The sequence below is a fragment of the Streptomyces cellostaticus genome, assembly GCF_023630175.1.
GTDB lineage: Bacteria > Actinomycetota > Actinomycetes > Streptomycetales > Streptomycetaceae > Streptomyces > Streptomyces cellostaticus_A.
Map to the genome: position 1 here is coordinate 1 of NZ_JALLIN010000023.1, position 115,343 is coordinate 115,343.

The following is a 115,343-nucleotide window of genomic DNA, read 5'->3' on the forward strand; positions in this document are numbered from 1 at the left end:
CGGGGGGGCCACGCCTCCGCCGTTTCACCGGATAATGAAGCCTCTCGGAAAATCCGGGCAGCCGGAATACCCCGCCATCGAATTTCTCCCCTCTTTGTATACGGCGCTCGTGTTAATGCCGCGGGCCCGACATGTTTACAGCATGTTGCGAAGTTCTCACACGGTCCGCGCGGGACTCTCCACCGGGAAAACGCAATCGGTGCGCGACCGTCGCGCGCTCGGTGTGCAGCGCCGTGAGCGCCCGCGCGCGCTCACCGTCGCCGCGCGCCACCGCGTCCACGATCGCGCCGTGCTCGGCCCAGGAGTCCACCGGGCTCGGCGGGGCCGCCACCGCGTACATCCACGTGATCTTGTGTCTCAGCTGGGTCAGCGCCGACGCCAGCGAGGGGCTGCCCGAGGCCTGGGCGAGCGTCTCGTGGAACCAGCCCCCCAGCGCGCGCAGATCCTCGCTGTTGCCCCTCCGGGCCCGCTCCTGCCCCAGCCTGACCAGGCCGCGCAGCACCTTCAGATGGGCCTCGGTGCGCCGCTGGGCGGCCCGGGCGGCGCCGAGCGGCTCCAGCAGGGCACGCATCTCCAGCAGGTCGGCGCCCTCCTGCTCGGTCGGCTCGGCCACGCACGCGCCCGCGTGCCGCCGGGTCACCACGAAGCCCTCCGCCTCCAGGGTGCGCAGGGCCTCACGGACGGGGACGCGCGAGACACCGTAGCGGCGGGCCAGGACTTCCTCGGTGAGCCGGCCGCCGCGCTCATGGACGCCCGCGACGATGTCGTCCCGGATCGCCGTACACACCGAGTGCGCCGGAATACTCATGACCGACCTCCGCCTTAATCCCCGTGAAACGCCGACGATGGACGTGTTGATCCGTGACTCTATTCCAAGGGAGCGGAATTTCCGACGGCGGGCCGGAATCCATGCATATTTTTTGGCCGACCGGCTCGGCGGGCCCCACCGGAAACGGCGAAAGCCCCGGCTCGGCGGGCCGGGGCTTTCGGGTGTCCGTGCGCAGGGGGGTTCAGATGTGCACGCCGTGCTTGCGGAGGTAGGCGACGGGGTCGACGTCCGAGCCGTACTCGGGGCTCGTGCGGGCCTCGAAGTGGAGGTGCGGGCCGGTGACGTTGCCGGTCGCGCCGGACAGGCCGATCTGCTGGCCCGGAAGGACCTTCTGGCCGGCCGTGACGCCGATGGACGACAGGTGGCCGTACTGGGTGTACATGCCGTCGGCCATCCGGATCACGACCTGGTTGCCGTACGCTCCGCCCCAGCCGGTGGAGACGACGGTACCGGCGCCGACGGCGTGCACGGAGGTGCCGCTGGCTGCGTGGAAGTCGATGCCCGTGTGCGAACCGGAGGACCACAGGGAACTGCTGGCCTGGTAGGCCGTGGAGACGTACGAGTGCACGATCGGGGCGACGAAGGCGTTCAGGCGCTTGCGCTCCGCCTCACGGGCCGCGCGCGCCGCGGCCTCGCGCTCCTTCTTCGCCTCGGCGGCGGCCGCCCTGGCCGCGGCCTCCTCGGCCGCCTGGCGCTCGGCGGCCTGGCGCTGGGCGGCGGCCTGCTCGTCGATCTGCTCGGCGACCTCGTCGCTCACACTGATCACCGGGGTCAGGCCGGTCTGCTCGACGGGCTTGTCCGCCGCGAACGCCGGGGCGGCCGCGAGGGTGCCGATGACACCGGTGGTGGTGAGGGCTGCGACACCCGCCGCCTGAGCGGTGGTGCGCTTGACGCGGCCGGGCTTGCGGTGCTTCCCGGAGGCGCACATGAACGCCATGGAGTGGCTGGTCCTTTCCTTCCCTCTCGCCTACCGGGTTAGCTGACGGGTTCGGAGCAGGAAGGTCTCCTACGGACCCCCTCGCTCACGCGCGGGCGTCCGATTCACCCCAGGGACTGCGATGGGTCCCCGGCTCCCCTGGCTCGCGCCGTACGGGGACTCGGCGATGACTGTCCGGTGCCGCGGGCGCGGCGCAGTGCCTGACGGACAGCCCGGAAGACGCTAAGCGGCCCGCTCTCCGGCGCCCAAACGGATCCGGGCTTTTGTAGCGCATCCCACAGGGCAGACAGGCCGTCACCGCCCCAATTCGGGCATCCGGACAAGGGCGGCTCACCCGTTTCGGGAAGACCGGGAAGGTCGGGAAGGACCGTGTACGCCATGGGGACCTGACGGCCCGTCGGCCGTGAGGTCCCCATGGCGGGCGTGACGCCGTCCGGCCGCTACTCGGCGGCGACGACGGTGACTTCGCCGATGCCGAGCGCCTCCACGGGCTCCTTGATCTGTGCGGCGTCCCCGACGAGGACGGTCACCAGACCGTCCACCGGGAAGGCGCTGACGACCGCCGCGGTGGCCTCGACGGTGCCGGTGGCCGCGAGCCGCTGATACAGCGTCGCCTGGAAGTCGTCCGGCAGGTGCTGCTCGACCTGGTCGGCCAGGGTGCTCGCGACGGCCGCCGCGGTCTCGTACTTCAGCGGCGCCACCCCGACCAGGTTCTGCACGGCGACGTCCCGCTCGGCGTCGGTGAGGCCCTCGGCCGCGAGGGTGCGCAGCACCTTCCACAGGTCGTCGAGCGCCGGACCGGTGTTCGGGGTGTCCACGGAACCGCTGATGGCGAGCATCGCCGCGCCGGTGCCGTCCGGGGCGGACCGCAGGACCTGCCCGAAGGCGCGCACCCCGTAGGTGTAGCCCTTCTCCTCGCGCAGCACACGGTCCAGCCGGGAGGTGAGCGTGCCGCCGAGGCAGTAGGTGCCGAGCACCTGGGCGGGCCACACCCGGTCGTGCCGGTCGGGGCCGATCCGGCCGATGAGAAGCTGCGTCTGCACGGCGCCGGGCCGGTCGACGATGACGACCCGGCCGGTGTCGTCGGCGGTCACCGGCGGCACCGGGCGCGGCTCGGCGGGGGTGCCGGACCAGGCGCCCAGGGTGTCGGCGAGCAGGGCGTCCAGGTCGGTGCCGGTGAGGTCGCCGACCACGACCGCGGTCGCCGTGGCGGGGCGGACATGACGGTCGTGGAAGGCGCGGACCGCGGCCGCGTCGATCTTCTCGACCGTCTCCTCGGTGCCCTGGCGCGGGCGCGACATGCGTGCCGCGGCCGGGAACAGCTCCCTGGAGAGCTCCTTGGCGGCGCGGCGGGAGGGGTTGGCCATCTCGTGCGGGATCTCGTCCAGCCGGTTGCGCACCAGCCGCTCGACCTCGCTCTCCGCGAAGGCGGGGGCGCGCAGCGCGTCGGCGAGCAGGCCGAGGCCCTTGGCCAGCCGGGAGGCGGGCACCTCCAGGCTGAGCCGGACGCCGGGGTGGTCGGCGTGCGCGTCGAGCGTGGCGCCGGCCCGCTCCAGCTCCGCGGCGTACTCCTCGGCCGAGTGCTTGTCGGTGCCCTCGGAGAAGGCGCGCGCCATGATCGTGGCGACGCCGTCCAGGCCGGACGGCTCGGCGTCCAGGGGCGCGTCGAGCAGCACCTCCACGGCGACGACCTGCTGGCCGGGGCGGTGGCAGCGCAGCACGGTCAGGCCGTTGCCGAGGGTGCCGCGCTCCGGGGCCGGGAAGGCCCAGGGCCTGGCCTCGCCCGGCTGCGGCTGCGGGTGGAAGTCCATCGGGGCGAGCTCGCTCACTTGGCCGTCTCCTCGTTGTCGTGTCGGCCCTCCACGGTCGCCTCGGCCTCCGGGTCCTCGGGGACACCGGCGTCCTCGACGGTCTCCGGTGACCTGGGCTCGTAGACGAGGACCGCGCGGTTGTCCGGGCGCAGGCGGGCCTTGGCCACCGCCTGGACCTGCTCGGGGGTCACCTCCAGAACGCGCTCGACGGCCGTCAGGGCGAGCTGCGGGTCGCCGAACAGGACGGCGAAGCGGCACAGTTCGTCCGCGCGGCCGGCGACCGTGCCGAGCCGGTCCAGCCACTCGCGCTCGAGCTGGGCCTGGGCGCGCTCCATCTCCTCGGGCGTGGGGCCCTCCTCGGCGAACCGGGCCAGCTCCTCGTCGATCGCGGCCTCGATCACCGGGACCTCGACGTCACCCGAGGTCTTCACGTCCAGCCAGCCGAGCGACGGCGCGCCGGCCAGCCGCAGCAGGCCGAATCCGGCCGCGACGGCCGTGCGGTCGCGGCGCACCAGCCGGTTGTACAGGCGGGAGGACTCGCCGCCGCCGAGCACGGTCAGGGCCAGGTCCGCGGCGTCCGCGTCGCGCGTGCCGTCGTGCGGGAGCCGGTAGGCCGCCATCAGGGCGCGCGCCGGCACCTCCTCCTCGACGACCTCGCGGAGCTGGTCGCCGATGACCTCAGGCAGCGCGCCGTCGCGGGGCGCGGGCTTGCCGTCGTGGCCGGGGATCGAGCCGAAGTACTTCTCGATCCAGGCGAGGGTCTGCTTCGGGTCGATGTCGCCGACCACGGACAGCACCGCGTTGTTGGGCGCGTAGTACGTCCGGAAGAACTGGCGCGCGTCCTCCAGGGTGGCCGCGTCCAGGTCCGCCATCGAGCCGATCGGCGTGTGGTGGTAGGGGTGGCCCTCCGGGTAGACGAGGGCGGTCAGCTTCTCGAAGGCGGTGCCGTAGGGGACGTTGTCGTAGCGCTGGCGGCGCTCGTTCTTGACGACGTCCCGCTGGTTCTCCATGGACTCCTCGTCCAGGGCGGCCAGCAGGGAGCCCATGCGGTCGGCCTCCAGCCAGAGGGCGAGCTCGAGCTGGTGGGCGGGCATGGTCTCGAAGTAGTTGGTGCGCTCGAAGCTCGTGGTGCCGTTCAGCGAGCCGCCGGCGCCCTGCACCAGCTCGAAGTGGCCGTTGCCCTCGACCTGCCCGGAGCCCTGGAACATCAGGTGCTCGAAAAGGTGAGCCAGGCCGGTTCGCCCCTTGACTTCGTGGCGGGAGCCGACGTCGTACCACAGGCAGACCGCCGCCACCGGGGTCAGATGGTCCTCGGAGAGCACCACGCGCAGACCGTTGGCCAGGCGGTGCTCGGTCGCTGTCAGGCCCCCGGAGCCTGCCTCGGCCGTGGTCGTGTGACCCATGGGCATGTACGTCCCTTCGCGAGCGGAGGCGGTTGATGGAAACCGCGGTTTTCCTGCCGGTCCTGCCACTGTATGCAAGCGTGCGGGGCCTCGGCGCAGTTCCCGCCGGACGTACGCCCACAGCGGATCGCGTAGCCTGCGTCCCGCGTGCCGTGGGAGTGCTTCCCGGCACCGGGCCGCACCGCGGGGGACCGGGTCGGGGCCCGGGTTGTCGGTGCCGCGGTCCACAATGGTCCGCGTCAGATCCGTCAACCCCGAGCGAACAGAAATCTGGAGGAGCCGGCAGCGATGGCCCGCCGCAGCACGAAGACCCCGCCGCCCGACGATTCGTACGAGGAGAGGATCCTCGACATCGACGTCGTGGACGAGATGCGTGGCTCCTACCTCGAGTACGCGTACTCGGTCATCTACTCGCGCGCCCTGCCGGACGCCCGTGACGGACTCAAGCCCGTGCACCGCCGGATCGTCTACCAGATGAACGAGATGGGCCTGCGGCCCGACCGGAGCTACGTGAAGTGCGCCCGGGTCGTCGGCGAGGTCATGGGCAAGCTGCACCCGCACGGCGACTCGTCGATCTACGACGCCCTGGTGCGCATGGCGCAGCCGTTCTCGATGCGCGTCCCGCTGGTCGACGGCCACGGCAACTTCGGCTCGCTGGGCAACGACGACCCGCCGGCCGCCATGCGGTACACCGAGTGCCGGATGACCGAGGCGACGAGCCTGATGACCGAGTCGATCGACGAGGACACGGTCGACTTCGCGCCGAACTACGACGGCCAGGAGCAGGAACCGGTGGCACTGCCCGCCGCCTTCCCGAACCTGCTGGTCAACGGCTCCTCGGGCATCGCGGTCGGCATGGCGACGAACATGCCGCCGCACAACCTGCGCGAGGTCGTGGCGGCGGCCCGCCATCTGATCAGGCATCCGAACGCGGACCTGGACGCGCTGATGAAGCACGTCCCGGGTCCCGACCTGCCCACCGGCGGCCGGATCGTCGGCCTGGACGGCATCCGGGACGCGTACGCGTCGGGACGCGGCACTTTCAAGATCCGGGCGACGGTCGCCGTCGAGACCGTGACCGCGCGCCGCAAGGGCCTGGTCGTCACCGAGCTGCCCTTCGCGGTCGGCCCGGAGAAGGTCATCGCCAAGATCAAGGACCTGGTCAACTCCAAGAAGGTCCAGGGCATCGCCGACGTCAAGGACCTCACCGACCGTGAGCACGGGCTGCGCCTGGTCATCGAGATCAAGAACGGCTTCGTGCCGGAGGCGATCCTGGAGCAGCTCTACAAGCTGACGCCGATGGAGGAGTCCTTCGGCATCAACAACGTCGCCCTGGTCGACGGCCAGCCGCTCACGCTGGGGCTGAAGGAGCTGCTGGAGGTCTACCTCGACCACCGCTTCGACGTGGTCCGGCGCCGCAGCGAGTTCCGCCGCGGCAAGCGGCGCGACCGGCTGCACCTGGTCGAGGGCCTGCTGACCGCCCTCGTCGACATCGACGAGGTCATCCGGCTGATCCGGTCCAGCGAGAACTCCGCGCAGGCCAAGCAGCGCCTGATGGAGCGGTTCTCGCTGAGCGACGTGCAGACGCAGTACATCCTCGACACTCCGCTGCGCCGGCTCACCAAGTACGACCGCATCGAGCTGGAGGCGGAGAAGGACAGGCTCACGGCGGAGATCGAGGAGCTGACCCGGATCCTGGAGTCGGACGCGGAACTGCGCAAGCTGGTCTCGGCCGAACTGGCGGCCGTGTCCAAGAAGTTCGGCACCGACCGGCGCACGGTCCTGCTGGAGTCCGGGGGCGCGCCGGTGGCCGCGGTGCCGCTCCAGGTCGCCGACGACCCGTGCCGGGTGCTGCTGTCCTCGACGGGCCTGCTGGCCCGTACGGCGACCGACCGCCCCTTCGCGGCGGCGGCCGGCGCCAAGCGCGTGAAGCACGACGTGATCCTCTCGGTGGTCCCGGCGACCGCGCGCGGCGAGATCGGCGCGGTCACCTCGGCGGGCCGGCTGCTGCGGATCAACGTCGTCGACCTTCCCCAGTTGCCCGAGGCGGCGACGGCGAACCTGTCCGGCGGTGCGCCACTGGCGGAGTTCGTGTCCCTGGAGGACGACGAGACGGTGGTCTGCCTGATCACGCTGGACGAGTCGTCCCCCGGCCTGGCGCTGGGCACGGTGCAGGGTGTCGTCAAGCGCGTGGTGCCCGACTACCCGTCCAACAAGGACGAGTTGGAGGTCATCACGCTCAAGGAGGGCGACCGGATCGTCGGCGCGGTGGAGCTGCGCACCGGCGAGGAGGATCTGGTGTTCATCACGGACGACGCGCAGCTCCTGCGCTTCCAGGCGTCCATCGTCCGCCCGCAGGGCCGTCCGGCCGGCGGTATCGCCGGCATCAAACTGACCGAGGGCGCCAAGGTGATCTCCTTCACCGCGGTCGACCCGGCCGCCGACGCGGCTGTCTTCACGGTGGCGGGCTCGCGCGGCACGCTGGACGACTCGGTGCAGACGACGGCCAAGCTGACCCCGTTCGACCAGTACCCGCGCAAGGGCCGGGCCACCGGCGGCGTGCGCTGCCAGCGGTTCCTGAAGGGCGAGGACTGCCTGTCGCTGGCCTGGGCGGGCCCCGTCCCGGCCCGGGCGGCGCAGAAGAACGGCACCCCGGTGGAGCTGCCGGAGCCCGATCCGCGCCGCGACGGCTCGGGCACGTCGCTGGCGAAGACCGTGGCGGTGGTCGCGGGACCGGTGTCGTAGGACGCCCGGCCGCGCGCCCCGCGGCCGCTACGCCCCGCAGGTCTCCGTGCCCGGCTCCTCCTCGGAGCCGGGCACGAAGCGCAGGACGCCCCACATGCCGTGCTCGTCGGCGACCGGGGCGTCGTTCCCGCACGCTTCGAGTGCCTCGTGCAGCGCGTCCGCGTCGATGCCGGAGCCGATCAGCACGAGCTGCGTGTGGCGGGGGCCGGCGGGCGGCCAGGGCTCGGGCCTGAAGCGCAGGAACCGTCCGACGGCGTGCACGGCGTACCGGTTGCGGGTGTCGTGGGGACCGAAGTCGACGTGCCCCTTGATCCGGTAGAGCCCCTCGGGGCGGCCGTCCAGGAAGCTCATCAGCCGGCGGGGGTCCATGGGCGGCACGGAGGTGAAGGACAGGCTGTCGTAGCCGGTGTGCAGGTGCCCGGCGTGGTCGTGGCCGTCCTCGGGGTGCTCGTGCAGGTCGTCGAAGGAGAGCTGGCCGATGCGCTCCTCGCTCGGCCTGCAGTCGAAGAGGAACTCCGGGTCGACGCGGCCGTAGGTGGCGGGGAGGACCGCGGCACGGTCGGTGAGCGAGCGGACGAGCGCGAGCACGCGGTCGGCGTCCGGCGCCCGGTCCAGCTTGTTGACCACGACCAGGTCGGCCAGGGCGAGATGCCGGTCGATCTCCGGGTGCCTGGCGCGGGTGTCGTCGAACTCGGCCGCGTCGACGACCTCGACGAGGCCGCCGTACGCGATCCCCGGGTGTTCACTGGCCAGCACCATGCGCACCAGTTCCTGCGGCTCGGCGAGTCCACTGGCCTCGATCACGATGACGTCGATGCCCGCGGCGGGGGCGGCGAGCCGGTCCAGGTAGACGTCGAGTTCGCCGGCGTCGACGGCACAGCACAGGCAGCCGTTGCCGAGCGAGACCGTCGAGTCGCCGAGGGCCCCGGCGACCGCCATCGCGTCGATCTCGATGGCGCCGAAGTCGTTGACGATCGCCCCGATGCGGCTGCCTCCGCTGTGGTGCAGCAGGTGGTTGAGGAGCGTGGTCTTCCCGGAGCCGAGGAATCCGGCGAGCACGATCACCGGGATCTGCTGCGGGCTGCGGCTGTTCGCCGGGCTGTTCCCCAACGGGCGACCTCTCTGACGCGGGCGCGCGCACCGGCTCGTGGCCCGGCGCGCCGACGGGATCTGCGGGCATCGACTGCGCGACCAGGATACGAGCGGCAGGAGACGCGACGGACCGCTCGCACCTCGCCACACCGCGCGTGGGCCCCTCGACCGGGTGCCGGGGCGTTGTCGGGTCGGCGCCCGGTCGTGCCCGGTCGGCGCCTGGGCCATTTTCTCGCGGGAGAGGGAAGGGAGACCCGGGGGAAGAGGGAAGCGAGAAGGGCGCCGGGACGGTGCCGGGACGTCCGCCTCGTTCTCAGGGTGCCGGCGGCACCGCGACGGGCGGCCGGGGGCCCACGTAGCGCGCCACCGGCCGGATGATCTTCGGGTCCGCCGCCTGTTCCAGGATGTTGGCGCTCCAGCCCACCACCCGGGCGGCCGCGAAGGTGGGGGTGAACATCTCCCGGGGCAGACCGCACAGTTCCATGACCACGCCCGCGTAGTACTCGACGTTCGTGTGCAGTTCGCGGCCCGGCTTCAGCTCGGTGAGGACCGCCTCGACGTGCCGTTCGACCTCGACGGCCAGATCGACGCGCGGGCCGCCGAAGCCGAGGGCGATCTCCCGCAGCATCCGCGAACGGGGGTCCTCCGTGCGGTAGACGGCATGACCGAAGCCCATGACCCGGTCACCGGCGAGCACCCGCTCCCTGATCCAGGCGTCGGCCCGGTCCGGCGTTCCGATCGCGTCCAGGGTGTCGAGCGCGCGGCTCGGCGCCCCGCCGTGCAGCGGCCCGGACAGGGCACCCACCGCCCCGGCGAGACAGGCCGCGACGTCGGCGCCGGTGGACGCGATGACCCGGGCGGTGAACGTTGACGCGTTGAATCCGTGGTCAATGGTTGAGATCAGGTATTGCTCGACCGCACGGGCCCGGCGCGGGTCGGGCTCCTCGCCCGTGAGCATGTAGAGGTAGTTCGCCGCGTGGGGCAGGTCCGTACGGGGCTCGACGGGATCGAGGCCCCGGCCGAGCCGGTACAGCGCGGTGAGCAGCGTGGGCACGGCCGCACAGGCGGCCACGGTGTCGGCACGCCGCTGATCCGGGTCCGTGTCGTAGACCGGACGGAACCCCCGCGCGGCGCCCAGCAGCGACAGCGCGGTGCGCAGGCCGGCCAGCGGCCCGGAGCCGCGGCCTGCCGCGGCGACGGCGGGGAGGGCGGCGCGGACCTCCCGGGGCAGCCGGCGCAGCCGCGCGGTCTCGGCCGCGAAGGACGCGGCACGCCCGGGCTCCGGCAGGGTCCCGTGCACCAGGAGGTGCCAGACGTCCTCGAACCCGCGGGTGCGCGCCAGTTCGACGGCCGAGTACTGCCGGTAGTGGTAGAACCCCTCGACTCCCCGGACGTCGCCGACGCGGGTGTCGGTGACGACGACCCCGGCGAGCCCGCGCGGTACCTCGACACGGGGTGCGGTCCTGTTGACGGACATGGTGTCTCCTTCTTGTACTTGATCCGACTGTCCATGCTTGACTATATGACTGTCAATATTGATTGAATCAACTCTAAGCACCACGACATGACGAGACGGCTACGGTGACCCCATGCGCGATCACGAACCCGCTCCCGGCCCGCGGCCCGGGCGAAGGCTGAGCACCAGGGAGACCGCAGAGGTGCTCGGCGTGAAGCCGGAGACGGTGTACGCCTACGTGAGCCGCGGCCTGCTCAGCAGCGAGCGGCGGCCCGGAAGCCGCTCCAGCACCTTCGACGCGAAGGATGTCGAGGCACTGGCCCGGCGCAACCGCCGGGAGGCCGCGGGGAGTCCGGGCTCCGGGGGCGACCTGTCCGTGCGGACCCGCATCACCCTCATCGAGGAGGACCGCTACTACTTCCGTGGCGTCGACGCCACGGAACTGGCCCTCGGGCACTCCTACGAGGAGGTCGCGGAGTGGCTGTGGACGGGCCGGCTGAGCCCGGGCACCACCTTCGCCGCACCGGAGACCACCGTCGAGGTCGCCCGCCGCGCCGTGAACGCCCTGCCGGAGCACACCTCACCGGCCGACCGGCTGCGGGTGGCTGCCATCGCCGCTGCGGCCGAGGACCCCCTGCGTTTCGACCTCGCCGAGGAGACGGTGCTGGGTACCGGACGCATCCTCATCCCCACGCTCGTGGCCGCGCTGCCGCCCGTCCGGCACGACCACGCGGACCAGGACGACGGCCCCCTGGCCCACCGCCTGTGGCACCGGCTGACCGGCCGCCGCCCCGACGAGGCCTCGCTGCGCGTCCTGGACACCGCCCTGGCCCTGCTCGCCGACCACGACCTGGCCGCGTCCACACTCGCCGTCCGGGTCGCCGCCTCGGCCCGCGCGCACGCGTACGCGGCCGTCTCGGCCGGGCTCGGCGTCCTGGAGGGCCCGCTGCACGGTGCCGCCAGCGGCCTGGCCCACCGGATGCTGCTCGACGTGCTGGACCAGGGGAGCGCGGTCCCGGTGATCGCGGACGAGCTGCGCGCGGGGCGGCGGGTGCCCGGGCTGGGCCACCGGCTCTACTCCGGCGAAGACCCCCGCGCGCGCGTGCTGTTCGGCCTCCTGGAGCAGGTGCCGCACGCCGGGTCGGCGCTCCTCGCGGCCCGCGACGTCGTCGCCACCACCGCCCGGCACACCCCGCTGCACGCCAACGTAGACCTGGCGCTCGCGGTGTTCACCGCCTCCTGCGGCATGCCCGCCACCGCCGGGGAGACGATCTTCGCCGTGGCCCGTACGGCGGGCTGGATCGCCCACGCCCTGGAGGAGTACGGCGAACGCCCGCTGCGCATGCGCCCGAGCGGTCACTACGTCGGCCCGCGCCCCCCGCAGCCCCTGCCGCGGTGAGGCGGCCCGTGCCGCCGCCGGGGCGGACACGGCCCGGCCGGAAGTCGCCCCCGGAGGAGTCAGGTTAGGCTCGCCTCTGTGAGTAGGTGCGCGACCGTCTCCCGGAACCTCGACGAGCCCGTTTCCGCCACGGCCGCCACGGCGACGACGTGGCTGCTGCTGGAGCAGTCCGGGCCGTGGGGCGCGAAGGCGCTCACGTCGAGCCATCTCGACCCCGTGGTCGGCCGCGCCCTGGAGGCCGCCGCCGAGGGAACCGGAGTCCGTGTCGCACTGGTCCGGCGCCCCGGCCGGCACGCCGACCCCGGCACCCCGGAACCGCGGCGGGTGTACGCGGCCCACACCGTGCCGGGCGACGTCTGGCTGCACAGCGCCACCACCCGGGACCCGCGCCGGCTGCTCGACCTCGACTTCACCGCGCTCGGCGGCGGCGACCACCGCTCCTTCGGCACGGCACTCGGCGGCGGGCCGCACACCGGGGATCCGCTCGCGCTCGTCTGCACCAACGGCAAGCGCGACCGCTGCTGCGCCCTCCTCGGCCGTCCACTCGCCGCGGAACTGGCCGCCTCCGGTGTGCGCGGCGTGTGGGAGGTCACCCATCTGGGTGGCCATCGCTTCTCACCGACGGTGCTCGTGCTGCCGTACGGCTACGCCTACGGCCGGGTGACGGCGCACACGGTGGAGGCGGCCCTGCGCGGCGTCCGGGAGGGGCGCGTGGAACTGGACGGCTGCCGCGGCTGCTCCGCCTGGGAACGGCCCGGCCAGGCCGCCGAGCTGGCCGTGCGCTCGGTGGCGGGGGTGCTCCGGGCCGGGGCGCTGAACGTCGTGCGGACCGAGGGCGGGGCGCCCCGCTGGGAGGTCGTCGTCGCCCATGCCGACGGCCGCCGCTGGCGCGTCTCGGTGGCGCAGGGCGCGTCGCTGCCGCCACGCCCGGAGAGCTGCGGCGCCTCGGTGCTCGGCGCGCCGGCGCGGATGGACGTGGTCGCGGTGCGCGAGCTGAGGACGACGGCGCTGGCGAGCTGAGCCCGGCCCCGGTGCCGGCCGGGAGATCCGTGCCACACCGTCTGGGGCCGGGCCGGGCGGCCCACGTACGGTCGTGGGCATGAGGCCCACTCCCCCCGCACGCCGTCTGCGCCTCGGACTGCCCCGACGGGTGTTCTCGCAGGTGCTGCTCATGCAGGTGGCGGTCGCCGCGGGGGTCGCGGTGCTCGCCACCGGGCTGTTCCTGGCACCGCTGAGCAAACAGCTCGACCAGGAGGCGATGCGCCGGGCCCTGGCCATCGCCCAGACCACGGCACAGGACCCGGAGATCGCCGAGGGGGTGCTGACCACCCCGCCGAGCAGGAACGGCCCGGTGCAACGGGAGGCCGAGCGGATCCGGCACGCCACCAACGCCGAGTACATCGTGGTGCTGGACCGCCGCTGGGTGCGCTGGTCGCACCCCACTCCCGAGCAGATCGGCCATCCCGTCTCCACCGATCCCACCGACGCGCTGGACGGCCGGGACGTCATGGGGATCGACGAGGGCACCCTGGGCCGCTCCGCGCGCGGGAAGGTGCCGCTGTACGACGCCGATCACCGGATCATCGGCGCGGTGTCGGTCGGGATCGCGTACGACAGTGTGCGCGCCCGGCTGCTCGCCGCGATACCCGGCCTGTTCGCATACGCGGGCGGGGCCCTGGCGGTGGGCGCCCTGGCCGCCTGGCTGGTCTCCCGCCGGGTGCAGCGGCAGACCAGGGACCTGGCCTTCTCCGACATCTCGGCCCTGCTCGCCGAGCGTGAGGCGATGCTGCACGGCATCCGGGAGGGCGTGGTCGCGCTCGACCGCGGCGGACGTATCCGCCTGCTCAACGACGAGGCCCGGCGGCTGCTGGGCCTCGGCGACGAGGCCGTCGGCAAGTCGCTGGACGAGGCACTGGGCGAGGGCCGCACCGCGGACGTGCTGGCCGGCCGGGTGACCGGCACCGATCTGCTGACGGTGCGCGGGCAGCGCGTGCTGGTCGCCAACCGCATGCCCACCGACGACGGGGGCGCCGTGGCCACCCTGCGCGACCGCACCGAGCTGGAGCAGCTCGGCCGTGAACTCGACTCCACCCGTGGTCTGATCGACGCGCTGCGCGCGCAGGACCACGAGCACGCCAACCGCATGCACACCCTGCTCGGCCTGCTCGAGCTCGAGATGTACGACGACGCCGTGGAGTTCGTCGGCGAGGTCGTCGGGGACCACCGGGTCACCGCCGAGCAGGTCACCGAGAAGATCCAGGACCCGCTGCTGGCCGCCCTGCTGGTCGGCAAGGCGACCGTCGCCGCCGAGCGCGGGGTCGCCCTGTGGGTGTCGGAGCGCACCCGGCTCCCGGACCGGCTCGTCGACCCGCGAGGACTCGTGACGGTCGTGGGCAACCTGGTGGACAACGCGCTGGACGCGGTCGCCGCCACCCCGCACGCGCGCGTGGAGGTCGAGTTGCGCACCGAGGGCCGCACGGTCGTGCTGAGGGTGCGCGACACCGGGCCCGGCATCCCGGCGGACCAGCGGGAGCTCGTCTTCACGGACGGCTGGTCCACCAAGGAACCGCCCGCGCACGGCAAGCGGGGCCTGGGTCTTCCGCTGGTGCGCCGACTCGCCGAACGGCAGGGCGGTGGCGCGACGGTGGGCGCCGCGGACGGCGGCGGCGCGGAGTTCACCGTCGTGCTGCCCGAGGCGCTCACCGACGCGCTGAACGGACCGGATCGGGAGTCCGCCCCGGCGGGGCCCGGCGTGTCCGGGACGGCCGCGGCCGCCGCGCCGGCCCCCGCCGGGGAGGAGGCACGGTGATCGAGGTCCTGGTCGTGGACGACGACACCCGCGTCGCCCGGGTCAACGCCGCCTACGTCGAGAAGGTGCCCGGTTTCCATGTGGCCGGCGAGGCGTACAGCGCGGCCGGGGCGCTGCGCCTGCTGGCCGCGCTGCCCCGCGTCGACCTCGTCCTCATGGACCACTACCTGCCCGACGGCACCGGGCTCGCGGCGGTCCAGGAGATGCGCCGGCGCGGGCACCCGACCGACGTCATCATGGTGACGGCCGCGCGGGACGTCTCGACCGTGCAGGCGGCCATGCGCCACGGTGCTGTGCAGTACCTGGTGAAGCCGTTCGGGTTCATGGGGCTGCGGGCCAGGCTGGAGGGGTACGCCCGGCTGCGCCGGACGCTGGACGGCGGCGGTGAGGCCGAACAGGCCGAGGTGGACCGTGTCTTCGGTGCCCTGTCCGCGCCGTCCGAGCCCGACCTGCCCCGGTCGCACTCCCCCACCACCGCCGAGCTGGTGCGCCGGGCCCTGATGCGGGCCGAAGGCGCCCTGTCCGCGCAGGAGACCGCAGCGCTGACCGGGGTGAGCCGGCAGACCGCCCAGCGCCATCTCAAGCTCCTGGAGCGGACCGGACGGGCCCGGCTGACGCTGAGGTACGGCGGCGCGGGCCGCCCGGAACACCGTTACGTGTGGGCGACCCGCCCCTGAGCGGGTGGATCGCGGGTGCTACCCGGCGGCCTCGACGAACTCGGTCGTGTAGGTCTTCTCCAGGTCCACCTCGGCGTTCTTGATGTTCGGGTTGAACGCCTTGAGGACCTTCTCGACGGTCTCGGGACCGTTCTCCGGCATCACGCCGTCCTTGGTGAACATCGGCAGCGTGCTCTTGATCGCGTCCGCGTAGAGCGTCCGGTCTCCCTGGGAGTAGTCGGCGGGCATCCTGGCGGCGATCTCCGCGGCGCTGTGGGTGGACATCCACTTGAGCGTCCTGACGAACGCGTCGGCCAGCTTCTGGACGGTCTCCTTGTGCCCGTTCACCCAGTCCGTGCGCATGTACAGACTGGACGACGGGTACGGCCCGCCCAGCGCCTCCCGGGAGCCCTCGGGGGTGCGCATGTCGAGGAGGATCTTCCCGGCCTTCTTGTCGAGGATGGTGGCGACGGTCGGGTCGGTGGTCATGCCGGCGTCGATCGAGCCCTGCTGCAGCGCCGCGATGAACGTCGGGCCGGCTCCCACGGCGACCGGGGTGAACTCGCTGACGTTCACGCCGTTCTTGACCGCGAGGTACTTGGTGAGGAAGTCGGTGGAGGAACCGAGGCCGGTGACACCGAGCTTCCTGCCCCTGAAGTCCTTCGGCGAGGTGACGTCCGCCGCCTTCCCGGCGGCGACGACCTCCACCTCGCCGGGGGCGTGCGAGAACTGCACGACGGACTCCACGGCCTTGCCCTTCGTCTGCAGGTCGAGGGTGTGGTCGTAGAAGCCGACGGCGCCCTGGACCTGACCGGAGACGAGCGCGGTCTCGGCCTGGACACCGGCGGGCTCGCTGAGCAGCTCCACGTCCAGGCCCTCGGAGTCGAAGTAGCCGAGGCGCTGGGTGAGCATGGCCGGCAGATAGATGACCTTGTCCAGGCCGCCGACCATGATCTTGACCTTCGTGCCCTTGCCGTCGCCCTTGCCGCCGGCGGCCGAGGTGCTGCTCGCCGCGTCGTTGGCGCAGGCGGTGAGCGAGGACAGGGCGAGCAGGCCGGAGACGGCGAGCGAGGCGTATCTGGCGGTCTTGCGCATGCGGGTTCACGTCCTTGTGAGAGGGCTGTGCGGGGACAGGGCCGTGCGGGGAGCGGGCTGGAGAAGGGGGACGGAGGAAGGAGGGCTGTGCCGGGAGAGGGCCGTGGGGCGCAGGAGGCGTCGTGGAGTGCCGCGGCGCGGGACGGCGCCCGGCGGCTCGGCTCAGCGGTCGGAGTTCGCCGGCTTCCAGCGGAAGATACGGCGTTCGGCGAAGGTCAGCAGACCCTCGGCGAGGAGCGCGACGACCGCGAGGATGACCATCGCGGCGTACACCCCCGCGGCGTTGAAGGTGCCCTGGGAGGCGGCGACGAGCAGTCCGATGCCCTTCGTGGCGCCGATGTACTCGCCGACGATGGCGCCGATGAGGGCGAAGCCGAAGCTGACGTGGAGGCTGGTGAAGATCCAGGACGTCGCCGACGGGACGACCACCTGCAGCGTCACCTTCCGGTCGCTCGCCCCGAGGATCCGGGCGTTGGCGACCAGGTTGCGGTCGACCTCGCGGGCGCCCTGGAAGGCGTTGAAGAACACCGGGAAGAACACCAGCACCACGGCCGACGCGACCTTGGAGGCGGGGCCCAGGCCGAACCAGATCACGAAGATCGGGGCCAGGACGATCCTGGGAAGGGAGTTGAGGACCTTGATGTACGGGCCGAGGACATCGGCGAGGAAGGCGATCCTTCCCAGGGCGATGCCGAACACCACACCGGCGACGACACCGATGGCCCAGCCCAGCAGCGCCTCGTGCAGCGTGTACCAGATCTGCTCGCCCAGGGAGCCCTGGGCGGTCCCGTGCGTCACCCAACTGCTGATCTGGTCCCAGATCTTCGAGGGCATGGAGAAGTTGAACGGATCGATGACGGCGGCCCGGGACAGTGCCTCCCACAGACCGAGCACGGCCACCAGCAGGAGCGCTCGCGCGGCGTTGACGACCACCTTGCGTCTGCGGGCGGCCTGAGCCCGTGACCGCGCGCGGCCCGGATTCCTCACCGTGTCGACGACCGGCGTGCTGAGCACCTCAGGCGACATGCGCGGCACCCCTTTCCCGGGTGATGCGGACCTCTTCACCGAGGGACTCCCAGATCTCGCGGTAGATCTCGATGAACCGCGGCTCGAGGCGGACCGACTCGACCTTGCGCGGCCTGGGCAGGTCGATGTCGAAGACCTGCTTCACGGTCGCGGGCCCCGCGGTCATCACGACGACCTTGTCGGCCAGCGCGATGGACTCCTCCAGGTCGTGGGTGACGAAGACGACCGAGGCGCCCGTGCCCTCCCACAGCTCCAGCAACTCGTCCGACATCAACGCCCGGGTCTGCACGTCGAGCGCCGAGAACGGCTCGTCCATCAGCAGGATCTCCGGGTCGTTGACGAAGGTGGCGGCCAGGGCGACGCGCTTGCGCTGGCCGCCGGAGAGCTGGTGCGGATAGCGGTCCTCGAAGGCCGCGAGACCGACCCGGGCCAGCCACTCTCGGGCCCTCTGCCTGGCCTCCGCCTTGGGCACGCCCCGGAAGCGGGGGCCGGCCATCACATTGGAGAGCACCGTCCGCCAGGGGAAGGTGGCGTCCTGCTGGAAGACGAAGCCGACCTTGTCACCGACGCCGTCGACCGGCTCCCCGGCCACCAGCACCTCGCCCTCGCTGGGCTCCTCCAGGCCGCTGACCAGGGTCAGCGTGGTGGACTTGCCGCAGCCGGTCGGCCCCACGACGGCCACGAACTCGCCGCGCCGCACGGTGAGGTCAAGGCCGCACACGGCCGTGTGCAGTCCCCCCGACGGGGTCCTGAAGGTTTTGCTCGCGCCCCGTAGCTCGATGGCGGGGCTGGTGTCTGTGCTCATGGCCCGGGACGGTAGATGTGGCCCCGGCCACAACAGCAGTCTTGTGAGCGCATGCCGTTCTTTTGCTCGCAAGCACCTGTTGTGCTCGTTTTGCTCGCGTTACAACTGCGGAGCCGAAACACGGGCTGAACGCTCGCCGGCCTTGGAGGAGAGGCCCGATGATTGACGTCCTCGTCGTGGACGACGACTTCCGCGTCGCGGAGATAAACGCCAAGTACGTGGGAAAGGTTCCCGGTTTCCGGGTGGCCGCCCGCGCGCACAGCGCCGCGCAGGCTCTGGCGGCCCTCGAACGCGGCGCCGTCGACCTGGTTCTGCTCGACCACTACCTGCCGGACCGGACCGGCCTCGAACTCGTGCACCGCATGCGGGAGCAGGGCCACGGCACCGACGTCATCATGATCACGGCGGCCGGCGACGTCTCGACCGTCCAGCAGGCCATGCGCCTGGGCGCCCTGCACTATCTGATCAAGCCCTTCACCTTCGCCGCCCTGCGCACCCGCCTGGACTCCTACGCGGCCCTGCGCCGCACCGTCGACCGGGTCGGCGGCCGGGGGCTGACGGGCCAGGAGCAGGTCGACCGGATCTTCGGCGCACTGCGCACCTCGGCGACGCCGTCAGCACCGGGCCTGCCCGGTGGCCACTCGGAACCCACCACGGACCTCATCTGCGACGTGCTGCACGGCGCGGACCAGCCGCTGTCCGCCCACGAGGTCGCGGCGCGCACCGGGCTGAGCCGCTCCACCGCCCAGCGCTACCTCCGCCACCTGGAACAGGCGGGCCGTCTCAGCCTCTCCCTGAGGTACGGCGACACCGGCCGCCCGGAGCACCGGTACGCGTGGGTGGCGCCGTGAGCGCGGGCCACGGTGTCGCGCCGCGCCCGCACAATGATCCCGCGCGGCCCTACGCGCCTGCTACACGGCGCCCGCGCCGGTCAGCGACCGCACCTCGGTCTCCGCGTACCCGGCCTCGTCGGCGGCCTCGTCCGATGTGACCGTCCCCAGCCAGCCGGCCAGGAAGCCCAGCGGGATCGAGACGACGCCCGGGTTCTGCAGGGGGAAGTACTGCAGGTCGATGTCCGGGAACAGCGAACCGGGACTGCCGGACACCACCGGGGACAGCAGCACCAGCACCAGAGCCGGGATCAGCCCGCCGTACACGGACCACACGGCACCGCGTGTGGTCAGGGAACGCCAGAACAGCGAGTACACCAGCACCGGCAGGTTCGCCGACGCGGCCACGGCGAAGGCGAGTCCGACCAGGAAGGCGACGTTCAGGTCGCGGGCCAGCAGACCTAGCGCGATCGCGACCACGCCGATGCCCACGGCCGCGACACGGGCCACCGCGACCTCGCCGCGCGCCCTGGTGTGCCGACGCCGCAGCGACGCGTACAGGTCATGGGCCACGGACACCGAGGAGGCGAGGGTGATTCCGGCGACCACCGCGAGGATCGTCGCGAAGGCGACGGCGGCCACCACCGCGAACAGCACCGTCCCGCCCGTGGAGCCGACGCCTCCGCCGAGATCGAGGGCGAGCAGCGGCATGGCAGTGTTCCCGGCCGCGTTGGAGCGGCGCAGGGCCTCGGGTCCCACCACGGCGGCGGCCCCGAAGCCCAACACGATCGCCATCAGGTAGAAGCCGCCGATCAGCCCGATGGACCACACCGCGGAGCGGCGGGCGGCGCGCGCGGTGGGCACGGTGTAGAAGCGGGAGAGGATGTGCGGCAGCCCTGCCGTGCCCAGCACCAGGGCGAGGCCCAGGCTGATGAAGTCGAGGCGGGCGGTCCAGCTCCCGCCGTACTTCAGCCCCGGCGCCAGGAACGCGTCACCGTGGCCGCTGCGTTCGGCCGCCGTGACCAGCAACCGGTCCAGGTCGCCGTGGAAACGCACCAGCACCAGCACGGTCAGCGCGACCGTGCCGCTGAGCAGCAGGACCGCCTTCACGATCTGGATCCAGGTGGTGGCCCGCATCCCACCCAGTGACACATAGGTCACCATGAGGGCGCCGACCGCGATGACCGTCCACGCCTGGGCCGTCCCGCTGGTGCGTCCCAGCAGCACTGCCACCAGGCTGCCCGCGCCCACCATCTGGGCCACCAGGTACAGGACGGACACCGTGACCGAGGCGGTTCCCGCCGCGATCCGCACCGGCCGCTCGCTCATCCGCCCGGCGACCACGTCCGCGAGCGTGAACCGGCCGCAGTTGCGTACCAGTTCCGCCACCAGGAACAGCACCACCAGCCAGGCCACGAAGAAGCCCACCACGTACAGCAGCCCGTCGTAGCCGTACAGCGCGATGAGCCCGGTGACCCCGAGGAACGAGGCGGCCGACACGTAGTCGCCCGAGACCGCGAGGCCGTTCTCCAGCGGGGAGAACAACCGCCCTCCGGCGTAGAACTCCTCCACGGAGCCGTGCCGTCTGCGGCTCACCCATGTCGTGATCGCCAGCGTGACGGCCACGAACCCGCTGAACAGCAGCAGTGCCAGTGTCTGGTTTCCGCCGGTCACGAGGCGCCTCCCCTGGCTCCACGGGTCAGTTCTTGTGTGTCCCAGCGCAGTTCGAGTGCGAGCCGGTCCCGGCGCAGCCGAGCATGCCGGGCGTAGCCCCAGGTGAGCAGGAAGGTGCTGAGGAACTGCCCCAGCCCGGCCAGCATTCCCACGTTCACCGCCCCCACCACCGGCCTGGACATCAGCCCCGGAGCGGTCGTCGCGGCGACCACGTATGCCACGTACCAGACGAGGAAGGCGGCGACGCCCGGCACCACGAACCTCCGGTACCGGCCTCGCACCTCCTGGAACGCCTCGCTGCGCTGCACCTCGAGGTAGACGTCGCGGGCGCGGACCGCCACCGGGTCCCGCTCTCCTCGCGCGGCCGGTACACCCCGGACCGGCGTGCCGGTGCCGTCCCGTTCCCCCCGGCCGGACGCCAGGGTGTCGTACCAGGGATCCTCGTACCTCACCTCGCAAGAAGACGTGCCGTGGTCCTCGTGATTGCCGGCCGCATTCCCGGCACCGTCCCCGGCTCCCCGGGCACGGCCCTCACTTGACTGCATACTCAAGGATGGACAGACCGGGAAGATCCGTGACTTCTCTTCCCAGGACGCTTCACCCCATCAGGTGACTCAATTCCCGGGAGGCCGCACGAGCCCCTTCGCGTAGGCGTAACGCACCGCCTGCGCCCGGTCCTTGAGGCCCGCCTTGGCGAAGAGATTGTTGATGTGGGTCTTCACCGTCGCCGTGGAGACGTGCAGCCGGCGGGCGATCTCCTGGTTGCTCAGCCCCTCGGCGATCAGCACGAGGACCTCGGCCTCCCGTGCGGTCAGCCCGTCGGGCGGCTTGGTCACGGCGGGCGCCGGCGCGGGCTCCGACAGCCTCTCCAGCAGCCGTCGCTGGACGCTCGGCGCCAGTCCCGCCTCTCCTGACAGAACGCTCTCCACGGCCCGCACGATCTCGTCGCCGCCCGCGTCCTTGGTCAGATATCCGCGGGCCCCCGCGTGCAGCGCGGGGAACAGCGACTCGTCGTCCCCGAACGTGGTGAGCACCACCACCTGGGTCCCCGGGTACTCCGACCGGATCCGGCGCGTGGCCTCCACCCCGTCGCAGCGCGGCATCCGCAGATCCATCAGCACGACGTCCGGGGCGAGTTCGGCGACCCGCCGGACCGCCTCCTCGCCGTCTCCGGCGGACCCCACCACCTCCAGCCCGGGCAGCAGGCCCAGCAGCATCACGATGCCTTCCCGGACCACGGTCTGGTCGTCGGCGACCACGACCCGCGCGGGCTTCCTCCCGCTCGTCTCCGTCATACGGGCACCTTCAGCGTCACCACGAACCCTTCCTCCTCCGGTCCCGCGTCGAGCGAACCGCCGAGCAGCTCGGCCCGCTCCCGCATCCCCCGCAGACCGTACCCGCCACCGGAACCCGTCAGTTCGCCCGGACGGCCACCGGAGTCCCGTACGCCCAGCGTCACTTCGTGCTCGCCGTAGTCGAGCCGCAGCTCCACCCTGGCTCCCTGGGCATGCTTGCGGACGTTCGTCAGCGCCTCCTGCGCGACCCGTCGCACGGCCTGCGACGCCTCGGCCGGCAGGGGTCTGCGCTCACCCGTGACGGTGACATCCGCGCCGTCGGCCGCGGTGACGAGCCCGTTCAGGAACTCCTCCAGCGGGGTCAGCTCGCCCCGCAGCGCGCTCAGCGCCTGCCTGGTCTCGGCGAGGCCGTCGCGGGCCATGCCCCGGGCGGCCACCACCCGCTCCAGGATCTGGTCCCGCTCCGCTCCGCGCTCGATCAGCAGCCGGGCGGCCTCGAGGTGGACCAGTTGCGCCGAGAGGCTGTGGGCCAGCACGTCGTGGATCTCCCGGGCGATCCGCGCCCGTTCGGCCAGCGCCGCCGACTCCGCCTCGGCGGCCCGGGCGGCCCGCTCCTGGGCCAGCAGCCGCTGTGCGCTGCCGCGGGCCTCCGCGTCGAGCCGCAGCACGTATCCGGCGAGGGCCATGCCCGCCACCGTGGCGGCCGTGGTGAGCCACACGTCGTTGTTGAACGCGGAGAACGAGGCCAGCGCCACGGACGTCACGGGCAGCGCGGCCCCCAGGGGAAGCCGCTCCAGGGCCGAGACCCCGCAGCCGCACCAGATCACCAGCGCCGGTCCCGTGAACCCGGTCGCCTCGGCCGCTACCGCTATCCCCAGGAGCACCGCCATGAGGGCGAGCGAAGGCACCAGCCGGTGCTCATAGGTGGTGTGGAAGAACGCCCAGGAGACGAGGGCGGCCAGCAGGACTCCCGCCGCGGCCGCCAGCGCGCCCCGGACGCCGAGGTGTCTATGACTGAAAGCGCCCCACAGCAGCAGAGCGAGTACCAGGAAGCGGATCGCCCGGGCGAGCATCCGCCGGGGCCTGCTGATGCCCGCCCGGCCGAGCGCCTCACGGGTCGGCCAGCGGGTCAGGGCGTTGTCCGTCACACGCGTTCCTTCCAGGCGAGCCGCATGCCGCGACCGTACGCGGGGACGGGGCGGCCGGAGGTGCCTAGGGACTGTGCCCGCCAGGCCAGGATCCCGCCGCGCACCAGCAGCGTGACGGCGAGGCCCAGCATCAGAACCGAGCCCTCCTGGTGCACGCCGGACGCGACGCCGAGGGCGTGGACACCGCCTCGCAGGGCCATGCCGACGAGCCAGACGACGGCACCGGCCCTGGTGCTCCTGGTCCACACGGCACCGTCCGACGCCGTCCAGATCCGTGTGGTCCAGGCCCAGCCGGCGCCCGTGACCACACCGGTGATCAGTTCGACCGCGAGCAGGGCGGCCGAGGCCGCGGGGTGATGGTCGTCGAGTGTGCCGGGTTCACGCAGGGCCACCACCGCGAGGATCGCGGGCAGCAGCCACCAGCGCCGGTCCGTGTCGATCGCGCGGGCGCGGAACTGCCGCACGATCACCACGGCTGCGACGGCCACGATCACCAGTGCGTCGGCGAACCCGGACATGCCTGCCTCCGTGAGCGACGAGATGGTGCCGGGAGCGGGTGCCGCCGACACCAACGAAGCTACGGAAGACCGCCGGTCGGGAGATCGGCGCGGAGGTGGATCGCGGGTGGAGTCGGCGGGCGGGCTCGTCTCCACCCGTGGGTGGAGTGGCGGCACGGCCGGCCGTTCCGCACCCGTGACGGGACGCCGGTTCCGGCCGGGCTGCCCCCATGGAGAACCACGCGGCCCCGGTCGTCCGGTCCTCTCTGGATGATCGGACCGGCCGAACGGGGCCGGGTGCCGTGGCTACGCGTCGATCCGCGACCTGTCCAGGGTCGCCGCCGACCCGGAGATGAACTCCTTGCGCGGTGCCACGTCGTTGCCCATGAGCAGGTCGAAGACCTGTTCGGCGGCTTCCAGGTCGGACAGGTTGATCCGGCGCAGGGTGCGGTGCCGCGGGTCCATCGTGGTCTCGGCGAGCTGGTCGGCGTCCATCTCTCCCAGGCCCTTGTAGCGCTGGATCGATTCCTTGTAGCGGACGCCCTTGCTCTGGAACTCCATGAGCTTGTCGCGCAGCTCGCGGTCCGAGTACGTGTAGACGTACTTCTCCTGCCCCTTCTTCGGCTGGATCAGCTCGATGCGGTGCAGCGGCGGTACCGCGGCGAAGACCCGTCCGGACTCGACCATGGGACGCATGTAGCGCTGGAACAGCGTCAGCAGCAGACAGCGGATGTGGGAACCGTCCACATCCGCGTCGGTCATCATGATGATCTTGCCGTAGCGAGCCGCGTCGAGGTCGAAGGTACGGCCCGAGCCCGCCCCTATGACCTGGATGATCGCGCCGCATTCGGCGTTCTTGAGCATGTCGGTCACCGACGACCGCTGCACGTTGAGGATCTTGCCGCGGATCGGCAGCAGGGCCTGGAACTCGGAGTTCCGGGCCAGCTTGGCCGTACCGAGCGCCGAGTCGCCCTCGACGATGAACAGCTCACTGCGGTCGACGTCGTCGCTGCGGCAGTCGGCGAGCTTCGCCGGCAGGGACGAGGACTCCAGGGCGGTCTTGCGCCGCTGCGCGTCCTTGTGCTGGCGGGCCGCGACCCGGGTACGGGCGGCGGCGACGACCTTCTCCATCACGACCCGGGCCTGGGCGGCCGCGTCCCGCTTGGTGGAGGTCAGGAACGCCTTCAGTTCCTTGGTGACCACGTTGTTCACGATGCGGCGGGCCGCGGACGTACCGAGGACCTCCTTGGTCTGGCCCTCGAACTGCGGCTCGGCCAGGCGCACCGTGACGACGGCGGTGAGGCCCTCCAGGGCGTCGTCCTTGACGATGTTGTCCTCGGCGACGCGGAGCATCTTCTTGGCCCGCAGCACCTCGTTCATCGTCTGGGTGACGGCCTGCTCGAAGCCGGCGACGTGGGTGCCGCCCTTGGGGGTGGCGATGATGTTCACGAACGACCGCAGCTTCGCGTCGTAGCCGGTGCCCCAGCGCAGCGCGATGTCGACGCCGAGTTCGCGCGCGACCTCGGTCGGGGTCATCTGGCCGTGCTCGTCCAGGACCGGGACGGTCTCCTTGAAGGTGCCGTGCCCCGAGAAGCGGAGGACGTCGCAGACCGCCCTGTCGGCCGCCAGGTACTCGCAGAACTCGCTGATGCCGCCATCGAAGCGGAAGGACTCCTCGCCCTTGCTGCCGCCCTCGCCGAGTCCGAACTCGTCCCGGACCACGATGGTCAGCCCCGGCACCAGGAAGGCCGTCTGCCGGGCACGCTGGTGCAGCGTCTCCAGGGAGAGCCTGGCGTCCTTCAGGAAGATCTGCCGGTCCGCCCAGTACCGCACACGCGTGCCGGTGCGCGTCTTGGGAATCTTCTTGCTCCTGGCCAGGCCGCTGCCGGCCTCGAACTTCGCCTCGGCGCCGGTACCGCGGAAGGCTCCCGGAACGCCGCGCCGGAAGCTGATGGCGTGGGTGTGCCCACCGCGGTCCACCTCGACGTCGAGGCGGGCGGAGAGGGCGTTGACCACGGAGGCGCCGACGCCGTGCAGGCCGCCGGAGGCGGCGTAGGAGCCACCGCCGAACTTGCCGCCGGCGTGCAGTTTGGTCATCACGACCTCGACGCCGGACAGGCCGGTCTTGGGCTCGACGTCCACGGGGATGCCGCGGCCGTTGTCCCGCACCTCCACGGAGGCGTCGTCGTGCAGGATCACCTCGATGTGGTCGCAGTATCCACCGAGGGCCTCGTCCACGGCGTTGTCGATGATCTCCCACAGGCAGTGCATCAGACCGCGGCTGTCGGTCGAGCCGATGTACATACCCGGGCGCTTCCGCACGGCCTCGAGGCCCTCGAGGACGAGCAGGTGCCGCGCGGTGTAGTTGGAACCGTCCCGGTCTGCTCCTGCCAGCAGCGCTGTGGACGGCACGGACGTATCGGCGGTCACGCGGTTCGCTCCTCGCTGAATTTCAGGTGACCCCCTTGTGGGTAAGGGGGCGGCGTCGGTTGCCGCTCAGAGGGTACCGAGGCCTGGTAGAGCCGTTGTAACGCCACCCTCGTCGAAATCTCACCCTAGTCCACGGTCGCATAGATGTTCGATCCCTCGATGGGGTGAAGTCCACATCACGTTCCATTGGAGGCATGAACCATTTAGGCTCCGGGCACGTCCTCATGAACAACCGGCAACCCAGCCGGGAGGACAGAGACCGGATACCGCGCGAAACCGTAAGCACCCAAGACACGCACTACGGCACATTCGCCGCCAACCGGCAGCAGACAGCCGCCCCGGAAGATTCTTTCGAGGAAAAGCCACGAGCGGGAACGTTTTCGGGCTGGTTGGATGTTGACCCTGGTACGACAGCTCGTCGAGCTAGAGAAGAGGCGACGTGACTACTGTTCTGACCCCCGCGAGCCCGCTGACGGCCGCCGATCGCTGCGACCGCTGCGGCGCCCAGGCATACCTGCGCGTCGTCCTGCTCAGCGGCGGAGAACTGCTCTTCTGCGCCCACCACGGTCGCAAGTTCGAGCCGGAACTCAAGAAGATCGCCGCTGAGATACAGGACGAGACGGAGCGGCTGACGGCCGCTCCGAGCACCGCTTCCGACGAAGAACGCTGAATCTCGCACACACGACGAGCCAGCCCCGGCGCAGGCCGGTGAACGGGCGGCCGCTCCCCTCCGGGAGCGGCCGCCCGCGCTCGTACCTCCGTGGCGGCCTCAGGAGCCCTTCTCGGGCCTCTGGGGACCCGCAGCCGACCCTCCCAGGCTCCTGAGGACGTCGGAGACCCGTGTGTAGACGCCCGGATCCCCGGGCCGCCCGCACCCCGTTCCCCAGGACACCAGCCCGATCAGCCGGCCCGACGCCACCAGCGGCCCCCCGCTGTCGCCCTGGCAGGCGTCCGGGCCGCCGGCGAGATCCCCCGCGCAGAGCATGGTGTCGGCGCGATAGGCCCCGTCCGGACCGCCGGGATAGGCACGGGCGCAGACGTCGTCCGCGAGCACCCGTACGCGCGCGGCGTGGAGGTGGCGCGGATAGGCCCCGCCGCCCGTGACGTCGCCCCAGCCGGAGACGAGGGCCTGCGACCCCGGCTCGTACGCGGCGTCGCCCTTGGGCGCCATCGCGACCACGGCGCCGCGCGGCAGCGGCTCGGCGAGCGTGAGCACCGCGAAGTCGCCGGAGTTGGTCTCGACGTCGTAACGCGGATTCACCCGGACGTCCCGTACGGCGATCTCCTCGCCCTCGGTGGAGAGCAGATCGGTGCGGCTCGCTATGACCTTGAGGTCGCCGACCCGGTTCGGGGGCGTCCCCACGACCTCATCGGCCATGCAGTGGGCCGCGGTGAGCACGGTGGTCCGCGAGACCGCCACGCCGCCGCAGAACTGCCCCGCCCGCGTACGCCCGAACCGGTCACGGCTCGACAGCGCCACGGTCCACGGGGCCTGTGAGACGTCTATCGGGAACCCGCCGACGACCACCCCCGCGGGGGCGGCGGAGGCCGAGGCGGCCAGGGGTATGGCGGTCACCACGGCCGCAAGGGCCAAGGGCCCGATCAGTGCCCGGGCAATCGAACGACGCATTCGGATTCCTCACTCTGGGGTCGTACCGGAACACCCAGAGTCATTCAGGCAGCCGCCGCGCGCAGCACGAAGGCCCGGCCTCCCGAGGGGAGCCGGGCCTTCGGCGTCGTACGAACGGCCCTAGTCGAGGTAGTCGCGCAGCACCTGCGAACGGGACGGGTGGCGCAGCTTCGACATGGTCTTGGACTCGATCTGGCGGATGCGCTCACGCGTCACGCCGTAGACCTTGCCGATCTCGTCGAGGGTCTTCGGCTGGCCGTCGGTGAGGCCGAAGCGCATGGAGACGACGCCGGCCTCGCGCTCGGACAGGGTGTCCAGGACGGAGTGGAGCTGCTCCTGCAGCAGCGTGAAGCTGACCGCGTCGGCGGGGACCACGGCCTCGGAGTCCTCGATGAGGTCACCGAACTCGCTGTCGCCGTCCTCGCCCAGCGGGGTGTGCAGCGAGATGGGCTCACGGCCGTACTTCTGGACCTCGATGACCTTCTCCGGGGTCATGTCGAGTTCCTTGGCCAGCTCCTCCGGGGTGGGCTCGCGACCCAGGTCCTGGAGCATCTGCCGCTGCACGCGCGCGAGCTTGTTGATGACCTCGACCATGTGCACCGGGATACGGATGGTGCGGGCCTGGTCGGCCATGGCGCGGGTGATCGCCTGACGGATCCACCAGGTGGCGTACGTGGAGAACTTGTAGCCCTTGGTGTAGTCGAACTTCTCGACCGCGCGGATCAGACCGAGGTTGCCCTCCTGGATGAGGTCCAGGAAGAGCATGCCGCGGCCGGTGTACCGCTTGGCCAGGGAGACGACCAGGCGGAGGTTGGCCTCCAGCAGGTGGTTCTTGGCGCGGCGGCCGTCCTCTGCGATGATCTCCAGCTCGCGCTTGAGCTTGGGGGCGAGCTTGTCGGCGTTGGCCAGCTTGTCCTCGGCGAACAGACCCGCCTCGATGCGCTTGGCGAGCTCGACCTCCTGCTCGGCGTTGAGCAGCGGGACCTTGCCGATCTGCTTGAGGTAGTCCTTGACCGGGTCCGCGGTGGCACCGGCGGCGGCGACCTGCTGGGCGGGAGCGTCGTCCTCGTCCTCGTCGGACAGCACGAAGCCCGCGTTCTCGGTGCCCTCGGGCTCGTCGGCGACCTTGGTCTCCTCGAGGACCTCTTCCTCGACCGGTTCGCCGTCGTCCTTCTTGGCCGCGGTCTTCTTGGCGACCGTCTTCTTGGCGACGGTCTTCTTCGCTGCCGCCTTCTTGGCGGTCGTCTTCTTGGCTGCCGCCTTCTTGGCGGGTGCGGCTTCCTCGACGGGCTCGTCGGCGGCCGGGACGGCGGGCGCGACCGGGGCGGCCGTGGTGGCGGTGGCCTTCCTCGTGGTCACCGCCTTCGCCGCGACCGTCTTGGTGGCGGTGCGCTTGGCCGGACTCTTCGCTGCGACGCTCTTTCGGGTGCGCTTGGGCTCTGCTGCACTGACCATCAGCGTCACACCCTCTTCCTCAAGGATCTGGTTGAGGCTGCGCAGTACGTTCTTCCACTGAGTGGCCGGAATCTGGTCGGCTTCGAAGGCCCGACGCACATCGTCGCCGGCGATCTGCCCCTCAGCCTTTCCCCGCTCGATGAGCGCCATGACAGAGACGGACTCGGCGATCTCCGGCGGGAGCGTACGGGATGTGCTGGCCGACACGAACAACCTCTCGGAACGTTGGAAAACGGCTTCCGGCCCCGTCCGCGACGGACGGGAACCGACCACCGGCCGGGGGTGGGCCGACGGAGCGGGCGGGAGCCAGGGAGATGCACAGCGCCTTGCCAGGCGTCCATATTCCCTCCGCGGCTGTCACCTCTTAGGTCATCGCGCTGCTCCCGCGAGCGTTACGCCCAATCTGCGTGGCCCGAGTCACACCCCGTAAGCGATGGAAACCACCGAAGACTGCCATAAGGGATTATCTGCGCAACCACCCGCCGACCGGGGCCGATCGCGGTCCGGCCGCGGCGGCGCCGGGCCCCGCCGGACTCCGGGATTCCGGCGGGGGCCGGCGCGCCGGCCGCGGCATCGCGGCACACCGGCGACCGCACGGCTGGAGACGGGTCAGTGCTCGCGCGGGGCGGGAACCACGCGCTCCACCTCGGGGTGGACGGTGAGGAGCTGGCGCATGGCCGTCTCCGCGGCCGTGCCGTCGCCGGCGCCCAGCGCGTCGACGATCCGCGCGTGCAGCGCGAGGGAGGCCTCGTTCGGCCGGTCACAACCCGCGACCGGCCCACCGGAGACCTGAAGAGCGGCCGAGACGATCCCGGAGAGGTGCTCCAGCATGCGGTTGCCGGCGATCTGGATGAGCAGCGCGTGGAACTCGCCGTCGGCACGCGAGAACGTCAGCGCGTCACCCTGCGCCATGGCGTGACCCATGATCTCGACCACGTCGGACAGGCGCTGCTGGACCTCCTCCCGGCCGCGCCCGGCGGCGAGGCGGGCGGCGAGCGGCTCGATCGTCCAGCGCAGCTCACTCAGCTCACGGCGCTGGTCGTCGCGCTGCGGCCCGAAGGCCCGCCACTCGATGATGTCCGGATCCAGGAGGTTCCAGTCGCTCACGGGACGCACGCGCGTGCCGACGTTCGGGCGGGCGCTGACGAGGCCCTTGGCCTCGAGGACGCGGAGGGACTCACGGACGACGGTGCGGGAGACCTCGAAGCGCTGGCCGATCTCCTCGGGCACGAGCGGGCGGTCGGCGCCCAGATCGCCCGATACGATCATCTGACCGAGCTGCTGAACGAGTTGGCCGTGCAGTCCGCGTCCGCGACTGCCCGTGGCGCGCCGCCCGACGCGGCCCAGCTCGGGATCCGCTCCCTCCCAGGCGGGCGCTCCGACCCGGTCGTTCACCGGGGCATCCGTGTAGGGATAGCGGTCGAGTTCGCCCGGGCCGACCAGACCGGAGTCTGAGGAGCGGGCGGCGGTCATCATGGTGTGCGCAAGGGTACTCACGCATCCTTTGTCGGCGTCGTCTCCAACTCCCTTGAGGTCTTTGGTGAAAAGCACACGAAAGGGTGATCGCTCACCCCGTCGCAATTGACGCCTTATCGGAAAGAAACGAGCCGTAATCGGGGAGTTGTTGGCACGGCGGGACCGGATGCGTTCGTGGCGATGGTCACCGGACCCTGGTTCGCACGGTCGTGACCAGGTAGGCGCACAACAGCCCGGCCAACGACAACGTCAGTGCGCCGCCGACGGGTTGGGCCAGGAGCCGTACCGTGGCCAGCAGGTAGCGCTCGCCTCCGAAGGGCCACTGCAGCAGCAGGACCTCCCGCATCCGCAGGGGGAGTCCGGCCGCCGTCCGCACGGCCGGCCCGCCCAGCATCCAGCGCAGGACGGGGACGAGGACGACGGGAACGGTGAGGACGGCGGCGAGACCTGCCGTCGTGGACCGGAAGATTCCGGCCGCCAGCACGCCGGCCCAGGCACAGCCGACGACAAGACCGAACCAACTCGCGCTCAGGGAGAGCCAGTCCGAGGGAACTCGGGTCAGTTCGCGTCCGTGCACCAGGTAGAGAACCTCGGCGTCGCAGCCCGCCGTGAGGAAGGCCAGCAGCAGGGCGGTGCTTCCGGAGACGAGGAGTTTGGCGGTGAGCAGGCCCAGCCGGCGCGGCACGGTGCCGCGGTCCGCCGCCAGCGCGGGGTGACGGAACTCGTCCCCGAAGGCCAGGGCGCCGAGCAGGCCCGCCGCGAGCGCCGTGGGCGGCAGCGGCAGTTCCCTCGGCCACGCGGCGAACAGCCGCGCCTGTGGGGTGTGACCGATCCGGGCGAGGAGGAGGGCGGTGAGCGCGGACACCAGCAGGGCGGCCCCGCAGGTCAGAAAGCCGGTGCCGATTCCCGCGGCACGGCGCAGTTCGTAGCGCAGCGGGCGCAGCGGGCCGCGGGCGGCGCGGACCGAGATGGGGGGCGGGAGCGGGGACAGGGCGTCGAGCGTACGGGCCGCGTCGGCGAGCGAGCTCGGCTGCGCTCCGGCCCGGGGCCGCCTGCCGGCCGGATGCCCGGCTCCCGGCGTCCGCGCGCCGGGCACGGTAGCGCCGGCCCCGTGTGTGTCGGCGGCTGCCACGGCCGTGGCGTCGGCCCCGGCTCGGGTGCCGGTGGCCGCCTGCGCGGGTTCGGCCTGCGCAGGGGACTCGTCGCGGCGGGCACCAGCGGCGGGCGCGGAGGCGCCGGAGGGCGCCGCGTCGACGCCGCCCTCGGGCGGCTCGGCGGCGGAAGCGGCGCGGCCGGCCGCCGGCGCGGTATCGGACTTCGGCGCACTCTCCGCCAGCGCCCCCTCGGCGGTGTCCGCCTTCGCCGGAAGGACGTCACGCACACCCGCGGGCACCGGGCGTGGGGCGTCGGTGTTCCGCTCCGGGCCGGCGTCCGCGAGGGAGACCCGGGACACCGGCCTCTCGCGCCCCTCGGAGGGAGGGAGGGGCGGCCCCGACGCCGTTACGGCACTCCTTCCCTGCGGCTGCGAGCCGGAGACCATCTGGACCCTTCCGGGCGGGCGGTGGTCCGGGACAGCCCGGTCCCGCCCGGCCGACAGCGGCTCCCGGCTCACGTCCTCGCCGCCCTCGGATCCCGCGCCCGATCTCATGTCACCCACCTCGTCCGCGAGTTGGTGGACGAGGATGCCGTGCCGGAAGGCGATCTCACCGACGTCGGCGGTCGTACTGCCGTACACCGACAGACGATTGCCGGCCTCGCGTACGACCTCGACGGAGCGCTGTGCGGTGCGGGCCTCCTTGGCGAGCAGGGCCGCTAGGCGGGCGGCGTAGGGACTGCGGACGGCCACGCGCGGGCGCAGCCGGGTGCGGGCGAACTCCCCGCCCTCCTGGTCTGCCGCGAGCCTGCCGCCGTCCAGGGTCACGACCCGGTCGGCCGTGCGAGCGGCCTCCTTGGGGTCGGCCGTCGTGAACAGCACCGTGCCGCCCTGGCCCGCGTGCGCGCGCAGCATGCCGTGCACCCAGCGCGCCTCACGGGCGGACAGGCATGCGGTCGGGGCGTCCAGCACGAGCGTGTGCGGATCGCCGAGCAGCGCACAGGCCAGTCCGAGTCTGCGATCCATGCCGCGCGAAAGGGTCCCGAGGCGTTCCTCGCGGAGGCTGACAAGCCCGACGACCTCGAGCACCTCGTCCGCGCGGCGAACGGGAACACCGGCCGCCGCGCACAGCATGCGCAGGTGGCCGCGGACCGAGCGGGCCGGATGGCCGGGCACGTCCCCGAGCAGTACGCCGACTTCCCGTGACGGGTGAGCGATCCGGTGCAGGGGCCGCCCCCGGAAGTGGGTGATGCCCCGGCCCTGCTGCAGTTCGAGCATCAGCCTGAGCGTCGTCGACTTGCCCGCCCCTTCGGCCCCGTGGAGCGCGGTGACATGACCGGCGAGCGCCTCGAAGGAGACGTCGTCGACGGCGGGCGGGTGCGCCTTGCGGGGGTTGCTGGTCAATCCGAAGGCCTGGATCACCTGCAGAAAGATATCGCGCAATGTCCTATTTTGCCGGTATCCCGTATCCGTTCTTTCGTGATGCGCAAGTCGAGCGGAGCACACGTCAGCCGATAGGGGGAAGAAGGACGCACCGGCGCCCCGGCCGGAACCGGAACGGGTGCCGCTGTGGTCAGACCTCGGGACGGAGCATCGGCGGGTTGAGCAGGGTGGCGCCGCCGGCCCGGAAGAGCTGCGCCGGCCGGCCACCCTGGCGGGTCGTGGTACCACCGGTCGGCACCAGGAATCCCGGTGTCCCGGTGACCTTGCGATGGAAGTTGCGCGGATCGAGCGCGACCCCCCACACCGCCTCGTAGACCCGGCGCAGCTCCCCCACGGTGAACTCGGGCGTGCAGAACGCGGTGGCCAGCGAGGAGTACTCGATCTTGGAGCGGGCCCGCTCGACTCCGTCGGCAAGGATCTGGGCGTGGTCGAAGGCGAGCGGCGCCACCGGTTCCCCGTCGCGGCCGTACCCGCCCTGCTGGAGCAGTTCCTCGACCGGCGCCCAGCGCGCGTTGCTGGCGTCGCCGCCCGCCCGGGGCGCGGGCAGATCCGGGGCCAGCGCGAGGTGGGCGACGCTGACGACGCGCATCCGGGGGTCCCGCTTCGGGTCACCGTAGGTGGCCAACTGCTCGAGATGGGCGCCGTTGTCCTGGGCCGGAGCCGCGGGATCGTGGGCGCGCAGCCCGGTCTCCTCGGCCAGCTCCCGCGCCGCCGCCTGGGACAGGTCCTCGTCGGCCCGTACGAAACCGCCGGGCAGCGCCCACCGCCCCTGGAACGGCGGTTCACCCCTGCGCACCGCCAGTGCACACAGCGAATGGCGGCGCACGGTCAGCACGACCAGGTCCACGGTGACGGCGAAGGGCGGAAAGGCTGACGGGTCGTAGGGCATGCCGCGATCATAGTCGTCTTCCTGACGATAAACACTCCCTTCACCGGTCGCTCCAGCGGTGGATCCGCTTCGTTCCGGTATGCGCGCGGGACGGGCCGCCCATCCTCATGTCACCGCTGTCGCACGAGGTCAGGCCCTTGTTGCGGTCTCTGCGGCACAGGCCGGGCCGCCATCGCGCCCGGTGCGTACGGTGCACCCGGTGCCTCCGCGCCCTCGCCCGCCTCGGCGCCGGGCTCTCATGCGTCCCCCTCGCCCTCTCGATGTCCACTCGGCGCCGCGGTGCCGTTGGGTGTGCCGTCACGCTCACGCCCGCGGGCGGCACGCCGCTTGGCGCTGTCCGGACGGGACGGCGAGGAGCCCGGCGGCCGGGGCCGGGAGCCAGGCGGGCCCCGGTGCCCTTCGCCCTCGCGCAGCGGCCGGGCGGCGCCGTCGACGGAGCCTGTGGAGCGAGTCCGCCGACGGCGCCGCGGGCCATGGGCGGCCCGGGCGCTCTGCGCACCGCGGCCGCCTCGCCGCGCAAGGGTTCCGGGCCCGTCGACGGAGGTGGACGCGGGCTCGCCGGACCCGGCCGTGGCCGCCGGGGCGGCGTGGTGCGCGGCATCCGGCCCGACGGGGCGCTCGCGTGCCGCACGCAGACACCTGCGGATCGACTCGGGGTCGAGCCCCTCGTTGCAGGCCTGGTGCAGCAGCCGTGCGAACAGGTAGTCGGGATCGGCGCCGAGGGCCATGGCCAGGGCCTCCCGGGCCTCCAGTTCGTCGCCGGAGGACCAGGCCACCCAGCCGGCCAGCGTCAGCGGCGCGGCGGCGTGCTCGCCGTACGGACCCACACAGCGGCGGGCCAGCGCACGCCAGAGCCTCAGGGCCGGCCCGGCGTCCTCGCCCTCCATCCACCCGGCCGCGCGGTCGCGGGTCGTGCGGTCCTGGAGTCCGAGGACCAGCGTCGCCGCTTCGTCGTGCGCGAGCAGGCCGTCGTCACGGAGGTCCGCCCGGTGGACGCCGGACACCGGCGCCGCCGCCGCGAACCGGCGGATGACGCGGTCGGCGAGCCCGAGGGTCTCCTCGGCGACGCGCTCACGCGCGGCGTCGTCCAGAATGCGGGGCACCAGGGACATGCCGGCCGCGTCCAGGGCGACCTCCTGCTCCAGGACGGCACCCGTCTCCCAGGGCAGCAGCCTGGCTCGCAGCTCGCGGAGCGTGCCGCGCACCTGGATCCCCGCGTACGTGGCCGCGGCGGCCAGCACCGAGGTACCCGGCAGGCCCATCGGCGTACCGTCGGCCGGACAGCACCCCTCGACCGGGCAGCAGTACGACCAGAACCTGCCGTCCGAGACGCACAATGCCTCGATCACCGGCACGTCCAGGCTGCCGCATTCGGTGCGCAGGAGCTGGGCGAGCGGTTCGAGCCGCTTCATGACGTCCCGTCCCGTCTCCCCGGGACCGGGTTCCCGGCAGACGTAGGCGACCATCTGCCCGGGCCGCGTACCGCGTCGTTCTCCGCCGGCCACCAGGCCCCGGGCAAGCTGCCGGGCGGCCTCCGGCCAGTCCTCCCGGCCGGCCGGGATGCCCAGCCGGGCGCGACCGCCGAACCTGCCCCGGCCCTCCCGGTCATGCAGGGCGACCAGCACCATGCTGTCCTCGGGGCGGTAGCCGAGCAGGTACGGCAGGGCGTCGGCCAGCTCGGCGGGGGTGCGCAGCGTGACCTGGGGGTCCTGCGCGGACCGGTCGTCCGGAGGCCCGCCCACCGGCTCGCGCCCCGCGAGATCGCCGTCGTCGAAGGGTCCGGTCGTTTCGCTGTGATTCGTCATGCGCCGACGATCTCGCGGATGCCCGAGTTCCGCTTGAGCCTGTGGACAACTCAAATCAGGGACACGACAAACATGCGGCCGGTGACCGCGGCCGCAGACGGCCTGCCACGGCCCGGGCGCCGTGGATGGCCGTCAGCGGCGACCGTCCCGCCCGGCTGTCGGTCCCGTCCTGTTGTATGGGACGTATGGAGCACACCAGCAACACGGACCTCCGGGCACGGGCCGACGCCGTCCTCGCCCGGCTCGTCGGGGACACCACCGCCACGGCGCGGCTGCGCGAGGACCAGTGGCGGGCGATCGAGGCGCTGGTCGCCGACCGGCGCCGGGCCCTGGTCGTGCAGCGCACGGGGTGGGGGAAGTCCGCGGTGTATTTCGTGGCGACGTCCCTGCTGCGGGCCGGCGGCAGCGGGCCCACGGTGATCGTCTCCCCCCTGCTCGCGCTCATGCGCAACCAGGTGGAGGCCGCGGCCCGCGCCGGGATCCACGCGCGGACCATCAACTCCGCCAACACCGAGGAGTGGGAGTCCGTCCAGGGCGAGATCGAGCGCGGCGAGGTCGACGTGCTGCTGGTCAGCCCGGAGCGGCTGAACAACCCCGACTTCCGCGACCAGGTCCTGCCCAAACTCTCCGCCGCGACCGGACTGCTCGTCGTGGACGAGGCCCACTGCATCTCCGACTGGGGCCACGACTTCCGCCCGGACTACCGCCGCCTGCGCACGATGCTCGGCGACCTCCCGCCCGGTGTCCCCGTGCTGGCCACCACCGCCACGGCCAACGCACGCGTGACCGCCGACGTGGCCGAGCAGCTCGGCACCGGCGGCAGCTCGAACGCCCTGGTGCTACGGGGTCCGCTGGACCGGGAGAGCCTGAGCCTCAGCGTGCTGCGCCTGCCGGACGCGGCGCACCGGATGGCATGGCTCGCCGACCACCTCGACGACCTGCCGGGCTCCGGCATCATCTACACGCTCACCGTGGCGGCCGCCGAGGAGGTCACCGCGTTCCTGCGGCAGCGCGGCCACACCGTCGCCCCGTACACGGGCAGGACGGAGAACGCCGACCGGCAGCAGGCCGAGGACGATCTGCTCACCAACCGGGTCAAGGCCCTGGTCGCCACGTCGGCGCTCGGCATGGGCTTCGACAAGCCGGACCTCGGGTTCGTGGTGCACCTCGGTTCGCCGTCCTCCCCCATCGCCTACTACCAGCAGGTCGGCCGCGCCGGCCGTGGCGTGGAGCACGCGGAGGTGCTGCTGCTGCCGGGCAGGGAGGACGAGGCGATCTGGCAGTACTTCGCCTCGCTCGCCTTCCCTTCCGAGGACCTCGTGCGCCGCACTCTCGACGTCCTCGCCCGCGCCGACGGGCCGCTGTCCCTGCCGGCCCTGGAACCCCTGGTGGAACTGCGCCGGTCCCGGCTGGAGACCATGCTGAAGGTCCTGGACGTGGACGGAGCGGTGCGCCGGGTCAAGGGCGGCTGGAGCGCCACCGGGCGACCGTGGTCCTACGACGCCGAGCGGTACGACTGGGTGGCCCGGCAGCGAGGGGCCGAGCAGCAGGCGATGCGCGAGTACGCCTCCACCACGGCCTGCCGGATGGAGTTCCTGCAGCGGCAGCTCGACGACGAGGGCGCCAAGCCCTGCGGCCGCTGTGACAACTGCGCGGGAGCGCGCTTCACCGCCGACACCACGACGGCGGCGCTGGACGCCGCGCGCGTCGACCTCGGCCGTGCCGGAGTCGAGGTGGAGCCCCGGCGCATGTGGCCCACCGGGCTCCCGGCGATCGGCATCAACCTCAAGGGCCGCATCACGGCCGCCGAGCAGGCCGCGCCCGGGCGGGCCCTGGGCCGGCTTTCGGACATCGGCTGGGGCAACCGGCTGCGGCCCCTGCTGGCACCCCGGGCCTCCGACGGGCCCGTACCCGACGACGTGGCGCGAGCCGTGGTGGACGTGCTGGCCGACTGGGCGAAGGGACCGGGCGGGTGGACGTCGGGGGCGTCCGACGGCCAGGCCCGGCCGGTGGGTGTGGTCACCGTCGCCTCCCGCTCCCGGCCCGCCCTGATCGGCTCCCTGGGCGCGCGCATCGCCGAGGTGGGCCGGCTGCCGCTGCTCGGCTCCGTAGAGTACGCCGGGGACGCGCCCCGGGTGCCGCGCAGCAACAGCGCCCAGCGGCTGAAGGCCCTGGACGGTTCGCTGACGCTGTCGCCGGACCTCGCCGCCGCGCTCGCCGCCGCCGAGGGTCCGGTCCTGCTGGTGGACGACTTCACCGAGACCGGCTGGACCCTCGCCGTGGCGGCACGCCTGCTCAGAAGGGCGGGCGCCGAAGGGGTGTTGCCCCTGGTGCTGGCCGTCCAGGGGTGACGGTGCACCCCCGCGAGCAGGGTCGGCACGGCTCGCGGGGCACGGGCGTGCCACGGCGGAGCTCCACAGGGGTCTTCAGCACCCCCTGTGGGTAGGGATATAAGCCACGCACCGCCAGATAACCGTCGGCGGCTCCAATTGCTCGTTGCCGCATCCAAGTTCGACAGGAAGAATTGAAGTCCGCTCCCCGCACGGCTCGCCCATGAACCGTGGGCTTCGCCGCGGTGCGCGCTCCCCCGAATCCGACCTCGCCCGCAGTGTGGGCGCGTAGCCGAAGGGAGGAACGTGACCTTCGGATTCGCCTCGTCCTCGGCGGCCTCCTTGTCGACGTCCGCGTCCGCCGCTTCCGCCAGTCGCCTGCTCGAGCCCGCGGAGTGGGCATCCGCCGGAATCCCCCTGCTGCGCAACCCCCGTGAGGTTGTCGGCGGTCTGCACGCCCGCCATCGCCCCCGGCCCTCCACGGCGGTGGTCGCCGTGCTGGATCCGGAGGAACGGCTTTGCGCCAGCGCGTCGTTCGTTCGGCGCCCCGCGCCGGCCGACGGCTGGATGTTCCGCAACGCGCTGCTGGCCCAGCTCCGCCGGGTCATCCCGCACGACCTGCGGCGCCGTACTCCCGTGCGCACCGCGGTGCTGCTCTACTGCCGTGAGGGCGAAGCGCGTTGGACCGAGGAGGACGGCGCCTGGATGTGGGGGCTGCGGGACGCCTGCACGCTGCACGGTCTGCGCTGCGGGGCCTACATCACCCTGACCGGGGACGGCTGGCAGGTACTCGGGGAGGGACGGGGCGGACGCCACCCGAACGCCCACTCGGAGCCCGACTCCTTCGCCATGTCGCAGGCACCGCCCCTGCCCCCTCGCACCGGTGGCCCGGTCTCCGAAGTCCTGCGCCGCGTGGCCGCCCGCTGACACCGGCCACCCGGGGCCGGGGGCCGGTACGGCCGTGCGCGCAGCCACCGGCGCACTGTCACCACGGCTGACGGCGGCGCCACCGGCCGCAGCCCTGCTACGGGACCCGCAGGCCGCCCGGGCCATCGCCGCGAGCGGCCTGCGAGCGGTCCGGCCCACACCTCGGGCGCAGCCGCTGCCGGCCGTCCGGGCATGCCGAAAGCCGCGCCGTGCGAATGTCGTCGGAGCGGCCTTCGTCATGCCCGGCCCCCGGGGAGGGGACCGGACGAGTCTCAGACGCCCGCGCCCAGCACCGCGTTGATCTGCTGCGGGTCACCGCAGACGATCAGCAGCGCACCCGCCCGCGAGTGGGCGACCGGGAGGGCGCTGGCTGCATCGGCGGCGGAGTCGCCGTTGACGGCCACGACGACCACGGGCCTGGTCGCGGCACGGGCGGCGTGAACGGCGTCCGTGTAGAAGACGTCGTCACCGGCGTCGTGCTGCTTCCAGTAGGCGGCTTCTCCGAAGGACAACTCGTGCTCCGCCCAGGGATGCTGGGCGCCGGTGGTGATCACCAGCACCTCGCCGGGGGCGCGGCCCGAGTCCAGGAGCAGGTCCACTGCCTCTTCGGCGGCGTCGAGCGCGCCCTTGGCCGAGGCAGGGATCAACTGGATCTGCGGAGTCGCCGGAGTGGCGGGGGGAGCGGCCGGGCCCGCAGGGGCCGGCTTGGCCGGAGCCGCGTCGCGTGGAGCGCGCTGCACCGGCGGCGCGGGCCGCGGGGGGCCTGGACGACCGGGGCGGGACGGAGCCGCGGGACGGGGGCCGGGTACGGGGCGTGGGGTCGGCGCGGTGCGGGGACCCTGGGCACTCTCGTGAATCTGAGGCTCCTCGGGAATGAGAGGCATGAGCTGATTTTTATCAAACGTTGGTGCGGCACGGTTGGCCGGGTGGCACATCAGTGCGAGCGGAAGGGTCAGAAGTCGAAGCCGAGCTGGCCCTCGATCTCCGGAACGCTTCCATCCGCCCGGCCGCGGACCTTCTTGAGGTGCCGCCACTGGGGCAGCGCATCAAGATACGCCCACGACAAGCGGTGGTACGGGGTGGGCCCCCGCTCCTCCAGTGCCGCCTTGTGCACGGGCGACGGATACCCGGCGTTGTCCGCGAATCCGAAGTCTGCATGGTCGACGCCCAGTTCGGCCATCATTTTGTCGCGCTGAACCTTGGCGATCACCGACGCCGCCGCGACGGCCACGCAGGACCGGTCGCCCTTGACGACCGTGCGCACCTGCCACGGGGCGCCCAGATAGTCGTGCTTGCCGTCGAGGATCACGGCCTCCGGGCGGACCGGCAGGAGATCCAGGGCACGGACGGCGGCGAGCCGCAGCGCGGCGGTCATCCCCAGGGCGTCGATCTCCTCGGGTGTCGCGTGCCCCAGCGCATGGGCCGTGACCCACGACTGCAGTATCCCGGCCAGCTCCGTGCGCCGTTTCACGGTCAGCAGCTTGGAGTCGGTCAGCCCCTCGGGCGGCCGACGCAGTCCGGTGATCGCCGCACAGACGGTGACCGGGCCGGCCCACGCCCCCCTCCCCACCTCGTCGACACCGGCAATGACCTTCGCTCCGGTCGTGGCGCGCAGGGAGCGCTCGACGGTATGTGTAGGAGGTTCGTACGGCATGGCGCCCTAAGGTTACGCCGCCCGCGGGGCCGCGCGACACCCCGGCCCCCGGGATCGGACCCAGGGACGCCGACGGCCCCGATCAGGCCCCGTGCCGCCCCGGCAGCGGCAGCATCAGCCGGTCGGTCATCTCCTCGAGATCCTGATCGACTCATTCGCTGGCGCACATCTTCGACCGGTACATCATCATCGCCGGGACGGCGGCGAAGACATCTTTGCCGTCGGCGCCCGGGCGCACTTCCCCCCGCCTGATTCCACGGATGACGACCCCGCGGAGCTGCTCGACCAGCCCGTCGAAGCTCACCCCGTGGAAGCGCTCCACCTGCCGCCTGGTCGCATTCGTGAATCACGGCGCGCAGGGCGAAACCGGGGCGGGAGAGCGGTCACGACGGTGTTCCTGAACAAGGGGTACCCGGGCACGAGCAGGGACGAGGTCGCCGCCCTGGCCGCGGTGTCCAAACAGACCGTCTACAAGAACTCCGCCGACACGCAACGGCTGTTCACCGAGATCATCCATGGCGGCCTCGACCGCATCGACGAACTCTTCAGTGACGTCACCGGTTCACCGGCCGGCCCGCAGGACCTGGAGAAAGACCTCACGGCACGCGCCCGGCAGTTCGTCACCATCCTCACTCAGCCCCGCCTGCTCCAACTGCGAAGGCTGGTCATCGCCGAGGCCGACCGATTCCCCGAACTCGGGCGCACGTACTACGAACGCGGCCCTGAGCGCGTCCACGCCCTGCTCGCCGAAAGCTTCGAACAGCTCGCCGGACGCACACTGCTGGCTCCGGGCGACCCAGTCCTCGCGGCCAACCACCTCACGTGGCTCATCACCTCGATCCCGGTCAACAAGGTCATGTTCTGCGGCTCCGGCGAACACTTCACCCGCGCCGAACTGGACCACTGCGCCGACGAAGCGGTACGAGTCTTCCTCGCCGCCTACCGCCGGGACACGCAATCCGCCTGACGGAGCACACACCGGCGCCTTCTGAAACGATCAGCAAGTGCTCGCACACGGGATCTCTGCGGCCTTCGACCCGGCCGCCGCCATGGCCGTGCTCGGGCTCCTCACCGCCCGGCTGGTGATCAGGGTCCGCAGGAACGATCTCGAAGCCCTCTCGGGCACGGCGGGCCCGGGCATCGGCCGACCGGCCCGCGGCCGCGCGGCACGCCGCCGGCCGGACCGCAGCCGGAAGAACGGGACACGCTGCGGTCCGGCCGTCCACACGACCAGGGCCACGGCGATGAACCACGGGACGAGCACGGCCGGCACACGGATGATCGCCATGCCCCACCCCCTCCCGCGCTCCACCCGGCCCGACCCAGCCGTCGTCCGTGTCGACGCGGAGGACGGCCACTCGCAGAACGACTCGCGGTCACGCAGAGTTCCCGGCGGGTACGGAGAGTTCACGACTGTCCGTGGCCCGCGGTCGAGCAGCGCTCAGAGTCCCGTCGGCACCCAGTCGGGCAGTGCCTCGGTCCGCTCCACCCACGGCGCGGGGGGCGTGCCCGCCTTGCCGGAGCCGAGCACACCGCCCACGATCGCGCAGGTCGTGTCCACGTCCCCGCCGACCTGGGCGGTCGTCCAGAACGCCGTCTCGAAGTCGGTCAGGGCCCGCGCCGCGGACCAGAGGGCGAACGGGACGGTGTCATGGGCCGATGTACGGCGACCGCAGCCCAGCACGGCCGCGACGGTGGCCGGATCGCCGTAGTCGAGCATGTCGCGGGCCCGGCGCAGGCCCGCACCGACCGCGCTTTTCGGGATGAGCGCGATGACACCGTCGAGGAGCGCCTCGGGGCCGGGCGGGCCGCCCGGTGATGCGGCCAGCGCGGCGGCCGCGGCGACGGCCATCGCGCCCACCACGGCCTCGCGGTGCTGGTGCGTGGGATACGCGGAGATCTCCGCCTGGTGGGTCGCCTGCTCGGGGTCGTCGGCGTACCAGGCGCCCAGCGGCGCGATGCGCATCGCCGCGCCGTTGCCCCAGGACCCCTGCCCGTTGAAGAGGCCGGCCGCCAGTTCACGCCAGTCCTCTCCCTCGCGGACGAGGCGGAGCAGCCGGTTGACGGCCGGGCCGTAGCCGCGGTCGAAATCGTGGTGCTCGGCGAAGGAACGGGCCAGCGCGTCCTGATCGAGGCGGTGGTGGACGGCCAGGACGGCCACGACGGAGCATGCCATCTCCGTGTCGTCGGTCCACTGCCAGAAGCCCGCGGGCGGCTCGCGGCGCTTGAGCAGGGGGTAGTTCGCCGGTACGAAGAACTGCGAGCCCAGCGCGTCTCCCACCGCCAGTCCGCGCAGGCTGGCCAGGGCACGGTTCAGGCGCTCAGGGGAAGAGGAATCAGCGGTCATCGGTCTGCCACTCTATCGGGAACCCCAGTGCGGCACCGGATCCCGCCATCGCTCGAAGGGCCGGTTCAGGGTGTACTTTCCGTCCTCACCCAGAACGAGCGTCCGCATCTCCGCGTTCCCGGGATTCGAGAGCGACTCGAATTCCGCCACCGTCCAGTGGAACCAGCGCATACAGAACAGCCGCATCGCGAGCCCGTGCGTCACCAGCAGCACGTTCGGCGGATGGTCCGGTGCCTCGAAGCTGCGGAACAGACTCTCCAGGAAGCCGCCGACCCGGTCGTAGACGTCGGCGCCGGACTCGCCCTGCGGGAACCGGAAGAAGAAGTGACCGTAGGCGTCCCGGTACGCCTTCTGCAGGCGCACGTCGTCGCGGTCCTGCCAGTTGCCCCAGTCCTGCTCGCGGAGCCTGGGTTCCTCGCGGACCCGTATGAGGCCGGGATCGAGATGGAAGGCGCGCAGCGTCTCGTGGGTGCGACGGTACGGGGAGACGTACACGCTCACGCGTTCCCGGCCGAAGAGCTCCCGGATCTGCTGCCCGGTCTCCCCGGCCTGCCTCCAGCCGCGCTCGGTCAGGGCGAGAGCATGGTCGGGCTCCCGCTCGTACACGGAGTCATCAACGTTGCCCCTTGACTCGCCGTGCCGGACAAGGACGATGCGCCGTGGTCGTGCCATGCCGAAACCCTAGATCGAACGGGGGACGACAGAGCACTCCCACGGGCCCCATACGGCGTAGGTCACACCCGCCCGCGCACCGGGGCGCTCACGGGCGCACGATCCCCGTGCCGCTCCGCGTTCGATCCACCACTTTCCGCGAGCACCGCCCCGTCCTCGATGCGGCCGGTTCAGACCGTCCAGGACGGCTCCAGTTCCACGATGTCACCGGTGAGCGCCGCGATGTCCGCCTCCGTCTGGGCGCGCAGGGCGAGGCGCTCCACCCGCTCGGTGCGGTACTTCCCGTGCTCGGCCGCCGACCGCCACATGGACAGGATGAGGAACTCCTGTTCGGGTGCCTCGGCGAACATGCCCCGGATCATGCCGGGCGAGCCGGCCATGGCCGGATTCCACACCTTCTCCTGCATGAGCGTGAAGTGCTCCACGCGCTCCTCGCGGACCCGGCACAGGGCGACGCGGACCAGGTCGGAGTCCGTGAACCGGGGCTCGAAGCCGGTCTTCACGTCGAACCGGTACTCGAACAGTTTGACCTGGGAATCCTTGAACGTGCCGGACTGGGCGGCCGCCAGGCGGTCGTGCGAGCGGGCCATGAAGGAGTCGTAGAAGGCGCGGCTCTCCCAGAAGGCGAAGAGGTGCGCCACCCCGGGCCGCTGCCGGCTCCACCCTCCGCCCTGCCCCCGAAAACCCGGCTCCCCCGGAAGCCCCGCCCATTTCCGCTGCCCGCGCTCGAAGCCGCGGCGGTCCACCACGGTGCAGCGAATCCACTTGACCAGCACCGCGCCATCGTAAGGCCACCGGGCACGGCGCCGGTCACCCTCCGGCCGAGATCGCCCGCGCACACTTCTCGCGCGCGTGGCACGATGAGCAAACGGCCCTGGCTCCAGGGCAGTTGACAGGCATGGCACTACGAGGGGGTGGCGAAGCCCGGTGGCTGGCTTCAGCAAGGGAATCAGCAAGGTCGAGGTCGCGCTCAAGTGGGACCCCAGTCCGGCGGGCCGACCGCCCACCGATCTGGACGTCGTGGCGGGGCCGTTCGACTCGGGCGACCCCTACGGGGCGCCGGCTTATCTGGTGCACTTCGACAGCCGTTCGCCGGACGGCACGATCCTCCTCGACCGGGACAGCACCGACGGCAAGGGCTTCGGCTGGGACGAGGTCATGACGATCGAGCTCGACCGGCTCGACGACCGGTACGCGCGCGTGGTGGTCGGTGTGGTCATCCAGCAGCGAACCGGACGCAGGACCTTCGCCGACGTCCTCGGCCCGGCCATGCGCATCCGCGAGGGCTACACGGTGCTCGCCGAGGACGACTTCGCCGCGGTCCCCGACGCCATGGCGGCCACGATCGGCGAGTTCGTGCGGGACGGCTCCGGCGTGTGGACGTTCCACCCCGGAGTGCACGGCTACGACGAGGATCCGGCGACCTTCCCGGGTGTCATGGGCAGCAGACGCCACGCCTGACACGGGAGCCCACGAGCAGGGGGCGCCGGCTCGGGCCGGCGCCCCCTGCTTCAGGAACGGTGTGGCGTCAGCTGCAGCCGCTGGTGGAGCCGCAGCCCTCGCAGATGTAGCAGGAACCGGCCCGCTGCATCTTGGTGCCGCAGGAGAAGCACAGCGGGGCGTCGGCCTGGATGCCCAACTGCATCTCGACGAGCTCGGCGCTGGTGTGCGCCTGCTTCGGGGCCGACTCGGCCTCCTCGGCCTTCGGCGTGGCGACCGCCTTCAGCTCCTGGGCGCGCGGCGCCGACTGGGCCAGGCCCTCGACGTCGACCTCGTCCTCGGCGGGCTCGTAGGAACCGGTCTCCAGGTGCCGCTGGCGCTCCTCGGCGGAGTGGATGCCGAGCGCGGAGCGCGTCTCGAAGGGCAGGAAGTCCAGCGCCAGGCGGCGGAAGATGTAGTCGACGATCGACTGCGCCATCCGCACGTCCGGGTCGTCCGTCATACCGGCCGGCTCGAAGCGCATGTTGGTGAACTTCGAGACGTACGTCTCGAGCGGCACCCCGTACTGCAGGCCGACGGAGACGGCGATGGAGAAGGCGTCCATCATGCCCGCGAGGGTCGAGCCCTGCTTGGACATCTTCAGGAAGACCTCGCCGAGACCGTCGTCGGGGTAGGAGTTGGCGGTCATGTAGCCCTCGGCGCCGCCGACCGTGAAGGACGTGGTGATGCCGGGGCGGCCCTTGGGGAGACGCTTGCGGACCGGGCGGTACTCGACGATCTTCTCGACCGTCTCGCGGATGGTCGCCTCGGCCTTCTCCGTGACCTCGGCCTTCTCCTTCTCCTTGGTCTTGGCGGAGAGCGGCTGGCCGACCTTGCAGTTGTCGCGGTAGATGGCGAGCGCCTTGACGCCCAGCTTCCACGCCTCGTAGTAGATCTCCTCGACCTCCTCGACGGTCGCCGTCTCCGGCATGTTGACCGTCTTGGAGATGGCGCCGGAGATCCACGGCTGGATCGCGGCCATCATGCGGACGTGGCCCATCGGGGAGATGGCGCGCTCGCCCATGGCGCAGTCGAACACCTCGTAGTGCTCGGGCTTGAGACCGGGGGCGTCGACCACGTTGCCGTTCTCGGCGATGTGGGCGACGATCGCCTCGATCTGCTCCTCCTGGTAGCCCAGGCGGCGCAGGGCCTGCGGGACGGTGCCGTTGACGATCTGCATCGAGCCGCCGCCGACCAGCTTCTTGAACTTCACCAGCGCGAGGTCGGGCTCGACACCGGTGGTGTCGCAGGACATCGCCAGGCCGATGGTGCCGGTGGGGGCCAGGACGGACGCCTGGGAGTTGCGGAAGCCGTTCTTCTCGCCGACGCGGACGACGTCCTGCCAGGCCTCGGTGGCGGCGGCCCAGACCGGGGTGTCCAGGTCGTCCATGCGGACGGCCACGCCGTTGGCGTCGGCGTGCTGCTTCATGACGCGCTTGTGGGCGTCGGCGTTGCGGGCGTAGCCGTCGTACGGACCGACGACGGCGGCCAGCTCGGCGGAGCGGCGGTAGGCCGTACCGGTCATCAGCGAGGTGATGGCACCGGCGAGGGCGCGGCCGCCGTCGGAGTCGTAGGCGTGGCCGGTGGCCATCAGCAGGGCGCCGAGGTTGGCGTAGCCGATGCCGAGCTGGCGGAACGCGCGCGTGTTCTCGCCGATCTTCTGGGTCGGGAAGTCCGCGAAGCAGATCGAGATGTCCATCGCGGTGATGACCAGCTCGACGACCTTCTGGAAGCGCTCGGTCTCGAAGGACTGCCGGCCCTTGCCGTCGTCCTTGAGGAACTTCATCAGGTTCAGCGAGGCCAGGTTGCAGGACGTGTTGTCCAGGTGCATGTACTCGCTGCACGGGTTCGACGCGGTGATCCGGCCGGACTCGGGGCAGGTGTGCCAGTTGTTGATGGTGTCGTCGTACTGGATGCCCGGGTCGGCGCAGGCCCACGCGGCCTCGGCGATCTTACGGAAGAGCGCCTTGGCGTCGACCTCCTCGATGACCTCACCGGTCATGCGGGCCCGCAGGCCGAACTGGCCGCTCGACTCCACCGCCGTCATGAACTCGTCGTTCACGCGGACCGAGTTGTTGGCGTTCTGGTACTGGACGGACGTGATGTCGTCGCCGCCCAGGTCCATGTCGAAGCCCGCGTCGCGCAGGACGCGGATCTTCTCCTCCTCGCTGACCTTCGTCTGGATGAAGTCCTCGATGTCGGGGTGGTCGACGTCGAGCACGACCATCTTGGCGGCGCGGCGGGTGGCGCCACCTGACTTGATGGTGCCGGCGGAGGCGTCGGCGCCGCGCATGAAGGAGACGGGACCGGAGGCGTTGCCGCCGGAGGAGAGCAGCTCCTTGGAGGAGCGGATCCGGGAGAGGTTCAGGCCGGCGCCGGAGCCGCCCTTGAAGATCATGCCCTCTTCCTTGTACCAGTCGAGGATCGACTCCATGGAGTCGTCGACCGACAGGATGAAGCAGGCGGAGACCTGCTGGGGCTGCGTGGTGCCGACGTTGAACCAGACGGGGCTGTTGAAGCTGAAGATCTGGTGCAGGAGGGCGTAGGCCAGCTCGTGCTCGAAGATCTCGGCGTCGGCGGGCGACGCGAAGTACTTGTGCTCCTCGCCGGCCTTCCGGTACGTCTTCACGATGCGGTCGATCAGCTGCTTGAGGCTGACCTCGCGCTGCGGGGTGCCGACGGCACCGCGGAAGTACTTGCTGGTGACGATGTTGACCGCGTTCACCGACCAGAAGTCGGGGAACTCGACGCCACGCTGCTCGAAGTTGACCGAGCCGTCGCGCCAGTTGGTCATGACGACGTCACGGCGCTCCCAGGCCACCTCGTCGTACGGGTGTACGCCGGGCGTGGTGTGGATGCGCTCGATGTGCAGTCCCTTGTTACCCGCCTTGGCCCCCTTGGCTCGGGAACCTCGTGCCGGACCGCTCGCCGTCTCTGTCATGCCGCCTCCCTGTACGGGCTAAAACGCCCTGAAGTGCCCCGTTGTTCCCGTGGCACGGTGTTCTGTCTGGTGTCGCGGGCACCCTCAACTGCTGTCCGCGACAAATCTTGGTTCGCCGCCTTCCGAGCCGGAACCCGGGCGTCCGTCCTGGTTCCGACGCGCCGGTCAGTCGGCGGCGTTGGCGGGCACGGGGACCCCGGTGGTCCCTCCGGGCCCGCGTTCGTCCTCCGGGCTCCCCGATCCCGCGTCCTCGCCGTCCGCGGCGGGGCCTCGCGCCCGCCTCAGCTCCGCGATGGCGGCCTCGAAGTCGTCGAGCGAGTCGAAGGCCCGGTAGACGGAGGCGAATCGCAGATAGGCGACGAGGTCGAGCTCCTGCAACGGGCCGAGTATGGCGAGGCCCACGTCGTGGGTGGTCAGCTCGGCGCTCCCGGTGGCCCGCACCGCCTCCTCGACCCGCTGGCCGAGCTGGGCGAGTGCGTCCTCGGTGACAGGCCGTCCCTGGCATGCCTTGCGCACACCGTTGATGACCTTGGTGCGGCTGAACGGTTCGGTGACCCCGGACCGCTTCACCACCATGAGCGAGCACGTCTCCACGGTCGTGAAGCGACGGGAGCAGTCGGGGCACTGGCGGCGCCTGCGGATCGACGTGCCGTCGTCGGTCGTACGACTGTCGACCACGCGGCTGTCGGGGTGCCTGCAGAAGGGGCAGTGCATGATCTCCAACCCTCCTCACAGCAGACTCAATGGCCCCGCTGGACCACATGGGCCCCTCGAAGCAGCTCTAAGCATAGGCGATCGCGGAGCCGTCTCAGACCCGGGGGACCACAACTTGTGGGCTGCGGTAAGCATCCAACCACTAGATGTAGGGCTTGGCTCATACATCGAGGCGGTGACGCGTGTCGCCGCACCGGAGCACCGCCCCGGACACCCGCCGCCGGCATTTCCGAACACGCGGGCGCACGGGCGTATCGATCCTTCGGTTGCGGAGATACCGTGGGCGCCGCACGGAGACGGCGTGGGACTCCGGCGCAGAAGGGAGTCCGGATCCTGGAGGACCGGGTTCCGGATGGCAGACTGAGGGCACAACCCGCAAGGTCGCCGAGCCCGGCGGTGAAGAGTACAGCAATGGGCGCTTTTGACCGCGAAGTGGCGCGTCAGCCATACACCCAAACACATGATCACGACAGGCGAATCACTCTTTTTCACTCGAACGTGTGTTTGGCGCAACCTTTCGAAAGCAACTACCGTTGTCCAGCAGGGAGACCATCGAGAGGGGCCGACGTGACCACCACCGCAGACAGTGCCACCATCACCGCCCAGGACCGCTCCATGGGCCGGATCGAGCCGGTACACGCGATGAACGAAGCCACGAATCCCGAGGGGCACAAGCGCTCCCTGCCTGGCCGACCTCCAGGTATCCGGGCGGACAGCTCCGGTCTCACCGACCGGCAGCGCCGGGTGATCGAGGTCATCCGGGATTCGGTGCAGCGACGCGGATATCCGCCGTCCATGCGCGAGATCGGCCAGGCCGTCGGGCTCTCCAGCACGTCCTCCGTGGCGCACCAGTTGATGGCGCTGGAGCGCAAGGGCTTCCTGCGCCGGGACCCGCACCGCCCGCGTGCGTACGAGGTGCGGGGGTCGGACCAGGCCGTGACGGTGCAGCCCACCGACACCACCGGCAAGCCCGCCGCGTCCTACGTTCCGCTGGTCGGCCGGATCGCCGCCGGTGGACCGATCCTCGCCGAGGAGTCGGTCGAGGACGTGTTCCCGCTCCCTCGCCAGCTCGTCGGCGACGGCGAGCTGTTCGTGCTGAAGGTCGTCGGCGACTCAATGATCGAGGCCGCGATCTGCGACGGCGACTGGGTCACCGTCCGCCGCCAACCGGTCGCCGAGAACGGCGACATCGTCGCGGCGATGCTCGACGGTGAAGCCACCGTCAAGCGCTTCAAGCGCGAGGACGGCCACGTCTGGCTGCTGCCGCACAACGCGGCCTACGAACCGATCCCCGGCGACGACGCGACCATCCTGGGCAAGGTCGTCGCCGTGCTGCGGCGCGTGTGACGGCCGCGGCGGCCGGGCCGAACGGCTCGTCCCCCCTGACCGGGCCCCGGAACCCCTGCGCCGGTTCCGGGGCCCTGTGCGGTCCGGGCCGTCTCCCTCTGGGGCCGGCCGGGCGGACCATCGTGCGCGTGGCGGGCCGACCGACACCGGCCGGCCCGTTCGGTTCACTGCTCCTGCGTCTGCGTCTCCTCCGTCCGCCTCGCGGCCGCGTCGATGGCCGCCAGCGATTTGCGCACCTGGTTGCGGTCCGCGGTGTACCAGAAGTCGGGCAGTGACGCCTTGAGGTAGCTGCCGTACCGCGCCGTGGCGAGCCGCTGGTCCAGCACCGCGACCACTCCGCGGTCCCCCGAGGCGCGGACCAGACGACCGGCACCCTGGGCCATCAGCAGGGCCGCATGGGTCGCGGCCACGGCCATGAAGCCGTTCCCGCCCGCGTCCTCCACCGCCTTCTGCCGGGCGCTCATCAGCGGGTCGTCGGGGCGCGGGAACGGGATCTTGTCCATGACCACCAGCTGGCAGCTCGGGCCCGGGACGTCGACACCCTGCCACAGCGACAACGTGCCGAACAGGCAGGTCCGCGGGTCCGCCGCGAAGTTCTTGATCAGCTCGCCGAGCGTCTCCTCGCCCTGCAGCAGGATGGGGAACTCGGGGATGCGGGAGCGCAGCTCCTCCGCGGCGAGCTGGGCGGCACGCATGGACGAGAACAGCCCGAGGGTGCGACCGCCGGCCGCCTGGATCAGCTCCGTCAGCTCGTCGAGCATGTCGGAGCGCTCACCGTCCCGTGCCGGGCGCGCGAGATGCTTGGCGACGTACAGGATGCCCTGCCTGGGGTAGTCGAAGGGCGAGCCGACGTCGACGCCCTTCCACTCCGGCAGATCCTCGCCCTCCGTGCCCTCGGGGCCGAGCCCGAGGGAGGCGCCGACGCCGTTGAAGTCGCCGCCCAGTTTGAGCGTCGCCGAGGTGAGGACGACGCTGCGCTCAGCGAAAAGCTTCTCCCTGAGCAGCCCGGAGACCGACATGGGCGCGACACGCAGTGACGCGCCGAAGCGGTCGTGGCGCTCGTACCAGACCACGTCCCACTCGGAACCGTTGACCACTCGCTCCGCCACGTCGTGCACGGTCTCGACCGAGGCCAGCGCCTGCTTGCGGACCGCGTCCTCGTCCTGGACGGACTTGTCGCGGGTGGAGCCGAGCGCCGTGATGACCGTGCGGGCCGCGTCCCGCAGTGCCATCAGCGCGTAGCCGAGGTCCTCCGGGATCTCCTCGAGGCGGCCGGGCAGAGCGAGTTCCATCAGCCGCTCGAAGCCCTCCGCGGCGGTCTGGAGCTGATCGGCGGTCTTCTCGTCGACGAGTCTGGCCGCCCTGCGCACGGCACGGTTGACCTGGCCGGGCGTGAGTTCGCCGGTGGCGACGCCCGTGACCCGGGAGACGAGCTCGTGCGCCTCGTCCACGATCAGCACCTCGTGCTGCGGCAGCACCGGGGCGCCCTCGATGGCGTCGATGGCCAGGAGGGCGTGGTTGGTGACGACGACCTCGGCGAGCTTGGCCCGCTCGCGCGCCATCTCCGCGAAGCACTCGGCGCCATAGGCGCACTTCGACGCGCCCAGGCACTCCCGCGACGACACCGACACCTGTGCCCAGGCACGGTCGGAGACGCCCGGCGTGAGGCCGTCGCGGTCACCGGTCTCCGTCTCGTCGGCCCAATCACGCAGACGCAGCAGGTCCTGGCCCAGCTTGCTGGTCGGCGCGGCGGCCTCGAACTGGTCGAAGAGGCCGTCCTCCTCGTCCTGCGGCATGCCCTCGTGCAGGCGGTGCAGGCACAGGTAGTTCGACCTGCCCTTGAGCATGGCGAAGTCCGGGCGGCGGCGCAGCAGCGGGTGCAGGGCGTCGACGGTGCGCGGAAGGTCGCGTTCCACGAGCTGACGCTGCAGTGCGAGCGTGGCCGTGGCGACGACCACTCGCTCCCCGTGCGCGAGCGCGGGCACGAGATAGCCCAGCGACTTTCCGGTGCCGGTGCCGGCCTGGACCAGCAGGTGGGATCCGTCGTCGATCGCTTCGGCGACCGCTTCGGCCATGGTCACCTGGCCGGGGCGCTCCGTGCCGCCGACGGCTGCGACAGCGGCATGCAGGAGTTCGGGGAGTGAGGGCTTCGTCATAGCCCGACCACCCTACGGCCCGGCACTGACAAACGTGCGGGCAAGGCGGGAGCGAGGAGTGGGATCACGATGGGAGCTCCTGTGGCGCGGGGGCCGCGACGGCGTCGCCGGCCTTCCGGATCCTTTCCTGGCGGCCGGGAACCTCACCGAACCGCCGTTCGTACTCACGGTGACGACGTCGTCACATTTCGCCGGGCCTCCCGATTCGGGACGCGCTCCCGGATCAGCAGGGCGGCCCGCTTGCCGGGCAGGTCGACCTCGGACGCGAACCGGAACCCGGCGCGCAGGAAGGCGGTGACGGAAGGGGTGTTACGAAGATCCGGCTCGGCGACGACCCGGCCGCAGTCGGGGCGACGGTCCAGGACGAGATCGGCCGCGGCCTCGAGCAGGGCCGAGCCCAGTCCTCGGCCCCGGTCGGCGGCCTCACCGATGAGGAGATGGATCCCGGTGTCGTGCGGACGGGTCGGGCAGTGGCGGGCCAGCGGATCGAGGTCCGCCCGGTAGATCTCCCAGTAGCTCATGGGGACGCCGTCCAGCACGCCGAGGCACGGCACGCTGCGGCCGTCGCCGTCGAGTTGGGCGCGAAGGTGGTCCTCGATCCTGTCCGGCGGTCCCGCCAGCTCCCAGAAAGCGGCGACAGCGGGGTCGTTCATCCAGCGGTGGACGAGCGGCAGGTCGGTCCTCATGCGCACGGGGACCAGGTGGAAGAGGCCCACAGGGGTGCGGGTCGTCCCCCAGTCGGACACGCCGTCGAGCAGGTCGGCGGAGGCGAAGCGCGCGACGAACTCGGCGGGCAGGCGCAGACGCAGCGTGGCCTCGCCGTCCTCGGGGGATGCGGTGTCCGCGCCGGTGTCGGTGGAGGGCACGGTGCGCTCCTTTCAGCGAAGGGTGGTGGGTGAAGGGAGTTGAGGGGTTCGCGGGAGACGCGGGAGGGCGGGGCGGCTCGTTCAGGAGTGAAGGGGGTTGGCGATGGCGACGTAGACGGACTGGGTGTCGACCGGACCGGCGAGTTCGTCCATGCCGTGCAGCCGGGTCAGCAGGTTGGCCTTGCAGCGCAGGACGGGTGAGTCGAGCAGCAGGCCGGGCAGCGGGGTCCGCAGGGCGAGCGGACCCGAGGCGGCATCGGCGAGAAACCCGCGGAAGGCGGCGAGCAGCAGTCGCTCGTCGGCGAGTTCCTGGGAGCCGAGGGCGCCGATCAGCCCGAGCACGTTGTTGACGGCGAGGTAGTACGCGAAGCGTTCGTCGGCCACCTCGTCCGCGACGAAGGTGTCGCTGCGCACGCCGATGCCGGGCAGCCGCGCGTCGAGTTCGTCGCGCCGGGACTCACGGAAGTAGTAGCCCTGGTTGTCGCGGAACCGGCCGCCCGCGGGCCAGCCGTCACGGTCGATCAGGACCAGCGTGTTCTGCTGATGCGCCTCGAGGGCGATTCCGGCCTCGCCGTCCAGCCAGAGCACGGGCCGCACGACCTGTTCCAGGTAGCGCAGGAACCACTCGGCCGCGACGGCTCCGACGGGGCGCCCGGTGCGGGCGGCGAGCCGTGCGACGAGTTGCGACAGACGGGACCGCAGGGTCCAGGGCCCCTTGGCCGGCCACGGGTCGGTGTCCGGTTCGGCGAGGGGCCGGGGTGAGACAAGTCCGGCCAGGCAGCTCACGTCGTCGGCCGGGGCGAACGGGTTGTGCCTGATCATGACGTCGAGACCGGGCAGGGGCAGCCCGTCCGGATCGTCGACGGCGAGCCAGGCGGGGTCGCGGACGATGTCGAAGGCGGGGTGTGCCGCCCGCCACGTACGGGCGAGGCCGCCGCGCAGCAGGCGGTGCACCTCGACTCCGCGGTGGAGTTCCTTGCGCAGGTTCTCCCGACGGGAGTTGGTGATGCGCAGGCCCAGTGACAGTTTCAGCATCGCGGGCGCGCCGGACCTGTGGACGGTGCGCACGGAGGAGGTGGGGTGCCAGGGAGGGCCGAGCGGACCGAGATCACGGAGGGCACCCGAGTCGAGCAGGGCCGCGGTCGCCTCACGATGCCTGACCTCCCTGGCCTGCCAGGGGTGCAGGGGCAGCAGGGCGAACCCCTCGGGCAGGGGGCTGGAGACGCCGGCGAGCCGCTGGGTGAGCCGGTCCGCGGGGACGGTACGGCCGCGTTCGGTCCAGGCCGAGTCGGTCGCCAGCAGAGAGGGGGCGACGGCCCACCAGTGCAGCGGGAAGGAGCCGCGTGACTCCGGTGAGTAGAGCGCGCCTTCGGCCTCGGTCAGGCCTTCCCGGCTCTTCGGGGCGGGGTGGAGGGGATGCCCGAGGAGCAGGGACTGCTCGGCGCTGAGGAACGGATCGGGGCCGTCGTCCGGATGCGCGCGCCGGTCGCTGATGAACGTCGCGGTGCGGCGCAGGGAGTCGGCCACCCTGGCGACCAGGTCACCACCGCCGCCCGCGGCCCCGCTCCCGGGCCGCTGGGGGGTGCCCGGGGTGCCCGGGGTGCCGGGGGTGCCAGGGGTGCCGGGGGTGCCGGGGGTGCAGAGGGTGCCGCCGAGTGCCTCTCTGGCGAGCAGGGCCGCGAGAGTGAGCGCGTCGACGGGCGGTGCCGTCTCGGCACCGGCGAGGCGGACCGGGCCGAAGCGGTGCCAGCCCGCCGGGGACCAGTGCCGGACCCGGACGATCAGCGCGGTGCCGCTGCGGAGCAGCGGGACACGAAGGGGGCCGGTGGCGGGGGCGGCGAGGCCGGTCTCCCGCACCCAGCAGCGCAGCAGGTTCTCGACGGCGGCGGCCTGGGCGGCGTTGCCGGGATCGGGGTCCTCCAGTGGGTCGGCTCCGGGGGGGTCCGCGCTCATGCCGTCCGGGGCTCGTCGCTTCTGCTGGGGGAACGACTCGGCGAGCGGCACCTGGGAGGGCTGGGTCCCGGAGTCGCCCGGTTCGTCGGGGCTGCCGGAGCGGCCGTCGGGTGCGGGGGTGGCGTTCAAGACGGCTCCTCGGAAGGGATGGGCTGGGCTGGGCCTGCGGATGGTTGATCGGGTCGCGTCCGGCCGCCCCGTCGTCCACTCGGCCGTCGTGCGGTCGGCCGTCGTGCGGTCGGCCGTCGTGCGGTCGGCCGTCGTGCGGTCGGCCGTCGTGCGGTCGGCCGTCGTGCGGTCGGTGCCGCGGTGCGGTCGTCACGGGCCCGGGCAGCGGGGCGGGCAGCCATGTCGCGGTGCTGTCCATGTGCGACCGGTACGCGACGGGAGCGTGTGGGTGGCTTCCCGGCTCCTCGGGCCCGGTGGCGGGGACCGTTCCGGTCGGGGTGCTAGTGCTGTGACCGGAACGGTTTGCCGGAAGGCTCGCGGCGTCCGGGGCGGTGCAGCGCAAGGCGGAGCATCGTCCGCGTACTGGACGTACTCGGGCGATGCGACAACGCGGCGAGGTGCCGTGCCGGACGCCGCGAGCCGGTGAACCCTTCCGGTCACGGCACTAGCCGTTGCCGGGGGCAGGAGCGCCCTGATGGCGGTGCCGGTGGCCGCGGTCGCGCCATCGGCGGGCCGCCGCTGCCACCGCGTCGGCCAGGCGGTCCATGACGGCTGCCGCCTGCTCGTCGGAGATGGTCAGCGGTGGAAGGAGGCGTACGACGCAGGCGTGGCGGCCGCCGAGTTCCACGATGAGCCCTCGCTGGAGGCACTCCCGCTGGACGGCCGCCGCGAGTTCGGGGGCGGCTCGGTGCGGGGTGCGGGTGGACCGGGGGCCTTCGGCGATGAACCGGTGGTCGCCGCCGAAGGGGTCCTCGGCCGGTCCGGTCGGCTCGCTCTCCGGGTCCACCAGTTCGATGCCGATCATCAGCCCCCGTCCCCGGACATCACCCACGCACGGGAACGCGTCCTGCAGTTGGCGGAGTCGGGACAGCATTCGGGCGCCCAGAGTGGCGGCGCGCTCGGCGAGGGCGTTCCGCCGTACGTGCGCCAGGGTGGCGGTGCCGGCGGCCATGGCCAGCTGGTTGCCGCGGAAGGTGCCCGCATGGGCGCCGGGCTGCCAGGCGTCGAGGTCGTCGCGGTAGACGACCACGGCCAGCGGCAGGCTGCCGCCGATGGCCTTGGACAGGACCATGACGTCGGGTGTGACACCGCTGTGCTCCACGGCCCAGAAGGCGCCGGTGCGGCCGACCCCGGTCTGGATCTCGTCGGCGATCAGCGGGATGGAGCGGTCGGCGGTGATCTCCCGCATGCGCCGCAGCCAGGCGTCGGGCGCCGGGATCACGCCGCCCTCGCCCTGCACGGGTTCCACGATCATCCCGGCGGGGAGCGGTACGCCCGACTTCGGGTCGTCGAGGAGGGACTCGGTCCAGCGGGCGGCGAGTTCGGCGCCGCGCGGGCCGCCGACGCCGAAGGGGCAGCGGTAGTCCTGCGGGTACGGCAGCCGCGCGACCCGGACGTCTCCGGCTCCGCCGGAGGCCGCCATGGCTCCCGCCGTCATGCCGTGGTAGGCGCCGGTGAAGGCGAGCATGCCGGTGCGTCCGGTGGCGGTGCGGACCAGCTTGAGCGCGGCTTCGACGGCGTCGGTGCCGGCCGGTCCGCAGAACTGCACCCGGGCACGGCCCGCGAGCCCGGGCGGCAGGGTGTGGAACAACTCGGTGATGAAGGCGTCCTTCACCGGTGTCGCCAGGTCGAGGACGGACAGCGGGGCGCCGGAGTCGAGGACCCGGCGGATGGCCTCCAGGACCACGGGATGATTGTGGCCGAGGGCGAGGGTGCCGGCTCCCGAGAGACAGTCCAGGTAGCGGCGGCCGTCGGCACCCTCGATGGTCAGTCCCCGCGCGCGCACCGGCACGATGGGCAGGGCCCGCGCGTAGGTGCGTGCCGCGGACTCACGCGCCGACTGGCGCCCGAGGATCCCCTCGTGCACCGTGCGCTCTTCCCCGTACGCATCCTCAGCCACCGACTCGGTCACGGCCACGACTCGCTGTCCTCCCCGCTGTCCAGAGGTGATGTGATCCACGGGGAGCGGGCCCAGGCAGCCGACCCCCCACCCCTACAACCGCGAACCGGCCCACGGGTTACGGGTTGCCGGGTAATCCCCGTGGTCCACGCGGTCCCCGGACGACGGCCGGAGGGATCGCGTTCGCCCTGAGGTGAGGCACCGGACCGCGGCCGGTGTGCTTCCAGGTCAGACCGCTTGTAGCCGAACCGTTGCCGGACCGTCGGAACTCCCCCACAGCGAACGCATAGTGTGTGGTGCCGTTCCCAGCGGACCCGCTGCGCCGGTGTCAACTCCCCACGAGTGCGACGCCGGTGCCGGGACCCGAGCGCCGAGTACCTTCACATCAGGGGGAGTCAACAGCATGCGATCCATACGGCCGTCGTTCACCGTTCGACGCGGGAGGGGCGCGCCGCGCAGGACCTCCCCCGCGCTGGCGACGGTCGCCCTCGTCTCGGCGCTGGCGCTGACCGCCACGGCCTGCAACGGCGACGGTGACGACAACGCCGACGACAGACCGACCGCCACCGCGACCCAGGGCGGCACCGGCGACGGCAAGATCAAGATTCCGGACGACATCCGTCAGAAGCTCAAGGAGCACGGGATCGATGTCGACAAGTGGAAGAACGGCGCCTGGAAGAACTGGGACAGGGACGACTGGCTGCGCGAGGCCAACGACTTCGTCAACCCCATCATCAAGGGGCTGTGGGACCCGGACCGGATGCGGGACGCCGACGACCCGGCCAAGCGGGTCGACGACAACGACCTCTCCGGTGACCAGGGCGTGACGGACCCGACCCCGGCGCCGGTGACGGCACAGGCGGTCAGGCCTCCGTACCACACCAGCGCGGCCGCCTCGGGCAAGGTCTTCTTCGACTCCCCCGAGGGCACGATGGTCTGCTCGGCGACGGTCGTGCGGGACCCGGCGCACCCGGGCAAGTCCAACCTCATCTGGACGGCCGGCCACTGCGTGCACGCCGGCAAGAGCGGTGGCTGGTACCGCAACATCGCCTTCGTGCCGTCGTACAACAACCAGGGCAGGCCGAACGCCGAGCTGCAGGACGCGAGCCGGGCGGAGGTCGCGCCGTACGGGGTCTGGTGGGCAGACGCGGCGAAGACCTCGCAGCAGTGGATCGATCAGGGCGGCCGAACCGGCGGCAACGGTGCCTCGTACGACTTCGCGGTGATCCATGTGACGCCGGAGCAGGGCAACGCCGGCAAGTCGCTGGAGGAGACGGTCGGTGGGGCGCTTCCGGTCGACTTCGGCGCTCCGGCCGTGCCGAAGGTGCGGAGCATCACGGCGACGGGCTATCCGGCCGCGGCTCCGTACGACGGCCAGCTCGCCTACCAGTGCCGGGACAAGCCGGGCCGGCTGTCCCTCGGCACGTCGGACCCGACGATGTACCGCATCGGCTGCACGATGACCGGCGGCTCCTCCGGCGGCGGCTGGGTGGAGACCGGCTCGGACGGCAAGCCGGTCCTGGTGTCCAACACCTCGATCGGCCCGGTGCGCGCGGGCTGGCTGGCGGGCCCCCGTCTGGGCGAGGTGGCCAAGGGCGTCTACGACTCGGTCAGCGAGAAGTTCGCCGGGCGGTAGGGCCCGCGCGGCCTCACACGTGGGACGGGGCGGCGGCGAGGCGCCCGTGGCCACCTCGCCGCCGCCCCGTCCCGGCCCCCGCGCGCGGTCGACGCCGGCCGACCGCCGACCGGCTCGGACGACACCGAACCGCACGGCCGATGTCGGCCGGCCGGCTCGGCGCGGGCCGATGACGAGAGGCCCGCCCCCGGAATACGCCGAACGGGTGGCGGGCCTCTCGACTGCGCCGGGGGCGCCCCGGGGTCAGGCCGCGGGGGTCGGCGCGTAGGGGGCCAGGTCCGCGGCCAGCTCCTCGTGTACCCGGGCCTTGAGCAGGGTGCCCTCCTCGGTGTGCTCCTCGGAGATCACCTCGCCCTCGGTGTGGGCGCGGGCGACGAGCTTGCCGTGGGTGTACGGGACGATCGCCTCGACCTCGACCGAGGGCCGGGGCAGCTCGTTGTCGATCAGCGCCAGCAGTTCCTCGATGCCCTGGCCGGTGCGGGCCGAGACGGCGATGGAGCGCTTCTCCATCCGCAGCAGCCGCTGGAGCACCAGCGGGTCGGCCAGGTCCGCCTTGTTGATCACGACGATCTCGGGCACGTCGGTCGCGCCGACGTCCCGGATCACCTCGCGCACGGCTGCCAACTGCTCCTCCGGGACCGGGTGCGAGCCGTCCACCACGTGCAGGATCAGGTCGGAGTCCCCGACCTCCTCCATGGTGGAGCGGAACGCCTCGACCAGGTGGTGCGGCAGGTGCCGGACGAAACCGACGGTGTCGGCCAGCGTGTACAGCCGCCCGCTGGGGGTCTCGGCCCGGCGCACGGTCGGGTCGAGGGTCGCGAACAGCGCGTTCTCGACCAGGACGCCCGCGCCGGTCAGTCGGTTGAGCAGGGAGGACTTGCCGGCGTTGGTGTAGCCGGCGATGGCGACGGACGGCACCTTGTTGCGCCGGCGCTCCTGGCGCTTGATCTCGCGGCCCGTCTTCATGTCCGCGATCTCCCGGCGCATCTTCGCCATCTTCTCGCGGATCCGGCGCCGGTCCGTCTCGATCTTGGTCTCACCGGGGCCACGCGTGGCGAGGCCGCCGCGGCCACCACCCATCTGGCGGGACAGGGACTGACCCCAGCCTCGCAGCCTCGGCAGCATGTACTGCATCTGCGCCAGCGCGACCTGTGCCTTGCCCTCTCGGGACTTGGCGTGCTGCGCGAAGATGTCGAGGATCAGGGCCGTACGGTCGATGACCTTGACCTTGACGACGTCCTCGAGCTGGATGAGCTGGCCCGGGCTCAGCTCACCGTCGCAGATGACGGTGTCCGCGCCCGTTTCGATGACGATGTCACGCAGTTCCAGCGCCTTGCCGGAGCCGATGTAGGTGGCCGCGTCGGGCTTGTCCCGGCGCTGGATCACGCCGTCGAGCACGAGCGCTCCGGCGGTCTCGGCGAGGGCGGCCAGCTCCGCGAGGGAGTTGTCCGCGTCCTGGGCGGTCCCCGTGGTCCACACCCCGACGAGCACGACCCGCTCCAGGCGGAGCTGGCGGTACTCGACCTCGGTGACGTCCTCCAGCTCGGTGGACAGGCCCGCCACGCGGCGCAGTGCCGCCCGCTCGGAGCGGTCGAACTGCTCACCGTCCCGCTCGCCGTCGATCTCGTGGCTCCAGGCGACGTCCTCTTCCATCAGGGCATCGGCCCGAAGACCTTCGGGGTAGTCGTGCGCGAGGCGCTTGGTGTCCTGGGAAGGGGAAGAAGAGGAGGTCATTGGATCCTTACGTCGGTGGGAGGGCCGGATCGGCTGTCGTGTGCTACAACGCACGGGTCCCCCGGGAGATTCCCGTGTCCCGTGCCGCGCCGACCCCAAGATGGTCGCACGGCGCGGCACGACCCGTCACCGCGTTATTCCCAGCCCGGCCCGCCCTTCTTGCCGCGCTTGTCCCGCTTGGACTCCTTGGCGGACCTGTCGCTCTTCCAGTCCGGGTGGCCGGGCATCGGCGGGGTCTTCTCGCCGTACAGCCAGGGCTGGAGGAAACCGGTCAGGTCACGGCCGGCGACGGACGACGCCAGGCGGACGAACTCGGCGGTGGTGGCGGTCGAGTCGCGGTGCTCCCGGACCCAGTCCCGCTCCAGGCGCTCGAAGGCACGCGTGCCGATCTCCTGCCGCAGGGCGTAGAGCACCAGTGCCGCTCCGTCGTAGATGTTCGGCCGGAAGATGCTGATCTTCTGGCCGGGCGCGGGCGGCTTGGGCCGGGCCGGCGGGCCGCCGTCGGCCCGCCAGCGGTCCGACGCGCCGTAGGCGGCCTTCATGCGGTCCACCATGGGCCGCTTGGACTTCTCCTGGGCGTAGAGGGACTCGTACCAGGTGGCGTGCCCCTCGTTCAGCCAGGCGTCGGACCAGGTGCGCGGGCTGACACTGTCACCGAACCACTGGTGGGACAGCTCGTGCACCATGATCGAGTCGACGTACCAGGCGGGGTAGCCGGGCTTGGTGAAGATGTCCTTCTCGAAGAGCGAGAGGGTCTGCGTCTCCAGTTCGAACCCGGTGGAGGCCTGGGCCATGAGCAGGCCGTACGTTTCGAACGGGTAGGAGCCGACCTTGCTCTCCAGCCAGGCGATCTGGTCGGGTGTCTTCGCGAGCCAGGGTTCGAGCGCTTTGCGGTCGGCGCTGGGCACGACGTCGCGGACCGGAAGACCGTGGGGGCCCTTGCGGCGCACCACGGCGGAGCGGCCGACGGACACCTGGGCCAGCTCGGTGGCCATGGGGTGCTGCGTGCGGTAGGTCCAGGTGGTGGCGGGGCCGACGCGCTCGGCTCCGGTCGGCAGGCCGTTGGCCACGGCGGTGTACTCGTTGGGGGCGGTGACCCGGATGGTGAACATCGCCTTGTCCGACGGGTGGTCGTTGCACGGGAAGACCAGGTGCGCGGCGTCGGCCTGGTTGGCCATCGCGAGGCCGTCGGTGGTGCGCACCCAGCCGCCGTCCCGGCCCTTGGCGCTGACGGGGTCGCTGGTGTGCTTCACGGTGATCCGCGTCCAGCTTCCCCGGGGCAGCGGGCGGTCGGGGGTGATCACCAGGTCCTCGCCCGCGCCGGCGAAGGCGGCGGGGCGGCCGTCCACCTCGACGGACTCGACGGTGCCGTGCGCGAAGTCGAGATTGAGGCGGTCCAGGCCGGTGGTCGTCCAGGCGTCGATGGTGGTGACGGCCCGCAGCGGCTTGTCGTTCTTCCCGGAATAGGTGAAGGACAGGTCGTACGACGCCACGTCGTACCCGGGGTTGCCCAGGGTCGGGAAGAGCCGGTCACCGACGCCCAGCGGCTCGGCCGGGGCGGCGGCGGCGAGCAGGCAGACGGAGACGGCGGAGGCGAGCAGGGCGGCCTTCCGGCGGCGGAAGGGGCGGAGGTTCCGGCCCCGGCGGAGGGTGAGCGGCATGCCCCACCGCTACCAGCGCGCGCGGGCGGCACGACGGCGACTCGCGCCGGGCCCACCCGATCGGGTTGGTTCCGCAGAGCCTTCTTCAGGAATCCGGGCGCCTTCGGCCTCCCTCAGGAAGCGGGTGCCTGGTGCTGGGCCCTGGCCACGTCGAACACCCCCGGCACGTCGCGCATCGCCCGCATGAGGGCCGGGAGGCGGGCCGCGTCGGGGAGCTGGAGCGTGTAGGTGTGGCGGACCCGCTGCTGGCTGGGGGGTTCGACGGTCGCGGAGACGATGTCGACGCCGGCCAGGGCGATCGCCTCGGTCAGGTCGGCCAGCAGATGCGGGCGGCCGAACGATTCGGCGACCAGTGTGACCCGGCACTCGGTGGTGTCCCCCCAGCGCACGTCGACCTCGGTGCGCCCCCGGTTCTTCATCTCGGCCACCGCGGCGCACTCCACGCGGTGCACGGTCACCACTCCCCCGCGCACGGCGAAGCCGGTGATCCCGTCGGGCGGCACGGGCGTGCAGCATCCCGCGAGACGGACGGTGGCGCCGGGCCGGTCGAGCAGGACGTCGGCGCCGCGCGGGCGGGCGGCGCCGGCGTTCTCGGCGTCGGCGGGCCGCGGGACCGGGTCGGCGGCGGCGCTCCCGTTCGCACGCTCCGCCACCTCGGCCCGCGCCTCCGTCCCCGCCTCGCCGCTGCCGCCCGGATGCGCGGCCAGCCACCGCTGGATGGCGATCCGCGCCGCGGCGGTGTGCGCGTGCTCGAGCCACTCACGGGACGGCTCGGAGGCCGGGTCCTGGCCCATCAGGAGCTGGACCGTGTCGCCGTCGCGCAGCACGGTGCTGAGGGTGGCCAGGCGGCCGTTGACGCGGGCGCCGATGCAGGCGTGGGCGTCGTCGCCGTACTGGGCGTAGGCGGCGTCCACGCAACTGGCGCCCCCGGGCAGGCCGAGGGCGCCGCCGTCGGGCCGGAAGACGGTGATCTCACGGTCCTGGGCTAGGTCCTCGCGCAGGGTGGACCAGAAGGTGTCGGGGTCGGGCGCGGCCCGCTGCCAGTCGAGGAGGCGGGAGAGCCAGCCGGGGCGGGTGGGGTCGGCGCGCTCGCCGTCGGCGGGATCGTCGGCCCCGGGGGCATAGGGGTTGCCGAGCGCGACGACACCGGCCTCGGCGACCCGGTGCATCTGGTGGGTGCGGATCAGGACCTCGACGACCTGACCGTCGGCGCGGGCCACGGCGGTGTGCAGCGACTGGTAGAGGTTGAACTTGGGTACGGCGATGAAGTCCTTGAACTCGGAGACGACCGGCGTCATGCATGTGTGCAGTTCGCCGAGGACTCCGTAGCAGTCGGCGTCCTCCGTCACGAGCACCAGCAGTCGGCCGAAGTCGGCGCCGCACAGCTGTCCCCGTTTGCGGGCCACCCGGTGGACGGAGACGAAGTGCCGTGGGCGGATGAGGACTTCGGCGGCGATGTCGGCCTCGCGCAGCACCGCGCGGACCGATTCGGCGGTCTCCGCGAGGGTGTCGTCGGGGTGGGCCGCGTTCCCGGCGATCAGTTCCCGGGTGTGTTCGTACTCCTCGGGATGGAGGATGGCGAAGACCAGGTCCTCCAGTTCGGTCTTCAGCGCCTGTACGCCGAGGCGTTCGGCGAGCGGGATGAGGACGTCCCGGGTGACCTTGGCGATCCGCGCCTGTTTCTCGGGGCGCATCACGCCGAGGGTGCGCATGTTGTGCAGGCGGTCGGCGAGCTTGATCGACATCACCCGCACGTCGCTGCCCGTGGCGACGAGCATCTTGCGGAAGGTCTCGGGCTCGGCCGCGGCCCCGTAGTCGACCTTCTCCAGCTTGGTGACGCCGTCGACGAGATATCGCACCTCCTCGCCGAACTGCTCGCGCACCTGATCCAGCGTCACATCGGTGTCCTCGACGGTGTCGTGGAGCAGGGAGGCCGTCAGGGTCGTCGTCTCCGCGCCGAGTTCGGCCAGGATCAGGGTCACGGCCAGGGGGTGCGTGATGTACGGCTCGCCGCTCTTGCGCATCTGCCCGCGGTGCGAGGACTCGGCGAGGACATAGGCGCGGCGCAGCGGGCCGAGGTCCGCGTCGGGGTGGTGGGCGCGGTGCGCGTCGGCCACGTGACTGATGGCGTCGGGCAGCTTGTCGCGCGCGGTGGGGCCGAGCAGCGCGGCCCGGCCGAGCCGGCGCAGGTCGATCCGGGCCCGGGACTTCCGGCGGACCGTCGCGGGCGCTGCCGCGGGCGCGGCCGGGCCGGGGTTCGCAGGGTTCGTTGCCTCCGCACTCATGGGCACCTCCGGCTCGTGGACCGGCGGACGGAGCCCGGGGCATGCGCGGCTCAGGGATGGCGACGTTCCCCCGTCCGTGCCGGTGCTTGATGCTACCGAGCCCATCACGTGCGACTGACCGCCTCTCGCCGAGCGTGAAACGGATCACCCAATCGAGCGACGGCGTGGAGGTTTAGAGTTTGCGCCACCTGCACTGCGCTCGGTCGCGGTTTCGAACGGCCCGGGGCGGCCGGAAGCCGGTGCACCGGGCGTCGCCGGACCGCCCCGGCCGGCGTGTCCCCAGGTCAGCGAAGAGCGCCGGCCAGCCAATCGGTGTCGATCTCGCCCTCGGCGACGATCACTGCGGGTCCGGTCATCTCGATCTCGCCGTCGGGCCGCTCGGTGATGACCAGGCGGCCGCCGGGCAGGTCCACGACGTACGTCGCGGGGGTGCCGGTGCGGGCCGGGTCGGCGCCGTCACGGCGGGCCGCGGCCACGGCGACGGCGCACGCGCCCGTGCCGCACGAGCGGGTCTCGCCGGAACCGCGCTCGTGGACCCGCATCGCCACGTGCCGCGGGCCGCGGTCCACGACGAACTCGACGTTGACGCCCTCCGGGTAGGCGGCGGCGGGGGCGACCGGCGGTGGAGCGTACAGGTCCCCGGCGTGCGCGAGGTCGTCGACGAAGGCGACGGCGTGCGGGTTGCCCATGTTCACGTTGCGCGCGGGCCAGCTCCGCCCGCCCACGCTCACCGTGACGTCGCCCTCGGGCAGGCGGGCGCCGCCCATGCCGACGGTGATGTCTCCGTCCTTGGCGAGGTGGACGCTCTTCACGCCCGCACGCGTGGCGATCGCGAGGTCGCCCTCGGACACATGGCCGGCGTGCTGGAGGTAGCGGGCGAACACCCGGGTGCCGTTGCCGCACATCTCCGCGACGGAGCCGTCGCCGTTGCGGTAGTCCATGAACCACTCCGCCTCGGCGGCCATCTCCCTGGCCTCCGGGTGCGCGGCGGACCGCACGACGTGCAGCACCCCGTCGCCGCCGATGCCGGCCCGGCGGTCGCACAGGGCGGCGACCTCGGCCGGGGTCAGGTCGAGGGCGTTCTCCGGGTCCGGGACGATCACGAAGTCGTTCTCGGTGCCGTGGCCCTTGAGGAAGGCGATCCGCGTGCTCATCCCTCGATCGTACGGGGTGGCTGCGACAACGATGGTGACAGCCGGGGAGCGGGCCCCCGGGACCGGAAGGGGGTGGTGATGCCCGGGGCCCTCGCGAAGAGGGTGGTGACACCCGGGCGGAAGGCAGGTCCTAGCGCAGCCGGGCCACGCGCCACACGGCGAGGACGGCCACGAGGGCCACCAGGAGCGCGTAGGCGAGGACGACCCGCCAGTCGGGCCGGCGTCCGGAGCCGCGGGCCGGCAGCCCCGGCCAGGTGTAGCCCACCCGGCGCGCGGCCATCATGCCCCAGCCCGCGGCGCAGGAGCAGATCAGCAGGCCGAGCATGGCGATGACCGCGCCGCTGTCGCCGAAGTCGAAGGCGAGCGGGAAGGCGAACATCAGGGAGCCGCCCGCGGCCAGGGCCACGATGGGCGCGAGCTGCCAGATGCGCAGCCGCCGCTGCGGGCGCAGCTCGACCTCGACCTCCGGACCGCCCGCGTACATCTCCTCGGGCGCCGGGCCGTCGGCGGTGACGCCACCTTCGGCGCCGTCGGGCCCGTCGTCGGTGAGACGCTCCGCGTCGTCGGCCGGACGGCCGTCACCCTGTTCCGGTTCACCGGGGTCGGTCGTGATCTGCTCGGCACTTCGTGCGGTGTCGCGAGGGCCGGCCTCCATCGCCACGCGCCCTCCCAACTAGGACTCACTCGGTCGATCGAAGCTCGATGATGGCACGGCGCCAGAGGCCGCGTTGACCGGCGGCGCATCCCGATGCCATGACGTGATCAGGCTGTAACCGGTCGTTCGACCACGGCCAGAGCCAGCCGCGGGAGTTCCTCCCGGTCCGCGGCCGCGCCGCTCAGCCAGTGCACCCGCGGATCGCGGCGGAACCAGGAGTCCTGGCGGCGCGCGAAGCGTTTGGTGGCGCGTACGGTCTCGGCCCGCGCCTCCGCTTCGGTGCACTCCCCGGCGAGCGCGGCGAGCACCTGCTGGTAGCCCAGCGCGCGTGAGGCCGTGCGGCCCTCGCGCAGCCCGCGCGCCTCCAGCGCGCGCACCTCCTCGACCAGCCCCGCCTCCCACATCCGGTCGACGCGGAGCGCGATGCGTTCGTCGAGCTCGGGGCGGGCGACGTCCACGCCGATCTGCACGGTGTCGTAGACGGAGTCGTGGCCGGGGAGGTTGGCGGCGAAGGGCTGCCCGGTGAGTTCGATCACCTCGAGGGCGCGGACGATGCGGCGGCCGTTGCCCGGCAGGATGGCGCGGGCCGCGTCGGGGTCGGTGGCGGCCAGCCGGGCGTGCAGCGCGCCGGAACCGCGCAGTGCCAGCTCCTCCTCCAGACGGGCCCGGATCACGGGGTCGGTGCCGGGGAACTCCAGGTTGTCGACGGCTCCGCGTACGTACAGCCCGGAGCCGCCGACCAGGATCGGCCAGCGGCCCTCGGCGAGCAGCGCGTCGATCCGCGCGCGCGCCAGTCTCTGGTACTCGGCGACCGAGGCGGCGACCGTCACGTCCCAGATGTCCAGCAGATGGTGCCGGACACCGGCCCGCTCCTCGGGCGTCAGCTTGGCGGTACCGATGTCCATCCCACGGTAGAGCTGCATGGAGTCGGCGTTGACGACCTCGCCTCCGAGTCGCTGGGCCAGGAAGACGCCGAGATCGGACTTTCCGGCCGCTGTGGGGCCGACGACGGCGATGACACGGGGGGCGGGGGCTGGGCTGCTCACCGCACCAGTCTCGCAAACCCCCCAACCGCACCTCGAACGAGTTACGTGACGGCGCGCATCCCGGTTCGTTGCACCGAGATACCGCCCGCTCGGTCTTTGAAGGCGGTGGCCCGGGTGGCGCAAACGGACGCACCGCTTGACGCGGGATTTCGCCCGCACGAGTAACGTATGGAGTGGTTATGGGCGTTTTTTCACGACTTCTCGGCAGCTCGAAGGCGAAGCGGGAGGCACCGGCCGCCGAGGGGCCGGGCGGTGGCGCGCCGGAGCAGGTCGCGGCGCCGGAGCAGGTCGAGGGCACCGAAACGGCCGGGCCGACCGGCGCGACCGAGGGCGGTCGCGTGGGCGCGACGGCCGGAGCGGACGCCTCGGAAGACCGCGTCACCGAGGACGCCGGGACGGCCGAAGGCGCGGAGATCCCCAAGCAGCAGTCCGCGGACGAGGCCGCCGACAGCGAGGCCGGTGAGGGCGCCCGCAGGTGACCGTCCCCGTCAGGGAGGGTGGAGCATGGGTCTCTTGGACAACGTGAAGGCCAGGCTGGGTCCGGCCAGGGACAGGGTGTCGGACCTGGCCGGCCGGCACGGGGACAAGGTGCAGCACGGCATCGACCGGGCCGCGCGGGCCGTGGACGAGCGCACCAAGGGCAACTACACCGACCGGATCCACGCCGGCACCGGCAAGGCGAAGCAGGCGATGGACCGACTCGCCCACAAGGAGGAGCCGCACGTCAGCGGTGCGAAGCCCCCGGCCCGTCCGGAGGGCCCGCCGCCCGCCTCCTGAACGGCTGCCGGCTCGCCGGACGGCCGCGGAGCACCAGGTGCCTCCCGGCCGTCCGCGGTTCGGCCGCCGCGGACCGCGGCGGTCCGCTCGGGCCCTACGACCAGGTGGCGACCAGGTATCCCACCCCGTAGGGCGCGTCGTCGTACAGCAGCGCGCCCGTGAGGCCCGCCCCCTCCGCCGCGCCCGCCAGGACCTGCCAGGGCGCGCGCCCCGCGGCCATCAGCCCGGCTGCCGACCCGGCGTCCAGCGCCCGGAGCGCTGACACGTCCGCCGCGCCCAGGGCGCGTGCCGCCTCGGCGTCGAAGGGGGCCGCCCGCTCGTCGAGGTAGCCCGGTGCCTTCAGGCTGCGGCGGGCGCTCGCGTCCCCCATCACCAGCAGCGCGACCCGTCCGGCCCGGGCACCCAGCTCCCGGCCGGTCTCCGCGCACCGCTCGGGTTCGAGCGGTTCCCCGACACCCAGCCCCTCGATGGGGGCGGACGCCCAGCCGGTGCTCTCCAGCAGCCAGGCCGCGACCGCCAGCGACGGCGGCAGGGCGCGCCCGTCGGCCGCGCCCGTGGCGGGGCCGAGCCGTACGGAGACGTCGACACCGAAGCCTCGGAAGGAACCCGGTGTCCCCTGCGGGTGCCGGCCGCGCCCGGCGGGGCCGGCGGGGCCGACGACCACGAGGATGTCGGGGCGGGCGGCGGCGAGCACACCGAGCGCGTCGGCGCACGCCGCGCGGGCGGGGTCCAGTTCCGGTGCGGCACCCGCGGCCACCTCGGGCACCAGCAGCGGCGGGCAGGGACAGACGGCGGCGGCGACAAGCATGACCGGCAGGGTAACGCCGTCCGGAGCCGGTCCGTTACCCCGCGCCGAGCAGGGCGCCGGGCCGCGGACCGGCCCCGGCCGGAGCGGGGTTCGACCTCAGGTCCGCCCGCCGGCCCGCACCCGTGCCGCTCAGTCGCAGCCGCAGCCGCCGGCCACGGCGGGCAGCGGCTCCGGGACGCCGATCCTCGGCAGGCCGAGCAGCACACCCGCCGGCTTGGCGGCCTCGGCGGCGTTGCGCTTCTCCCAGGCGTCGCCCGCGCGGGTGCGGCGCACGCCGAGGACGGGCCCCTCGGCGAGGAGGTGGTGCGGGGCGGCGTAGGTCACCTCGACGGTGACGACGTCACCGGGACGTACCTCCTGCTCCGGCTTGGTGAAGTGGACCAGCCGGTTGTCGGGGGCCCGGCCGGACAGCCGGTGGGTGGCGCCGTCCTTGCGGCCCTCGCCCTCCGCCACCATCAGCTCGAGGGTGCGGCCGACCTGCTTCTTGTTCTCCTCCCAGGAGATCTCCTCCTGGAGGGCGACCAGACGCTCGTAGCGGGCCTGCACGACCTCCTTCGGGATCTGGTCCTCCATGGTCGCGGCCGGGGTGCCGGGCCGCTTGGAGTACTGGAAGGTGAACGCCTGCGCGAAGCGCGCCTCCCGGACGACGTGCAGGGTCTGCTCGAAGTCCTCCTCGGTCTCCCCGGGGAAGCCCACGATGATGTCGGTGGTGATCGCCGCGTGCGGGATGGCGGCGCGCACCTTCTCGATGATCCCGAGGTAGCGCTCCTGCCGGTACGAGCGGCGCATCGCCTTCAGGACGGTGTCCGAGCCGGACTGCAGCGGCATGTGCAGCTGCGGCATGACGTTCGGGGTCTCGGCCATGGCGGCGATGACGTCGTCGGTGAAGTCGCGCGGGTGCGGGGACGTGAACCGCACCCGCTCCAGGCCCTCGATGCTCCCGCAGGCGCGCAGCAGCTTGCCGAAGGCCTCGCGGTCGCCGATGTCGGAGCCGTAGGCGTTGACGTTCTGGCCCAGCAGCGTGATCTCGCAGACGCCCTCCCCGACCAGGGCCTCGACCTCGGCGAGGATGTCGCCGGTGCGGCGGTCCTTCTCCTTGCCGCGCAGCGCCGGGACGATGCAGAAGGTGCAGGTGTTGTTGCAGCCGACGGAGATGGACACCCAGGCCGCGTAGGCGCTCTCGCGTCGCGTGGGCAGCGTGGAGGGGAAGGCCTCAAGGGACTCAGCGATCTCGACCTGCGCCTCCTCCTGGACGCGGGCGCGCTCCAGCAGGACGGGCAGCTTGCCGATGTTGTGCGTCCCGAAGACGACGTCCACCCAGGGCGCCTTCTTCACGATGGCGTCCTGGTCCTTCTGCGCCAGGCAGCCGCCGACCGCGATCTGCATGCCGGGCCGCGAGGCCTTCTTCGGCGCGAGCCGGCCGAGGTTGCCGTACAGCCGGTTGTCGGCGTTCTCACGCACCGCGCACGTGTTGAACACGACGACGTCTGCGTCGCCGTCCGATCCCTCGGGGGCGCGCACGTAGCCGGCCTCCTCGAGCAGCCCGGACAGGCGCTCGGAGTCGTGGACGTTCATCTGGCACCCGTAGGTGCGCACTTCGTAGGTCTTCGGTCCCTGGACGTCCACTGCGAGGCTCCGGTCGCTGCTGCTGGTCATGGGTCAAGGGTAGGTGCTCGCCGAGGGGCCCCTTCACTCGTCCGCCACACGCACGACGGCGAGCGTGATGTTGTCCGGACCGCCCGCCGTGACGGCGGCCTTCCACAGTTCGAAGGCCGCCCGGCCGTCGTCGTGCTCGCGCATCACCGCGTCGAGCACGTCGTCCGGCAGCGGATCGGTCAGGCCGTCGGTGCACATCAGGCAGCGGTCGCCGGGCGACAGCGGCCGCACGGTCACATGGGCGCGGACGGGGCGGTGGGCGGGGGTGCCGCCCAGGCACTGGGTGACGAGGTGGGTACCGCCCCAGGCGGAGTCGGGCGGCGGGCGGTCGTCGACGCTCAGCCGGCGCAGTCCGTCGGGCCCGGCGGCGTAGACCCGGCTGTCGCCCACGTTGAACACCAGCAGCGAGCCGGGGCGCAGCACCACGCCCGCCACGGTCGTGCCCATGGTCGCGAAGGCGCCTCCCGCGTCACCGCCGGCGGCGGCGTGGACGGCGCGGTTGCAGTCGTCGACGGCGTCACGGACGGCCTGCTCACCGTCCAGCCCGGGACCGGCGGCCGCGATCCGGCGGGCCACCAGGGCGCTGGCCACATGGCCGCCGGGATGTCCGCCGAGTCCGTCGGCCACGGCGACGACGAGCGGGGTGCCGAGCGGGAAGACGAGGGTCTGCGGATTCTCGGTGACCGTGGCGCACAGCGTCCACGGGCCGGCGACGAGGCTGTCCTCGTTGCGCTCGCGGACCAGCCCGGGATGGCTCAGCGCACTCACCACCGCGTACGGCACGGCACGTCACCGCCTTCGCACAGGGGACGGGCCCCCGATGTCCCGGCCGGAGAGCCACGGGACCGGGTGCGGGCAAGATCCTCGCTGTCAAGCCTAGGCGCTCTCCCGGCCTCGCTCAGCGGGACCGCCCACCGGCCGCCGGACGGTCCGGGCACCGCCGGTCACGCCGGCCCCGGCGGGCCGGGGCGGCGGGGCGGCGGGAGGCGGGGCGATGGGCCGGGCCCGCGGGGGCGATGGGCCGAGCCCGCGGGGCGGTGGGCCGAGCCCGCGGGGCGGTGGGCCGGGGCGGCGGGAGGTGGTGGCCGGGGCGGCGGGAGTCAGGCCGCGCCGTCCGCCGTCCAGCCCTGGCGCCGCAGCACGGCCGACACGTCCGGGGCCCGGTAGTGCTCCCCCTTGAGGACCTTGCCGTCGGCCCGCCGGGCGACCTGGCCATCGGGACCGAGCTTGCTCATGTTGGCGCGGTGGATCTCGGCGATCACCTCGTCGAGGTCGATGCCGTGGACCAGCGCGGTGCCGTACGCCACGTACACCACGTCGGCCAGCTCGTGCGCGAGCCGGTCCAGCGGGCCGTCGACCGCGACCTCGGCGACCTCCGCGGCCTCCTCGGCGAGCAGTTCCCCGCGGTGCGCCGCCAGTGCGGCGGCCACCTCGGTGGGTGTGCTGCGCGCGTCCAGGCCGAAGGCGAGATGGAATGCGCGGACGAGACGGGCGGGCGAAGTGCTCATGCGGCGACCCTAGTGCCGCGTCAGGCGAGGTTCGCCCCGTCGCCGCCGCTCTTGGTGACCCCGGCCCTGGCCAGCCCGGCGGGCGGCTGGCAGGATCGCCCGCATGTCCAAGGTGTTCCCTCGTGTCAGCAGGCGCCGGGCGCTGCAGAGCGCGACCGCCGGTGCCGTGGCCCTCGGGCTGCTGCTGTGGTGGCTGCTGCCCCTGGGCGACGAACCGCCGAGCGGGACGATCGTCTTCAGCACGGGAACGTCCCGCGGGGTCTACGAGGAGTACGGCGAGCGCCTGCGCAACGAGATGGCGAAGGACATGCCCGGCCTGAAGGTGAAGCTGCTGAGCAGCGCCGGCTCGCAGCAGAACGTCCAGCGGGTGGCGACCGGACAGGCCGACTTCACGATCGCGGCGGCCGACGCGGTGGGGACGTACGAGCAGCGGCACCCCGGCCAGGCCGGCCGGCTGCGTGGAGTGGCCCGGCTGTACGACGACTACGTGCAGCTCATCGTGCCGCGCGACTCCGACGTCGACAGCGTCGCGGACCTGCGGCACAAACGGGTGGCCACCGGCCTGCCCGACTCCGGGGTGCGCCTGATCGCCGACCGGGTGCTCACGGCGGCCGGAATCGATCCGCACACGGACATCACGCCGATGTCGGACGGCATAGACACCGGGCCCGCCCACCTCGCGCAGGGCAGGCTCGACGCGTTCTTCTGGTCGGGCGGACTGCCCACGAAGGGGCTGGAGGGACTGGCCAGGAAGGGCGCCTTCAAGTTCGTGCCGATCGACGGCGACCTGGTCGCCAAGCTGCGCGCCGGCTGGGAGTCCGGGCGGTACTACCGGGCCACCAACATCCCCGAGTCGGCGTACGCGCGCGTGCAGCACGGCTCGACGGTGGCGACGATCGCGGTGTCCAACGTGCTGATGACCCGCGCGGACATGGACCCCCGGCTGACCGAGTGGGTGACCCGCACGGTGATCAAGAGCCGGGACGACATCGGAGCCCACGTCCATTCCGCGCAGCTCGTCGACCTGCGCACCGCGATCTACACCGACCCGCTGCCCCTGCAGGAGGGCGCCCGGCGCTACTACCAGTCGGTCAAGCCGTAGCGGTCGGCCCCGCGCGGTACCCGGTCGCCGGGCCGGTTCGGGAGGGTGCCTAACGCGGCTCGGCGTGCCGCGGCACCCTCACCGTGACCGTCAGCCCCCGCGGCTCGTGGTGCGTGCAGACGAGCGAGCCGCCGCCCGCGGCCAGCAGGGCGCGGGTGATCGACAGGCCGAGCCCCGAGCCCTTGACGTTCTGGTGGCGGCCGCTGCGCCAGAAACGGTCGCCCACGCGCGTGAGTTCCTCGTCGGTGAGCCCGGGCCCGGTGTCGCTGACCCGGACGGTCGTGCTGTCGCCGTTGGAGGCCACGGACACCTCGACCGTGCCGTCCTCGGGCGTGAACTTCACGGCGTTGTCGATCACCGCGTCCAGCGCGCTGGACAGGGTGATCGGGTCGGCCCACCCGGTCGTCGGCGGGCAGTCGCCGACGAGCCGGACGCCCTGGGCGTCCGCGGCCGGCGCCCAGGCCGCCACCCGCTCCTCGGCCAGCGCGCCGATGTCGGTCAGCCGGAGGTCGGCCTCGGCGTGCTCGGCCAGCGCCAGGTCGAGCAGGTCGTCCAGGACCTGCGCCAGGCGCTTGCCCTCGGTGCGGACCGAGGCGATCTCCGCGTTGCCCTCCGGGAGCTCCAGGGCGAGCAGCTCGATGCGCAGCAGCAACGCCGACAGCGGGTTGCGCAACTGGTGCGAGGCGTCGGCGACGAAGGCGCGCTGCTGCTCCAGGACGTCCTGGACGTTGTCCGCCATCTCGTTGAACGACCTCGCCAGCCGCCTCAGTTCCGGAGGGCCGCCGCCGACCGCGACCCGGGACTTCAGCCGTCCGGTGGCGATGTCGTGCGTGGTGGCGTCGAGAATGCGCACCGGTCGGAGCACCCAGCCGGTCAGCCGCAGCGCGGCGCCGACGGCGAGCAGCATCGCGGCGACCTCGCCGGCCCCGATGACCAGCCAGCCGCGCAGGATGCGCGAGCGCAGCTGACCGGTGGGCGAGTCGGTGACCACGGCCGCCACCACGTCCCCGTCCCGGATCACCGGTGAGGCGACGACCAGCCGGCCGCGCTGCCAGGGCCACACCTGTCGCGGGTCGTGGCTGCGGCGGCTGAGCAGCGCCTCGTCGAAGGCCCCCCGCACCTCGCCCGTCCGCGGTAGGAGCCAGTCGCCGGGCGCGTTGGCCATGGCGGCGTCGTTGCTGTAGAAGACGCCCGCGCGAATGCCGTAGACGCCGTAGTAGCTGTCCAGCTCGCGGCGCAGGGTCTGCCGGCGCTCGTCCGTGGTGGACGGCCGGGACGCGGTGGGCGCGTCGGTGACGAACTGGGCGAGCGCGGCGAAGCGCGCGGTGTCGTCGATCCGGTCGACGACGACCTTCTGCTGCTCGGCGGCGGCCAGGCTGACGGCGAGCGGGACGCCCAGGGCGAGGAGGACGGCCGCCATCAGGACGATGAGCAGCGGCAGCAGCCGGGTGCGCACCCGTCCCCGCTAGGCGGCCGGGGCGACGAGCCGGTAGCCGACGCCTCGTACGGTCTCGATCAGCGCGGGCATGCGCAGTTTGGCGCGCAGCGAGGCGACGTGCACCTCCAGGGTGCGACCGGTCCCCTCCCAGCTGGTGCGCCACACCTCGCTGATGATCTGCTCCCGCCGGAAGACCACGCCGGGCCGCTGCGCGAGCAGCGCGAGCAGGTCGAACTCCTTGCGCGTCAACTGGATCACCGAACCGTCCACGCTGACCTGGCGGGTGGGCAGCTCGATGTGCACGGACCCGAGCCGCAGCGCGTTCCCGGCGTCCGGCGCGGGGTCCTCGTGCACACTGCGCCGGCTGACGGCGTGGATCCGGGCGAGCAGTTCTCCGGTGTCGTACGGCTTCACCACGTAGTCGTCGGCGCCCAGGTTCAGCCCGTGGATGCGGGAGCGGACGTCGGAGCGGGCGGTGACCATGATCACCGGGGTGCTGGTGCGCTTGCGGATCTTGCCGCAGACCTCGTAGCCGTCCTGGTCGGGCAGGCCCAGGTCGAGCAGGACCACCCCGAAGCCGGCGCCCTCGGGAACGAGCGCCTGCAGGGCCTCCTCGCCGCTGCGCGCATGGGTGACGTCGAAGCCGTGCCGCGCGAGGACCGCGGACAGGGCCGCGGCGACGTGGTTGTCGTCCTCGACGAGCAGCAGTCTCATCGCCGCCCCCTCCGGTTCAGTGGTCGCACGGTCGTCGTTCTCGTTCGGCTTGTATCCCACGTGCACGCGTGCGTGCACGATGGAAGTCACGCCGATGGACAAGGACGGCGTCAAGAGGGTTCCGGTTGCCTGCCGCTTCCGTTATGCGCCCGATACGTAGCACATAGCGCAAGTGCTACGACACGTGTCCGATTGCTATCGGATCGTGATGCTCAGATTCCCCTCAGATGTGATGACGCAGGTCACGGCGCCTCACTACTGTCCACCGAAACCGAGGAGGACGGAGCCCGAGAGCGATGACCGAAGTATCGGTGGCCAAGGAAGACGTGGCCGCGACCGACGAACTGGTCGTCCTGAAGAGCGTCAACAAGCACTTCGGCGCGTTGCATGTGCTCCAGGACATCGACCTGACGATCGCCCGCGGCGAGGTCGTCGTGGTCATCGGGCCCTCCGGGTCCGGCAAGTCGACTTTGTGCCGCACCATCAACCGGCTGGAGACCGTCGACTCCGGCACGATCACGATCGACGGGAAGCCACTGCCCCACGAGGGCAGGGAGCTGGCCCGGCTGCGCGCCGACGTCGGCATGGTCTTCCAGTCCTTCAACCTCTTCGCGCACAAGACCGTGCTCGAGAACGTGATGCTGGGCCAGGTCAAGGTTCGCAAGGCGGACAAGAAGCAGGCCGAGGAGAACGCCCGCGCCCTGCTCGACCGGGTCGGCGTGGGCACCCAGGCCGACAAGTACCCCGCGCAGCTCTCCGGTGGGCAGCAGCAGCGCGTCGCCATCGCCCGGGCGCTGGCGATGGGCCCGAAGGTCATGCTCTTCGACGAGCCGACCTCGGCGCTCGACCCCGAGATGATCAACGAGGTCCTCGAGGTCATGCAGCAGCTCGCGCGCGAGGGCATGACGATGATCGTGGTCACCCACGAGATGGGCTTCGCGCGTTCCGCCGCGAACCGGGTGGTCTTCATGGCGGACGGCCGCATCGTCGAGCAGGCCGCTCCCGACCAGTTCTTCAGCGCACCGCGCAGCGACCGGGCCAAGGACTTCCTGTCGAAGATCCTGCACCACTGACCGCGCGGAGCCCGCGCGCCCTGACGTTCCGGCCTCGCCGGTCTCGTTCTCTCACCACGCAAAGGATGTTCACCATGAAGCTCCGCAAGGTCACCGCCGCCTCGGCCGCCGTGCTCGCCCTCACCGTGGGTGCCACCGCTTGCGGCGGCAGCTCGGACAGCGGTTCGGGCGACAAGAAGATCAAGGTCGGCATCAAGTTCGACCAGCCGGGTCTCGGTCTCAAGGAGCCGAGCGGTTCCTTCTCCGGATTCGACGTGGACGTCGCCACCTACGTCGCCAAGGAGCTCGGCTACAAGCCGAGCGAGATCCAGTGGGTGGAGACCAAGAGCGCCGACCGCGAGAACGCGCTCTCCCGGGGTGACGTGAAGTTCATCGCCGCCACGTACTCGATCACCGACGAGCGCAAGCAGAAGGTCGACTTCGCCGGCCCGTACCTGCTGGCCCACCAGGACCTGCTGCTCAAGAAGGACTCGACGATCTCCAAGGGCACGGACCTCAACGGGAAGAAGCTCTGCTCCGTGACGGGCTCCACCTCGGCGCAGAACGTGCATGACACCATCGCCCCGAAGGCCCAGCTGAAGGAGTACAGCGGCTACTCCGAGTGCATCGCCGCTCTCCAGAGCGGCGCCGTGGACGCGGTGACCACGGACGACTCGATCCTCGCGGGCTTCGCGGCGCAGGACAAGTACCAGGGCCAGTTCAAGCTCGCCGGCCTGAAGCTCAGCAACGAGAACTACGGCGTCGGTATCAAGAAGGGCGACACCGAGTCCGCCGACAAGATCAACAAGGCGCTGGAGAAGATGGTCAGCGACGGTTCCTGGCGGAAGGCCGTGGACAAGAACTTCGGTCCGGCCGGCTACAAGAACGAGCCGGCCCCGACGATCGGCCAGATCGTCAAGTAACGCGGAACTCCGCCGGCGCTCACTCCGGCGGGTGACGCAGGGTTCCCGTGGCGCGCCGCCGCTTCGAGCGGTGGCGCGCCCCGCCCTCCACGTACGCCACACACCCGGAAGCGCGGGAGATCGTGTTCGACTTTCTTCAAGGTTATGACGTCCTAGGGGCGTTCTGGACGACGGTGCAGCTCACCCTCCTGTCGGCCGTCGGCTCCCTGGTCTGGGGCACCCTGCTGGCAGCGATGCGGGTCAGCCCGGTCCCGCTCATGCGCGGGTTCGGCACGGCCTACGTGAACATCGTTCGCAACATCCCCCTGACGATCATCATCCTGTTCGCCTCCCTCGGTCTCGCCGACATCTTCGGCGCGACCATGGGCGCCTCCGACTTCAAGGTCCAGGGCTTCCGCCTGGCGGTCCTCGGATTGGTCGGCTACACCGCCGCCTTCGTGTGCGAGGCGATCCGCTCCGGCATCAACACGGTGCCCCTGGGCCAGGCGGAGGCCGCCCGCGCGATCGGGCTGAACTTCACGCAGACCCTGCGCCTCATCGTGCTGCCGCAGGCCTTCCGCGCGGTGATCGGCCCGCTGGCCAACGTCCTGATCGCCTTGACGAAGAACACCACCGTCGCGGCCGCCATCGGCGTCGCCGAGGCCGCGACCCTGATGAAGACGATGATCGAGAACGAGGCCCAGACACTGGCGATCGGCGCGGTCTTCGCGCTCGGCTTCGTGGTTCTGACCCTCCCCATGGGCCTGCTCCTGGGCTGGGTCGGCAAGCGACTGGCGGTGAAGCGATGAGTTCCGTCCTCTACGACACTCCGGGGCCCCGCGCCAAGCGGCGCAACGTGCTCGTCTCCGTGGTGTTCTTCGTCCTGCTCGCCGCGCTGGCGTGGTGGATCTGGCAGGTTCTGGACGACAAGAACCAGTTGCGCTGGGCGCTCTGGCAGCCGTTCACCACCTCCCAGGCATGGACGACCTATCTGCTGCCCGGCCTCACCAACACCCTGAAGGCGGCGGCACTGGCCATGATCATCGCGCTGCCCCTCGGCGCGGTGTTCGGCATCGCCCGCCTGTCCGACCACCGCTGGGTGCGGAGCGTGGCGGGTGTGGTCGTCGAGTTCTTCCGGGCCATCCCGGTGCTGCTGCTGATGCTGTTCGCCAACGAGTTCTTCAGCCGCTACACGCAGGTCACCAGCGACGACCGGCCCTTCTACGCGGTGGTCACCGGCCTCGTGCTCTACAACGCCTCGGTCCTCGCCGAGGTCGTCCGGGCCGGCATCCTCGCCCTGCCGAAGGGGCAGACCGAGGCGGCGTACGCCATCGGTCTGCGCAAGGGGCAGACGATGACCAGCATCCTGCTCCCGCAGGCGGTCACCGCCATGCTGCCCGCCATCGTCAGTCAGCTCGTGGTCATCGTGAAGGACACCGCGCTGGGCGGCGTGATGCTCGGCTTCGCCGAGCTGCTGAGCGAGCGCGGCACGCTCGCCGCCAACTACGCCAACGTCATCGCCAGCTTCGTGGTCGTGGCGGCCATCTACATCGTCCTGAACTTCGCCCTGACCTCCTTCGCGAGCTGGCTGGAGGGCCGGCTGCGGCGCAGCAAGCGCGGCACGGGAGCGGTGCTCGGTGCCGAGGACATGGAGGAGCTGAACCCGGCGGCGGTGGGCGGCGGCTTCGGAGCCGGAAGCGCCGCCTGACCGGCCGTCACGTCACCCGTACGGCCCCCGGAGGCAGTGGCATGATCGCCACTGCCTCCGGTCGCTTGACGCAAACTCTGCCAATGGGTTGCATACATTCTGTGATCGTGCACCCTGCTCCAACCTTCTGCTCACACACCTCCCTGAGGGCACCGCTGCGGGCAGGGGGCGCCGCGCCGTGGACCCGGTGATCATCGTCGGAGCGGGGCCCGTGGGGCTCACGCTCGCCCTGGCGCTGGCGCGTCAGGACGTTCCCTCCGTCGTCCTGGACGAGGGCCCGGGCAAGGACGAACCGCGCCCTGCGCGCACCGTCGTGCTGCGCGAGGACACGGCCGCGCTGATGGAGCGGCTGACCGGGACCGCGCTCGACGAGCAGGGAATGAGATGGACCGGCTTCCGGTCGGTGCGGCGCAGGCAGGTGACCGGTGAGGTCACCTTCGACCGGGCGGACCCCGCCCCGCTGCACATCGCCCAGCACCTGCTCACCGGCGCCCTGCGCGCGGCCATCGCGGACGAGCCGCTGGTCAGGGTCGCCGCGGACAGCCGGCTGGACTCCATGGAGCAGGAACGCTCCGGCGTCACCGCGCACACCCGCGGCCCCGGCGGAACCTGGTGGCGCGGCAGCTACCTGGTCGGCTGCGACGGCCCCCGCTCGACGGTGCGCAAACTGCAGGACATCCGCTTCCCCGGCCGTACGGCGGTGGAGCGGCACGCGGTCGCCGCGCTGCGCGCGGAACTGCCGTGGGAGGGCCGGGCGCTGCTCCACCGGATGCCGCCGTGGCGGCAGTCCGGTCCCTCCGCCGGGGAGGTGACCGCCCGCCCCCTCCCGCACGGCGTCTGGCGCCTCGACTGGCTGCTGCCGCCGGGCAAGGACCTGGTCACGCCCGAGCTGCTGGTGGCCCGCATCCGCGAGACCCTCGCGGGCTGGACGGACGGCACCACGCCGCCGTACGACCTGCTGGACACCGGTGTCCACACGGTTCATCACCGGCTGGCACGGCGCTGGCGGGCCGGACGGGTGTTCCTCGCCGGGGACGCGGCCCATCTGCTCGGCGCGCTCGGCACCCAGGGGCTCGACGAGGGGCTCCGGGACGCCGACAACCTGGCCTGGAAGCTGGCCCCGGCCTGGCACCACGGGCATCACGAGACCCTGCTCGACAGCTACCAGAGCGAGCGCCGCGCGGTGGTCGCCGCCCGGCTGCGCGCCACCGACCAGGTGCTGCCGGTGCTGCGCGGTGGTGGCGGGCTGCGCCACATCGTCCCCGGCGCGGCCCGCGGCCACGACACGCTGCTGACGGACGGTCATCTGGGGCACGGCCCGCTCGGTGCGCCGGGGGCGTACACCGACTCGCCGCTCGCGCCGGGCTCCCTGGAGGGCGAAATCCCGGTCGAGACCGCGCCGGGCGCACCGGTCGCGGACGTGCGTGTCACCGCGGAGGATGGTTCCTTCGTACGGCTGCGCGACCGGCTGGGCCGCGGAACGCTACTGGTCGTGCTCATCGCGCCCGGCACGGGTGTGTGGGACCGCAAGCACTGGGTGTCCGCCGGGGTCATGCCCCGGCTCGCCGCAGCGGTGACCGCGCTGCCGCATCCCGCGGAACTGCTGGTGGCCGAGGAGTACCCGGGTGCGCCCGCGCACAGCGTGCTGCTCGTGCGCCCCGACGGCCACCTGGTCACCGCGCTGACCGGGGTGCGCCCGGCCGAGCTGTACGCGGCGGCCGAGGCGGCCGTGGGCGGCACGGTCAGGCAGGAGGCGGAGGCGAGCTCCGGCGCGCGCTGACCGGTGAATCCATCACCCGCCGTCCGCAGGGTGACGGTGAGTTGACCGTGGTTCGACGACGTGCTGTACTCCGCATCGTGACCGACACCTGTGTGCACCTGTGGCGGAGGGTCCATATGGACCTCGTCCGCTATGCGGGCTGCGTGTGTCGCCCGTCCTGCTGAATTTCGCTCCTCTTCTTCTCACGGGTGCCTTCGTGCGCCCCCTTCGGCGAACCTTCCTCAGGACGGTGTACGTGTCTGTCTCCCCCGCTGCCTCCGCAGCCCTCGCTACGGCCGGTTCCGCCTCCGGCTCCCCCGTCTCCTCATCGCCCCCTGCCGGTGCCGCCGGCCGGGCACCGACCCAGGCGGACCTCCTCGGCTTCGTACGGCGTACGGCCGCCGACGGTGAGCTGATCGCCTCGCTCCCGCTCGACCCGCAGGGCCGCACCTGGGTGCGCCTCGTGGGCCCCGGCGGCAGCGAGGCCTGGCTGATCGGCTGGCCGCCCGGCAGCGGCACCGGCTGGCACGACCACGCCGACTCGGTCGGCGCCTTCGTCACCGCCTCGGGCGAACTCAAGGAGTACTCGCTGGCGGCCCGGCTGCCCACCGACGGATGGAAGACCCTGGAGCTCGCCGAGGACGTGGACCGCGAGCGCCGGCTGCCCGCGGGGCAGGGACGGGCCTTCGGCCACCACCATGTGCACGAGGTGCTCAACGAGTCCCCGGACCGGCACGCCGTCTCGGTCCACGCCTACTATCCGCCGCTGCCGCGGATCCGCCGCTACAGTCGCGCGGGCCAGGTGCTGCGCCTGGAGCAGGTCGAGCGCCCGGAGGACTGGCAGTGAGCGGCGAACCGGCCGTGCGGCCGACCGGCATCGACGAGTTGCTGGAGCGGGTGCGTGCGGGCTACCGGCGCATCCAGGCGCGGGCGGCGCACGACGCGGCGCGCACCGGTGACGCCCTGCTGGTCGACATTCGCTACGCGGCCCTGCGCGAGCGGGACGGACTGATCCCCGGTGCCCTGGTCATCGAGCGCAACGAACTGGAGTGGCGCCTCGATCCCCGAGGCAGCCACCGGGTGCCCGAGGCCACCGGCCATGACCTGCGGGTCGTCGTCATCTGCAACGAGGGCTACGCGTCCAGCCTCGCCGCGGCCTCCCTCCACCGACTGGGCCTGCACCAGGCGACGGACCTGGTGGGCGGCTTCCAGGCATGGCGGGCGGAGGGACTGCCCGTGGAGCCGGCGGCGCGCTGAGCGGGCCGGGGGCCCGCCGTCGCAGCCCTCGCCCTCAGAAGCCCTCGCCTTCGAGGAACTCCGTGTCCTCGCCCTCTTCCTCCAGGGCCTGGCGGACGACGCGGAGTGCCATGCCCTCGGGATAGCCCTTGCGGGCGAGCATGCCGGCCAGGCGCCGGAGGCGCTTGTCGCGCTCGAGGCCGCGGGTGGCCCGTAGCTTGCGGGCGACGAGGTCCCGGGCGGTGTCCTCCTCCTGCTCGGAGTCGAGCTGGGCCACGGCCTCGTCGATCAGCGTGGAGTCGACGCCCTTGGTGCGCAGTTCGCGCGCGAGTGCGCGACGGGCGAGTCCCCGGCCGTGGTGCCGGGACTCCACCCAGGCCTCGGCGAACGCGCCGTCGTCGATGAGCCCGACCTCCTCGAACCGCGCCAGCACCGCCTCGGCGGCCTCCTCCGGGATGTCCCGCTTGCGCAGCGCGTCCGCGAGCTGCTTGCGGGTGCGCGGGGTCCCGGTCAGCAGGCGCAGACAGATCGCCCGCGCCCGCTCGACCGGGTCCCGCGAAGACTCCCCCTGCTCGGCCCTCGACGAGCCGGGGGCGCCTTCGTCCTCACCGGGCGGCTCCCCGAAACCGCCCCGCCGGCGACCGCGCCCACGGCCGCCACGTGATCCGGTGGGCCTCCCCGGGCCGTCGGACCCGTGCGTGCCGTGCCCGTCGGGCTCGCCGCCCGGGTGCCTGACGCCGCCCTCGCCTCCGGGTCCCCGGTTCCCCGCCACGTCGTCCCCGTACGCATCGTCACCGGCCGGGGCGGAGTCCATGTCGCCTGCGGTGCCCGTCCCCCATGGGGCACCGGGGTCGGCGTACTCGTACTCGGCCCAGTCGGTTCGTCGTGTCACGGGTCAGCTCTTGGCCGCGGCGGCCTTGGGCTTGGTGGCCTTGGTGGCCGCGGGTGCCGCCTTGGGGGTGTCGTCGGCAGGAGCGGCGACCGCCGCGTCCGCGCCCGGCTCGGCGGAGGGCTCCTCGGGCCGGACACCCACGCCCAGCTTCTCCTTGATCTTCTTCTCGATCTCGTTGGCCAGGTCGGGGTTGTCCTTCAGGAAGTTGCGCGCGTTCTCCTTGCCCTGGCCGAGCTGGTCGCCCTCGTACGTGTACCAGGCGCCGGCCTTGCGGACGAAGCCGTGCTCCACGCCCATGTCGATCAGGCCGCCCTCACGGCTGATGCCCTGGCCGTAGAGGATGTCGAACTCGGCCTGCTTGAAGGGCGGCGCGACCTTGTTCTTGACGACCTTGCAGCGGGTGCGGTTGCCGACCGCGTCCGTACCGTCCTTCAGGGTCTCGATGCGGCGGATGTCGATGCGCACCGAGGCGTAGAACTTGAGCGCCCGGCCACCGGTCGTGGTCTCCGGGGAGCCGAACATCACGCCGATCTTCTCGCGGAGCTGGTTGATGAAGATCGCGGTGGTCTTGGACTGGTTGAGCGCACTGGTGATCTTCCGCAGCGCCTGGCTCATCAGACGGGCCTGCAGACCGACGTGGCTGTCACCCATCTCGCCCTCGATCTCCGCGCGCGGGACGAGAGCGGCCACGGAGTCGATGACGATGAGGTCGAGGGCGCCGGAGCGGACCAGCATGTCCACGATCTCCAGGGCCTGCTCGCCGTTGTCGGGCTGGGAGAGGATCAGGTTGTCGATGTCGACCCCGAGCTTCTTCGCGTACTCGGGGTCGAGGGCGTGCTCGGCGTCCACGAAGGCGACCTGGCCGCCGGCCTTCTGGGCGTTGGCCACGGCGTGCAGGGTCAGCGTGGTCTTACCGGAGGACTCCGGTCCGTAGATCTCCACGACACGGCCGCGCGGCAGGCCGCCGACGCCGAGGGCGACGTCGAGCGCGGTCGACCCGGTCGGGATGACCTCGATGGGCTCCTTGGACCGCTCGCCCATGCGCATCACGGCGCCCTTGCCGAATTGTCGTTCAATCTGTGCGAGCGCGGCGTCGAGCGCCTTCTCGCGGTCGGTTCCTGCCATGGGTTCCACCCGGTTTGCTTGAGTCGATCGCTTCACGTCAAAGACGCTAACGCCTGCCACTGACAATGCGCCCCGACGCAGGCCCGGCCTGTGGACAACCCGGGAACAAACCCCGCCCGACGGGGACGAAATCCCCATCCGGAGCCCGGCCTGAGCTTCCATAAGAATGGATGTTCGATTTTGGTGTCAAGCACACCGCACGGCGCCGCGGAGGGCGACCGGCGGCGCGGTCCGCTACGGGGACTCCTGCGAATCGGGCCGCCGTTCCCACAGCGGCCGCACGCGCGCGAACACGCCGGGACGGCCCGGACCCCGCCTGCGGTGTCCGTGCACCCGCGGGTCGTCCGTGACGGTGTACCGCTTCACGTAGGCCCCCAGGAACGCCTGCAGCGTGGCGACCGCGGGGATGGCGATCAGCGCGCCGACCGCGCCGAGCAGCGCGGTGCCCGCGATCACCGAGCCGAAGGCGACGGCCGGATGGATGTCCACGGTCCTGGCGGTCAGCTTGGGCTGCAGCATGTAGTTCTCGAACTGCTGGTAGACCACGACGAAGATCAGTACCCACACCGCGTACCAGGGGTCCACGGTGAAGGCGATCAGCATCGGCAGCGCGCCCGCGAGATAGGTGCCGATGGTCGGGATGAACTGCGAGACCAGCCCCACCCAGACACCGAGCACGGGGGCGTACGGCACCCCGAGCGCCTCGAGCAGTACGTAGTGCGCGATCCCGGAGATCAGCGCCATGAGTCCGCGCGAGTAGAGGTAGCCGCCCGTCTTGTCGACGGCGATCTCCCAGGCGCGCAGCACCTCGGCCTGCCGCGCGGGCGGCAGGACGGAGCAGAGGGCCCGGCGCAGCCGGGGACCGTCGGCGGCGAAGTAGAAGGAGAACAACCCGACCGTGAGGAGCTGGAAGAGGCCGCCGAGCACCTGGGCGGACACGTCGAGCACACCGGCCGCGCTGTTCTGGGCGTACTTGCGCAGCCAGTCGGAGTGCAGCAGGCCCTCCTGGACGTCCACCCGTCTGAGCTCCATGTGGAACTTCTCGTTGATCCAGCTGATCACCGAGTCCAGATAGCCGGGGAAGCCCTCGACCATCTTGATGATCTGTCCGGCCAGCATCGACCCGAGCAGCGTGACGAAGCCCGCCGCGACGATCGTCAGGCCGAGGAAGACCAGGAAGGTGGCGAGCCCGCGGCGCATGCCGTGGGCGGCCATCCAGCTCACCGCGGGCTCTATGGCGAGCGCGAGGAAGAACGCGATCAGGATGTTGATCAGCAGTCCGGTCAGCTGGTGGAAGGCCCAGCTGCCCAGTTGGAACGAGGCGATGAGCGCGAGTGCGAGCACCATGGCGCGCGGGAGCCAGCGCGGCATGCGTCGCCCGGGGAGCTCGGCGGCGGCTGCGTCGTCGGCCGGGCGCCGGGCGGGCGGCGGCGTAGCGGTCGGGGAGGCTGCGTGCCGGACGGCCGGCTCATTGTCGTCGGTGGGTGCCACGCACCCAGTCTCGCCCACCCCGGCGGCGGCCCATGCCGCCCGGCGTCCCCGTGCCTGCTCAGCGCCTCTCCCCGGGCACGTTCATGACCGAGCAGACCACGCGCCACACTTCCTTGGCGTCCCAGCCGGCGTCCAGTGCCTCGTGCACCGTGCGCCCGCCGAGCTCCGTCATCACGTGATCGCGCGCGAAGGTGTCGGCGTACCCCGGACCGAAGTGCTCCGCCATCCGCTGCCAGAAGACCGTCAACCGCATGCCTCCAGTATCCCGCCCCTTGGAGTGGGGCCCGCCGAGAGGCGCCTGCCGGAGCCCCGTTCCGGCCTACGGTCTGTCGCATGGCCGAATCAGGAGCTCCCCCACTCCCCCCGAAGCCCCCGGCGCGCTCCCCGCTCTTGCGCGCCGAGCAGTTCGTCTGGCTCACCGCGCGCGTGCTGGAACAGCGGCTCTTCGCGTACCACTTCCTGAACGGCGCCGCCGAGCCGGTGGAGGCCGCGCTGAACGCCTACCGCAACGAGGACGGCGGCTACGGCCACGCGCTGGAACCTGATCTGCGCGGACCCGTGAGCCAGCCCCTGCACGCCGCTCGCGCGCTCGGCGTCCTGGACGCCATCGGGCGCTGCGGCGGGCAGCGGGCGGAGCGGCTGTGCCGCCATCTGACCGCCGTCTCGACCACGGACGGCGCGCTGCCGGCGGTCGTTCCCGGCCAGCGCGGCTACCCCGTGGCGCCGTTCGTCCCGGTCGTGGACGACCCGCCCAGCGAGCTGCTCGCCACCGGCCCCGTGGTGGGGCTGCTGCACCGCAACGAGGTGTGGCACGCCTGGCTGTTCCGGGCCACCGACTTCTGCTGGCGGGCGGTGGAGTCCCTGCGGACGTCCCACCCCCACGAGGTGCGGGCCGCGGTGGCCTTCCTGGACTCCGTCCCGGACCGTCCGCGTGCGGAGGCGGCCGCCGACCGCCTCGGCCGCATGGTGCGCGAACAGCGGCTGGCGGCACTGGAGCCGGACCGGCTGGACGCGTACCCGGTCGCGCCCGGGTACGCGTCCGGTGAGCACCACTTCCCGCACGACTTCGTGAGGAGTCCGCGGTCACTGGCGCGCGCGTGGTTCACGGACGAGGAGATGACCCGCTCCCTGGACCACCTCGCCGGATCGCAGCAGGAGGACGGTGGCTGGCCCGTCCGCCGGCACCGGTGGGCACCGGCCCCGGCGCTGGAGGCCCGGCCCATGGCGACGATCGACGCGCTGCGCACCCTGCGGGCGCACGGCCGTTTCGTGGGCTGAGCCGCGCTCAGCCTCCGAGCGCCCGGACCCCCGCGGTCACGACCACCGCTGCGGCGACCACCAGCAGGAAGGGTGCGCGCAGCACCAGCGCCAGGGCGGCCGCGCCGAGTCCCGCCGCCCTGGCGTCCAGCGCCAGGGCGTGTCCGTCGGCGAAGGTCTGCTGGGCCGTGAGCGCGGCCAGCAGGGCGACGGGCAGCAGGGCGGCGAGCCGCCGGACGAGCGGTCGCTCCATGGCGCCGGCGGGCACCAGCAGCCCGGCGAGCTTGACGGCGTAGCAGCCGAGGACGGTCAGACCGATCGCCGTCCAGGTGTTCACCGGCCCTCCTCCGTCGCGTCCGGTGCGGTCCGCCGGGCGGGTCCGAGGCGACGGCTCTGCACGAAGAGGGCGACGGGAGCCGCCAGCGCCGCCACCAGGACCGGTACACCGGCGGGCAGCACGGGCAGCAGGCCGAGGCCCAGGACGACCGCGAGGCCGGCGACCGCACGCTCGGTGCGGGTCTTCAGCATCGGAGCGAGCAGGGCGAGGAACACCGCGGGCCCGGCCGCGTCCAGCCCCCAGGCGTCGGTGTCACCGATGGCCTGCGCGCCCAGCGCGCCGAGCAGTGTGGTGAGGTTCCACAGCAGGTACAGGCTGAGCCCGGTCACGGTGAAACCGATCCGCGCGGCACGCCGGGTCGGCTGCGCCAGGGTCACGGCCGTGGTCTCGTCGATCACCCACTGGGCGGCGAGCGGCCGCAGCACGCGCGGGAGGGCCAGCAACTGCGACAGGCGCAGCCCGTAGAACGCGTTGCGCACGCCGAGGAAGAAGGCGCCGGCGGCGGCCGTGAACGGGCTGCCGCCCGCGGCGAGCGCGCCCACCAGGGCGAACTGCGAGGCGCCGGTGAAGACCAGGAGGCTGAGCGCGCAGGTCTGGAGGAGGCCGAGTCCGCTGCCGGCCGAGGTCACCCCGAAGGCGAACCCGGACAGCCCGACCGCCACGCCGACGCCCAGGGCGTCCCGTACGACGGCGGAATCGGGCTTGGCGGTGCCTTCGGCGGACATGTCCGCGAGTGCTGTCTGTTGTGCCACGCCCCGGACGGTACGTCCGGACCTCAGTGCGGGTCTTGTACGTTCTTGCGCTCGCGCTGGTAGGCGCCCGGCGGGACGCCGACGATGCGGGCGAAGTGCCGGTTGAGGTGCGGCTGGTCGGTGAAGCCGACGGCGACGGCCGCCTCGGCGGGTGCGGTTCCCGCGTCGAGCAGCAGCCGCGCGCGGCGCACGCGCGCGTCGGTCAGCCAGGTGTGCGGTGGCATGCCGTAGGCGTCGCGGAACGCCCGCAGCAGGGCGAACGGGCTGGTCCCGAGGTCGGCGGCCAGCCGTTCCAGGGTCGGTGGCTCGGCCATCTCCTCCTCCAGTACGCCACGCGCGCGTGCCGCGATCCGGGCGCCGGCCGTCCGGCTCCGCCGCTGCGGCAGCGGGCCGCCGTTGAGCCGCAGCAGCCTGGTCACGGCCACCCGCAGCAGGGTGTCGGCGGCCAGCGCGTTGCCCTCCTCGGCGGCGCGCAGCACCTGGTGGACCAGGCGGACGGTGTACGGATCGTCGAGGGCCGGTGCGACGAAGCCCGGGGTGCCGCGGATCGCGGTGGTCTCGGCCGCGATCCCGGCCACCACCTCGGGCGACGGGTACACGGCGCCGTAGCGCCAGCCCTCGGGTACCCCGGCCCGGCCCGTGTGCGGGGTGTCCGGGTTGACCAGGGCGAGGGCGCCCGCGCCCGCCGACACGTCGGAGCCCCGGTGGTGGAAGACCTCGACGCCGTCGGCGATGGCCGCGATCACGAAGTTCTCGTGGGTGTGCCGGACGAAGGTCTTGTGGATGTACCGGGCACGCAGCAGGTCGACACCGGGCAGTTGCTCGTACCGCCAGTGCCGTGCCCGCTCCACCGAACCCGCCATGCCGCCATTCTCCGCCAGGCGGCGGGCCCCGGTCCGCGGGCGGCCGGGGCCCGTCCCTTTCGCGCAGGTCAGCCCGATTGTCAGAGGCCGGGTGCAGGATGGAGGGCATGGTCAGCTCAGCGCACCGAGCCCTCGACGGCTTCTCGCCCGCGACCCGCGGCTGGTTCACGGGGGCGTTCTCCGCGCCCACCGCGGCCCAGGCGGGCGCCTGGCAGGCCATCGGCGCGGGGTCGGACGTGCTGGTGGTGGCCCCCACCGGCTCGGGCAAGACGCTGGCCGCGTTCCTCGCCGCGCTGGACCGGCTGGCCGCGACGCCGGCCCCGGCCGACCCGAAGAAGCGCTGCCGGGTGCTGTACGTGTCCCCCTTGAAGGCCCTCGCGGTCGACGTCGAGCGGAACCTGCGCAGCCCGCTGACCGGCATCCGCCAGGAGTCCGTGCGGCGGGGGCTGCCCGAGCCGGAGGTGAGGGTCGGCATCCGTTCCGGCGACACCCCGCCGGCCGAGCGCCGAGCGCTGTCCACGCGCCCGCCGGACATCCTGATCACGACCCCCGAGTCCCTGTTCCTGATGCTGACCTCGGCCACCCGCGACGCGCTGACGGGCGTCGAGACGGTCATCCTGGACGAGGTGCACGCGGTCGCGGGCACCAAGCGCGGCGCGCACCTCGCGCTCTCCCTGGAACGGCTGGACGAACTGCTGCCGCGGCCCGCCCGCCGCATCGGACTGTCGGCGACGGTGCGACCGGTGGACGAGGTGGCCCGCTATCTCTCGCCCCGCCGCAAGGTGGAGATCGTCCAGCCGGAGTCCGGCAAGGAGTTCGACCTGTCCGTGGTCGTCCCGGTGGAGGACATGGGTGAGCTGGGCGGCTCCCCGGCGGCCGACAGCGGTGACGGGGCCGAGCGGCCCTCGATCTGGCCGCACGTCGAGGAGCGGATCGCCGACCTGGTGCAGGCCCACCGGTCGACGATCGTGTTCGCGAACTCGAGGCGCCTGGCCGAGCGGCTGTGCAACCGGCTCAACGAGATCGCCTACGAGCGGGCGACCGGCGAGTCGCTGGAAGAGCACCACTCGCCGGCCGAGCTGATGGGCGGCTCGGGGGCGGCCCAAGGCGCGCCCCCGGTGCTCGCCCGCGCACACCACGGCTCCGTCTCCAAGGAACAGCGCGCCCTCGTCGAGGAGGACCTGAAGGCGGGCCGGCTGCCCGCCGTGGTCGCCACCTCCAGTCTGGAGCTGGGTATCGACATGGGCGCGGTCGACCTCGTCGTCCAGGTGGAGTCCCCGCCCTCGGTGGCCTCCGGACTCCAGCGCGTCGGCCGGGCGGGCCACCAGGTGGGCGCCGTCTCGACCGGCGTGGTCTTCCCCAAGTACCGGGGCGACCTGGTCCAGTCCGCCGTGGTCACCGAGCGGATGCGCGCCGGCTCCATCGAGTCCCTGCGGGTCCCCGCCAACCCGCTGGACGTGCTCGCCCAGCAGCTCGTCGCCATGACGGCGCTGGACACCTGGCAGTTCGACGACCTGCTGACCGTGATCCGCCGCGCGGCTCCCTTCGCCTCACTCCCCGAGTCGGCGTTCACCGCGACGCTGGACATGCTCGCGGGCCGCTATCCGTCCGACGCGTTCGCGGAACTGCGCCCCCGCGTGGTGTGGGACCGCGTGGCCGGCACGATCACCGGCCGTCCGGGCGCGCAGCGTCTCGCGGTCACCTCCGGGGGCACGATCCCCGACCGGGGCCTCTTCGGGGTCTTCCTCGCCGGGTCCGACCCCAAGAAGGGCGGCGGCCGGGTCGGCGAGCTCGACGAGGAGATGGTGTACGAGTCCCGGGTGGGGGACGTCTTCACGCTGGGCACCAGTTCGTGGCGCATCGAGGACATCACACGCGACCGTGTCCTGGTCTCCCCCGCTCCGGGTGTGCCGGGCCGGCTGCCCTTCTGGAAGGGCGACCAGCTCGGCCGTCCGCTCGAACTGGGCCGCGCGGTGGGCGCGTTCCTGCGCGAGGTGGGATCACTGCCGGCCGGCGACGCCCGGGAGCGCCTGCTCGGCGCGGGCCTGGACGCCTGGGCTGTGGACAACGTCCTGGCCTACCTGAGCGAACAGCGCGAGGCCTGCGGGCACGTCCCGGACGACCGCACGATCGTGGTCGAACGCTTCCGGGACGAGCTGGGCGACTGGCGGGTCGTCGTCCACTCCCCCTTCGGCGCCCAGGTCCACGCCCCCTGGGCCCTCGCCCTGGGCGCCCGCCTGTCCGAGCGGTACGGCATGGACGCGCAGGTCATGCATGCCGACGACGGCATCGTGCTGCGCCTGCCGGACGCCGACCTGATGGGCCTGGACCTGCTCGACCAGGAACCGGGGCGGGCCGGCGCCGAGTACGACAGCGAGCAGGCCCCGATCGGCGCCGCGGACGTCGCCTTCGACAAGGGCGAGGTCGACCGGATCGTCACCGACCAGGTCGGCGGCTCCGCCCTGTTCGCCTCCAGGTTCCGCGAATGCGCCGCCCGCGCGCTGCTGCTGCCGCGCCGCAATCCGGGCAGGCGCACCCCGTTGTGGCAGCAGCGGCAGCGGGCCGCGCAACTGCTCGAAGTGGCGAGCGAGTTCGGCTCCTTCCCGATCGTCCTGGAGGCGATCCGCGAATGCCTCCAGGACGTCTTCGACGTCCCCGGACTGGTCGAGCTGATGGGTGACATCGAGTCACGCAGGGTGCGCCTGGTCGAGGTCACCACCCCCGAGCCGTCCCCCTTCGCCCGCTCCCTCCTGTTCGGCTACGTCGCCCAGTTCCTCTACGAGGGCGACTCGCCGCTCGCCGAGCGCCGCGCGGCCGCGCTCTCCCTGGATTCCCGGCTGCTGGCCGAGCTGCTGGGGCAGGCGGAGCTGCGCGAACTCCTCGACGCCGAGGTGCTGACCGAGCTGGAGCGGGAGCTGCAGTGGCTGACGGAGGACCGCCGGGTCAAGGACGTCGAGGGCGTCGCCGACCTCCTGCGGCTGCTCGGCCCGCTGACCGATGCCGACCTGGCCGAGCGGGGCGCCGAACCGCAGTGGGCGCGTGACCTGGCCGCCGCCCGCCGGGCCATCCGGGTACGTATCGCCGGCACCGACCACTGGGCGGCCGTGGAGGACGCCGGCCGCCTGCGGGACGCCCTGGGCACGGCGCTGCCGGTGGGCGTCCCCGAGGCCTTCACCGAACCGGTCAAGGACCCGCTCGGCGATCTCCTCGCGCGGTACGGCCGTACCCACGGCCCCTTCACGTCGGCCACGGCGGCGACCCGCTTCGGTCTGGGCGTCGCGGTCACCGACGGCGCCCTGCAGCGGCTGTCCGCGGCCGGGCGTGTCGTCCAGGGCGAGTTCCACCCGGCGGGCATCGGCCAGGAGTGGTGCGACGCGGCCGTACTGCGCCGGCTGCGCCGCCGTTCACTGGCGGCCCTGCGCCATGAGCTGGAGCCCGTGCCGTCCGCCGCGCTCGCCCAGTTCCTGCCCCAGTGGCAGCACATCGGCAAGGGGCACGAGCTGCGGGGCATCGACGGACTGGTGCGTGCCATCGAGCAGTTGCAGGGCGCGTCCGTGCCCGCCTCCGCACTGGAGAAGCTGGTCCTGCCCGCACGCGTCGCCGGCTACACGCCCTCGATGCTCGACGAACTCACCGCCGCCGGCGAGGTCGTGTGGGCCGGGGCCGGCGCCCTGCCCGGCAAGGACGGCTGGATCTGCCTGTACATGGCGGACGCGGCCCCGCTGCTGCTGCCCCAGCCGCATCCTCTGGAGCTGACGGCACTTCACCAGTCGCTGCTGGACACCCTCTCCGGCGGTTACGGCCTGTTCTTCCGCCAGATCGCCGACCAGGTGCGCGCCACCACGCACCCCGAGGCCGGTGACCCCCAACTGGCCGACGCGCTGTGGGACCTGGCCTGGTCGGGACGGCTCACCAACGACACCCTCACCCCCATGCGCGCCCTGCTCGGCTCCGGCCGTACCGCGGGCTCGACGGCCCACCGCGCCAAGCGCAGCGTCCCGCGCGGGCGTTACGGCTCACTCACCGCGGCGGCCCGCGCCACCTCGCGCACCGGGCCGCCGACGGTGGCCGGCCGCTGGTCCCTCCTCCCGGCGCCGGAACCGGACGCCACGGTGCGCGCGCACGCGCTGGCCCGCACCCTGCTCGACCGGCACGGCGTGGTCACCCGGGGAGCGGTGGCCGCCGAGGGCGTCGAGGGCGGCTTCTCCGCGGTGTACCGCGTGCTGTCCGCCTTCGAGGACAGCGGGCAGGCAAGACGGGGATACGTGGTCGAAGGCCTGGGCGCCGCCCAGTTCGCGATGGACGGCGCGGTCGACCGGCTCCGCGCGGTCTCCAACGCCCGGGAACGCGGCCAGGGCCTGCCCAACGGCTTCGGCGGCGACCACGGCGCCCCGTCCTTCCCCGTCGACGGCCGCTCCGTCCCGGACCGGGACGCCGCCGGACACACCACGCCCGGCGGCTTCGGGCCGGGCGACGGCGGACTGGCCCACCCGGGCCTCGACGGCGACTTCACCTGGCCACCGGACGACACGGCACGACCGGGCGACAGCGGCTTCTCCTGGCCGCCCGAGAGGAACGGCCCCGCGCCCGACGAGTACGTCTCCCCGCGCGACCGCACCCCGCCGGCTCCTTTCGCCGCCCCCGGCAACGGCGGACCCAGAGGCGGCTTCTCCCCTTACGGCCCGTACGCGAAGCGCGACTTCGGCGGCGGCCGCGGCCGCCCCTCCTCCCCCGACCCGCGCGCCGCGGTCCTCGCCGCTGCCGACCCCGCCAGCGCCTACGGCGCGGCACTGCCCTGGCCCGAACCGCCGAGCGGGGCGGGACACAAGCCGGGCCGCAAGGCCGGTTCGCTCGTGGTGCTGGTGGAGGGCGAGCTGACGTTGTACATGGAACGCGGCGGCAAGACCCTGCTGGCCTGGCCCGCCGACCCGGACGCGGCCGCCGCCGACGATCCACGCCTGCGTACCGCCGCACAGGCCCTGGCCTCGGCCGCCCGCGCGGGCTCCCTCGGCACGGTCACGGTCGAGCGGATCAACGGTGCCCAGGCCCTGACCTCCCCCCTGGGCGCGCTGCTGGAAGGAGCGGGATTCATCGCGACCCCGCGCGGTCTGCGCCTGCGCGCCTGAGTCGCCGCCGCAGCCACGACCCGCGCGCCCCCGCACATCACCCGACCGTGGCACCCTTGACCCATGCCCGAAGGCGACACGGTCTGGCAGGCCGCGAAACGGCTGCACGAGGCCCTCGCGGGCAAGGTGCTGATCCGCAGCGACCTCCGGGTACCGCAGTACGCGACGGTCGACCTCACCGGCCGGGCGGTGCTGAACACGATCGCGCGCGGCAAGCACCTGCTCACCCGTTTCGAGGGCGGCCTGACCCTGCACACGCATCTGCGGATGGAGGGCGCCTGGAAGGTGTACGGCCCGGAGGAACGCTGGCGCGGCGGACCGGCCCACCAGATCCGGGTGGTCCTCGGCACCACCGACCGCGCGGCCGTCGGCTACCGCCTCCCGGTGCTGGAGTTCCTGCGCACCGGCGAGGAGGAGCAGGCCGTCGGCCATCTCGGCCCCGACCTGCTCGGCGCGGACTGGAATCCCGAACTCGCCCTCGCCAACCTGCTCGCGGACCCCGCCCGCCCGCTCGGCGAGGCCCTGCTCGACCAGCGCAATCTGGCCGGCATCGGCAACGTCTACAAGTGCGAGCTCTGCTACCTGGCGGGCGCGACGCCCTGGCTGCCGGTCGGTGCCCTGCCGGCCGACCGTGCCGCCCGGCTGGTCGGACTCGCCAAAAAGCTGCTGGAGAGCAATCGCGACCGCCCGGTCCGGCAGACCACGGGCCTGCATCGGCAGGACCTCTTCGTGTACGGCCGCGCCCCGCGGCCCTGTCTGCGCTGCCGCACGTCGATCCGGGTCGCCGATCAGGGCGACGGCCACCAGGAACGCCCCACCTACTGGTGCCCGAACTGCCAGACGGGCCCGGCACCGGCGCGGGGCACGGCCCAGGCCTGGCGTGAGCGGCGTCCCCGCGGGTCGCCGTCCGGCTGATCGCCGCTTCCGTCCGGGACGCTCCCGTGTCCGGGACCCTTCGGTCGGGGACGCTTCTCCGTCAGGACGGCTTCCGTCAGGCCCGCCTCCGTCAGGGACACCCGTCACCCGGGCCGGCCGGTGCGGTGTCCGGATCGATGCCGTCGCAGCGGAACGGATCCCCGCCCCCCGAGCCGGGACCCGGCCCCGTCGAACAGGGACCCGGCACCGCCGTGACGACGCTCCCCGCCCGCCAGGCGGACCTCCACCGTCCCGCCGCCACGGCACCGGTCGCCCGTCCCTCGGGCACGCAGTGCACCGGAAGAACGCTGAGTCCCCAGCCACCGATGACGACGGCTCCCTCGAGCACGCCCGCACCCTGCCCGAGGGCGATCCGGAGCACCGCCCACCACCACACGGCGCCGAGCCCGAGGGCGGCACCCCAGCACAGCACCCGCCTCACCACGGCCGTCACCTCCAGCCGGACGCAGGAGCACCGCCCGACCCGCACGGGAGGCGCGACAAGGTCTCACCGACGCGAGGACACCGGGCCGGCGACCCGGACCCGGCCCGGGGCGACCGGCCCGGAGCGGTTCCCGCGGCTCCTCACGCGTTCTCCGCCTGGAACATCCAGTGGTGAAGTCCCTGATCATGCATTGACCTGCACCAGGGCACCTCGCTTCGAGCCAGATTCCGGATTCGTTCCGGGCGCCGCAGAAATCTTGGAGCCCTTCCGGTCAGTCTCTCCCGGCTCGGCCCAGGCCGCATCCAGGACGGACCGCGTCTGCTCCTCGGCCTCCGCGAACAGGTGCGCGTAGATCCGCATAGTGAAGGCCACGTCCTTGTGCCCCAGGCGCCTGGACACCACCTTCGGGTTCTCGTTGCCCGCGATGAGGACCGAGGCGTAGTGGTGACGCAGGTCGTGCCAGCGGTAGGCCTTGGCCTTCGCCTTGGAGCACATTGCCTTGAAGGCGTAAGTCGAGTATGGACTCGCCGACCGGTGTCCCGCCGGGCATGGTGAAGATGAGTCCGGCCCATTCGCCCAACCGAGTCGGAGCTGAGCCAGGAGCAGACAGGGCGACGCCCTGGCCGCTGCCGGAATCGCGAACGAACCTACCGGCGCCGACCGACAGAAGCTGCTCAACACCCTCGCCGCCGCAGCACCCGACGTCGTCCGCTACCCCGACAAGGTGATCGAGGCTGCCCGCAACCCGTGCTCGTCGATCAACGGTGGCGGCAGCAAGTACAACTGGATCGCCGCTCAGAGGTTCAGCTGCAAGGATGTCACGACCGATGAGGCCCAGCCCGCCAAGATCAACTCATCGCTGAAGGTGTCCGGCTTTTGCAAGGTCTGACTCACCGCCCCAGCCCGGCTGGAACCGGCCCGCCACGCAACCGCCGCTGAGCAGACACCAGATGCACCGGCTCACCGTCACCCACGTCCCCAACGGCCACCAGCGCCAGCCCGGCTCGGAACAAGCGTGAACGCATAGCTGAACATACTAGTGATCATCACTACATGATCCGGCGCCGTCAGCACACCTGTGCCCCCGCATCACACGAACCCCCACCCGAGCGGGGGTTTCGCAGTTCTCAGGGGTGATCACATACCCCAAGCCGCAGCAGCCGGCCGTGAAGAGGCCTAGGACAACCTGTGGTTCATCACGATCCGCGAACTCGCCGCCTTCACAGGCCGCACGGCAGCTGCCGCCGACGACACCCCGCCTGCAGGTCCACGAAACCACCTACAAGGCCCCGCGCGGCGGGCACTTCTCGCAGTCACCGCAGCAGCGCGAGCACGACCGCGTGACCCACGCGGCGGAGCGCACCGATAACGCCCAGCAGAGGTAGGCACCACCCAGAAGCTTTGGCCAACACTTCGTCACGATCAGATGAACACAGGCCTCTTAAGGCAACCACACAGATGCATCACCAGTCACACACCCGCAAGCCACGTCACGCCCCAAGGGGGATCATGCTCCGCGCCCGCACCATCGCCACCATCATCACCGCCAGCCTGCTCACCCTCACCGCCTGCAACGCCGCCGACGACACGGTCAACACCACCCCGAAGAAGACCGCGCCGAAGGACGCCGCCCACAAGGACGCTGACAGCAAGGACAGCGACAGCGAGCAGGCGGACAAGCCCGAAGAGAAGAAGACCGCGGCTATCGGCGACACCCTCACCGTCCACGGCTTCTCACACAACGAGCAGCTCGACGTCACCCTGAAGAAGTGGCTCCCGACCGCCGAGCCGTCCAACGAGTACGAGGTCCCCCAGGACGGCAAGCGCTGGGCCGCGGCGCAGTTCGAGCTCGTCAACACGGGCAGCAAGGTGTACTCGGACAGCCCGTCGAACGGCGCCCAGGTCGCCGACTCCAAGGGGCAGCGGTTCCACTCCTGGTTCGGGGACATCACGGCAGGGCCGTCCATGTCGTCGGAGGTGAGGCTCCCCAAGGGCGAGAAGGCTCTCGGATGGATCGTGTTCGAGGTGCCGAAGAACTCGAAACTCGTCAGCATTCAGTTCGGGATGAACTCAGGGTTCTCCGACGAGACGGGACAGTGGACCGTCAAGTAGCCCCACGCGCCCGTCTCGCGCCGCGCTGAGGCGCGCGACAGCCACCCCCTTGCCGGCCCCGCCGTCGCACCCCGTCGACGGCGGGGCCCTTTGTCGAGTCACAGCTTGACCACACCCACCTCACGCCCTGCGGGAACCGGCGGATGATGCCCACCTACCGCACAACCCTTGGGGGGGCTCATGAGCGACACCACACCCACTCCGCCGATGCCGGACTTCCCGCCGCCCCCGCGGCCAGCGCAGAAGAAGTCCCGCACCAACCTCGTCATCATCTCGGCCGCAGCAGCGGTGATCGCTGCCGTCGTAGGCACCGGCGTGGCGGTCGTACAGTCCAGAGACGACAGCAAGCCGGCCGCTACGGCCCAGGCGAGCACCCCGGCCAAGGACGTCGACGCCGCGGCGGACGAGCCGGACGAGCCGACCTACACCGCCATCGACGCCGACAGCTTCACGATCACGCTGCGCACCACCGAGCGGCAGTGCTTCGGGTCCGCGGGCTGCAACGTGACCGTCGAGCCGGATCTGACCTTGCTGGTTGACAGCGACAGCGTGGACCCGGATGCCGTGTACGAGGTCACGTATGAGATCCGCGGCGACGAGTCCGGACCGATCATCGAGACGGCCGAGCTGTCGGACCAGACGAACCTGAACTACCGGCCGTCGATACTGAGTACCGCGTCGTCGCGAACGAAGGTGTCGGTGAAGATCACCGACGTCATCGAGCAGGGATAACGACAGCCCTTGAGCCAGACGTACCGCAGCCCCGCACCGGATTATCCGGGCGGGGCCCTCGTCGTGCGTAGCCTCCGGCCAAGGCGGCCTATGTCCCTGGCTGCTGGTCGGTCTCCTCGAGCTTGCCGTACGAGTCCAGCGACCGGCGGACGCGGTCGGCGTCGGCGTCGGCGTCGGCGTCGGCGTCGGCGTCGGCGTCGGCGTCGGCGTCGGTGAAGTGCAGCGTGGGCCGGCCGTTGTGCACCGTCGCGTGCGGCGAGCGCGGCGACAGAAACCGCACCGCTCGACCATCCCCCAGCAGATCCACAGGCAGCGACAGCTGATTCACCCTGCGAGCGCTGATCGGGCCAGCCGATCCGCCACTCATGAACCTCCGAAGGCGTGTACCCCGTCCCGAAACGCGCCTCCACCCAGTGATCATCGGAAACTGCCTCTCCCGGATCGTCCGTCGTCGCCCCGGCCTTCCGGTTAAGCATCCGCATCCGTTTGGCCTGCACCACCCGACACTCCTCAGCGACCGCGCGCAGCTCGGCACGCTCAAGCTCCATCGTGGCCAACTGCTCACCGGAAGAGCACGGAACGCCACCGACAACAGGCTGAGGTCCGGGCCGGGTAGCCTCACCGGATGTCTGACTACGTGCAGGTGTCCACCGCCACCGAAACCCACGAGCCGGCCCGCGTGCTCGCCGAGTCCGTCGTCCTTGCCAGGCTCGCCGCGGGCGCGCAGATCGTAGGGCCCCGTCACGAGCGTCTTCGGAGTAATGTCCATGCTCATCGTCCCGGATATAAGCGGCTTGGCGGCCGATCGGCGACGTGGCGCCGTGTGTGTCTGGTGCGCCAAGGAGCTCACCGCGGAGACCGCAATCCCTCTGGACGATCGCCGCGTCGAGATCGACGGCGAGCCAACCATCTGCTTCCCGCGCGCCTGCCGCGGCTGTGGGCGCCAGGCTGCGGTCCGTGAGTCCCAGGATCACAAGCTGAACTGCCCGCAGTGTCTGAAGGAGCCGAACGACTGCCGCGAGCGCCACGCGATCCGGCGGCTCACGCTGGACGGCCGCCGATGATCTGCGCCCGCTGCACAAGCCCACCAGCAGCGAGCCCGTCGTGCACTGCAACGAGCGGCCGTCCGGGGCGCCCGCCCCCACCTACCTGTGTCCGGCCCCGTGCAAGGCGCCGCCTCGGCAGACCGCCCCCACCCGGCAGCGATCAGGGGCCGGAACTGGAGGCCGGCGGCCGCCGCGCCACCCCATCGGGGGCGGCCTCCACACGGCCTGCGAACACGCCCGCGCAACCTTGGAGGGCACGAGCGGAGTCCCCGACCTACGGCCGAGTACTCCGTACGCTTCGCGATCCTTCCGGGAGAACCTAAATTCCGGCCCGACTCCGATGAATATTGGAACGCTACGCAATGAAACGCGTTGAGTTCGCTCCCTTTGCAGGTCAGGACGGGTGCAGCCCCTCTGACCTGGTCACGCGTTCTCCGCCTGGAACATCCAGTGGTGCTTCTCCAGTTCGGCCGTGATCCCGATGAAGATGTCCTGGGAGACCGGATCGGGTTCACCGGTGGCAGCCACCCGGTCCCGCATCCGTGTGATCACCGCGCCCAGCGCGTCGACCATCGCCCGTACCGCGTCGGTGTCCTTGATCCAGCCGGCCGGAGTGGCGCCGATGCCGCTGCCGGCGGAGACCGTGGGCGCGCGTCCGTCCGGCGGGACGCCCAGGGCCGAGGCGCGCTCGGCCACGGTGTCGGAGTGGGTGCGCGCCGAGGCGACGACCTCGTCGAGCTGGAGGTGGATGGACCGGAAGCGGGGTCCGACGATGTTCCAGTGGATCTGCTTGGCGACCAGCGAGAGGTCGACCAGGTCCACCAGGGCGCCCTGCAGGGCCTCGGACACGGTCTTGAGTGCCTCGTCGGGCAGCGGGCTCTTCACGACGTACATCCGCGTCCTCCGATGGGTTCGGCGCCGGTCGGGTCACCTCCACGATGACCGGCGCGCCGGGTACCGGCAAATGGACGCATCCTCGGCGCGGATCACACGGACGGCACAGAAGCCCCGGCCGGGGTTCCCGGGCAGAACCTGGGAACCCCGGCCGGGGCTTCACGCGTATCGGGTGGTCAGGCCGTGCTCGCGTATGTCACGCGGCGACCACGTCCACCGCCTCGGCGGGCGCCTTGATGGTCACCCGTTCCGGTGGCACACCGGTCACCGACACGGAACCCAGCATCGGACGGACCGGCGTGGGCACGGGCTCGGTGGCCGTGGCGGACTGGGCCAGCTCGGCGAGCGCCAGTTCGTCGCTCACTTCCCGCATGAGTTCCGACATCCGTACGTCCAGCGCGTCGCAGATGGCGGAGAGCAGCTCGGAGGAAGCCTCCTTCTGCCCCCGCTCCACCTCGGAGAGATAGCCGAGTGAGACTCGGGCGGACGAGGAGACTTCGCGCAGAGTACGGCCCTGGCGTTGGCGCTGCCGACGCAGCACGTCACCCAGCAGGCGACGGAGCAGAATCATCGGTGGCTCCCTCCTCGGACCGCGTAGCCGCATCCTTCTCGCCCCACCGTACCGCCTCGCGCCGCGGCCGTGCGGGGAGCGATGTCGTGTTCACTCAGGGCTGCAAACATCAAAACCCCCCGTTCCGTTCCGTATCCTGTGCCCGCTCATTCCCGGTCTGTTCGCCCGCAAGCTCCTTCAGAAGCAGTGCGAGTACGCTCCGTACACTCTCCATACGAATTTCCGTACGGTCGCCGTTCAACCGCAGCGCCGCCACTTTTCCGCCACCGGCAGAACCCGGGCGGCCGGTGAGCGGCCCGTCGACGGCGACGAAGACCGTTCCGACGGACTGGCCGTCCTGCGGGTCGGGCCCGGCGACCCCGGTCGTCGCCACGCCCCAGTCGGCTCCCAGTGCCTTGCGCACCCCGGCCGCCATCTCTGCCGCCACCTGCGGATCCACCGCGCCGCGGTCCGCCAGCAGGGTGCCGTCGACTCCCAGCAGCTCCCGCTTCAGCTCGGTGGCGTAGGCGGTTATCGAACCGCGGAAGACCTTGGAGGCGCCGGGGACCGCCGTGATCTCCGCCGCCACCAGACCCCCGGTCAACGACTCCGCGACGGCGAGGCTCTCGCCCCTCACGGTCAGTAGTCGCACCAGTTCGGTGGCCGCGGAACTCACGCTTCCGTCCCCTCCAACGCCGCCGCCCGCTCGGCGATTCCCCGCCGGCGCAGCACAATGGCCTGTCTCACGTAGTCGAGGCCGGTGACGACGGTGAGCACGACGGCAGCGGCCATCACCCAGAACCTCAGAGTGGCCAGCCACCCCGTCAGCGCCAGGACGTACATCCCGACGGCGACGCCCTGGGTGAGCGTCTTCAGCTTGCCGCCCCGGCTCGCGGGGATCACGCCGTAGCGGATGACGAGAAATCGCAGCAGTGTGATGCCGAGCTCCCTGCCCAGGATCACGATGGTCACCCACCACGGCAGATCGCCCAGGGCCGACAGGCAGATGAGCGCCGCACCCATGATCGCCTTGTCGGCGATGGGGTCGGCGATCTTCCCGAAATCGGTGACCAGGTTGTAGGTGCGCGCCAGATGCCCGTCGAACAGGTCGGTGATCATGGCGACGGCGAAGGCCGCCCAGGCCAGGGAGCGCCAGGCCGGGTCGTAGCCGCCGTCCGCCAGCATCAGCGCCACGAAGCCGGGCACGAGCAGCAGCCGCAGCATGGTCAGCAGATTGGCGACGTTCCACACGCTGGCCTGGTTGACGGCCGCCGCCGTCAGCTTCCCACCGCGCGCGGGGCGCGCTCCGCCCTCCGGGCCGGGGGCCGGAGCGGCGGAACGGGCGACGGAACCGGAGACCTCGGAGGCAACGCCGTCGGCGGCGGCCGAACCCCGGGCGCCGTGCGCACCGGTGGAGCCACCCGCGGCGGATGCCGGGACTCCGGTCATCTGCCCGCCTCCTCACTGCACGACGGCGAGCCCGTCAGCGGCTCGGCGACCAGGTCGACACCTTCCGTGCCGACCACCTTCGCCTCGACCATACGTCCCACGCCCAGGCCCTCGCCGCTCGTGAGCAGCACCTGGCCGTCCGTCTCCGGGGCCTGGTGCGCGGACCGGCCGTACACGCCCTCCTCGCCGTCGACGGACTCGACGAGGACGTGCACGGTCTCCCCGACACGCTCCTCGGCGCGCTGGGAGACGAGTTCCTCGGCGAGCCGGGAGACGCGGGCCAGGCGCTCGGCGACGACGTCCTCGTCGAGCTTGTCGTCGTACGTGGCCGCCTCCGTGCCCTCCTCGTCGGAGTAGCCGAAGACACCGATGGCGTCCAGCCGGGCGCCGGTCAGGAAGCGCTCCAGTTCGGCCAGGTCGGCCTCGCTCTCGCCGGGGAAGCCGACGATGAAGTTGGAGCGGACGCCGGCCTGCGGGGCCTTGCCGCGGATCGTGTCCAGCAGCTCCAGGAAGCGGTCGGTGTCGCCGAAGCGGCGCATGGCGCGCAGCACGCCGGGCGCGGAGTGCTGGAAGGACAGGTCGAAGTAGGGGGCGACCTTCGGGGTGGAGGTCAGCACGTCGATCAGGCCCGGGCGCATCTCGGCCGGCTGCAGGTAGCTCACGCGCACCCGCTCGATGCCGTCGACCTCCGCCAGCTCGGGCAGGAGGGACTCCAGCAGGCGGATGTCGCCCAGGTCCTTGCCGTAGGAGGTGTTGTTCTCGGAGACCAGCATGATCTCCTTCACCCCCTGCTCGGCCAGCCAGCGCGTCTCGTTCAGCACGTCGCTCGGGCGGCGGGAGATGAAGGAACCGCGGAAGGAGGGGATGGCGCAGAAGGAGCAGCGCCGGTCGCAGCCGGAGGCGAGCTTGACCGAGGCGACCGGTGAGCCGTCCAGCCGGCGGCGCAGGGGCGCGCGCGGACCGGAGGCGGGCGCGACGCCCTCCGGGAGATCGGTCGGGCCGTGCCCGGGCAGCGCCACGGCGGCGGCGGAGTCCTGCCGCTCGGCGGGGCTGATCGGCAGCAGCTTGCGGCGGTCGCGCGGGGTGTGCGCGGCGTGGATGCCGCCGGAGAGGATGGTCTGCAGGCGGTCGGAGATGTCGGCGTAGTCGTCGAAGCCGAGCACGCCGTCGGCCTCGGGCAGCGCCGCGGCCAGCTCGTTGCCGTACCGCTCGGCCATGCAGCCCACCGCCACCACGGCCTGGGTTCTGCCATGGTCCTTGAGGTCGTTGGCCTCCAGCAGGGCGTCGACGGAGTCCTTCTTCGCGGCCTCGACGAAGCCACAGGTGTTGACCACGGCGACGTCGGCGTCCGCGGCGTCCTCGACGAGCTGCCAGCCGTCCGCCTCCAAACGGCCTGCGAGCTCCTCCGAGTCCACCTCGTTGCGGGCGCAGCCAAGAGTGACGAGTGCGACGGTACGGCGTTCAGGCATGGGCTCAAGACTACTTTGTCTCGCCGACACCCCACGTCGACGGGGTTGGCCGATCCCGGCCAACCCCGTCACATCCGTGCCCCGCCCGCCTTTATCCGGCCTCGGGGTCGCCCTTCGTGTACGTGAGACGCTCCACGGCGCCCGGCCGGAAGTCGTCCTCGATCTTCTTGCCGTTGACGTACAGCTCGATCGCGCCGGCGTCGCCGAGAATCAGGTTGATCTTGGAGCTGTCCTGGAAGGTCCGGGACTCGCCCTTCTTCAGCAGCCCGTCGAAGAGCATGCGGCCGTTGTGGTCCTTGGCGGAGATCCAGCTGCGCCCGTTCGGCGCGCTGACCTGGACGGTGACCTTGTCCTGCGGCGCGGCGGCGATGGCGCTGTCGGACGGCTCGGACGAGGGCGCGGCGGGCTTGTCCTTCTTGGGGGTGGGCGAAGAGGACTTGCTGGGCTTGGCCGAGGCCCCCTCGGCCACCTGCGACTTGGCGTCGTTGCCGCTGTCGCCGCCCTTGAAGGCGGTGAACCCGACGAAACCGACGACCGCGACGATCGCGGCGACCATGGCCGCCGTCCAGTTGGGCCCCCGGCGCTCGGGGCGGATGCGTTCCGCCTCGAACATGGGCGCGGCCGGGGTGGGCGCGGGCCGTCCGCCGTGCTCGGCGTCGTACTGCGCGATCAGCGGGGCGGGGTCGAGACGTACGGCCCTGGCCAGCGTGCGGATGTGCCCGCGCGCGTACACGTCACCGCCGCAGGGGGCGAAGTCGTCCGCCTCCATGGCGTGCACGATACCGATACGGACACGAGTGGCGGTGCTGACGTCGTCGACCGTGAGGCCGGCCGCGATACGCGCCTGCCGCAGGGCATGGCCGACGGAGGGGCGGGCTTCTTCGGACACGTCGTGGAACGGAGGCTCGTCTTCAGGGGAGTTGCCGAGGGACACGGGGGCGCCTTTCGAGCGTGTGAGCCACCTGTGCTGGAGGTTCAGTGTAGGCGGGTACGAAAGGGTGGAGCGACCGGGCGGGGGGTGTTCGTACGCCATCGGCATGACCCGACAACCCGATGGCGGGACAGACACATACCCCAGGACGTGATCCGTACCGGTCCTTTCGCTCAACTTGACGTACGACAAGGAGAAACGGTTGCCCGCCGCTCGCTAACAGGTGGATCACGGCGCTGCCGCCACCCGGCGTAACTCCGACACGCCGGGCGGCCCGCTGTCCTACCCTTCCGACTCCCCACGAATCACGGCGAGTACGCCATCCAGCTCGTCGGGTTTCACAAGAACGTCACGCGCCTTCGAACCCTCGCTCGGACCCACGATGCCGCGGGACTCCATCAGGTCCATGAGCCGTCCCGCCTTGGCGAAGCCGACCCGGAGCTTGCGCTGCAGCATGGACGTCGACCCGAACTGGGTGGACACGACCAGCTCGGCCGCCTGGCACAGCAGGTCGAGGTCGTCGCCGATGTCCTCGTCGATCTCCTTCTTCTGCTTGGTGCCCACGGTGACGTCGTCGCGGAAGACGGGCGCCATCTGGTCCTTGCAGTGCTGCACGACGAGCGCGACCTCGGCCTCGGTCACGAACGCGCCCTGCATACGCGTGGGCTTGTTCGCGCCCATCGGCAGGAAGAGGCCGTCGCCCTTGCCGATCAGCTTCTCCGCGCCGGGCTGGTCGAGGATGACCCGGGAGTCGGCGAGCGACGAGGTGGCGAACGCCAGCCGGGAGGGCACGTTCGCCTTGATCAGGCCGGTGACCACGTCGACCGACGGGCGCTGGGTGGCGAGCACCAGGTGGATGCCGGCCGCGCGCGCGAGCTGTGTGATGCGCACGATGGCGTCCTCGACGTCGCGCGGGGCGACCATCATCAGGTCGGCCAGCTCGTCCACGATCACCAGCAGGTACGGGTACGGCTGGAGCTCGCGCCCACTGCCCTCCGGCGGCGTGACCTTGCCCTCGCGGACGGCTCGGTTGAAGTCGTCGATGTGCCGGTAGCCGTAGGCGGCGAGGTCGTCGTAGCGCAGGTCCATCTCGCGCACCACCCACTGCAGTGCCTCGGCGGCCCGCTTGGGGTTGGTGATGATCGGCGTGATCAGGTGCGGGATGCCCTCGTAGGCGGTCAGCTCCACGCGTTTGGGGTCGACGAGGATCATCCGGACGTCCTCCGGGGTCGCCCGCATCATGATCGAGGTGATCAGGCAGTTGATGCAGGAGGACTTGCCGGAGCCGGTGGCGCCCGCGACCAGCATGTGCGGCATCTTCGCCAGCGAGTGCATCACGTACCCGCCCTCGACGTCCTTGCCGAAGGCGACCAGCATCGGGTCGTCGTCCTCGGCCGACTCCGCGAGGCGCAGCACGTCACCGAGGTTGACCATCTCGCGGTCGGTGTTCGGGATCTCGATGCCGACCGCCGACTTGCCGGGGATGGGGCTGATGATGCGCACGTCGGGGCTGGCGACGGCGTACGCGATGTTCTTCGTCAGCGCGGTGATCCGCTCGACCTTCACGGCGGGGCCGAGCTCGACCTCGTAGCGGGTGACCGTCGGACCGCGGGTGAAGCCGGTGACGGCGGCGTCGACCTTGAACTCGGTGAAGACCTGGGTGAGCGAGGCGACGACGGCGTCGTTGGCCGCGCTCCGCGCCTTGCCGGGGCCGCCCCGGGTCAGCAGGTCGAGCGACGGCAGGGCGTAGGTGATGTCGCCGGAGAGCTGGAGCTGCTCCGCGCGCGCGGGCAGGTCGCGCGGCTCGTCAGGGGCCTTCTTGGTCAGGTCGGGGACGCCGCCGGTGGACGGCCGCTCCCGCTTGGGGCGCGCGGCCGGGACCGGTGCCTGGGCCGGCGCCGGGTCCGGCGTGGGCACCGGGGTGGTGTCCTCTCGCTCGCCCACGCTCACACCGTGGGTGAGGTCGGCGACGACCCGGGACGGCGGCATGCCGTGCATGACGGCCCCGTCGAGCGCGGCCGCGGCGGCCGACGCGACGTCCACCGCGTCCATCGGGCGCCGGGGATCGGGCTGCGGCACCGCGGAGCGCCTCGGGCGGCCGCGCCGCTGCGCGAGCGCGTCCTCCTCGGCCCCCTCCGGGTCGTACGCCTGCGGGGCGCTCCGGCGCCCGCGGGGGCGCGCGGGCAGCGCCTCGCGCCACTGTTCGTCGTACCGCTCGTCGTCCCCGGAGGCCTCGAACTCCAGCGGATCGGGCAGCAGGCCGAGGCGCACGCCGAGCGCGCGCAGGCGCTGGGGGATGGCGTTGACCGGCGTGGCGGTCACCACGAGCAGCCCGAAGACCGTCAGCAGCACGAGCAGCGGCACGGCGAGCACCGCGGTCATGGTGTACGTCAACGGGGTCGCCGCAGCCCAGCCGATCAGGCCACCGGCGTCCCTTATGGCCTGCATGCCGGAGCTGCGGGCGGGCGCGCCGCAGGCGATGTGCACCTGCCCGAGAACGCCGATGACCAGGGCGGACAGGCCGATCACGATCCGGCCGTTCGCCTCGGGCTGCTCCGGGTGCCGCATGAAGCGGACCGCGATCACCGCGAGCAGTATCGGCACCAGCAGATCGAGCCGCCCGAAGGCGCCGGTGACCAGGATCTCCACCAGGTCGCCGACCGGGCCGCGCAGATCGGCCCAGGTGCCGGCGGCGACGATCAGCGCGAGCCCGAAGAGCAGCAGCGCGACGCCGTCCTTGCGGTGGGCCGGGTCGAGGTTCTTCGCGCCCTGCCCTATGCCCCGGAAGACGGCGCCGACGGCGTGCGCGAGACCCAGCCAGAGGGCGCGCACAAGCCGGTACACGCCCCCTGTCGGGCTCGGAGCCGGCCTGGGCGGTGCGGCCTTCTTCGCCGGGGCCCTCTTGGCGGGCGCCCTCTTGGCGGCCGCCTTCTTGGCCGGGGCCTTCTTGGCGGCGGCCTTCCCCGCCGCGGCCTTCGAGGGAGCGGCCGCTTTCCTGGCGGGCGGCTTCTTGGCTGCGGAGGGACGTGAGGCCATGGGTGTGAGATTACCGGGGGAGGCGACCGCGGACACGTGTGCCCACTGCTTCACCCGTTCGTGTCGCCCCTGCCGGGGCATGGAACTGACGCACGCTCATGGGCAACTGCCCTCCCGGCGGGCGTCAGTTCTGCGTGGGCACCGACTGCCCGCCGGTGCCCGTGCCCGGCTCCAGGGCGTCCAGCGCCCGGCGCAGTCCCGTCAGTTTCCGCTCCAGATGGGCGGCCGTGGCCACCGCGGCGGCGTCCGCGGACTCGTCGTCCAGCTGCTTCGACAGCGCCTCGGCCTGCTCCTCGACGGCCGCCAGACGCGCGGACAGTTCCGCGAGCAGCCCCGCGGACTCCTTGCCGCCGACCGCGCCCTTGCCGCCGCCCTCCAACTGCAGTCGCAGCAGCGCCGCCTGCTCCCGTAGCTGGCAGTTCTTCATGTACAGCTCGACGAACACGGAGACCTTCGCCCGCAGCACCCACGGGTCGAACGGCTTGGAGATGTAGTCCACCGCGCCGGCCGCGTAGCCCCGGAAGGTGTGGTGCGGGCCGTGGTTGATCGCGGTGAGGAAGATGATCGGGATGTCCCGGGTCCGCTCGCGCCGCTTGATGTGCGCGGCGGTCTCGAATCCGTCCATGCCCGGCATCTGGACATCCAGCAGGATGACCGCGAAATCGTCCGTGAGCAGTGCCTTGAGCGCTTCCTCCCCGGACGATGCCCGCACCAGCGTCTGATCGAGCGCAGAGAGGATGGCCTCCAGCGCCAGCAGATTCTCCGGCCGGTCATCGACCAGGAGGATCTTGGCCTTCTGCACCATGGCCCGCCCTCCTCGCCCCGGCGGTACACCGGGCGCCGCCCCAGGGGACGACTCCCTTTCGCCGCCCGTCCTTGTGCCGGTCATCGTAGCCGCACCCCGCCCGTCGCCACACCCTGTCACCGCGATGTCACTGTGCACGCAACGGAAACGCCGCGAGTGACCTGAAGGTTCCCGGAATCCAGGATTCCCACACGCCCCGGCGCACGGCAGAGCGCCCCGCACTCTTTTTGCAACTCCGCGTGCACGTCCAAAGTTCCCGCCGCGTTCACATCCGCTCCCGCGGCCCCGTCACCGCTCGGCCATCCACTGTCGCATGACCGCCAGCAGATGATCCGGGTCGACCGGCTTCGTCACGTAGTCGGAGGCACCCGACTCGATCGCCTTCTCCCGGTCGCCCTTCATCGCCTTCGCGGTGAGCGCGATGATCGGCAGCCCGGCGAACTGCGGCATCCTGCGGATCGCGCTGGTCGTCGCGTAGCCGTCCATCTCCGGCATCATGATGTCCATCAGCACCACGGCCACGTCGTCGTGCTGCTCCAGCACCTCGATGCCCTCCCGGCCGTTCTCGGCGTACAGCACCGACAGCCCGTGCTGCTCCAGCACGCTGGTGAGCGCGAACACGTTGCGGATGTCGTCGTCGACGATCAGCACCTTCTCACCGCCGAACCGCACCGCGCGGACCGGCTGCGGGGTGCTCTCCTGCTCGGCGACCGTGGCCCACTGCTCCGGCCGGTGCTCCGGCGGCGGCAGGCTCCGGCGGCGGCGCCGGAAGAGCGCGGCGGCCCCGTTCTGCGTCTCCCGGTACGACTTCACCTCGGCCGGCGTCTCGATCTCCGCCGCCGACAGATCCCCGTCCGCCCGGTCCTCGGAGGCGAGCAGCTCACCGGCTTCCAGCGCCTGCACGGACTGCTGGTAGCCCTGCGGCGGCAACTCGCTCGGGTGCACCGGCAGGTACAGCGTGAACGTCGAGCCGCGGCCCGGCTCGCTCTGTGCGTAGATCTCGCCGCCGAGCAACTGGGCGATCTCCCGCGAGATGGACAGACCGAGACCGGTGCCGCCGTACTTGCGGCTGGTCGTGCCGTCCGCCTGCTTGAACGCCTCGAAGATCACCCGCATCTTGCTGGCCGCGATGCCGATCCCCGTGTCGGTCACCGAGAACGCGATCAGGCCGGCGTCCGGGTCGGTCAGCGAACCGGCCTCCAGCATCTGCTCCCGGATGATCTGGGGCACACCGGCGCCGGCGGGCCGGATCACCAGTTCCACCGAACCGGAGTCGGTGAACTTCACCGCGTTGGACAGCAGGTTGCGCAGCACCTGCAGCAGCCGCTGCTCGTCGGTGTGCAGGGTGGCCGGCAGCTCCGGGGAGACCCGCACGGACAGGTCAAGGCCCTTCTCCGCGGTCAGCGGCCGGAAGGTCGCCTCCACGTAGTCCACGAGCTGGACGAGCGCGATACGCGTCGGCGAGACGTCCATCTTGCCCGCCTCGACCTTCGACAGGTCCAGGATGTCGTTGATCAGCTGCAGCAGGTCGGAACCGGCGCCGTGGATCGTCTCGGCGAACTCGACCTGCTTCGGGGAGAGATTGCCCTCGGCGTTGTCGGCGAGCAACTTGGCCAGAATCAGCAGCGAGTTGAGCGGCGTACGCAGCTCGTGCGACATGTTGGCGAGGAACTCGCTCTTGTAGCGCATCGACACCGCGAGCTGCTCGGCACGCTCCTCCAGGACCTGCCGGGCCTCCTCGATCTCGGTGTTCTTCACCTCGATGTCCCGGTTCTGCCGGGCCAGCAGTTCGGCCTTCTCCTCCAGTTCGGCGTTGGAGGCCTGCAGCGCCTTCTGGCGGTTCTCCAACTCGGCCGAGCGCTCCCGCAGTTGCTCGGTCAGCTCCTGCGACTGCTTCAGCAGCAGCTCGGTCTTGGTGTTCACCGAGATGGTGTTGACGCTGGTCGCGATCATCTCGGCGATCTGGTTGAGGAAGTCCTTCTGGATCTGCGTGAACGGCGTGAACGACGCCAGCTCGATGACACCGAGCACCTTGCCCTCGAAGAGCACCGGCAGCACGATCACCTGCGCCGGCGGGGCCTCACCGAGGCCCGAGGAGATCTTCAGGTACCCGCTGGGCGCGTTCTCCACCAGGATCGTGCGCTTCTCCTGGGCGGCGGTGCCGATCAGCCCCTCCCCCGGGCGGAACGACGCCGGCATGGAGCCCATCGAGTAGCCGTACGAACCCAGCATCCGCAGCTCGTAACGGTCCTCGGCGTCGACGCCCAGGTCCTGGCCCTCCATGAGCGGCATCGTCAGGAAGAACGCGCCGTGCTGCGCGGACACCACCGGCGTCAGCTCGCTCATGATCAGCGAGGCGACGTCCGCCAGGTCCCGGCGGCCCTGCATCAGCGCGGAGATACGGGCCAGGTTGCCCTTCAGCCAGTCCTGCTCCTTGTTCGCGATCGTGGTGTCGCGCAGGTTGGCGATCATCTTGTTGATGTAGTCCTGCAGCTCCTGGATCTCGCCGGAGGCGTCGACGTCGATCTTCAGGTTCAGGTCGCCGCGGGTCACCGCGGTCGCCACGCGCGCGATGGCACGCACCTGCCGGGTCAGGTTCCCGGCCATCTCGTTCACCGACTCCGTCAGGTCACGCCAGGTGCCGTCGACGTCCCGCACGCGTGCCTGACCGCCGAGCTGCCCCTCGGTACCCACCTCGCGGGCGACCCGGGTGACCTCCTCGGCGAAGCTGGAGAGCTGGTCGACCATCGTGTTGATCGTCGTCTTCAGCTCGAGGATCTCGCCGCGGGCGTCGATGTCGATCTTCTTGGTCAGGTCTCCCTTGGCGATGGCCGTGGTGACCATGGCGATGTTGCGCACCTGGCCGGTGAGGTTGGACGCCATCTGGTTCACGGACTCGGTGAGGTCCTTCCAGGTGCCGGCCACACCCGGCACGTGCGCCTGGCCGCCCAGGATGCCGTCCGTACCGACCTCACGGGCCACCTTGGTGACCTGGTCGGCGAACGAACTCAGCGTCCGAACCATGGTGTTGAAGGTGTCGGCGAGCTGCGCCACCTCACCGCTGGCCTCGATGGTCACCTGCCGCGTCAGGTCACCGTTGGCGACCGCGGCCGCCACCTGGGAGATGTTCCGCACCTGCATGGTCAGGTTGTTGGCCATCAGGTTGACGTTGTTGCTCAGGTCCTTCCAGATGCCCGTCACACCGGGCACGTGCGCCTGGCCGCCCAGGATGCCCTCGGTGCCCACCTCACGGGCCACCCGGGTCACCTGCTCGGCGAAGCTGGAGAGCTGGTCCACCATCGTGTTGACCGTCGTGACGAGTTCGAGGATCTCGCCCTTCGCGTCGACGGTGATCTTCTTCGACAGGTCGCCCTTGGCGACCGCGGTCGTGACCTCGGCGATGTTGCGCACCTGGATGGTCAGGTTGTTCGCCATGAAGTTCACGGACTGCGTGAGGTCCTTCCAGGTGCCCGAGACGCCCTGGACCTCCGCCTGACCGCCCAGCATGCCCTCGGTACCCACCTCGCGGGCCACGCGCGTGACCTCCTGGGCGAACGACGACAACTGGTCGACCATCGTGTTCAGCGTGTTCTTCAGCTCCAGGATCTCCCCGCGCGCGTCCACGGTGATCTTCTGCGAGAGGTCACCGCGGGCCACCGCCGTGGCCACCTGGGCGATGTTGCGCACCTGGGCGGTGAGGTTCCCGGCCATGCCGTTCACCGAGTCCGTCAGGTCCCGCCAGACACCGGCCACGCCGGGCACCTGCGCCTGACCGCCGAGGCGGCCCTCCGTGCCCACGTCCCGGGCGACCCGGGTCACCTGGTCGGCGAAGGCCGAGAGCTGGTCGACCATCGTGTTGATGGTGTTCTTCAGCTCCAGGATCTCCCCGCGCGCGTCGACGTCGATCTTCTGCGAGAGGTCACCGCGCGCGACGGCCGTCGTGACCTGCGCGATGTTGCGCACCTGACCGGTCAGGTTGGACGCCATCGAGTTGACGGAGTCGGTGAGCTCCTTCCAGGTGCCCGACACCCCGTCCACCCGGGCCTGACCGCCGAGCCGGCCCTCCGTGCCCACGTCCCGGGCCATCCGCGTCACCTGGTCGGCGAAGCTGGAGAGCTGGTCCACCATCGTGTTGACGGTGTTCTTGAGCTGGAGCATCTCACCGGAGACGTCCACGGTGACCTTCTGGGAGAGGTCGCCGTTGGCCACCGCGGTGGTCACCTGGGCGATGTTGCGCACCTGGCCGGTCAGGTTGCGGAAGGCCGTGTTGACGGAGTCCGTCAGGTCCTTCCAGGTGCCGGCCGCGCCCGGCACCTGTGCCTGGCCGCCCAGCTCACCCTCGACACCGACCTCCCGCGCGACCCGCGTCACCTCCGCACCGAACGCCGAGAGCTGGTCCACCATCGTGTTGACGGTGTTCTTCAGCTCCAGCATCTCACCGGCCACGTCCACCGTGACCTTCTGCGACAGGTCACCGCTGGCCACGGCGGTCGTCACCGCGGCGATGTCGCGCACCTGCGTCGTCAGGTTCCGGAACACCGTGTTGACGGAGTCCGTCAGGTCCTTCCAGGTACCGGCGACACCCGGCACCGTCGCCTGACCGCCCAGCCGGCCCTCCGCGCCGACCTCGTTGGCCACACGCGTGACCTCGTCCGCGAAGATCCGCAGCGTCTCGGTCATCTGGTTGATCGTCTCGGCGAGCTGAGCGACCTCGCCCCGCGCCGGAACCGTCACCTTCTGCGACAGATCACCGTTGGCCACGGCCGTGGTCACCTGGGCGATCCCGCGCACCTGGGCCGTGAGGTTGCCGGCCATCAGGTTCACCGAGTCGGTGAGTTCCTTCCACGTGCCGTCCACACCCGGTACGTGCGCCTGGCCCCCCAGGATCCCGTCGGTGCCGACCTCCCGCGCGACCCGCGTCACCTCCGAGGAGAAGGCGGAGAGCTGGTCGACCATGGTGTTGACGGTGTTCTTCAGCTCCAGCATCTCGCCGGCCACGTGCACGGTGACCTTCCGCGACAGATCGCCCTTGGCGACCGCCGTGGTCACCAGGGCGATGTCCCTCACCTGGGCGGTCAGCCGGGACGCCATCGTGTTGACGGAGTCCGTGAGGTCCTTCCACGAGCCGGACAGGCCGCGCACCCGGGCCTGGCCGCCGAGCTTGCCCTCGGTGCCGACCTCGCTGGCCACGCGCGTGACCTCGTCGGTGAAGGTCGAGAGCTGGTCGACCAGGTTGTTGACCGTACGGCCGACCTTCAGGAACTCGCCGCGCAGCGGATGCCCGGTCCCGTCCGGTGCCTGCGTGCGCAGATCCATCCGCGGCGACAGATCACCCTCCGCGACCCCCGACAGGACCCGGCTGACCTCCGACACGGGCCACACCAGGTCGTCGACCAGCGCGTTGGAGTTGTCGACGGCGGTCGCCCACGAGCCCTCGCAGGCCCCCGTCTCCAGCCGTTCCGTGAGTTTTCCCTCACGTCCCACCATGCGCCGCACGCGCGACAGCTCACCGGTCAGGTGCAGGTTGCGGTCGGCCACCTCGTTGAAGACGGCGGCGATCTCCGACATCACGCCGTCCCCGGACACCGTGAGCCGCTTGCGGAAGTTCCCGTCCCGCATGGAGACCAGCGCCGCCAGCAACCGGTTCAGGGCAGCCGTGTCCACCGTGGTGGTGCCGCCGCCCCTGCCCAGGGACTGTCCGCCCTTCGCGCGCGCCTTCGTGCCCCGCGTCGCTGCGCCAGACTCCACTGTGTCCCTCCCGAAGGGGTAGACCGTTACTGCCGTGCTCGGTCACATCGGCCCGGAGTGCCGCTCCCCGGCACACCGGCTGCTTCCGCGTACCCGTTACCGCTCGGTATCACTGCCAGACGGATCCCGGACACACCAAGGGCTGCTGCCCACCGTGCACGGAACACACTCAAACCGAGCGGACCTTCATCAGAAGCCTGCCCAGTGTTTCACCCCGTCCGAACCAGGCCATAACAGTTCGGCAGCTTCGCACATCGTCCGCACACACCCTGGGGGGTTAAACAACGGCGACCGGCGTCCGCCCGGAGGGCGAAGGTAAGTAACCTTGCATGCGGCTGTCCAGCCGCACCGGTCCGTCCGGCCTGGGCGGTGGCACCAGAACGAGCGGGCATCGGAGGGGCGGCCGCAGACACATGACCACCGGACTGATCCCCGGGGAGCACTCCCCGGAGCCACGGCCGACGGGCAAGCTGATGCCGCAGCAGCGGCGCGAGCCGGCCGGCCCCGCAGCCCTGTCCGCCGACAACCGGCAGAGGAGTTCTGTGATCACCGCGCGCGCGGCCGCCAGCTTCGAGCCCGTCGGGCGATCGGTGGCGACCGCCCGGTCCTTCGTCCGCGACACCCTCCAGGGCTGGGGTTTCGCCGACATCATCGACGACGCGGTGGTTCTCACCAGCGAACTCGTGACCAACGCGGTGGTGCACGCCGGTACCCACGCCGAGGTGCTGTGCCTGCGCACCGAGGACGGCGTGCGGGTCGAGGTCTCCGACCGCTACCCCGAGCGCGAGCTGCCCGTGCACAGCGCCCACACCACGATGGGCAACCCCGACCGCGAGGGCGGCCGCGGCCTGCAGCTCTGCGCGGCCCTGGCGGCCCGCTGGGGTGTGGACTACACGTCCACGCACAAGAGCGTCTGGTTCCAGCTCGACCTGCCCGAACGGCCGGTCGGCACCCGCGCCGCCGGTCCCTCGCTCCCGGCCGACCTGCTCCCGCTGGCCGACGGCCGGATCCGCGTCGCGGTCCTCCAGGTCGACCGGAAGGGCGCCATCGGCGCCTGGAACGAGGACGCGGAGGAACTGTTCGGCCACCTCGCGGGCGAGGTCGTCGGCAAGCCCCTCACCGACCTCGCGGCCTGGCCGCACACCCCGGGAACCGGCACCGGCATCGCCGAGGCCCTGCGGCTCTCCCGCTGGGAGGGCAGCTACGGCATCCGCCGCGCCGACGGCCGGGTCGCCCCCGTGTACGCCTCCCACCTGCGGGTCCGCGACACCGGTGGCGAGCCGTCCACCGTGTGCCTCCTGGTACGCGATCACGAGCGCGCCGTCCTGCAGACACCGCTGCGCGGTACCGCAGGC

94 protein-coding genes, 2 pseudogenes and 1 riboswitch (1 of these 97 running past the window's edge) are annotated in these 115,343 nt (G+C 71.9%); of the genes and pseudogenes, 32 read left to right on the forward strand and 64 right to left on the reverse strand.

Features of this window, described 5'->3' with window-relative positions; translation table 11 throughout:
- Nucleotides 1-112: 112 nt before the first annotated feature.
- From MXD57_RS16235 to MXD57_RS16250, 4 genes are all read right to left on the reverse strand, one after another.
- Nucleotides 113-808 carry a GntR family transcriptional regulator gene (locus MXD57_RS16235; RefSeq protein ID WP_250402159.1) on the reverse strand — a complete coding sequence of 232 codons (696 nt, stop codon included), beginning with the start codon at nt 806-808 and terminating at the stop codon, nt 113-115.
- A 202-nt stretch (nt 809-1,010) separates the two neighbouring features.
- Nucleotides 1,011-1,766 carry a M23 family metallopeptidase gene (locus tag MXD57_RS16240; RefSeq protein ID WP_250402160.1) on the reverse strand — a complete coding sequence of 252 codons (756 nt, stop codon included), beginning with the start codon at nt 1,764-1,766 and terminating at the stop codon, nt 1,011-1,013.
- 12 nt (nt 1,767-1,778) lie between these two features.
- A riboswitch (cyclic di-AMP (ydaO/yuaA leader) is annotated at nt 1,779-1,942 on the reverse strand.
- A 264-nt stretch (nt 1,943-2,206) separates the two neighbouring features.
- Nucleotides 2,207-3,595: a M16 family metallopeptidase gene (locus tag MXD57_RS16245; RefSeq protein ID WP_250402161.1), complete on the reverse strand. Its 1,389-nt coding sequence runs from the start codon at nt 3,593-3,595 to the stop codon at nt 2,207-2,209.
- The gene (locus tag MXD57_RS16250; protein WP_250402162.1) at nt 3,592-4,986 is read right to left on the reverse strand and encodes a M16 family metallopeptidase; all 1,395 of its coding nucleotides are present in this window, start codon (nt 4,984-4,986) and stop codon (nt 3,592-3,594) included. The genes MXD57_RS16245 and MXD57_RS16250 overlap by 4 nt, the downstream gene beginning before the upstream one ends.
- 282 nt (nt 4,987-5,268) lie before the next feature.
- Between MXD57_RS16250 and MXD57_RS16255 the strand changes: the two genes are divergently transcribed.
- Nucleotides 5,269-7,725, forward strand: coding sequence for a DNA gyrase/topoisomerase IV subunit A (locus MXD57_RS16255; RefSeq protein ID WP_250402163.1), 2,457 nt, complete (start codon nt 5,269-5,271; stop codon nt 7,723-7,725).
- A 27-nt stretch (nt 7,726-7,752) separates the two neighbouring features.
- Here MXD57_RS16255 and MXD57_RS16260 read toward each other — a convergent pair whose 3' ends face one another.
- Both MXD57_RS16260 and MXD57_RS16265 read right to left on the reverse strand, forming a co-directional pair.
- Nucleotides 7,753-8,835: a CobW family GTP-binding protein gene (locus MXD57_RS16260; protein WP_250402164.1), complete on the reverse strand. Its 1,083-nt coding sequence runs from the start codon at nt 8,833-8,835 to the stop codon at nt 7,753-7,755.
- Between the two features lie 295 nt (nt 8,836-9,130).
- A complete protein-coding gene (locus tag MXD57_RS16265; protein ID WP_250402165.1) occupies nt 9,131-10,294 on the reverse strand; it encodes a citrate synthase/methylcitrate synthase in 1,164 nt (387 codons plus the stop codon).
- Nucleotides 10,295-10,406: 112 nt separating this feature from the next.
- Between MXD57_RS16265 and MXD57_RS16270 the strand changes: the two genes are divergently transcribed.
- The 4 genes from MXD57_RS16270 (at nt 10,407) to MXD57_RS16285 (ending at nt 15,158) form a co-directional block, all read left to right on the forward strand.
- Nucleotides 10,407-11,672 carry a citrate synthase gene (locus tag MXD57_RS16270; RefSeq protein WP_250402166.1) on the forward strand — a complete coding sequence of 422 codons (1,266 nt, stop codon included), beginning with the start codon at nt 10,407-10,409 and terminating at the stop codon, nt 11,670-11,672.
- Between the two features lie 78 nt (nt 11,673-11,750).
- Complete coding sequence (locus MXD57_RS16275; protein ID WP_250402167.1) at nt 11,751-12,692, forward strand: sucrase ferredoxin; 942 nt, start codon at nt 11,751-11,753, stop codon at nt 12,690-12,692.
- 79 nt (nt 12,693-12,771) lie between these two features.
- Nucleotides 12,772-14,481 carry an ATP-binding protein gene (locus MXD57_RS16280; protein WP_250402168.1) on the forward strand — a complete coding sequence of 570 codons (1,710 nt, stop codon included), beginning with the start codon at nt 12,772-12,774 and terminating at the stop codon, nt 14,479-14,481.
- Nucleotides 14,478-15,158: a response regulator gene (locus MXD57_RS16285; protein ID WP_250402169.1), complete on the forward strand. Its 681-nt coding sequence runs from the start codon at nt 14,478-14,480 to the stop codon at nt 15,156-15,158. The genes MXD57_RS16280 and MXD57_RS16285 overlap by 4 nt, the downstream gene beginning before the upstream one ends.
- Nucleotides 15,159-15,176: 18 nt before the next feature.
- Here the strand turns inward: MXD57_RS16285 and MXD57_RS16290 are convergent, their stop codons facing one another.
- From MXD57_RS16290 to MXD57_RS16300, 3 genes are all read right to left on the reverse strand, one after another.
- On the reverse strand, nt 15,177-16,232 hold the full coding sequence (locus MXD57_RS16290; RefSeq protein ID WP_250402170.1) for an ABC transporter substrate-binding protein: 1,056 nt from the start codon (nt 16,230-16,232) through the stop codon (nt 15,177-15,179).
- Between the two features lie 162 nt (nt 16,233-16,394).
- Nucleotides 16,395-17,258, reverse strand: coding sequence for an ABC transporter permease (locus MXD57_RS16295; protein WP_250402171.1), 864 nt, complete (start codon nt 17,256-17,258; stop codon nt 16,395-16,397).
- The gene (locus MXD57_RS16300; RefSeq protein ID WP_250402172.1) at nt 17,248-18,063 is read right to left on the reverse strand and encodes an ABC transporter ATP-binding protein; all 816 of its coding nucleotides are present in this window, start codon (nt 18,061-18,063) and stop codon (nt 17,248-17,250) included. The genes MXD57_RS16295 and MXD57_RS16300 overlap by 11 nt, the downstream gene beginning before the upstream one ends.
- A 158-nt stretch (nt 18,064-18,221) precedes the next feature.
- On the opposite strand from MXD57_RS16300, the gene MXD57_RS16305 reads away from it, so the two are divergent.
- Nucleotides 18,222-18,914, forward strand: coding sequence for a response regulator (locus MXD57_RS16305; RefSeq protein ID WP_250402173.1), 693 nt, complete (start codon nt 18,222-18,224; stop codon nt 18,912-18,914).
- Between the two features lie 60 nt (nt 18,915-18,974).
- On the opposite strand, the gene MXD57_RS16310 is transcribed toward MXD57_RS16305, so the two are convergent.
- The 6 genes from MXD57_RS16310 to MXD57_RS16335 all read right to left on the reverse strand — a co-directional run bounded on the left by MXD57_RS16310 (nt 18,975) and on the right by MXD57_RS16335 (nt 25,937).
- A complete protein-coding gene (locus MXD57_RS16310; RefSeq protein ID WP_250402174.1) occupies nt 18,975-20,567 on the reverse strand; it encodes a solute symporter family protein in 1,593 nt (530 codons plus the stop codon).
- Nucleotides 20,564-21,019 carry a DUF485 domain-containing protein gene (locus MXD57_RS16315; protein WP_374114705.1) on the reverse strand — a complete coding sequence of 152 codons (456 nt, stop codon included), beginning with the start codon at nt 21,017-21,019 and terminating at the stop codon, nt 20,564-20,566. Before MXD57_RS16315 ends, MXD57_RS16310 begins: the two co-directional genes overlap by 4 nt.
- 162 nt (nt 21,020-21,181) lie before the next feature.
- Nucleotides 21,182-21,862, reverse strand: a complete 681-nt coding sequence (locus MXD57_RS16320) for a response regulator transcription factor (protein WP_250402176.1) — start codon at nt 21,860-21,862, stop codon at nt 21,182-21,184.
- Nucleotides 21,859-23,010: a sensor histidine kinase gene (locus MXD57_RS16325; RefSeq protein WP_250402177.1), complete on the reverse strand. Its 1,152-nt coding sequence runs from the start codon at nt 23,008-23,010 to the stop codon at nt 21,859-21,861. Before MXD57_RS16325 ends, MXD57_RS16320 begins: the two co-directional genes overlap by 4 nt.
- Nucleotides 23,007-23,528, reverse strand: coding sequence for a CcdC protein domain-containing protein (locus MXD57_RS16330; RefSeq protein WP_250402178.1), 522 nt, complete (start codon nt 23,526-23,528; stop codon nt 23,007-23,009). The genes MXD57_RS16325 and MXD57_RS16330 overlap by 4 nt, the downstream gene beginning before the upstream one ends.
- A gap of 285 nt (nt 23,529-23,813) precedes the next feature.
- Nucleotides 23,814-25,937, reverse strand: a complete 2,124-nt coding sequence (locus tag MXD57_RS16335) for a DNA gyrase/topoisomerase IV subunit B (protein ID WP_250402179.1) — start codon at nt 25,935-25,937, stop codon at nt 23,814-23,816.
- A 439-nt stretch (nt 25,938-26,376) separates the two neighbouring features.
- Between MXD57_RS16335 and MXD57_RS16340 the strand changes: the two genes are divergently transcribed.
- Complete coding sequence (locus tag MXD57_RS16340) at nt 26,377-26,607, forward strand: DUF7455 domain-containing protein (protein ID WP_250402180.1); 231 nt, start codon at nt 26,377-26,379, stop codon at nt 26,605-26,607.
- Nucleotides 26,608-26,706: 99 nt separating this feature from the next.
- Here the strand turns inward: MXD57_RS16340 and MXD57_RS16345 are convergent, their stop codons facing one another.
- The 6 genes from MXD57_RS16345 to MXD57_RS16370 form a co-directional block, all read right to left on the reverse strand.
- Nucleotides 26,707-27,567, reverse strand: coding sequence for a serine protease (locus tag MXD57_RS16345; RefSeq protein WP_250402181.1), 861 nt, complete (start codon nt 27,565-27,567; stop codon nt 26,707-26,709).
- A gap of 120 nt (nt 27,568-27,687) precedes the next feature.
- Nucleotides 27,688-29,229: an RNA polymerase sigma factor gene (locus MXD57_RS16350; protein ID WP_308290791.1), complete on the reverse strand. Its 1,542-nt coding sequence runs from the start codon at nt 29,227-29,229 to the stop codon at nt 27,688-27,690.
- A 402-nt stretch (nt 29,230-29,631) separates the two neighbouring features.
- On the reverse strand, nt 29,632-30,519 hold the full coding sequence (locus tag MXD57_RS16355) for a FadR/GntR family transcriptional regulator (RefSeq protein WP_250402182.1): 888 nt from the start codon (nt 30,517-30,519) through the stop codon (nt 29,632-29,634).
- A 163-nt stretch (nt 30,520-30,682) separates the two neighbouring features.
- Complete coding sequence (locus MXD57_RS16360) at nt 30,683-33,013, reverse strand: ABC transporter ATP-binding protein (RefSeq protein ID WP_250402247.1); 2,331 nt, start codon at nt 33,011-33,013, stop codon at nt 30,683-30,685.
- A gap of 151 nt (nt 33,014-33,164) precedes the next feature.
- Nucleotides 33,165-33,923 (reverse strand): NUDIX hydrolase, encoded by a 759-nt coding sequence (locus MXD57_RS16365; protein ID WP_250402183.1) that lies wholly within the window; start codon nt 33,921-33,923, stop codon nt 33,165-33,167.
- Nucleotides 33,924-34,159: 236 nt separating this feature from the next.
- Complete coding sequence (locus MXD57_RS16370) at nt 34,160-35,728, reverse strand: DUF4192 domain-containing protein (RefSeq protein ID WP_250402184.1); 1,569 nt, start codon at nt 35,726-35,728, stop codon at nt 34,160-34,162.
- Nucleotides 35,729-35,913: 185 nt separating this feature from the next.
- Here MXD57_RS16370 and MXD57_RS16375 point away from each other — a divergent pair, with 185 nt between their 5' ends.
- The gene (locus MXD57_RS16375) at nt 35,914-38,079 is read left to right on the forward strand and encodes a RecQ family ATP-dependent DNA helicase (protein WP_250402185.1); all 2,166 of its coding nucleotides are present in this window, start codon (nt 35,914-35,916) and stop codon (nt 38,077-38,079) included.
- A gap of 285 nt (nt 38,080-38,364) precedes the next feature.
- Entirely contained in the window at nt 38,365-38,985 is a 621-nt protein-coding gene (locus tag MXD57_RS16380) for a hypothetical protein (RefSeq protein ID WP_250402186.1), read from the forward strand.
- Between the two features lie 272 nt (nt 38,986-39,257).
- Here the strand turns inward: MXD57_RS16380 and MXD57_RS16385 are convergent, their stop codons facing one another.
- The 3 genes and pseudogenes from MXD57_RS16385 to MXD57_RS16395 form a co-directional block, all read right to left on the reverse strand.
- A complete protein-coding gene (locus MXD57_RS16385) occupies nt 39,258-39,869 on the reverse strand; it encodes a hypothetical protein (protein WP_250402187.1) in 612 nt (203 codons plus the stop codon).
- Between the two features lie 68 nt (nt 39,870-39,937).
- A complete protein-coding gene (locus tag MXD57_RS16390; protein ID WP_250402188.1) occupies nt 39,938-40,639 on the reverse strand; it encodes a ribonuclease HII in 702 nt (233 codons plus the stop codon).
- An 82-nt stretch (nt 40,640-40,721) separates the two neighbouring features.
- A pseudogene (locus tag MXD57_RS16395) lies at nt 40,722-41,016 on the reverse strand (TetR-like C-terminal domain-containing protein); the annotation flags it as partial.
- 14 nt (nt 41,017-41,030) lie between these two features.
- Here MXD57_RS16395 and MXD57_RS16400 point away from each other — a divergent pair.
- Nucleotides 41,031-41,606 carry a TetR/AcrR family transcriptional regulator C-terminal domain-containing protein gene (locus MXD57_RS16400; RefSeq protein ID WP_250402189.1) on the forward strand — a complete coding sequence of 192 codons (576 nt, stop codon included), beginning with the start codon at nt 41,031-41,033 and terminating at the stop codon, nt 41,604-41,606.
- A 474-nt stretch (nt 41,607-42,080) separates the two neighbouring features.
- Here the strand turns inward: MXD57_RS16400 and MXD57_RS16405 are convergent, their stop codons facing one another.
- The 3 genes from MXD57_RS16405 to MXD57_RS16415 all read right to left on the reverse strand — a co-directional run bounded on the left by MXD57_RS16405 (nt 42,081) and on the right by MXD57_RS16415 (nt 44,434).
- Nucleotides 42,081-42,986, reverse strand: a complete 906-nt coding sequence (locus tag MXD57_RS16405) for an ADP-ribosylglycohydrolase family protein (RefSeq protein ID WP_250402190.1) — start codon at nt 42,984-42,986, stop codon at nt 42,081-42,083.
- A gap of 12 nt (nt 42,987-42,998) precedes the next feature.
- Nucleotides 42,999-43,658, reverse strand: coding sequence for a histidine phosphatase family protein (locus MXD57_RS16410; protein WP_250402191.1), 660 nt, complete (start codon nt 43,656-43,658; stop codon nt 42,999-43,001).
- A gap of 170 nt (nt 43,659-43,828) precedes the next feature.
- The gene (locus MXD57_RS16415) at nt 43,829-44,434 is read right to left on the reverse strand and encodes a YdbC family protein (RefSeq protein WP_250402192.1); all 606 of its coding nucleotides are present in this window, start codon (nt 44,432-44,434) and stop codon (nt 43,829-43,831) included.
- Nucleotides 44,435-44,558: 124 nt separating this feature from the next.
- Between MXD57_RS16415 and MXD57_RS16420 the strand changes: the two are divergent.
- Nucleotides 44,559-45,119: pseudogene (locus tag MXD57_RS16420) on the forward strand (TerD family protein); the annotation flags it as partial.
- Nucleotides 45,120-45,186: 67 nt separating this feature from the next.
- On the opposite strand, the gene MXD57_RS16425 reads toward MXD57_RS16420, so the two are convergent.
- Nucleotides 45,187-48,078 carry a vitamin B12-dependent ribonucleotide reductase gene (locus tag MXD57_RS16425; protein ID WP_250402194.1) on the reverse strand — a complete coding sequence of 964 codons (2,892 nt, stop codon included), beginning with the start codon at nt 48,076-48,078 and terminating at the stop codon, nt 45,187-45,189.
- A 165-nt stretch (nt 48,079-48,243) separates the two neighbouring features.
- Entirely contained in the window at nt 48,244-48,792 is a 549-nt protein-coding gene (gene nrdR / locus MXD57_RS16430; RefSeq protein ID WP_250402195.1) for a transcriptional regulator NrdR, read from the reverse strand.
- A 567-nt stretch (nt 48,793-49,359) separates the two neighbouring features.
- Between nrdR and lexA the strand changes: the two genes are divergently transcribed.
- Nucleotides 49,360-50,139, forward strand: a complete 780-nt coding sequence (lexA, locus tag MXD57_RS16435; protein WP_250402196.1) for a transcriptional repressor LexA — start codon at nt 49,360-49,362, stop codon at nt 50,137-50,139.
- Between the two features lie 164 nt (nt 50,140-50,303).
- Here the strand turns inward: lexA and MXD57_RS16440 are convergent, their stop codons facing one another.
- The 4 genes from MXD57_RS16440 to MXD57_RS16455 form a co-directional block, all read right to left on the reverse strand.
- The gene (locus tag MXD57_RS16440; protein ID WP_250402197.1) at nt 50,304-52,295 is read right to left on the reverse strand and encodes an ATP-dependent DNA helicase; all 1,992 of its coding nucleotides are present in this window, start codon (nt 52,293-52,295) and stop codon (nt 50,304-50,306) included.
- A 164-nt stretch (nt 52,296-52,459) separates the two neighbouring features.
- Nucleotides 52,460-53,161 (reverse strand): GNAT family N-acetyltransferase, encoded by a 702-nt coding sequence (locus MXD57_RS16445; protein WP_250402198.1) that lies wholly within the window; start codon nt 53,159-53,161, stop codon nt 52,460-52,462.
- Between the two features lie 81 nt (nt 53,162-53,242).
- On the reverse strand, nt 53,243-55,243 hold the full coding sequence (locus tag MXD57_RS16450; RefSeq protein WP_374114706.1) for an IucA/IucC family protein: 2,001 nt from the start codon (nt 55,241-55,243) through the stop codon (nt 53,243-53,245).
- A gap of 484 nt (nt 55,244-55,727) precedes the next feature.
- Nucleotides 55,728-57,200 (reverse strand): diaminobutyrate--2-oxoglutarate transaminase family protein, encoded by a 1,473-nt coding sequence (locus MXD57_RS16455; protein WP_250402199.1) that lies wholly within the window; start codon nt 57,198-57,200, stop codon nt 55,728-55,730.
- Nucleotides 57,201-57,585: 385 nt separating this feature from the next.
- On the opposite strand from MXD57_RS16455, the gene MXD57_RS16460 reads away from it, so the two are divergent.
- Nucleotides 57,586-58,818 carry a trypsin-like serine peptidase gene (locus MXD57_RS16460; RefSeq protein ID WP_250402200.1) on the forward strand — a complete coding sequence of 411 codons (1,233 nt, stop codon included), beginning with the start codon at nt 57,586-57,588 and terminating at the stop codon, nt 58,816-58,818.
- A gap of 243 nt (nt 58,819-59,061) precedes the next feature.
- Here MXD57_RS16460 and hflX read toward each other — a convergent pair whose 3' ends face one another.
- The 6 genes from hflX to miaA form a co-directional block, all read right to left on the reverse strand.
- Entirely contained in the window at nt 59,062-60,552 is a 1,491-nt protein-coding gene (gene hflX / locus MXD57_RS16465) for a GTPase HflX (protein ID WP_250402201.1), read from the reverse strand.
- Between the two features lie 134 nt (nt 60,553-60,686).
- Nucleotides 60,687-62,213, reverse strand: a complete 1,527-nt coding sequence (locus MXD57_RS16470) for a M1 family metallopeptidase (protein WP_250402202.1) — start codon at nt 62,211-62,213, stop codon at nt 60,687-60,689.
- Nucleotides 62,214-62,326: 113 nt separating this feature from the next.
- Nucleotides 62,327-64,498, reverse strand: coding sequence for a RelA/SpoT family protein (locus MXD57_RS16475; RefSeq protein WP_250402203.1), 2,172 nt, complete (start codon nt 64,496-64,498; stop codon nt 62,327-62,329).
- A gap of 284 nt (nt 64,499-64,782) precedes the next feature.
- On the reverse strand, nt 64,783-65,652 hold the full coding sequence (dapF, locus tag MXD57_RS16480) for a diaminopimelate epimerase (protein ID WP_250402204.1): 870 nt from the start codon (nt 65,650-65,652) through the stop codon (nt 64,783-64,785).
- A gap of 130 nt (nt 65,653-65,782) precedes the next feature.
- Nucleotides 65,783-66,307: a hypothetical protein gene (locus tag MXD57_RS16485; RefSeq protein WP_250402249.1), complete on the reverse strand. Its 525-nt coding sequence runs from the start codon at nt 66,305-66,307 to the stop codon at nt 65,783-65,785.
- Between the two features lie 107 nt (nt 66,308-66,414).
- Nucleotides 66,415-67,353: a tRNA (adenosine(37)-N6)-dimethylallyltransferase MiaA gene (miaA, locus tag MXD57_RS16490; RefSeq protein WP_250402205.1), complete on the reverse strand. Its 939-nt coding sequence runs from the start codon at nt 67,351-67,353 to the stop codon at nt 66,415-66,417.
- A 179-nt stretch (nt 67,354-67,532) separates the two neighbouring features.
- On the opposite strand from miaA, the gene MXD57_RS16495 reads away from it, so the two are divergent.
- Together MXD57_RS16495 and MXD57_RS16500 are read left to right on the forward strand one after the other, a co-directional pair.
- Complete coding sequence (locus tag MXD57_RS16495; RefSeq protein WP_250402206.1) at nt 67,533-67,832, forward strand: hypothetical protein; 300 nt, start codon at nt 67,533-67,535, stop codon at nt 67,830-67,832.
- A 25-nt stretch (nt 67,833-67,857) separates the two neighbouring features.
- Complete coding sequence (locus MXD57_RS16500) at nt 67,858-68,130, forward strand: antitoxin (protein WP_250402207.1); 273 nt, start codon at nt 67,858-67,860, stop codon at nt 68,128-68,130.
- 94 nt (nt 68,131-68,224) lie between these two features.
- Here MXD57_RS16500 and MXD57_RS16505 read toward each other — a convergent pair whose 3' ends face one another.
- From MXD57_RS16505 to MXD57_RS16520, 4 genes are all read right to left on the reverse strand, one after another.
- Nucleotides 68,225-68,938: a class III extradiol dioxygenase subunit B-like domain-containing protein gene (locus tag MXD57_RS16505; RefSeq protein WP_250402208.1), complete on the reverse strand. Its 714-nt coding sequence runs from the start codon at nt 68,936-68,938 to the stop codon at nt 68,225-68,227.
- 129 nt (nt 68,939-69,067) lie between these two features.
- The gene (gene miaB / locus MXD57_RS16510; RefSeq protein WP_250402209.1) at nt 69,068-70,594 is read right to left on the reverse strand and encodes a tRNA (N6-isopentenyl adenosine(37)-C2)-methylthiotransferase MiaB; all 1,527 of its coding nucleotides are present in this window, start codon (nt 70,592-70,594) and stop codon (nt 69,068-69,070) included.
- Nucleotides 70,595-70,627: 33 nt separating this feature from the next.
- Nucleotides 70,628-71,377, reverse strand: a complete 750-nt coding sequence (locus MXD57_RS16515) for a PP2C family protein-serine/threonine phosphatase (protein WP_250402210.1) — start codon at nt 71,375-71,377, stop codon at nt 70,628-70,630.
- A 317-nt stretch (nt 71,378-71,694) separates the two neighbouring features.
- On the reverse strand, nt 71,695-72,102 hold the full coding sequence (locus MXD57_RS16520; RefSeq protein ID WP_250402211.1) for a MazG nucleotide pyrophosphohydrolase domain-containing protein: 408 nt from the start codon (nt 72,100-72,102) through the stop codon (nt 71,695-71,697).
- Nucleotides 72,103-72,205: 103 nt separating this feature from the next.
- Here MXD57_RS16520 and MXD57_RS16525 point away from each other — a divergent pair, with 103 nt between their 5' ends.
- Nucleotides 72,206-73,204: a TAXI family TRAP transporter solute-binding subunit gene (locus tag MXD57_RS16525; protein ID WP_250402212.1), complete on the forward strand. Its 999-nt coding sequence runs from the start codon at nt 72,206-72,208 to the stop codon at nt 73,202-73,204.
- A 49-nt stretch (nt 73,205-73,253) separates the two neighbouring features.
- Here MXD57_RS16525 and MXD57_RS16530 read toward each other — a convergent pair whose 3' ends face one another.
- Both MXD57_RS16530 and MXD57_RS16535 read right to left on the reverse strand, forming a co-directional pair.
- Nucleotides 73,254-74,660, reverse strand: coding sequence for a sensor histidine kinase (locus MXD57_RS16530; protein WP_250402213.1), 1,407 nt, complete (start codon nt 74,658-74,660; stop codon nt 73,254-73,256).
- A 9-nt stretch (nt 74,661-74,669) separates the two neighbouring features.
- Nucleotides 74,670-75,356, reverse strand: coding sequence for a response regulator transcription factor (locus tag MXD57_RS16535; RefSeq protein ID WP_250402214.1), 687 nt, complete (start codon nt 75,354-75,356; stop codon nt 74,670-74,672).
- 296 nt (nt 75,357-75,652) lie between these two features.
- Between MXD57_RS16535 and MXD57_RS16540 the strand changes: the two genes are divergently transcribed.
- The 8 genes from MXD57_RS16540 (at nt 75,653) to MXD57_RS16570 (ending at nt 82,034) form a co-directional block, all read left to right on the forward strand.
- Nucleotides 75,653-76,429, forward strand: a complete 777-nt coding sequence (locus tag MXD57_RS16540; RefSeq protein ID WP_250402215.1) for an amino acid ABC transporter ATP-binding protein — start codon at nt 75,653-75,655, stop codon at nt 76,427-76,429.
- 74 nt (nt 76,430-76,503) lie between these two features.
- On the forward strand, nt 76,504-77,331 hold the full coding sequence (locus MXD57_RS16545; RefSeq protein WP_250402216.1) for a glutamate ABC transporter substrate-binding protein: 828 nt from the start codon (nt 76,504-76,506) through the stop codon (nt 77,329-77,331).
- A gap of 122 nt (nt 77,332-77,453) precedes the next feature.
- On the forward strand, nt 77,454-78,119 hold the full coding sequence (locus MXD57_RS16550; protein WP_250402250.1) for an amino acid ABC transporter permease: 666 nt from the start codon (nt 77,454-77,456) through the stop codon (nt 78,117-78,119).
- Complete coding sequence (locus tag MXD57_RS16555) at nt 78,116-79,018, forward strand: amino acid ABC transporter permease (protein ID WP_250402217.1); 903 nt, start codon at nt 78,116-78,118, stop codon at nt 79,016-79,018. The genes MXD57_RS16550 and MXD57_RS16555 overlap by 4 nt, the downstream gene beginning before the upstream one ends.
- A 178-nt stretch (nt 79,019-79,196) precedes the next feature.
- Complete coding sequence (locus MXD57_RS16560) at nt 79,197-80,798, forward strand: FAD-dependent monooxygenase (RefSeq protein ID WP_250402218.1); 1,602 nt, start codon at nt 79,197-79,199, stop codon at nt 80,796-80,798.
- A 116-nt stretch (nt 80,799-80,914) separates the two neighbouring features.
- Nucleotides 80,915-80,962, forward strand: a complete 48-nt coding sequence (locus MXD57_RS32005) for a hypothetical protein (RefSeq protein ID WP_309506048.1) — start codon at nt 80,915-80,917, stop codon at nt 80,960-80,962.
- Nucleotides 80,963-81,033: 71 nt separating this feature from the next.
- On the forward strand, nt 81,034-81,624 hold the full coding sequence (locus MXD57_RS16565) for a cysteine dioxygenase (protein ID WP_250402219.1): 591 nt from the start codon (nt 81,034-81,036) through the stop codon (nt 81,622-81,624).
- Nucleotides 81,621-82,034 (forward strand): rhodanese-like domain-containing protein, encoded by a 414-nt coding sequence (locus MXD57_RS16570; protein ID WP_250402220.1) that lies wholly within the window; start codon nt 81,621-81,623, stop codon nt 82,032-82,034. Before MXD57_RS16565 ends, MXD57_RS16570 begins: the two co-directional genes overlap by 4 nt.
- 34 nt (nt 82,035-82,068) lie before the next feature.
- Here MXD57_RS16570 and recX read toward each other — a convergent pair whose 3' ends face one another.
- The 4 genes from recX to MXD57_RS16590 form a co-directional block, all read right to left on the reverse strand.
- Nucleotides 82,069-82,905 (reverse strand): recombination regulator RecX, encoded by an 837-nt coding sequence (gene recX / locus MXD57_RS16575; protein ID WP_250402221.1) that lies wholly within the window; start codon nt 82,903-82,905, stop codon nt 82,069-82,071.
- Nucleotides 82,906-82,908: 3 nt separating this feature from the next.
- Nucleotides 82,909-84,030 carry a recombinase RecA gene (gene recA / locus MXD57_RS16580; RefSeq protein ID WP_250402222.1) on the reverse strand — a complete coding sequence of 374 codons (1,122 nt, stop codon included), beginning with the start codon at nt 84,028-84,030 and terminating at the stop codon, nt 82,909-82,911.
- Nucleotides 84,031-84,264: 234 nt separating this feature from the next.
- The gene (locus MXD57_RS16585) at nt 84,265-85,521 is read right to left on the reverse strand and encodes an AI-2E family transporter (protein WP_250402223.1); all 1,257 of its coding nucleotides are present in this window, start codon (nt 85,519-85,521) and stop codon (nt 84,265-84,267) included.
- A 58-nt stretch (nt 85,522-85,579) separates the two neighbouring features.
- Entirely contained in the window at nt 85,580-85,774 is a 195-nt protein-coding gene (locus tag MXD57_RS16590; protein ID WP_250402224.1) for a DUF3046 domain-containing protein, read from the reverse strand.
- An 80-nt stretch (nt 85,775-85,854) separates the two neighbouring features.
- Between MXD57_RS16590 and MXD57_RS16595 the strand changes: the two genes are divergently transcribed.
- Complete coding sequence (locus MXD57_RS16595; protein WP_250402225.1) at nt 85,855-86,799, forward strand: hypothetical protein; 945 nt, start codon at nt 85,855-85,857, stop codon at nt 86,797-86,799.
- 7 nt (nt 86,800-86,806) lie between these two features.
- Here MXD57_RS16595 and MXD57_RS16600 read toward each other — a convergent pair whose 3' ends face one another.
- From MXD57_RS16600 to MXD57_RS16610, 3 genes are read right to left on the reverse strand one after another with little or no spacing between them, the layout of a single operon-like run.
- A complete protein-coding gene (locus MXD57_RS16600) occupies nt 86,807-87,115 on the reverse strand; it encodes an AzlD domain-containing protein (RefSeq protein WP_250402226.1) in 309 nt (102 codons plus the stop codon).
- Nucleotides 87,112-87,867: an AzlC family ABC transporter permease gene (locus MXD57_RS16605; RefSeq protein ID WP_374114708.1), complete on the reverse strand. Its 756-nt coding sequence runs from the start codon at nt 87,865-87,867 to the stop codon at nt 87,112-87,114. The genes MXD57_RS16600 and MXD57_RS16605 overlap by 4 nt, the downstream gene beginning before the upstream one ends.
- 23 nt (nt 87,868-87,890) lie before the next feature.
- Entirely contained in the window at nt 87,891-88,730 is an 840-nt protein-coding gene (locus MXD57_RS16610; RefSeq protein ID WP_308290796.1) for an AraC family transcriptional regulator, read from the reverse strand.
- Between the two features lie 107 nt (nt 88,731-88,837).
- On the opposite strand from MXD57_RS16610, the gene MXD57_RS16615 reads away from it, so the two are divergent.
- A complete protein-coding gene (locus MXD57_RS16615) occupies nt 88,838-93,856 on the forward strand; it encodes an ATP-dependent helicase (RefSeq protein WP_250402228.1) in 5,019 nt (1,672 codons plus the stop codon).
- Nucleotides 93,857-93,919: 63 nt separating this feature from the next.
- On the forward strand, nt 93,920-94,771 hold the full coding sequence (locus MXD57_RS16620; protein ID WP_250402229.1) for an Fpg/Nei family DNA glycosylase: 852 nt from the start codon (nt 93,920-93,922) through the stop codon (nt 94,769-94,771).
- Between the two features lie 91 nt (nt 94,772-94,862).
- Here MXD57_RS16620 and MXD57_RS16625 read toward each other — a convergent pair whose 3' ends face one another.
- Together MXD57_RS16625 and MXD57_RS32010 are read right to left on the reverse strand one after the other, a co-directional pair.
- Nucleotides 94,863-95,216 carry a hypothetical protein gene (locus MXD57_RS16625; protein WP_250402230.1) on the reverse strand — a complete coding sequence of 118 codons (354 nt, stop codon included), beginning with the start codon at nt 95,214-95,216 and terminating at the stop codon, nt 94,863-94,865.
- A 183-nt stretch (nt 95,217-95,399) separates the two neighbouring features.
- Nucleotides 95,400-95,897, reverse strand: a complete 498-nt coding sequence (locus tag MXD57_RS32010) for a tyrosine-type recombinase/integrase (protein WP_374114709.1) — start codon at nt 95,895-95,897, stop codon at nt 95,400-95,402.
- A gap of 43 nt (nt 95,898-95,940) precedes the next feature.
- Between MXD57_RS32010 and MXD57_RS16635 the strand changes: the two genes are divergently transcribed.
- From MXD57_RS16635 to MXD57_RS16645, 3 genes are all read left to right on the forward strand, one after another.
- Nucleotides 95,941-96,105 (forward strand): hypothetical protein, encoded by a 165-nt coding sequence (locus tag MXD57_RS16635; RefSeq protein ID WP_250402232.1) that lies wholly within the window; start codon nt 95,941-95,943, stop codon nt 96,103-96,105.
- A 620-nt stretch (nt 96,106-96,725) separates the two neighbouring features.
- Entirely contained in the window at nt 96,726-97,328 is a 603-nt protein-coding gene (locus MXD57_RS16640; protein WP_250402233.1) for a DUF4352 domain-containing protein, read from the forward strand.
- A 207-nt stretch (nt 97,329-97,535) separates the two neighbouring features.
- Nucleotides 97,536-98,060, forward strand: a complete 525-nt coding sequence (locus MXD57_RS16645; protein WP_250402234.1) for a hypothetical protein — start codon at nt 97,536-97,538, stop codon at nt 98,058-98,060.
- Nucleotides 98,061-98,148: 88 nt separating this feature from the next.
- On the opposite strand, the gene MXD57_RS16650 is transcribed toward MXD57_RS16645, so the two are convergent.
- Nucleotides 98,149-98,340: a hypothetical protein gene (locus tag MXD57_RS16650; RefSeq protein ID WP_250402235.1), complete on the reverse strand. Its 192-nt coding sequence runs from the start codon at nt 98,338-98,340 to the stop codon at nt 98,149-98,151.
- A 487-nt stretch (nt 98,341-98,827) separates the two neighbouring features.
- Between MXD57_RS16650 and MXD57_RS16655 the strand changes: the two genes are divergently transcribed.
- Nucleotides 98,828-99,124: a hypothetical protein gene (locus MXD57_RS16655; RefSeq protein WP_250402236.1), complete on the forward strand. Its 297-nt coding sequence runs from the start codon at nt 98,828-98,830 to the stop codon at nt 99,122-99,124.
- A 405-nt stretch (nt 99,125-99,529) separates the two neighbouring features.
- Here MXD57_RS16655 and MXD57_RS16660 read toward each other — a convergent pair whose 3' ends face one another.
- The 9 genes from MXD57_RS16660 to MXD57_RS16700 all read right to left on the reverse strand — a co-directional run bounded on the left by MXD57_RS16660 (nt 99,530) and on the right by MXD57_RS16700 (nt 113,988).
- Nucleotides 99,530-100,000 (reverse strand): Dps family protein, encoded by a 471-nt coding sequence (locus MXD57_RS16660; protein WP_250402237.1) that lies wholly within the window; start codon nt 99,998-100,000, stop codon nt 99,530-99,532.
- A 196-nt stretch (nt 100,001-100,196) separates the two neighbouring features.
- Nucleotides 100,197-100,571, reverse strand: a complete 375-nt coding sequence (locus MXD57_RS16665; protein WP_143637031.1) for a helix-turn-helix domain-containing protein — start codon at nt 100,569-100,571, stop codon at nt 100,197-100,199.
- Between the two features lie 109 nt (nt 100,572-100,680).
- On the reverse strand, nt 100,681-101,226 hold the full coding sequence (locus tag MXD57_RS16670; protein ID WP_250402238.1) for a CinA family protein: 546 nt from the start codon (nt 101,224-101,226) through the stop codon (nt 100,681-100,683).
- On the reverse strand, nt 101,223-101,999 hold the full coding sequence (pgsA, locus tag MXD57_RS16675; RefSeq protein ID WP_250402239.1) for a CDP-diacylglycerol--glycerol-3-phosphate 3-phosphatidyltransferase: 777 nt from the start codon (nt 101,997-101,999) through the stop codon (nt 101,223-101,225). The genes MXD57_RS16670 and pgsA overlap by 4 nt, the downstream gene beginning before the upstream one ends.
- On the reverse strand, nt 101,996-103,468 hold the full coding sequence (rimO, locus tag MXD57_RS16680) for a 30S ribosomal protein S12 methylthiotransferase RimO (RefSeq protein WP_250402240.1): 1,473 nt from the start codon (nt 103,466-103,468) through the stop codon (nt 101,996-101,998). The genes pgsA and rimO overlap by 4 nt, the downstream gene beginning before the upstream one ends.
- 91 nt (nt 103,469-103,559) lie before the next feature.
- On the reverse strand, nt 103,560-104,402 hold the full coding sequence (locus MXD57_RS16685) for a helix-turn-helix domain-containing protein (protein WP_250402241.1): 843 nt from the start codon (nt 104,400-104,402) through the stop codon (nt 103,560-103,562).
- Nucleotides 104,403-104,681: 279 nt separating this feature from the next.
- Nucleotides 104,682-107,435, reverse strand: coding sequence for a DNA translocase FtsK (locus MXD57_RS16690; protein ID WP_250402242.1), 2,754 nt, complete (start codon nt 107,433-107,435; stop codon nt 104,682-104,684).
- 124 nt (nt 107,436-107,559) lie between these two features.
- Nucleotides 107,560-108,240 (reverse strand): response regulator, encoded by a 681-nt coding sequence (locus MXD57_RS16695; protein ID WP_250402243.1) that lies wholly within the window; start codon nt 108,238-108,240, stop codon nt 107,560-107,562.
- Between the two features lie 288 nt (nt 108,241-108,528).
- Complete coding sequence (locus MXD57_RS16700) at nt 108,529-113,988, reverse strand: HAMP domain-containing protein (RefSeq protein WP_250402244.1); 5,460 nt, start codon at nt 113,986-113,988, stop codon at nt 108,529-108,531.
- A 413-nt stretch (nt 113,989-114,401) separates the two neighbouring features.
- On the opposite strand from MXD57_RS16700, the gene MXD57_RS16705 reads away from it, so the two are divergent.
- Nucleotides 114,402-115,343, forward strand: partial view of a SpoIIE family protein phosphatase gene (locus MXD57_RS16705; RefSeq protein ID WP_250402245.1) — the start only. It continues 1,818 nt past the right edge of the window; the window shows 942 of its 2,760 coding nt (coding positions 1-942); it begins with the start codon at nt 114,402-114,404; its stop codon lies beyond the right edge, outside the window.

What these genes read in the sequence shown, in the direction of transcription:
- pgsA (WP_250402239.1), bottom strand. Translation starts at nt 101,999, where the DNA reads ATGACCGGAGTCCCGGCATCCGCCGCGGGTGGCTCCACCGGTGCGCAC.
- MXD57_RS16250 (WP_250402162.1), bottom strand. Translation starts at nt 4,986, where the DNA reads ATGCCCATGGGTCACACGACCACGGCCGAGGCAGGCTCCGGGGGCCTG.
- MXD57_RS16385 (WP_250402187.1), bottom strand. Translation starts at nt 39,869, where the DNA reads ATGCCTCTCATTCCCGAGGAGCCTCAGATTCACGAGAGTGCCCAGGGT.
- MXD57_RS16460 (WP_250402200.1), top strand. Translation starts at nt 57,586, where the DNA reads ATGCGATCCATACGGCCGTCGTTCACCGTTCGACGCGGGAGGGGCGCG.
- MXD57_RS16305 (WP_250402173.1), top strand. Translation starts at nt 18,222, where the DNA reads ATGATTGACGTCCTCGTCGTGGACGACGACTTCCGCGTCGCGGAGATA.
- MXD57_RS16370 (WP_250402184.1), bottom strand. Translation starts at nt 35,728, where the DNA reads ATGACGAATCACAGCGAAACGACCGGACCCTTCGACGACGGCGATCTC.
- rimO (WP_250402240.1), bottom strand. Translation starts at nt 103,468, where the DNA reads ATGCCTGAACGCCGTACCGTCGCACTCGTCACTCTTGGCTGCGCCCGC.
- MXD57_RS16410 (WP_250402191.1), bottom strand. Translation starts at nt 43,658, where the DNA reads ATGGCACGACCACGGCGCATCGTCCTTGTCCGGCACGGCGAGTCAAGG.
- MXD57_RS16330 (WP_250402178.1), bottom strand. Translation starts at nt 23,528, where the DNA reads ATGTCCGGGTTCGCCGACGCACTGGTGATCGTGGCCGTCGCAGCCGTG.
- MXD57_RS16295 (WP_250402171.1), bottom strand. Translation starts at nt 17,258, where the DNA reads ATGTCGCCTGAGGTGCTCAGCACGCCGGTCGTCGACACGGTGAGGAAT.
- MXD57_RS16520 (WP_250402211.1), bottom strand. Translation starts at nt 72,102, where the DNA reads ATGAGCACTTCGCCCGCCCGTCTCGTCCGCGCATTCCATCTCGCCTTC.
- MXD57_RS16645 (WP_250402234.1), top strand. Translation starts at nt 97,536, where the DNA reads ATGCCGGACTTCCCGCCGCCCCCGCGGCCAGCGCAGAAGAAGTCCCGC.
- MXD57_RS16545 (WP_250402216.1), top strand. Translation starts at nt 76,504, where the DNA reads ATGAAGCTCCGCAAGGTCACCGCCGCCTCGGCCGCCGTGCTCGCCCTC.
- MXD57_RS16640 (WP_250402233.1), top strand. Translation starts at nt 96,726, where the DNA reads ATGCTCCGCGCCCGCACCATCGCCACCATCATCACCGCCAGCCTGCTC.
- MXD57_RS16405 (WP_250402190.1), bottom strand. Translation starts at nt 42,986, where the DNA reads ATGACCGCTGATTCCTCTTCCCCTGAGCGCCTGAACCGTGCCCTGGCC.
- MXD57_RS16595 (WP_250402225.1), top strand. Translation starts at nt 85,855, where the DNA reads ATGGCCGAATCAGGAGCTCCCCCACTCCCCCCGAAGCCCCCGGCGCGC.
- MXD57_RS16665 (WP_143637031.1), bottom strand. Translation starts at nt 100,571, where the DNA reads ATGATTCTGCTCCGTCGCCTGCTGGGTGACGTGCTGCGTCGGCAGCGC.
- MXD57_RS16270 (WP_250402166.1), top strand. Translation starts at nt 10,407, where the DNA reads ATGCGCGATCACGAACCCGCTCCCGGCCCGCGGCCCGGGCGAAGGCTG.
- MXD57_RS16475 (WP_250402203.1), bottom strand. Translation starts at nt 64,498, where the DNA reads ATGAGTGCGGAGGCAACGAACCCTGCGAACCCCGGCCCGGCCGCGCCC.
- MXD57_RS16485 (WP_250402249.1), bottom strand. Translation starts at nt 66,307, where the DNA reads ATGGAGGCCGGCCCTCGCGACACCGCACGAAGTGCCGAGCAGATCACG.
- MXD57_RS16555 (WP_250402217.1), top strand. Translation starts at nt 78,116, where the DNA reads ATGAGTTCCGTCCTCTACGACACTCCGGGGCCCCGCGCCAAGCGGCGC.
- MXD57_RS16320 (WP_250402176.1), bottom strand. Translation starts at nt 21,862, where the DNA reads ATGACGGAGACGAGCGGGAGGAAGCCCGCGCGGGTCGTGGTCGCCGAC.
- MXD57_RS16500 (WP_250402207.1), top strand. Translation starts at nt 67,858, where the DNA reads ATGGGTCTCTTGGACAACGTGAAGGCCAGGCTGGGTCCGGCCAGGGAC.
- MXD57_RS16290 (WP_250402170.1), bottom strand. Translation starts at nt 16,232, where the DNA reads ATGCGCAAGACCGCCAGATACGCCTCGCTCGCCGTCTCCGGCCTGCTC.
- MXD57_RS16590 (WP_250402224.1), bottom strand. Translation starts at nt 85,774, where the DNA reads ATGCGGTTGACGGTCTTCTGGCAGCGGATGGCGGAGCACTTCGGTCCG.
- MXD57_RS16690 (WP_250402242.1), bottom strand. Translation starts at nt 107,435, where the DNA reads ATGGCCTCACGTCCCTCCGCAGCCAAGAAGCCGCCCGCCAGGAAAGCG.
- MXD57_RS16540 (WP_250402215.1), top strand. Translation starts at nt 75,653, where the DNA reads ATGACCGAAGTATCGGTGGCCAAGGAAGACGTGGCCGCGACCGACGAA.
- MXD57_RS16615 (WP_250402228.1), top strand. Translation starts at nt 88,838, where the DNA reads ATGGTCAGCTCAGCGCACCGAGCCCTCGACGGCTTCTCGCCCGCGACC.
- MXD57_RS16535 (WP_250402214.1), bottom strand. Translation starts at nt 75,356, where the DNA reads ATGAGACTGCTGCTCGTCGAGGACGACAACCACGTCGCCGCGGCCCTG.
- MXD57_RS16695 (WP_250402243.1), bottom strand. Translation starts at nt 108,240, where the DNA reads ATGGTGCAGAAGGCCAAGATCCTCCTGGTCGATGACCGGCCGGAGAAT.
- MXD57_RS16620 (WP_250402229.1), top strand. Translation starts at nt 93,920, where the DNA reads ATGCCCGAAGGCGACACGGTCTGGCAGGCCGCGAAACGGCTGCACGAG.
- nrdR (WP_250402195.1), bottom strand. Translation starts at nt 48,792, where the DNA reads ATGCACTGCCCCTTCTGCAGGCACCCCGACAGCCGCGTGGTCGACAGT.
- MXD57_RS16365 (WP_250402183.1), bottom strand. Translation starts at nt 33,923, where the DNA reads ATGCCCTACGACCCGTCAGCCTTTCCGCCCTTCGCCGTCACCGTGGAC.
- miaB (WP_250402209.1), bottom strand. Translation starts at nt 70,594, where the DNA reads ATGACCAGCAGCAGCGACCGGAGCCTCGCAGTGGACGTCCAGGGACCG.
- MXD57_RS16525 (WP_250402212.1), top strand. Translation starts at nt 72,206, where the DNA reads ATGTCCAAGGTGTTCCCTCGTGTCAGCAGGCGCCGGGCGCTGCAGAGC.
- MXD57_RS16240 (WP_250402160.1), bottom strand. Translation starts at nt 1,766, where the DNA reads ATGGCGTTCATGTGCGCCTCCGGGAAGCACCGCAAGCCCGGCCGCGTC.
- MXD57_RS16495 (WP_250402206.1), top strand. Translation starts at nt 67,533, where the DNA reads ATGGGCGTTTTTTCACGACTTCTCGGCAGCTCGAAGGCGAAGCGGGAG.
- MXD57_RS16235 (WP_250402159.1), bottom strand. Translation starts at nt 808, where the DNA reads ATGAGTATTCCGGCGCACTCGGTGTGTACGGCGATCCGGGACGACATC.
- MXD57_RS16255 (WP_250402163.1), top strand. Translation starts at nt 5,269, where the DNA reads ATGGCCCGCCGCAGCACGAAGACCCCGCCGCCCGACGATTCGTACGAG.
- MXD57_RS16505 (WP_250402208.1), bottom strand. Translation starts at nt 68,938, where the DNA reads ATGCTTGTCGCCGCCGCCGTCTGTCCCTGCCCGCCGCTGCTGGTGCCC.
- MXD57_RS16265 (WP_250402165.1), bottom strand. Translation starts at nt 10,294, where the DNA reads ATGTCCGTCAACAGGACCGCACCCCGTGTCGAGGTACCGCGCGGGCTC.
- MXD57_RS16390 (WP_250402188.1), bottom strand. Translation starts at nt 40,639, where the DNA reads ATGCCGTACGAACCTCCTACACATACCGTCGAGCGCTCCCTGCGCGCC.
- MXD57_RS16280 (WP_250402168.1), top strand. Translation starts at nt 12,772, where the DNA reads ATGAGGCCCACTCCCCCCGCACGCCGTCTGCGCCTCGGACTGCCCCGA.
- MXD57_RS16345 (WP_250402181.1), bottom strand. Translation starts at nt 27,567, where the DNA reads ATGCGTCGTTCGATTGCCCGGGCACTGATCGGGCCCTTGGCCCTTGCG.
- MXD57_RS16425 (WP_250402194.1), bottom strand. Translation starts at nt 48,078, where the DNA reads ATGACAGAGACGGCGAGCGGTCCGGCACGAGGTTCCCGAGCCAAGGGG.
- MXD57_RS16470 (WP_250402202.1), bottom strand. Translation starts at nt 62,213, where the DNA reads ATGCCGCTCACCCTCCGCCGGGGCCGGAACCTCCGCCCCTTCCGCCGC.
- dapF (WP_250402204.1), bottom strand. Translation starts at nt 65,652, where the DNA reads ATGAGCACGCGGATCGCCTTCCTCAAGGGCCACGGCACCGAGAACGAC.
- MXD57_RS16300 (WP_250402172.1), bottom strand. Translation starts at nt 18,063, where the DNA reads ATGAGCACAGACACCAGCCCCGCCATCGAGCTACGGGGCGCGAGCAAA.
- hflX (WP_250402201.1), bottom strand. Translation starts at nt 60,552, where the DNA reads ATGACCTCCTCTTCTTCCCCTTCCCAGGACACCAAGCGCCTCGCGCAC.
- MXD57_RS16375 (WP_250402185.1), top strand. Translation starts at nt 35,914, where the DNA reads ATGGAGCACACCAGCAACACGGACCTCCGGGCACGGGCCGACGCCGTC.
- MXD57_RS16655 (WP_250402236.1), top strand. Translation starts at nt 98,828, where the DNA reads ATGCTCATCGTCCCGGATATAAGCGGCTTGGCGGCCGATCGGCGACGT.
- MXD57_RS16610 (WP_308290796.1), bottom strand. Translation starts at nt 88,730, where the DNA reads ATGGCGGGTTCGGTGGAGCGGGCACGGCACTGGCGGTACGAGCAACTG.
- recA (WP_250402222.1), bottom strand. Translation starts at nt 84,030, where the DNA reads ATGGCAGGAACCGACCGCGAGAAGGCGCTCGACGCCGCGCTCGCACAG.
- MXD57_RS16660 (WP_250402237.1), bottom strand. Translation starts at nt 100,000, where the DNA reads ATGTACGTCGTGAAGAGCCCGCTGCCCGACGAGGCACTCAAGACCGTG.
- MXD57_RS16440 (WP_250402197.1), bottom strand. Translation starts at nt 52,295, where the DNA reads ATGACGAAGCCCTCACTCCCCGAACTCCTGCATGCCGCTGTCGCAGCC.